The following is a 111309-nucleotide window of genomic DNA, read 5'->3' on the forward strand; positions in this document are numbered from 1 at the left end:
GAGCGGGCGTCGGCGCTGCTGCTGGTCGGCACCTTGCCGGCCGACACGTACATCGCCACGTTGCCGGTGCCGCCGAAGGTCATGAAGCTGACCGTGCTCCCGGCCGCCGCCTGGAAGCTGTACAGCGCATCGCCGCCCTGGCTGCTGAGGCCGCGCATCTCGACCTTGTTGGTCATCGTCTTGGTCGGCGGCACGCAGCTGCTGTCCGACGGCGAGCACGGCGGGTTGGTGACCATCTGCAGCAGCATGTCCACGTCCAGGATGCCGGCGCCGATGGGGGTATTGGTGGCGATGGCGACCGGGAACGGCCGCGCACTGGCGCGCAGCAGGTCGCGCATGCCGGTCCAGGTGAATGGGGTCTTGGCGATGCTCTGCACCATCGCCACCGCCGCGGCCACGTGCGGGGACGCCATCGAGGTGCCGGCCATGCCGCCGATCTGCCAGTCGCCGGTCGGGCTTTGCGTGCCGCCGTTGATCACCTGGAAGATGTAGCCGCCGGGGTTGCCGTCGATGTCGCCGCCGCCGCCCGGTGCGGCGAGGTCCACGCGCGTGCCGTAGTTGGAGTAGCTGGCGCGGCCGCCGTTGATGCGCGAGGCGCCGACACTGATGACGCCCTTGCACGAGGACATGGTGTAGGTGCCGGCATCGGCGTTGGAGTTGCCGGCGGCGACCACGATGATGGTGCCCTTGGCGTTGATCTTGTCGATCGCGTCCTGGTAGAGCTGCGGGCAGCTGTCCGGGCCGCTGCTGCCCAGGCTCATGTTGATCACCTCGGCCGGGTTCGGGTTGGTCGGCAGGCCGTCCACCGGCAGGCCGGCGGCGCACAGCATGCCGTCGGCGATGTCGCTGCCGAAGCCGCCGCAGGAGCCGAGCACGCGCACCGGCAGGATCTTGGCGTCGTAGGCCAGGCCGGCGGTGGCCAGGTTGTTGTTGGTGACCTGGGCGATGGTGCCGGAGACGTGGCTGCCGTGCCAGGAACTGTTTTCCGGCGCATTGCCGCTGGCGCCCAGCGGGACGCAGTAGTCGGCCTCCACCCAGTCGCCCAGGTCGTCGCCGCCGGGCGCGCGGCCATCGGTGGCGCGGCGCGAGACGCGGTGGTCGGTGATCATGTCGTAGCCCGGCAGCACGTTGGCGGCCAGGTCGGGGTTGTTCTTGACCACGCCGGTGTCGACCACCGCCACCACCACGCCCTTGCCGGTGGAGCGGGTCCAGCCCTGCTCGGCGTTGACCCCGCCGACCGCGTTGTTGAAGTTCCACTGCAGCTTGGCGTAGGCCGGATCGTTGGGGGTGGTGGAGGCGGCGGCTGCGGCGACGGCCGGCCCGCGCACGCTGGCCTCGTCCAGGCGCTGGTATAGGCGGTCGACCTGCACCGATTCCACCGACGGATCGGCCTTGAGTTCGGCGATGAAGGCGGCGCGCTCGCTGTCGCTGAGGTGGCGCGAGGTCTGCACCACGTGCCAGCCCGGTACCGCCATGTCGCGCAGTACCTTGGCACTGACCGCGCTGCGCAGGGTCAGGCCATTGCTGCCGATCTGCGCGCGCTGCATGCCGCTGCGGGCTACCGCGCTGCTCAGGGTGGTGGCGAGCATGCTGCGTGCCTGGGTGCCGCCATCGCGGGTCTTGACGATGAAGCGCTGGCCCAGGTCGTTGGCGCTGGCCGACTGCGGCACAGGGCCCTGCACGCCGCCCATGCCGATGGTGGGCGTGGCCGCCTGCGCGGCACCGGCGAACAGGACGGCGGCGAGGGCAGCGGCGAGGGTGTTGGAAGACATCATCTGCGGATCCTGGAAGAGAGAGGAGAGAAGGAGAAACCCGCGGCGCACGCGGCGCCGCGGCACGTCACAGATCGATGCCCACGCCGATGCCGGCCGAGGACTCGCCGCTGCTGAAGGCGCCGCCCAGGCTGAACGAGGCGCGCTCGCCGATCTTGCGGGCATAGCCGATCGACAGCGCCTGCTGCCCGCCCTGGAAGCCGGCGCCGACCGACACGCGCCCACGCGGGCTCTGCGTGCCGGCGGCGTTGACCGCCATGTTGAGCATCGCCGCGCTCATCGCGCCGAGCCGGTCCATGCGCCGGTCCATGCCGTCCAGGCGATGCTCGGTGTCGGTGCGCAACTGGTTGAAGCTGTCGTCCAGCGCGGTGATGCGGGTGTTGGTGTAGGCGTTGGCGCTGCTCAGGGTGGCGTTGTTGCCGGCGCGCAGTTGCGCCACGTTGACCGCGTCGGTGTCGGCGCTGCCGGCGGCGACGTTGGCGACCTGGCGCTCGTTGCCGGTGCTGCCCACCGACACCGTGTTGGCGCGGTTGGCGACCGAACCCTGGCCCAGCGCCACCGAGTTGGCGGCGCTGGCCGAGGCGCCCTGGCCGAGCGCAGTGGCCGACGCGGCCGACGCGTTGGCGCTCTCGCCGACCGCCACCGCATTGGTCGCCACCGCGGCGACGCGGGCGTTGGCGCCGACCGCGGTACTGCCGTCGGCATTGACCTGGGCATTGCCGCCGATGGCGGTGTCGTTGGGGCCGTAGGCCAGCGACTGCGCACCCATCGCCAGGCCGTTGTTGCCATTGGCGGTGGCCCCGGAGCCGACGGCCACGGCATTGGTACCGGCACCGGTGCTGGGCGCGGTGGCCGCACCGTCGCCGCCGCCGACGCTGATGCCGCCGGAACCGCCGATGGTGTTGAGGCGATTGCCGAAGCCGGTCAGCGCGGTATCGAGCGCGCCCATCGCCGAACCCAGGTCGGTGTACTTGGTGCCCTGCACCAGATAGTTGCCGCCGATCAGGTTGCCGTTGGCGTCGACCACGCTGCCGGCGCCGAACGCGGCGGCGACGTTGCGCAACTGCGCCAGGTTGACCGCATCGGTGTCCATGGTGCCGGCGGCCAGGTTGGTCAGCTGGCGCTCGGCGCCCGCCGCGCCGATGGAGACGGTGTTGTCGCGCTCGGAGATCGAGCCGGCGCCCAGCGCCACGCTGTTGTTGGTGATGGTCTGCTTGTCGCCGACGAACTGCGAGTTGCCGACCCGCGCGTCCGGGCCGATCGCGATCGAGCGGTCGCCGAACACGTCGGCCTTGGTGCCCATGGCGATGCTGTCGTAGAACATCACCGGGGTATCGAGGAAGAAATTGCCGTTCCACACCATTCCCCCGCCCAGGGCCAGGCTGCGGGTGCCGCCGGCCCAGGAACCGTTGCCTAGCGCGGTGGCGCCGACGCCGCCGGCGAACGCCGCCGGGCCGACTGCGGTGCCGTCGTCGCTCTGCGCGTACGCGCTGGGGCCGATGGCCACGCTGTGGGTACCCCAGGCGCGTGCGCCGTTGCCGAAGGCGGTCGCCCACTCCGCGGTGGCCTGGCTCTGCGCGCCCACCGCCACGGCGGCGTACTGGTTGGCTACCGAGGTGGAGCCCACGGCCACGGTGCGGTTCGCACTGGCCTCGGCCAGCGCGCCGACCGCGGTGGAACTGTAGGCGGTGGCCAGCGCGCCGCCGCCCAGCGCGGTGGAAAGTGGGCCGGTGGCCTGGGTGGCCTGCAACTGCCTGCCGACATAGTCGAAGCCTGGATTCGTTTCCTCGCCGACATCGACGATGCCGCCGACCGCGACACTGGAGCGGTCGCTGGCGATCGCGCCGGCGCCGGCGGCCACGTTGTACTTGCCGCTGGCCTGCGCGCCTGCGCCCAGCGCGGTCGCGGCCACACCGGTGGCGGAGGTCTGCTGCAGGATCACCACGCCGTTGGAGACGTTCGAGAAATCCAGGTCGAGCATGCCGCCGACGGCGGTGGTGGAGATCTCGGTGGCCAGGCTGTTGTGGCCCACCGCCAGCGCATGGTCGGCGTAGCCGACCGCACCGCCGCCCAGCGCCATGGCGCCGGTGCCGACCGCCGAGGCGGCTTCGCCGGCGGCCAGCGCTTCGTCGCCTTCGGCGTCGGCGCCGGCATTGCTGTTGGCGCTGCCGGTGGCCTTGAAGTAGACGCTGGGGTCGTAGGTGGTCGCGGCCGGGGTCGCGTTGGCGTTGGCGTTGGCGTCGGTGGCTGTGGCGTCGGTGTCGGTGCCGGTGCCGGTGGTGGCGGGCTGGGCGGGCGCGGTGGTCGTAGCGGTCGTAGCGGTGGTAGTGGAGGGGGTCTGTGCCATGGCCGTCGATGCCAGGCACAGCGCGCAGGCCAGGGCCAGGGTGCTGTAGGCGCGGGGAATCGGATGACGGGCGGCGGTGCCAAGGGGGGAAGTGCAATCGTTCATGGCGATCTCGGGCTGGGAAACGGCAGGGCAGAAGGCGACGTCGGCGGCGCGTGTGCGCCTCCGTATCGGTCAGGAGTGGTCTGGATGTCGCGCCGTCGTCCCCGGGCGCGCTCCGTCATGTGAACTTAGGCCCGCCGTCACCGGCTTGTCACCCGCAAGTTCTCGCATGATCATCACAGGATTCTCACTGAACGGGCTGGGCACGGCGGCATGAAGGCGTTCTGGAACTGGCTGGGCCGCGCGCCGCTGCTGGACGAGGTGGATCGGCGCAATGCGCGGGTGATCCAGCTGCTGCTGTTGTTCCTGGCGGTGACCATTCCCGCCACGATCGCGGTGGCGCTGGTCCTGGCCTGGCCGCAGTTGCGTGGGCAGGCGGTGCCGGCGGGCATGGTGGTGTCGCTGGGCATGAGTCTGTTGATCGGCGTGTGCGCGGCGATCGGCTTCGTGCGCGTGCGCCACGGCGCCTTGCGCGGCGGCGTGCGGCTGGCGCTCGGGGCGATGCTCGGCTCGCTGCTGGTCAATGCCGCCATCAATGGATTCCAGCGGCAACTGCCGGACCAACTGGCGCAGATGCTGGTGCTGATCCTGGCCGGCCTGGTGCTCGGGCGCCGCGCGCTGTGGGTGACGTTCGCCGCCCTGCTGCTGATGCTTGGTGTCGGCGTCGGCCATGACGCACTGCTGGAACTCGCCGATACGCCCGCACAAGCCTTCTTCAACGTGCTGCCGGTGCTGTTCAGCTACCTGCTGGTGGCGCTGCTGCTGGACCGCACCACCCAGGCGCTGCGCGAGAGCCTGCGCGAGTCCAACGCGCGCGGCCAGCGCCTGCAGCAGGAAATGCAGGAGCGCGAACGCGCGCAGACCCAACTGATCCACGCGCAGAAGCGCGAGATCACCGAGCGCATGGCCAGCGGCCTGGCCCACGACTTCAACAACATCCTGGCGGTGATGTCCGGTTTCGCCGCCACACGTCACGAAGACGACCTGGTCAGCGACACGCAACGCATCGCGCAACTGGAAGACAGCCTGGCGGCGGTGGAGGCATCGGCCGAGCGCGGCATGACCATCGTGCGCCGGCTGCTGCGCTTCAGCCGCCGCGATGCCGAGCATGTCGAACGCTTCGACGCCGCGGCCGCGGTGGAGGCGCTGCAGCCGATGCTGCGACAACTGCTGGAAGCACGGATCGTGCTGCGCTGCGCGCTACCGGCGGCGCCGGCACCGATCCGCTTCGAGCGCAGCCAGTTCGACCTGATGCTGCTGAACCTGGCCTCCAACAGCCGCGACGCGATCGCCGACCGCGGCCATTTCGACATCACCGTCTCCAGCGAGGACGGCACCACCGTGATCGAGGTCGCCGACGACGGCGATGGCATGCCGGCCGAGGTGGCCGCGCAGGTGTTCGAGCCGTTCTACAGCACCAAGCCAGCCGATCGCGGCACCGGCCTGGGCCTGGCCGTGGTGCGCGACCTGGTGATGCGCGCCGGCGGGGAGATCCAGGTGCACAGCACGGTAGGCGTGGGCACGCGCTTCCGCATCGTGCTGCCGCACGCCGATGCGGTGTCGACGTAGGGCCGCCTGGCTGCCCGCGCAGCGTCGCGCGCGCCAGCGAGGGGGCGCGCTAGCCTGCAGGATCGAAGATATAGCCCTTGCCATGCACCGCGGCCAACGGCAGCGGCTCGCCGCAGCGGCGCTGCACCTTGCTGCGCAAGCGGTGCACCATCGAATCCAGGCGGTGCGCGTCGAAGTCGTAGACGCGGTCGGTGAGGGCAGCGATCAACGCCTCGCGCGCCACCAGCAGGCCCGGTTGCTCGAGCAGGCGCAGGCACAGCCGACGTTCGCTGCCGGTCAGCGCGGCGGCGGCGCCGGAGGGCGACAGCAGGCACCAGCCATCCTCGCTCACCTGCCAGCGCCCGCGCGCCGGCGCCGCAGGCGGGCGCCCGCTCACGCGCCGCGCCAGGCTGTGCAGGGTCGCGGCCAGCAGGTCGATTTCCACCGGTTTGGACAGATAGGCGTCGGCGCCGCCGGTCAGGCCGCGGATACGGTCCTCGGTCTGGCCCAGGCTGGTCAGCATGACGATGCCGAGGTCCGGATACTGCAGGCGCAGCGCGCCGGCCAGGGTGAAGCCGTCGGTATCGGGCAGGCCGACATCCAGCACCACGATCTCGGCGCCCTCGCGCTGCACCCGTTGCTGCAGTTCCGCGCCGGTGCCGCAGCCGTCGGCGGCGAAGCCGAAGCGGCGCAGGCCCGGCACCAGGATCCGATCGCGCAGTATCGGATCGTCCTCCAGGACCAAGGTGCGCAGGGCGGCGGCAGCGGGATCGGAAGTCATGCGCAGGCGCAGTGTAGCGGCAGCCGGCCGCTTGCGCGCGCCTGAACGGCAGCGCGCGGCGATTACGCGACGCAAACACCGGCGCTGGCAGACTCGCCGCTCCTCCGTCCCGGCGCCCACGATGGCCTCGCGAATCGAAGACTACGCCATGCTCGGCAACTGCCGCAGCGCGGCCCTGGTGGACCGTTGCGGCTCGATCGACTGGCTGTGCCTGCCGCGCTTCGATTCCGATGCCCTGTTCGCCGCGCTGCTCGGCGAACCCGACCACGGCCGTTGGGCGATCGCGCCACAGGGCGCCTTCACCAGCACCCGCGCTTACCGCGACGGCAGCCTGGTGCTGGAGACGCGGTTCGAGACCGACACCGGCGCAGTGGCGCTGCTCGACTTCATGGTCGCCAGCCACGACGAGGTGATGCACAACCACGTGGTGCGGATCGTGCGCGGGCTGCACGGCAAGGTGCCGCTGCGCATGCAACTGCAGTTGCGCTTCAACTACGGCCGCACCATCCCCTGGGTGTCGCAGATCGATGGCGGCCTGCAGGCGGTGGCCGGGCCGGACCAGATCGCGCTGCGCAGCCCGCAGGCCATGCACGGCCACGGCTTCGCCACCGAGTCCGAGTTCGTGCTGGACGCCGGCGAGAGCACCTGGTTCGTGCTCAGCCACGGCGCCTCGCATCTGGAACTGCCGCCGTTGCTGGCGCCGGAGCAGGCGCTGGCGCAGACCGAGGCGTTCTGGCACGGCTGGTCGCATCGCTGCCTGCATGCCGGTCCATGGACCGAGGCGGTGCGGCGCTCGCTGGTGGTGCTGAAGGGCCTGAGCTACCTGCCCACCGGCGCGATCGTCGCCGCGCCGACCACCTCGCTGCCCGAACGCCTGGGCGGCGAGCGCAACTGGGACTACCGTTTCTGCTGGCTGCGCGATGCGGTGTTCACCCTGACCGCGTTGCGCTCGGCCGGCTACTTCGACGAGGCTGCCGCTTTCCATGGCTGGCTGCAGCGCACCGTGGCCGGGTCGCCGGACCAGTTGCAGGCGCTGTACGGCATCGGCGGCGAGCGGCGCATGTCCGAATGGCAGGTGGACTGGCTGCCCGGCTACGAAGGCGCCTCGCCGGTGCGCGTGGGCAATGCCGCGGTCGGCCAGTTCCAGCTCGACGTCTATGGCGAGGTGATCGCCGCGTTCCACCGCGGCCACCACGAGGGCATGGCCTCGGCGGTGCATGGTCGCTCGCTGGCGCGGCAGCTGCTGGAGGTGCTGGAAGAGCGCTGGCGCGAACCGGACGAAGGCATCTGGGAAATCCGCGACAAGCGCCAGCACTTCGTCCATTCCAAGGTGATGGCGTGGCTGGCGTTCGACTGCGGCGCCCGCGACGGCGTCACCGACGCCGATGCCACGCAACGCGCGCACTGGCGCGCGCTGGCCGACGAGATCCATGCGCAGGTGCTGGCGCAGGGCGTGCACCGCGACGGCTATTTCGTGCAGAGCTACGGCAGCGAGCGGCTGGACGCGGCGACCCTGCTGATCCCCTTGGTCGGCTTCCTGCCGCCGGACGACCCGCGCGTGGCCGCCACCGCCGACGCCATCGCCGAACGCCTGAGCATCGACGGCCTGGTCGAACGCTACCGCGCCGACGACGACAGCGGCGACGGCCTGCCGGCCGGCGAGGGTACCTTCATCGCCTGCAGCTTCTGGCTGGTGGAGAACTACACGCTGCTCGGCCGTGGCGAACAGGCACGCACCCTGTTCGAGCGCCTGCTCGGGCTATGCAACGACGTCGGCCTGCTGGCCGAGGAATACGACCCGCGCAGCGGCCGCATGCTCGGCAATTTCCCGCAGGGCTACTCGCACGTGGCGCTGGTCCACGCGGCGCTGCGCCTGCATGGCTTGATCGGCGAACAGGATACCCATCCATGAGCGATGCTTCCCAGACCACTCCTCCCTGCCTGATCGTGGTGTTCGGCGCCCGCGGCGACCTGACCCGCCGCCTGGTGCTGCCGGCGCTGTACAACCTGCGCCACAGCGGTGCGCTGCCCGAGGAGTTCGCGGTGATCGGCGTGGACCACGGTGCGGTCAGCGAAGTGACGTGGCGGCGCATGCTCGGCGATGCGATGCGCGGGTTGATGGCCGACCGCGACGCCGAGTTCAAGGCCGATGGCCTGGACGAGGAGGTGTGGGGCTGGCTGCGTTCGCGCCTGCACTACCTGCGCGGCGACTTCAACGACGCAGGCACCTATCGCAGCCTGGGCGCGCTGCTGGACAGGATCGGCGCGCAGTACCGCAGCGGCGGCAACGTGCTGTTCTACCTGGCCACCGCGGCGCGCTTCTTCGCGCCGGTGATCGAGCAGCTGGGCGCGGCCGGGCTGGTCAAGCAGAGCGCCAGCGGCGGCTGGCGCCGGGTGATCGTGGAGAAGCCGTTCGGCCACGACCTGCAGAGCGCGCGCGAACTCAATGCCATCGTCGGCCGCGTGCTCGACGAGGACCAGGTGTTCCGCATCGACCATTTCCTGGGCAAGGAAACGGTGCAGAACATCCTGGCGTTCCGCTTCGCCAACGGCCTGTTCGAGCCGGTGTGGAACCGCGACCGCATCGACCACGTGCAGATCACCGCCGCCGAGACCATCGGCGTGGAAGGCCGCGGCGGCTTCTATGATCCCACCGGCTGCCTGCGCGACATGGTGCCCAACCATCTGTTCCAGCTGCTGGCGATGATCGCGATGGAACCGCCGGCGGCGTTCACCCCGGCGGCGATGCTGCGCCGGCGCGCCGAGGTGATCGAGGCGGTGCGGCCGCTGAGCCCCGCCGACGTGGTGCGCGGCCAGTACGCGGCCGGCGCGATCGGCCGCAACGCGGTGCCCGGCTACCGCGAGGAAGACACGGTGCCGCCGGACTCCAACACCGAGACCTATGTGGCAATGAAGCTGCAGGTGGACACCTGGCGCTGGGCCGGCGTGCCGTTCTATCTGCGCACCGGCAAGCGCCTGCGCGAGCGCACCACCGAGATCGCGATCCGCTTCAAGCCGGCACCGTTGGCGCCGCTGCGCAGCGCCGAGATCGGCGGCTACGGCCCCGACTGGCTGGTACTGCACATCCAGCCCGACGAAGGCATCTCGCTGCAGTTCGACGTCAAGCGCCCGGGTGCGCGGGTCAGCCTGGCGCCGGTGCGCATGGATTTCCGCTACCGCGACTGGTTCCCCAAGGAATACACGGTGGGCTACGAGCGCCTGCTGCAGGACTGCATGCACGGCGAGGCCGGGCTGTTCCAGGACGCGACCATGGTCGAGGCGGCCTGGACCATCGTGCAGCCGATCCTCGACGCCTGGCAGACCTCGGCCGACGAAACCCCGCAGTACCCGGCCGGCAGTGCCGGCCCGGCCGCGGCCGACGCGTTGCTGGCGCTCAACGGCGGCCATACCTGGCGCACCCTGACTGCCGGGCGCCGCCCGCCGCCGCGGCGCCCGCCCGAAGCCACCGCCACCACCGAGACCCGGCCGGTGACGCCAGCGCCGAAGCGTGGCGGGGCCAGGGCGGGCGATGCCTCGGCTTCTGCGACGCCGCGCAAGACGCCGCGCAAGTCGACCAGGAGCAAGACCACTTCGGCACCAGCGAAGACGTCGGCGGCGAAGACGGTCGCGAAGAAGACCGCGAAAAAAGCCGTCAAGCGCGCGACCAGTAGCGCCGCGAAGCGTCCCGCACGCAAGCGCTGAAGCGGTGCCCCGGGCGCTGGCGTGCGCGCCAGTGCTCGGGAAGATCCCTCCATGTCACAAAGCGGTGCCGCGGGCGCTGGCGTGAGCCCCAGCGCTCGGGGAGATGCCTCCATGACAAGGCGGCGAATGCGTGGCGGCTGGATCCTGCAGTCGGGGCTGAAGTCCCTCCCACAATGGAAGGATGGGCGGCGTCCAGACATCGCGCGCTTGCGAGCCTCGGCTTTGGCGAACCGGCATGTCATGCCTGGTTCCATCGTCTCCTGTTCTCGTAGCCAGCAAAGCCGTCGCTACGGCGGACGCTTTCGACCGCAATTGTGGAAGTCAACTCTCATTCCGCGCGAAGTGGTGTGCGTTCCGATGGCGCAATGCGTCGGGACTGACGTCCCGCCCACAGTGGACCCGGCGGGCTTGCCGCAAGCCACTGTGGGAGCGGCTTCAGCCGCGACGCGACCATGCTGGATTGCACGCGCACGATGTTGCAGCCGGGTCGTACGTTGGCGCTTCGTCAACAGCCCCATCGCGATCCGATCGCGTGCAGCGACGCCGTGCCAGCATGAGCGCCGTTGGCGGCAGCGAAGCGCGCGCACAGCGCGTCGTTGACCTGCAACACCGTCGGTCGTGCAGCCAAGGCCGCAGCCAAACCGCCAGCCTCAACCGCGCGGCTGCCCCGCATTCGTCGCATCCGCCGGCCCCGCCGTGGGATCGTTGACGTCGGCCTCGAACAGCTTGGTCAGGTCGGCGCGTGCCGCACGGGCGGTCTGCACCACCGCGGCATCGTCGTCGTAGACCAGGTGCTGGGCGCGCAACAGTTGCGTGTCGTGCTCGCGGAAGCGGGCGATGCGGTCGCGCGCGGTGGCCGCGTCCAGGCCCAGGCCGAGCAGCACCTGCTCGCTGAGTTCCAGGCTGGAGGCGAACACTTCGCGGAACGGTTCGGCGCCCAGGTCCATCAGCCGCCAGGCGTGCTGGCGGTTGCGCGCGCGGGCCAGCACCTTGGCCGTGGGATAGAGCCGGCGGATCAGCCGCGTGGTCTTGATGTTGGTCTCCGGGTCGTCCATCGCCACCACGAAGATGCGGATGCCGTCGCTGCCGGCCGCGCGCAGCAGGTCCGGGCGGCTGGGGTCGCCGTAGTAGAGCTGGTTGCCGAAGCGGCGCAGGTCTTCCACCGTGTCCGGGTTGTGTTCCAGCGCCACGAACGGAATGCGCTGTGCGGTCAGCAGGCGCGCCACGATCTGACCGAAGCGGCCCATGCCGGCGATCAGCACCTGCGCGCGCTGCGCATCCACGGTGTCGTACTGCGCTGCCGGCGGTGGTGGCTGCTTGCCCTTGCCGGCCTCGTTGCCGCCGAGCAGACGCTGCATGCCGATCAGCAGCAGCGGCGTCAGCGCCATCGACACGCCGACCACCGCGACGAGGCGGTCGTGGGTGGCGTCGTCGAGCAGGCGCACGCGCTGCGCCTCGGTGAACACCACGAAGGCGAACTCGCCGCCCAGCCACAACAAGCTGCCCAGCAGCAGCGCACTGCGCCAGGGCAGGCGCAGCACGCGGCCGATGCCGGCCAGCAGCGCGAACTTGACCAACAGCAATGTGGCGACGGCCCCGGCGATCAGCCACGGTTCTGCGACGATGCGGTCCAGGTCGATGCCCATGCCCACGGCGATGAAGAACACGCCCAGCAGCAGGCCCTGGAACGGCTCGATCTGCGCTTCCAGTTCGTGGCGGAACTCCGAATCGGCCAGCAGCACGCCGGCCAGGAACGCGCCCAGGCTGGGGCTGAGCCCGGCCTTCTGCAGGAACCAGGCGTTGCCCAGCACCACCAGCAGCGCGCTGGCGGTGAACACCTCGGGCATGCGCGTGCGCGCCACGGTGCGGAACAGGTGGCGCAGCACGAAGCGCCCGCACAGCACCACCAGCGCGAGCGCGCCCAGCGCCTGGCCCACTTCCGTCCAGGTCAGGGTGTCGTTCTTGGCGCCGCCGAGCAGCGGCACCGCGGCCAGCAGCGGGATCGCGATCAGGTCCTGGAACAGCAGGATGGCGAAGCCGAGCCGGCCGTAGTCGCTGTTGAGCGCCTTGCGCTCGGCCAGCAACTGCAGGCCCACCGCGGTGGAGGACAGCGCCAGCGCCAGGCCGATCACCAGCGCGCTCTTCCAGTTCAGGCCCATGCACAGCGCCAGCGCGCCCAGCGGCAGCGCGGTCAGTGCGACCTGGGCCGAGCCGGCGCCGAACACCGCATGCCGCATCACCTTCAATCGCGCCGGCGACAGCTCCAGGCCGATCAGGAACAGCAGCATCACCACGCCGATCTCGGCGGCGTTGAGGATGCGCTCGGTGTCCTGCACGAAGCCCAGCCCGTCCGGCCCCAGCACCACGCCGGCGGCCAGGTAGGCCAACACCGCGCCCAGGCCCAGGCGCTTGAACACCGGCACCGCGATCACCGCGGCCAGCAGCAGCACCAGCGCCAGTTCCAGGCCGCCGCTATGCACGAGTCGTCTCCATCGCCGCATTATGCGGCCGCCAATGCGACCGGGTGCTGACCCGGGCTGGGTGCGGGGTGCCCGATGGGCTCTGCGAATCCTTGGAGGTCGAGGCCGGGTGGGTGACGGTGCTGCGGGCCTTCCTGTGGAGGAGGGGATCGCCGCCCGATCAGGGCGCTGCGCTTGCGCGGTCGCCTCGCCTGAGGCTTGGTCGCGTCGCGACCGAAGGGCGCCTCGAGCAAGCACAAACGCACACGCGTAGGAGCGGCTTCAGCCGCGACCGTGCCGTACCGGTAGAGCCTCGTCGCGGCTGAAGCCGCTCCTACGAGACGGCGCGAGGCGTGGCAAAAACAGGTGATTCGAGGTGCCCTGAAGGCGCTCCCACACGGCATGACTTGCAGCGGTCGAAGTCGTTCTGAATCCAGCAACACACGTCAGCCGTGAGCACCGGGCAGCCGACCGGAGCCCCTGTGGGAGGGGCTTCAGCCCCGACGCGCGGAGGCCGGAATCGCGACAGTGCACCCTGTCGCCGAACGCGCGGTACGGTGCGCCGCAAGCCCTGGATCATCCCCGCGCCGCGGCCAGCCGTGTACCGTTAGCGCATTCGCTCGCCTCTGCCGCCGCCATGAGCACCTATCACCTGCAGTCCGTGTTCCGCCCCGCCTCGGTCGCCATCGTCGGCGGCAGCCCGCGCGAGCGTTCAGCCGGGCGCGCGGTGGTGCGCAGCCTGCGCGCGGCCGGGTTTCCGGGGCAGATCGGCTGGGTCAGCCCGCGCTACCGCGAGATCGACGGCGTGCCCACGGTGCGCCGCCTCACCGATCTGCCGTGGGTGCCGGACCTGGTGGTGATCACCGCGCCGGCGCGGATGGTGCCGCGTATCGTGTCGATCGCCGCGCGGCGCGGCGTGGCCGCGGCGATCATCCTCACCGCCGGGCTCGGCAGCGGGCCGGGATCGGCCGCGGCGCGGGTCGAGAGCGCCGCGCGCGCCAAGGGCCTGCGCATCCTAGGCCCGCACTGCCTGGGCGTGATCGCGCCGCATGCGCGGCTCAACGCCAGCATCGCCGCGCACTGCCCGCAGCCGGGCGACCTGGCGCTGATCTCAGAATCCAGCGCCATCGCCGCGGCGCTGGTGGAATGGGGGGTGGCGCGTGCGGTCGGCTTCTCGGCGGTGGTGTCGCTGGGCGATGCGCTGGACGTGGATTTCGCCGACCTGCTCGACTACTTCGCCACCGACTACCGCACCCGCGCGATCCTGCTCTACGTCGAACATATCCGCGACGCGCGCAAGTTCATGTCCGCCGCCCGCGCCGCCGCCCGCGCCAAACCGGTGGTGGTGGTGAAGTCGGGTCGGCAGCTGCGCATCGATCCCAACGCCGACACCCACGTGCAGGCCCTGGCCAGTTCCGATGCGGTCTACGGCGCCGCGTTCGCCCGCGCCGGTTTGCTGCGGGTGCGCGCGCTGGACGAACTGTTCGCCGCGGCGGAGACGCTGGGCCGGCTCAGCACCTTCCCCGGCCGGCGCCTGGCCATCCTCAGCAACGGCGGCGGCGTCGGCCGCCTGGCGGTGGATACGCTGGCCGATCTCGGCGGCACCCTGGCTGCGCTGTCGGCGCCCATCCAGCAGCGGCTGGACGCGGCGCTGCCGCAGGAGTGGTCGCACCGCAATCCGGTGGACATCGTGGTGGACGCCGACGGCGAACGCTACGCCGCCGCCGCGGGCGCGCTGCTGGAGGATCCGGAGAACGACGCGGTGCTGGTGGTCAACGTCCCCACGGCGTTCACCTCCTCCGCCGAGGCGGCGCAGGCGCTGACCCGCATCCTCGGCCAGCGTCCGCGCCACCACCGCGACAAGCCGGTGTTCGCGGTGTGGCTGGGCAACGACGAAAGCGCCACCGCCACGCTCAACGCCGCGCGCATCCCCACCTATGCCACCGAGGCCGACGCGGTGCGCGGCTTCATGCACCTGGTGCGCTACCGCGAGGCGCAGGCGGCGCTGATGGAAACGCCGCCGAGCCTGCCCGACGATTTCGCCTTCGACGCCGCGGCCGCGCGCGGCATCGTCGACGCTGCGCTGGCCGCCGGGCAGACCTGGCTGGACCCGCTGGCGACCACGCGGCTGCTGGCCGCCTACGGCATTCCCACCGCGCCGGTGGCGCATGCCGCCGATGCCGAGGCGGCGGCGCAGGTGGCCGCGCCGATGCTGGCGCAAGGGTCGGCGGTGGCGGTGAAGATCCATTCGGCCGACATCCCGCACAAGTCCGATGTGGACGGTGTGCGCCTCAATTTGGTCAGCGTGGAAGCGGTGCGCGATGCCGCCGAGGGCATCCTTGCCCGCGCGCGCGCCGCGCGGCCGGAAGCGCGCATCGACGGCGTGCTGGTGCAGCCTTCGCTGCTGCGGCCCAAGGCACGCGAGCTGATCGCCGGCATCGCCGACGATCCGACCTTCGGCCCGGTGATCGTGTTCGGCCGCGGCGGCACCGCGGTCGAGGTGATCGACGACAAGGCGCTGGCGCTGCCGCCGCTGGACCTGCGCCTGGCCCACGAACTGATCGGCCGCACTCGGGTCAGCCGCATCCTCAAGGCTTACCGCGACGTCCCGGCCGCCGACGAGCGCGCCGTGGCGATGGTGCTGGTCAAGCTGGCGCAACTGGCGGCCGACCTGCCGGAGATCCGCGAACTGGACATCAATCCGCTGCTGGCCGACCGCGACGGGGTGATCGCGGTCGACGCGCGGGTGGCGGTGGCGCCGTCGCGGCGCCTGCACAAGGGCCGCGGCCATCCGCGCTTCGCGATCTTCCCGTATCCCAAGGAATGGGAGCGGCGCATCGTGCTCAACGACGGCAACGCTGCGCTCGTGCGCCCGGTGCGGCCGGAGGACGACGCGCTGTTCCGCAGCTTCTTCGCCCGCGTCACCGACGAGGACCTGCGGCTGCGCTTCTTCCAGGCGGTCAAGCATTTCAGCCACGAATTCATCGCGCGCCTGACCCAGCTCGACTACGCGCGCTCGATCGCGCTGGTGGCGATCGAACCGCGCAGCGGCGACATGCTCGGCGCGGTACGCCTGCATGCCGACGCCGACTACGACCGCGGCGAATACGGCATCCTGATCCGCTCCGACCTCAAGGGCCACGGCATCGGCTGGCAGCTGATGCGGATCATGATCGAGTACGCCGGCTGGCTCGGCCTCAAAGTGGTCGAAGGCCAGGTGCTGCGCGAGAACCGCACCATGCTGGCGATGTGCCAGCAGCTCGGCTTCAAGGCCACGCCCGATCCGGACGACGCCACGCTGATGGACGTGGTGCTGCCGGTGACGCAACACTGAGGGCGGCGCTGCGATGTCGACGTTCTCGCCCAGTGTCTTGAAGCCGCGCCACGCGATCCTGTTCGGCCGGCCGGGCGATGCCGCGCTGGAGATCCTGCTGCGCCCGTTCCTGCATGCCGGCGAGATCGTGGATACTGCGATCCGCCTGGACGGCATCGCGCTGCCGTCACTCAGGCTCGGCGAGCTGGCCGGCCAGCGCTTCGACTTTCCGCGCAACCCGCAGGACGGCTATATCGATGGCTCGCTTTACCTGGCAGGCGCGCACCATCCGGTCGACGTCGACTCACTGACATTCAGCCTCTCCCGCGACGGGCAACTGACGCTCGTGGTCAAGGGCGTGTACGCGTTCGATGTCGAAGGCCTCGACGAGCTGGGCGAGGTGCCCTTTACCCTGGCGGCGCGGGTGAGTTCGTGCGCGTTGTAAGCGGCGCAGGCCGCGCAGGCCCCGGCGCACATCGGCACCGCTCGCCACGGGTTCAGTGGCGATCATGAAGTACATCGCGCGGTACTACGACGGCGACACATTGCTGCGCGCGCGTCAATTGCTACGCGAGAAGGGGATCGCCACGCACGTGCAGGAGGCGTCGCGAAGATTGGGCGAGCAATGGGCGCTGTTCGTCTGTTTCAACGCCCAGGCCGAGGACGCGCTGCGCGTTCTTCACGATCCCAGGCATCAGCCGGCAACCAGGATCGATGTGGCAGCGTTCGAGCAGCGCATGGCGACAGCCGACCTGCGTCTGCTCACCCGTGCCGCCAGCATCGTGTTCGTGATCGCAGTACCGGTGTTATGCGCCTTGATCTATCTGCTCTGGCGCTACGCCTGAGCCGCCGCATCCGACCCGCCCACAGGAGTTCTTCATGTCGTTCAAGCCAGAGCGTTACACCTCGGTCTCGCCGTATCTCATCGTCGACGGTGCACAGCGCACCATCGATTTCCTGGTCGCGGTATTCGATGCCGAACCGTTGCGGCAGATTCCCGGCGAGCGCGGCCTGCTCGCGCACGGCGAGGTGCGCATCGACGACACCGTGGTGATGTTCTGCGATGCGGTCGAGGGCTGGCCGGCGGTGCCGGCGCATGTGCACGTCTACGTACGCGACGTGGATGCCACCTACCAGCGTGCGTTAGCTGCCGGTGCGACTGCAATACAGGCACCGGAGCAGAAGGACGATCCGGACCGGCGTGGCGGCTTCCGCGACGCCGGCGGCACGACCTGGTGGGTCGGGCAGCAGATCGGCTGAGCGAGCGCAGGCAGCCTGCCTGACGCCGCTCATCCCTGTGTCCCTTCGCCGCGCTGGGCACAGGCCGTACCCGCCGGCGCCGTCCAACGGCGCGCGACAGGCGTGGCATTGCGGCGGTTACTCCAGGTCCTGGTTGCTCAGCCCGCGCTCGACCGGGTACACGGTCGGCGGCGGGGTGGTGGAGCGCATCAGCTTCAGCGAGGTCTTGCTCTGCTCGCACAGGTTGCCGCCACTGACGAACACGCCGTCCTGGGTGCACTTCCAGTCGTAGAAGTTGGCGATGCCGCCGGCCAGCTGCAGGCTGTAGTCGGTGCTCTTGGCCGCCGCGTCGAAGGGTTGCCCGGCCGGGATGTTCTGGAACCAGCGCATCCATTCCTTGGAGCCGACCGGCGGCACCTTGTCCGGTGCCTGGAAGGTCGGGTTCATCGGCGAGAGTTGTGGCGATTCGGCGGTCATGTGGCAGCTCATGCAGGAGCTGATGGGGTTGTCCACCGGGCCGTTGAGGCGGCCGTTCCAGCCCAGGTGGGTCGGCGGCAGTTCCGGCCTGGCGTTGATCGCCGACTGCAGGATGCGCGGATTGATCCGGGTCTGGGTCGGCTGCTTGTTGGTGTAGTCGTCGCCGCTGTTCTGCGGATCGTTGCCCCACATCACGCCCACCGGCACCAGGTTCTGCCAGCCGGGCTTGCCGCTGACCGCGCCGTTGTACTGGAAAGTGCCGAAGATCCAGCCGGTGCCGGGCACGCGGCTGTCGCGCACGGCGAAATCCATCTGGATCAGGGCCACTTTCTTGAACGAGCGGTCGGCGGACTTGAAGCTGTTGGTGACCCAGGCGTTCCACAGCACCGGGTTCTGCAGGAACGGCACCTGGCTCAGGTCCACGTCGGCGAACAGCGCCTTGCACACCACGGTGCCGTCGCGGAAGGTGTTGGGCTTGGTGGTGAAGCTCGGGTCCGGGTTCTGCGGATCCTTCCACACCTGGCCGAAGGTGTAGGCGCCGACATCGTTGTAGATGCCCACCGCGAAGGTCTGGCCGGTGGTGAGCTGGGTCGGCGCCAATTGCTTGACCTGGATCTGCGCCTCCTTGGTCAGCCCATGCACGCCCTCGCGCCCGAGCGGGCCGTAGTGCTGCCAAGGCGCGTGGTACCAGCGCCGTACCTTGTTGTTCTGCACGTACCAGTCGCTTTCGACGTTGCCTTCCAGGCAGTAGGCCTTCACCGCGTCGGCGTAGCCACGCCAGGCCTCGAAGTTGTTGCTCAGCGGCTTGGGCAGCTGCTGGAAGAAGGCCGGCAATGGGCCGCTCGGCGGCTGTTGCGGATAGTCCTGGCTGAGCTGGAACAGCGGCCCCTTGTAGGTGGAGGGCGGCGCGTAGCCGAAATCCGGAAACCGTCCGGCGGAGGCGGCGCCGCTGGCAAGGGTCAGCACGGTGGCGATGGCGAGAATGCGCGGATGGGGCAGTTGCATGGTGGACCTCCGGTCGTGTGCGTCGATGCGTGCGGGCGATGCCGCGTCCTGTGTCCGGACATCCCCTGGCCCCGGACCGGCCGCACGCCCGCGCTGCTGCGCGGCCGCGATGAAGGACTCCCGCCGTGCCGCAGGCACGCGCGCGCATCCGGCTGCGCGCGCAGACGAAGCGGGAGACGCGTTGGGAGGTGGCAGCGTCCACCGCCGCCGCGCAGGGGCGACGGCGACGTTATGGAAGCGGCAATGCGGTGGAACCGGCCTAGCGGACCGAAGACATGTCCATGTCGCTCTCCTGACCCCGTGTGGAAGGCAACTGCGCTGAAGGATTCTGTTGCGTCGAGCGTGGGGGAAACGCGCGGACCCGGCAGGCAGCATCGGGGGACGAATGCTGCGGGGGGCGGCGCCATGCGGCGGCCGCGATGCCGGGTTGCGCGTCGATGGCCGGTACCGCGCGGTGTGCGGGCATCGGTGTACTCGACGCTTCGGACTCTAGCGAGCGCCGCGCAGCCGGTGGTAGACAGTTGTCGCCGCCCGCGCTGCGGCAGCGAACGGCTTGCGGGCCGTTCCGACGCGCCGACCGCGCCTGCCGCGTGGCCGCCCAGCGCGGACGGCCCGGCCGTGGCATGCTGCGTGCGGGGCCGTGCGTGGCGGGAGTGGGCAGGCACGGTGGGGGCGATGGACGCACCGGGTACGGCGGCGTCCATCGCGGCGATGCACTTTCTTGCGGTGACGCCATGCGCACGCACGGGACCTTGATTCAGTGGAACGAGGAGCGCGGTTGCGGCCGGGTGCGCCTGGCGCATCGCGAGACCGAAGCCGAGGTGCAACGCGCGGCGTTTCCCGCAGACGGCGTGCCGCCGCAGGTGGGCGAACTGATCTCCTTCGATCTGGAGCACGACGCGCAGGGACGGCCGCGTGCCTTGCGGGTGATGCGGCCTGGCCGCGCACCGGCAGTGTCGACGCGCGCGGAGGCCGCGCCGCGCGCACGTCGCGGCCGCTGGCTCGGCGTGCTGATGCTGCTGGTGGTGCTCGGGGGCGCGGCCTATGCGGCACTGCACTTCGTGGCGGCACCGCAAGTGACCACCACAATGCCAGCGGCGCCCGCTTCGCCAGCCGCAATGGCGCGCGCCCCGTCCGCGACGGCACCCGCGTTCCACTGCGACGGCCGCACGCACTGCGCGCAGATGACCTCGTGCGACGAAGCGGTGTATTTCCTGCAGCACTGCCCGGGCGTGGAGATGGACGGCAACCACGATGGCGTGCCGTGCGAGCGGCAGTGGTGCCGCAGCGGGCGTTGAGCACCTACCGCCGAGTGCGTTGCGCATGGTCTTGACCAAGCCGTGATCCGCCTTCGCCTACGGTCACCGATTGCCTGCAGGTGACGCATGACCGAACCACGCCTTCCCCCCGCCAAGACCCGCGCACTGTCCCTGGGCCTTTTCGTCTTCGTCGCGATCTTCGCCGCCATCGTCTGGTCGCTGCTGCGCCCGTACGGCTCGGTGTACTTCTTCCCGGTGCATTTCCTGGTCGGGCTGGGCCTGCCGTTCCTGTGCTATGCGCTGGGCGCCAACCGCGCCGCGTTCCTGGCCGGGCTTGGGCTGACCGCCGTCGTGCTGGTGCTGTTCAACCTGTGGGGCGACCAAGTCGGCGGCATCGGCCCGCGGGTGTTCGACTGGGCGCACGCCGTGGCCGGGATGCTGGGCATGCTGCTGGCCTACGGCGTGTTCCGGCTGTCCACGCGTGTGCGCCAGCGCCACGCGCGCTGAGCCGCGCTCACTCCGTGTCGTCGCTGCGGGTGAACGGCGCCAAGCGCAGTTTGACCCGGTGCTCCACGCCGGCCGGACATTGCCCTGGTGCCGGTCCGCGGAAGTAGCTGCGCTGCCAGCCTTCGCGGCTGGCGTCGGAATCGGGCTGCTCCAGATCGTGCAGGAACTGCCCGCGGCTGCGCATCCATGCCTGGTGTTCGTGCTCCAGCTCGGGCGTCTGCGACAGCGGCTGCCAGCGCGGCTCGGTCTCGGCCAGCACCCGTCGCTGCACCGGGAAGAAGTGGCAGAACGGCTCGCCGGCCTCGAACCGCACCCGGCCGGGCCGGGTGAACTGCCAGTTCATGGTGAAGGTGTACGGGCTCCAGTCGGTCTCGATCAGCCCGGTCAGCCCGGCGATGCCGTCCTTGGGCCGATTCACCGGCGCGGTGACGTACAGGTCCACGCCGGCCTCGGTGCGGAACAGGCAGGGCACGTGGAAGGTCAGCACGCCGTAGCCGAAGTGGCTGACCGCCGGTGCGTGCGTGCCCGGCGCCGGCTGCACGCGCAGGTCGTCGAGCGCGTTGCCGCCGTTCCACTCGGCCTCGAACGCGGTCTGGCACAGCAGCTCCCAGCCGTGCGCATTGGCGATGTCCAGCGGCAGGCAGCGGTAGGCGTAGCGCTCGGCGGTCCGGTCCATCCACGGCCGCTCGCGCGGCGCCGGGCGCACGTCGAGGGTGTGGCCGTCGAGAACATGGGCGGTGAGTTTCATGGCACAGGCAGGGCGATGGACCAGCGCCGAGTGTGACGCCTCGCCGCGGCCTTGGCGACCGCGGCGCCGTGCGCGATGCTCAGGCCGCGTCGAAATCCAGCAGCGCCACGCCGTCGCCGACCAGTTCGCCCTCGCGCACGCGGAAGCTTTGCACTGTGCCGTCGGCCGGTGCCTGCAGGGTGTGCTCCATCTTCATCGCCTCCAGCACCAGCAGCGGCGTGCCGCGGGTCACCTGGCTGCCGGGCGCGACCAGCAGGGCGACGATGCGCCCCGGCATCGGCGCGGTCAGGCCGCCGTTCTCCACCGCCGGCTGGTCCGCCTCGGCGACCGGGTCGTGGCGTTCGAACAGGTAGCCGTGGCCGTCGACGAACAGGTGCAACTGCGTGCCCGCGAACACCGCATCGGCCTGCAGCCGTTGCGTGCCGAGGAACGCGGACAGGCGTCCGTCGCGCAACTGGCCGCTCGCCTCCAGCGCGTCCTGCGCCTGCGCGGCGTGGATCCGCCAGCCGCCTGCATGCGCCGTCAGGTGCAGCGTGCGTTGCGTCTCGCCATGCTGCAAGGTCAGCGCACGCGGGGCAGGCGCGCCCAGCCGCCAGCCGTCGCGCAGGTCCCATGGCGACTGCGGATCGGCAGCCTGTGCGGCCGGCGCTGCTTCGTGCAGTTGCCAGGCCAGCGCGGCCAGGCTCCACAGCGCATCGGTAGTCGGGATGGGGGTGTCGAACAGGGCGGCGTGCTCGCGCTCGATCAGCGCGGTATCCAGGTCCGCCTGCGCGAACGCGGTGGTGCCGACCAGGCGCTGCAGGAACGCGGCATTGGTCGACACGCCGACCACCTGGCACGCGGCCAGCGCCGCCTGCATGCGCCGCAGCGCGCGCTCGCGGGTCACATCCCAGACGATCAGCTTGGCGATCATCGGATCGTAGTGCGGGCCGATCACGTCGCCCTGTTCGACACCGGCATCGACGCGGGTATGCGCATCCGTGGCGGGCAGGCGCAGGTGCTGCAGCGTGCCGATCGACGGCAGGAAGCCACGCGCCGGGTCTTCGGCGTACAGCCGCGCTTCCAGCGCATGGCCGTGGATCGCCAGATCGTGCTGGCGCTGCGGCAGCGGCTGGCCGGCGGCCACGCGGAGTTGCCACTCGACCAGATCGGTGCCGGTGATGCACTCGGTGACCGGGTGTTCCACCTGCAGGCGGGTGTTCATTTCCATGAAGTAGAACGCGCCATCGGGCGCGACGATGAACTCCACGGTGCCGGCGCCGACATAGCCGACCGCGCGCGCGGCTTCCACCGCGGCCTGGCCCATCGCCGCACGCCGCATCGCGTCCATGCCGGGTGCGGGTGCTTCCTCCAGCACCTTCTGGTGGCGGCGCTGCACCGAGCAATCGCGCTCGAACAGGTACACCAGCTCGCCGTGGCTGTCGCCGAACACCTGGATCTCGATATGCCGTGGTCGCAGCACGTACTTCTCCACCAGCACGTGCGCATTGCCGAACGCGGCCTGCGCCTCGCGCTGGCAGGCGGCGAGCGCGGCGGCGAAGTCTTCGTCGCGATCGACCCGGCGCATGCCCTTGCCGCCGCCGCCGGCGCTGGCCTTGATCAGCACCGGGTAGCCGATGGCCGTGGCCTGCGCGCGCAGGAAGTCCGGGTCTTGCTGCTCGCCGTGGTAGCCGGGCGTCAGCGGTACCCCGGCCGCCTGCATCAGCGCCTTGGCCGCGCTCTTGTCGCCCATGGCGCGGATCGCCGCCGGTGGCGGCCCGATGAACACCAGCCCGCGCGCGGCGCAGGCCTCGGCGAACTCGGCGTTCTCGGACAGGAAGCCGTAGCCGGGATGGATGGCCTGGGCGCCGCTGCGTTGTGCGGCCTCGAGGATGTGCTCGCCCAGCAGGTAGCTCTCGCGCGCCGGTGCGGCGCCGATGTGCACGGCCTCGTCGGCCAGGCGCACGTGGCGGGCATCGCGGTCGGCATCGGAGTACACGGCCACGGTGGCGATGCCGAGCTTGCGGCAGGTGGCGATCACCCGGCAGGCGATCTCGCCGCGATTGGCGATGAGGATCTTGTCGAAGGTCGGCAGGTCGGGAGTGGCCATGGTCGGGTGCCTGGAGAAGGTTAGAGGTGTCGCGCTTGCGGTGCGCAGGCATGCGCAAGAGTTGCGTTGGAGGTGTTCAGCCAGAGCAGCTTCAGTGGTTGAAGTTGCTCTTGCCGTGCTTTGGCTTTGGCTGTTGCTCCGGCTTTTGATTTACCGGGTTCCCTTCCGAAGCGGCGGCCAGCACGGGGAAAAACCCCGAAGGGGCGGCGCACATGGACGTGCGCCGTCCGCGGCAGGGGCAGGATGCCCCTTCCGCGGATCCCCGGGCTGGACGCGGACCCGGAGCGCGCAGCGCGGAGGGCGCGAGGCAGGGCGCGCTTTCTTTTGGTTACCTTTTCTTTGCGCGAGCAAAGAAAAGTAACTCGCCCGAAAGGGCGAAAGCCTTTGCTTTCGCTTGATACATGAGTTTCGGACGAGAAGAACCGTAGGAGCGGCTTCAGCCGCGGCACACATGATCGGTGGTGCCTGTCGCGGCTGAAGCCGCTCCTACGATTCAGCGGCCGCCGCCGTGGCAGCAAGTGCAAGAGCAAAGCTTTCGCCTGGCGGCGAGTCACTTTTCTTTGCTTGTGCAAAGAAAAGTAACCAAAAGAAAGCACACCCCGCGGCGCGCCCTCCGCGCTACGCGCTCCGGGTTCGCAGCCACGTCGGGGATTCGCGGAAGGGGCATCCTGCCCCTGCCGCGAACGGCGCACATCCATGTGCGCCGCCCTTCGGGTTTTTCCCCGCCGTGGCTGCCGCGCCGAGGGGACCCGGTAAGTCAAAGGCAGAGCAAGAGCAAAAGCCGGAGCAAAAGCAAAAGCGGGAGCAAAAGCCGAAGCAAAAGCAAAAGCTGGAGCAAAAGCGAAGGCCGTCGCCGCGACCGCGACCGCGGCCGCGGCCGCGCAACCGATCGTGAAGTCCACGGCCGGACACACTGCCGCCGACACCGCCAGCGACCACCTGCGTGGCCACCGCCGATGCCGGCGCGCACGCGCCTGCCACCGCGAGCGCATCCGCCTCCTCACATCCGGAACACCCCGAACCGGCTCGGCTCCGCCGGCGCGTTCAACGCCGCCGACAGCCCCAGCCCCAACACCCGTCGCGTCTGCGCCGGATCGATCACCCCGTCGTCCCACAGCCGCGCACTGGCGTAGTACGGATGGCCCTGGCGCTCGAACTGCTCGCGGATCGGCGCCTTGAACGCCGCCTCCTCGGCGTCCGACCACTGCCCGCCCTTGGCCGCGATGCCGTCGCGGCGCACCGTCGCCAGCACGCTCGCCGCCTGCTCGCCGCCCATCACCCCGATGCGCGCGTTCGGCCACATCCACAGGAAGTTCGGCGAATACGCGCGCCCGCACATGCCGTAGTTGCCGGCGCCGAACGAGCCGCCGATCACCACCGTGAACTTGGGCACCTTGGCGCAGGCCACCGCCATCACCAGCTTGGCGCCGTCCTTGGCGATGCCGCCGTGCTCGTACTTGCGGCCGACCATGAAGCCGGTGATGTTCTGCAGGAACACCAGCGGGATGCCACGCTGCGCACACAGTTCGATGAAGTGCGCGCCCTTCAGTGCCGACTCGGAGAACAGGATGCCGTTGTTGGCGACGATGCCCACCGGATAGCCATGGATGTGCGCGAAGCCGGTGACCAAGGTGGTGCCGTAGCGCGCCTTGAACTCGTCGAAGCGCGAGCCGTCCACCACGCGCGCGATCACCTCGCGCACGTCGAACGGCTTGCGCGGGTCGGCCGGGATCACCCCGTACAGTTCCTCGGCCGGGTACAGCGGCGGCTCCGGCGTGCGCAGCGCCAGGGCGGGGGCCGGCTTGCGCCAGTTGAGCTGGGCGACGATCGCGCGCACCCGCGCCAGCGCCTGCAGGTCGTTGTCGGCGAAGTGGTCGGCCACGCCGGAGATGCGCGTGTGCACGTCGGCGCCGCCCAGGTCCTCGGCGCTGACGTCCTCGCCGGTGGCGGCCTTCACCAGCGGCGGGCCGCCGAGGAAGATGGTGCCCTGCTCGCGCACGATCACCGTCTCGTCGCTCATCGCCGGCACGTAGGCGCCGCCGGCGGTGCACGAACCCATTACGCAGGCGATCTGGGCGATGCCCTGCGCCGACAGGTTGGCCTGGTTGTAGAAGATCCGGCCGAAGTGGTCGCGGTCGGGGAACACCTCGTCCTGCAGCGGCAGGAACGCGCCGCCGGAATCGACCAGGTAGATGCACGGCAGGCGGTTCTGCTGGGCGATCTCCTGCGCGCGCAGATGCTTCTTCACCGTCATCGGGTAGTAGGTGCCGCCCTTGACCGTGGCGTCGTTGGCCACGATCACGCACTCCACGCCGGACACGCGGCCGATGCCGGCGACCACGCCGGCGCACGGCACCTCGTCGTCGTACAGGCCCAAGGCGGCCAGCGGCGCGATCTCCAGGAACGCGCTGCCCGGGTCGAGCAGGGCGTCGATGCGCTCGCGCACCAGCAACTTGCCGCGTGCCTGGTGCTTGGCGCGGGCAGCGTCGCTGCCGCCCAGGGCGATGCGCGCCTGGGTGGCGTGCAGGTCGTCGACCACCGCACGCAGCGCGGCGGCATTGGCGGCGAAGGCGTCGCTGCCGGGTTGCAACTGGGTCTGGATCGCGCTCATGGCTAGGCCGTGGAAAGAAGGAAAGGGCAGGCGGCTGATGTGGGAGGGGCTTCAGCCCCGACGCCGTTCGACGAGATCGCGTCGGGGCTGAAGCCCCTCCCACATGGCATCACTTGGTCCGCTCGAACAGCTCGCGGCCGATCAGCATGCGGCGGATCTCCGAGGTGCCCGCGCCGATCTCGTAGAGCTTGGCGTCGCGCCACAACCGCCCGGTCGGATAGTCGTTGATGTAGCCGTTGCCGCCCAGCACCTGGATCGCCTGGCCGGTCAGCCACGTCGCCTTCTCGGCGGCGTAGAGGATCGCGCCGGCGGCGTCCTGGCGGGTGGTGCGGCCGGCGTCGCAGGCGCGCGCCACCGCGTACACATAGGCGCGGCAGGCGTTGAGGCCTACGTACATGTCGGCCAGCTTGCCCTGCATCAGCTGGAAGCTGCCGATCGGTTCACCGAACTGGCGGCGCTCGTGCACGTAGGGCAGCACCACGTCCAGCGCCGCGGCCATCAGCCCCAGCGGTCCGCCGGACAGCACCACGCGCTCGTAGTCCAGGCCGGACATCAGCACGCGCACGCCGCCGCCGACGGCGCCGAGCACGTTCTCCGCCGGCACTTCGCAATCCTGGAACACCAGTTCGCAGGTGTTGGAGCCGCGCATGCCGAGCTTGTCCAGCTTCTGCGCGGTGCTGAAGCCGGGCATGCCCTTCTCGACCACGAACGCGGTGATGCCGCGGGCGCCGCCGCTCGGGTCGGTCTTGGCGTAGACCACCAGCACATCGGCGTCGGGGCCGTTGGTGATCCACATCTTGTTGCCGTTGAGCACGTAACGGTCGCCGCGGGCCTCGGCGCGCAGCTTCATCGACACCACGTCCGAGCCGGCGCCCGGCTCGCTCATCGCCAGCGCGCCGACGTGCTCGCCGCTGCACAGCTTAGGCAGGTAGCGCGCCTTCTGCGCCGGGCTGGCGTTCTTGCGCAACTGGTTCACGCACAGATTCGAATGCGCGCCGTAGGACAGGCCGATCGCGCCGCAGGCGCGCGAGATCTCCTCCATCGCCACCACGTGGGCCAGGTAGCCCATCGCGCTGCCGCCGTATTCCTCCTCGACGGTGAGGCCGAGCAGGCCCTGTTCGCCGAGCTTGCGCCATAGCGGCGCCGGAAAGGCGTTGTCGCGGTCGGCCTGCTCGGCCAGCGGCGCGATCTCGCGCGCGGCGAAGGCGGCGACGCTGTCGCGCAGCAGGTCGACCTCCTCGCCCAACTCGAAATTCAACGACGGCATCAGCATGGCGGCAACTCCGGGAATGGCGGGTGGCCGGCGGCGCCTAGAATCGGACCCGCGCCGGGCAAGAGCGCCCAGCGTAGCCGGGAACGGCAAAGAAGTGAACAGAAATTCATTAATTGAACTTAGAATCACGCCATGGCCTACAAACGCTCCGCCCTGATGGAAGAACGCCTCGCCGGCAATCGCCAGCGGATCCTGCTGGCGGCGCGCCGGCTGATCGCTGCCGACGGCTTCCGTGGCGCCCCGGTGACCGCGGTGGCGGCCGAGGCCGGGGTCTCCACCGGGCTGATCTACCGGCATTTCCCGTCCAAGGCCGAACTGTTCGTGGAAGTGCTGACCGCGGCGGTGGAGCACGAGTTGACCATCTTGCGCGCCATCGCCGCAGCGCCTGCGCCGGCGGCGCAGCGCCTGCGCGACGCCATCGCCTCGTTCGTGCGCCGCGCCTTGGCCGGCCCCGGGCTGGCCTATGCCTTCATCGCCGAGCCGGTGGAGCCTGAGGTGGACGCCGAGCGCATCCGCTGCCGGCGCCTGCTCGGCGACGTGTTCAAGGGCATCCTCGCCGACGGCGTGGCCGCGGGCGAGTTCCCCGCGCAGGACCTGGAGGCGGCCGCGGCGTGCCTGGTCGGCGCCTACACCGAGGCCTTGGTCGGCCCGACCGCGCCCAGCCGCGATGGCCCGCGCGACAGCGAGCGCCTGGTCGAGGCCGTGTGCGGGTTCTGCCTTCGCGCGGTGGGCAGCGGCTGAGCGCGATCGACCGCGCCGCCTGCGCCAAACTGCTGCGATGCAGCACGCATCGCCTGCGATTCCGTGCCATCCCGGCGTGCCGCGGGGCGCAAACGCTGGCTATACTCGGTCGCGTAGCGGTGGTCCGGATTACCACGTGCCAAAGGGGTGTGATGTGCGGAATTACGACCTCGAATTTCTCAAGCGCTTCTCGATGGTGATCGGCCTGCTGGTGCTGATCACCATCGGCCTGATCGTGTTCGCGCATTACCTGCAGCGGGCCATCCCGCCGGAGGTGTCGCCGATCGCGCAAAAGCGCACCGAGGAACGCATCGCGCCGGTGGGCGCGGTCTACGCCGGCAGCACCGGCGCCGCGGCGCAGGCCGCCGCGCAGGCGGCGGCGCTGGCCAAGGCCTCGGCGCAGGCGGCCTACGGCGGCACCACCGACGGCAAGACCATCTTCAACAACCTGTGCACCGCCTGCCATACCACCGGCGTGGGCAAGGCGCCGACGCTGGACCATGCGCACTGGGACAAGCGCATCGCGCAGGGCAAGGACACGCTCTACAAGCACGCCATCGAGGGCTATACCGGTCCCGACGGCGGCATCATGCCGCCCAAGGGCGGCAATCCCGGGCTGACCGAGGAGCAGATCCACGCCACCGTGGACTGGATGCTGGCCAACCTGAAGTAACCTTGCGCCTCCCGCACGCCCTTGCGCCGCCTTCGGGCGGCGCAGTCGTTTCCGCGCCCGTCGCGTGCCGGCGCAAACAAGGAGAGTGATCACATGCGCATGCCGCCGCCATCGTTGTTGTTGTTGTTGCTGCTGGTCGCAGCCCCCGCCGCGCAGGCGCTGACGCCGCCGACATTGCTGCCGATCGGGCAGCTGCGCCCGGGCCCGCAGGCGCAGGGCGTGGTGTTCGAGGGCGTGGTCACCGCGCGGGTGGAGGCCGGCGGCAGCGGCTACCTGGTGCAGGACGCCGGCGACGACGATCCGCTGACCGCCGACGCGCTGCTGGTGCGCGGCGATGCCGAGCGCAGCCTGGCCCCGGGCGACCGTGTGCGGGTCTGGGGTGAACTGGCGCCACAGGCCGCGGCATCCGCCAAGGCCGGTACGGCGTTCGTCGGGCGCAGCGTACTGGAGCAGGGCCACACCGTGTTGGCGCGGGCGCAGCCCTTGCCGCTGCAGGTGCTCGATGCGGCGCCGCCCGACTGGTCGGCGCTGGCCGGCATGCGCGTGCGCATCGCCGCGCCGCTGACCGTGGTCGACAACGACGCGCTGGGCAGGACCGGCGAACTGGGCGTGGCCTTCGGCGGGCGCCTGTGGCAGCCCAGCGAAGTGGCCGCGCCCGGCAGCGCCGAGCAAGCAGCGGTCGTTGCCGACAACGCGCGGCGCGGGCTGCGGCTGGGCACGCTCACTGCACCGACACCGACACCGACATCGACATCGACATCGACATCGACAACGGCAACGGCAACGGCAACGGCAACGGCAACGGCAAAGCTCCCGGACTATCTGCGCAGCGCGACCGCACCGCCGCGCGCGGGCAGCACGGTCCAGGACGTGGAGGGCATCGTGGGCGGGGTGATCGACGGCACCGCGCGGCTGTACCCGACCGCCGCGCTGCAGCTGATGTCGCCGCCGGAACCGGCACCGCCGCAGGTCGAGGGCACCCTGCGCATCGCCGCGTTCAACCTGGAGAACTTCTTCAACGGCGATGGCCGCGGCGGCGGCTTCCCGACCCTGCGCGGTGCGCGCACGCCGGCCGAGTTCCAGGCGCAGCTGCGCAAGCTGGTGGCGACGATCCGCCCGCTGCAGGCCGACGTCGCCGCGCTGATGGAACTGGAGAACGACGGCTACGGCCCGACCTCGGCGATCGCCAGCCTGGTCGACGCGCTCAATGCCGGCGGCGGCGACTGGCGCTTCGTCGATGCCGGGCACGGCCCGGGCGACAACCCGATCCGGGTCGGGCTGATCTATCGCGCCTCGCGGGTGAGCCTGGTCGGCAAGCCGGCGATGCTGGAAGGCGGCCCGTTCGCCGAGCACAGCCGCGTGCCGCTGGCGCAGGCGTTCCGCCACGGCAGCGGCGCGCCGTTCGTGGTGGTCGCCAACCACTTCAAGTCCAAGGGCGGCTGCAGCGAGGCCAGCGGTGCCGACGCCGACCGCGGCGACGGCCAGGGCTGCTGGAACGCGACCCGCACCGAGTCGGCGCGGCGCCTGGATGCCTGGTTGCGCAGCGACCCCACCGGCACCGGCAGCACGTCCAGCGTGCTGCTGGGCGACTTCAACGCCTACGCGATGGAAGATCCGCTGCGCCTGCTGCGCGACGCCGGCTGGCGCGACGCGCTGCAGGAGGCGCATGTCGCGCAGCCCTACAGTTTCGTCTACCGCGGCCTCAGCGGCCGGCTGGACCACGCCTTGCTGAGCCCGGCGCTGGCAGCGCGGTTGCGCGGCGCCGCGGAATGGCACGTCAATGCCGATCTGCCCGACAGCGACGGCTACCGCGAGCGCGATCTGCCCGGTCCGTGGCGCAGTTCGGACCATGATCCGTTGTTGCTGGGGTTCGATCTGTAGGGCCGGGAATCGGGAATGGGGATTCGGAAAAGCCGATCGCCGGCCTCCTTTCCCCGTCCTCGCTGTGCGGGACATTCCTGTTGGATGCTCAGGCCCTTCGCGAGGCACATGACCGCCTGCCGTGAGTAAGGTGTGCTGCGTTTCAGGTCGGTCGTGGCGAGCGTCCGGTCTTCCGCTTCACTGCCATCGCTTGAACGTTGCTTCTTTCCATCGTGCGCTGGCCGCCCTGTGTGTCGTGGTGCTGACCGAAGCTGTGAAATGTGGGTGCTCTCGCTCGCTAAGAAAGGCCACATCATTGACTCTTGCTGTTGCTTTGGTACTTGCCGTTGTTTCTGCTGTTGCCGTTGCTTTGGCTTTTGACTTACCGGGTTCCCTTCCGCAGCGGCGGATGGACCGGGGAAAAACCCGAAGGGCGGCGCACAGGGATGTGCGCCGTTCGCGGCAGGGGCAGGATGCCCCTTCCGCGAATCCCCGATGCATCCGCGGACCCGGAGCGCGCAGCGCGGAGGGCGCAAGGCAGGGCGCGCTTTCTTTTGGTTACCTTTTCTTTGCGCGAGCAAAGAAAAGTAACTCGCCCGCAAGGGCGAAAGCCGTTGCTGTTGCTCCAAGCTTTGGTGTCGGATGAGAAAACCCGTAGGAGCGGCTTCAGCCGCGACTGATGCAATCGGCAATGCCTGTCGCGGCTGAAGCCGCTCCTACAGAGAAAAATCTGAAGCAGGAGCAAAGCTTTCGCCTTGCGGCGAGTTACTTTTCTTTGCTTGTGCAAAGAAAAGTAACCAAAAGAAGCGCTTTACCACAGCCGAAGGCTGGTCAAGCACACCCTGCCTCGCGCCCTCCGCGCTAACGCGCTCCGGGTCCGCGTCCATCCCGGGGATCCGCGGAAGGGGCATCCTGCCCCTGCCGCGGACGGCGCACGTCCATGTGCGCCGCCCCTTCGGGGTTTTTCCCCGCGATGGCCGCCGCTTCGGAAGGGAACCCGGTAAGTCAAAACCAAGAGCCAAAGCTAAGAGCCAAAGCTAGGCAACGGCAACTGCCGAGGCACAGCAACAGCAACAGCAGAAGCAACGGCAAGTGCCAAGCGTCGGCAACAGCAAATCGCGCCTCGACCCTGATTGCCGCCCGGCGACCGCACTCTACGCCGCATGCCGCATGCCGCATGCCCCCTGCGCTCAATGCCGGCAACGCCGCCGGTGCCGGCGCCAGTTCCACAGGTGCGCACTGGCCAGCGCCAGGCTGCCGCACACCGTCATCGCGGTCTCGCTGGCCTCGTCGGGAATGCCGAAGGCGCCGGCCAGCAGCCCGAGCAGGCCCAGCGCCGCCAGCGTCCACAGCGGCCAGGGCAGCGCGTCGCGCCGGTGCCCGCGCCACAGCGCCAGCCCCGCCAACGGCGCGGCGATCGCCACGAACACCACGTGTACCCATTCGGCCTCGGCCCAGACCCCGAACAGCGGCAGCGCCGCGGCCAGCAACGGCAACGCCAGGCAGTGCAGCAGGCACAGCCCGGACAACACCATCGCCGAGGCGTCGAAGAAGGATTGCGGCAGGGATTTCATGGACGTCCACTCCAATGCATCAAGTGTTATATAGTAACATTTCTAGCCCGCCACGCCTTCGCGCCGATGCCCGCCATGTCCAACGCCGCCGTTTTCGATCGCCGTCTTCCCGTCACCGTGCTGTCCGGCTTCCTGGGGGCCGGCAAGACCACCCTGCTCAACCGCGTGCTGCACAACCGCGACGGCCGCCGGGTGGCGGTTATCGTCAACGACATGAGCGAGGTCAACATCGACGCGGCGCTGATCCGCGACGGCGGCGCCGCGCTCAGCCGCACCGAAGAGACCCTGGTCGAGTTCAGCAACGGCTGCATCTGCTGCACCTTGCGCGACGACCTGCGCCAGGAGGTGCAACGCCTGGCCGAGAGCGGGCGCTACGACTACCTGCTGATCGAGTCCACCGGTATCTCCGAGCCGATGCCGGTGGCGGCCACCTTCGCCGTGCGCGATGCCGACGGTCGCGGCCTGGCCGATGTCGCGCGCCTGGACACCATGCTCACCGTGGTCGACGGGCTCAGCTTCCTGCGTGACTTCGGCTCCGCCGAGCGCCTGGCCGACCGTGGCCTGCAGGCCGGCGACGACGACGACCGCGGGCTGGTCAACCTGCTGGTGGAGCAGATCGAGTTCGCCGACGTGATCGTGATCAGCAAGGCCGACCTGGCCGATGCGGTCACCCTCGACCGCACCCGCGCGGTGCTGCGCGCGCTGAATCGCGATGCGCGCATCGTCGAGGCCAGCCGCGGCGACGTGCCGCTGGAACTGGTGCTGGATACCGGCCGCTTCGATTTCGTGCGCGCGCAACTGGCGCCGGGCTGGATGCAGGCGCTGCGCGGCGAGCACGCGCCGGAGACCGAGCAGTTCGGCATCGAAAGCTTCGTCTATCGCGCGCGCCGGCCGTTCCATCCGTTGCGCTTCGCGCGGCTGGCGCAGCGCGGCCTGCGCGACGTGATCCGCAGCAAGGGTTTCTTCTGGCTGGCCAGCCGCATGGACTGGGTCGGCGAACTGTCCATCGTCGGCGCGGCCACCCAGACCCAGGCCGCCGGCTTCTGGTACGCGGCGCGCGAGCGCGTGGATCGCGGCCTGCTGGAGACGCCGCTGGCGCTGCCGCCATCGCCGCTGCCGTACACCGAGCTCGGCTGGCAGCGCCAGCAGACCGCGTGCTGGAACGCGCCGCCGCCGCAGGCCGAGGAGGTCGGCGATGCGCGCGAGTACGCGGCGTTGCGGGCGATGTGGCATCCGCTGTGGGGCGATCGCCGCCAGGAGCTGGCGGTGATCGGTGTCGGCCTGGACGCGGCGCGGGTGCGTGCCGAACTCGATGCCTGCCTGCTCGACGACGCCGAACTGCGGCAGGGGCCGGTGGCGTGGCAGGGGTTGGAGGATCCGTTTCCGGTGTGGAGGCGTTGAGGGGCTGGGAATCGGGATTGGGGAATCGGGATTCGCAAAAGCGGGCTGCGGGCGCTGAGGGTTGGCTGCCTGCGCCATTGCGATTCCCCGAGATCCAGGTGCCGCTACCCGATATGCGGCGATCCCTCTCCAGCTCGGATGCGCTGGGGCGGGCGGGATTTGGACGTCGCGCGTTGATGCGCAAGCGCGCTGTGGGCTAGCCGCGCGCACCCAGCGCGATCAGCACGATCGCCGGCACGGCCAGCAGCAGCCCCAGGCGGTTCCAGCGGGTGGTGCGTTCGCCAAACACGGCGATGCCGAGCAGGGTGCCCAGGCCGATCACGCCCAGGTTCATCGCCGCGAACACGCTGGCCGGGCTGTCCGGCAGGGCCTGGTGCGCGCGCACGTAGAACAGGATGTTGCCGAAATTGAGCGCGCCCAGCAGCAGGCCGGCGCCGAGGTTGCGCCAGGCCAACGGGGCGGTGCCGCCCAGATGTCGCCACAGCTGCACGCCCAGCAGCAGCACGAAGGCCAGCGCGAAGGCGACCAGCAGCGAGGCGGCGAACGGCGTGCCGGCCTGGGCGATGCGCTTGAGCAGTACGTCGATCGCGGCGAAGCCGACCCACACCAGCAGCAGCCACGGCGCGGTGCCTGCGGTGCTGCGCGACGTCGTGTCCGGCCGCTGCACGATGCCGGCGATCGCCAGCAGTCCCAGCGCCAGGCCGGCCAGCTTGGCGCCGTTGGCGCGTTCGCCGAACCACAGGAAGGCCGCCGCCAGCGACAGCAGCAGCGACAGCCGCTGCGCCGCGTCGGTACGCACGATGCCGGCGCTGGCCACCGCGCGGCCCAGCACCAGGAACAGGCTCGGCAGCAGCACGCCCAGGGCCAGCAGCGCCGCCCACGGCGTGTGCGCATCGCCCAGTGCGGCCAGCGGCGGCTGCAGCAGGGCGGCGCACAGCAGCAGCGCCGCCAAGTAGTTCCAGGTCACCGCCTGGGCCAGGTCGATGCGCCGCTGCGGCGCCAGCTTCAGCAGCGCCGAGACCAACACGCTGCACACCACACTCAACAGGACGAAGACCACACGCAGGATCCGGATCGGGAGCAAAAAGAACGCTGCGTGCACCGCATCGGCATGTGGCCGCGACCCAGCCCCGGTATTATGACCGCATGACCTCTCCCGCTTTCCCCACCGCTTCCGGCGCACTGACCCTGCAAGGCCCCGCCGGCCCGATCGAGGCCGCGGTCGATCTGCCCGAGACCGACGTCGCCGCGCTGCCGGTCACCGCCATCGTCTGCCATCCGCTGTCCACCGAGGGCGGCAGCATGCACAACAAGGTGGTGACCATGGTCGCGCGCGCGCTGCGCGAACTGGGCGTGCGCGTGGTGCGCTTCAACTTCCGCAGCGTCGGCGCCTCCGCCGGCAGCTTCGACCACGGCGAGGGCGAGCAGCAGGACCTGGCCGCGGTCGCTGCCTGGGTGCGCGCGCAGCGTCCGCACGACGCGCTGTGGCTGGCCGGTTTCAGCTTCGGTGCCTACGTGTCGCTGCGCGCCAGCGCCGCGCTGCAGCCGCAGGTGCTGATCTCGATCGCGCCGCCGGCCGGCCGCTGGGATTTTTCCGGCATGGCGCCGCCGCCGCAGTGGCTGGTGATCCAGGGCGAGGCCGACGAGATCGTCGATCCGCAGGCCGTGTACGACTGGCTGGAGACCCTGGAGGCACAGCCGGAACTGGTGCGCATGCCCGACACCAGTCACTTCTTCCATCGCAAGCTGATCGACCTGCGCGGCGCCCTGCAGCACGCGGTCAAGGCCTGGCTGCCGGCGGCGCAGGCGTGAGCGCGGCGGCATTGCCGTCGCAGCGCTACGCCGAGGGCGTGGCGCGCGGCGACTGGCGCGACGATCCGGCCCAGCATGCGGCGCTGGCCGAACTGGACCGCATCCACGTGGCGATCGTGGACGGCGACCAGGAGGGTTGGCTGGACCGCCTGTCGGCGTTCTGGAAGAAGCCCGAGCCGGTGCGCGGCCTGTACTTCTGGGGCGGGGTCGGTCGCGGCAAGACCTTCCTGGTCGATCTGTTCTACGACGGCCTGCCGATCGCGCGGAAGTACCGCACCCACTTCCACCGTTTCATGCGCGGCGTGCACGAGCGCCTGCGCGAACATGCCGGGCAGAGCGATCCGCTGGCCAAGATCGCGCAGGAGTGGCGCAGCCGGCTGCGCGTGCTGGCGCTGGACGAGTTCTTCGTCACCGACATCGGCGATGCGATGCTGCTGTCGCGCCTGCTCGAACGCCTGTTCGCCGAGGGCGTGACCCTGGTCACCACGTCCAACACCGCGCCGCAGAACCTGTACCTCAACGGCCTGCAGCGCGACAGTTTTCTGCCTGCGATCGCGCTGCTGCAGACCTACTGCGTGGAGTTGTACGCCGAGGGCACCGAGGATTACCGCATGCGCGCGCTGACCCGCTCGCCGGTGTACCGCGCACCGCTGGCCGAGGACAGCGACGCCTGGCTGGGGCAGCGCTGGAGCGAGCTCACCGGCAAGGCCGAGGCGCGCCGCGGCAACATCGAGATCGAAGGGCGCAAGATCCCGGTGCGCGCGCGCGGCAAGAGCATCGTCTGGTTCGATTTCGTCGCCTTGTGCGAAGGCCCGCGCGGTCCCAGCGACTACATCGAGATCGCGCACGAGTTCACCACCGTGCTGCTCGGCGGCATCCCGCACTTCGACCGCATGAACGAGGACGCGGCGCGGCGCTTCGTCAACCTGATCGACGAGTTGTACGACCGCCACGTCAACCTAGTCTGCACCGCGCAGGATCCGCCGCCGCTGCTGTACACCGGCGAGCGCCTGGCCGGCGCCTTCGAACGCACCGCCTCGCGGCTGATCGAGATGCAGAGCGCCGAGTACCTGTCGGCCGCACACCGGGTCTGAGCGCGGGACCGACGGCGCGCGCTCAGCGCACTGCGCCGGGCGCGCACAGCGCGGCGACGAAGCGCGGCATCAGGCCCGCGCCCGCAATCTCTTCCAGATAGGCGGCCGCCAGGCAACTGGCGCCGCCCTCGCGGTGCGCGCAGCGGGCCGGACCGAACGCGCCGTCCTGCGGCAACTGCCGGTCCATCGCCTGGCGCTGCGCCACCGACATCCCGTCCCGAAAGGTCTCCTCGGCATCGAGCAGGTCGGCCGGGGTGAGCCGGTCGGTCGGCACGCCGGGGCACTGGCGACGGGTTTCGCGGGCCAGCGCGTCGGCCCCGGCACCGACCAGCACCGGGCCATCGGGCAGGGTGTTGGGCACGGTCTTGGGCATCACGGGGGCAGCGCCGAGCGCGGCCAGCAGCAGTAACGATGCGCGCATGCGGAAACTCCTCGACGTTGCGCGCAGCGTAGTCCTGCGCCGCTGGCAACACGAGGGGAGGGGCGGTGCTCGCTTCAGCCAGGAGTCTGCGCAAATATCGCTTGCGATTAAATCGCGTGCTATGTAATGTGGTGCCCATGGACCGCACCGCTCCCCCCGACGCCACCGCCCTGCTGAAGCTGGATACCCAGCTGTGCTTCGCGCTGTATTCGGCCAACCTGGCGATGCACAAGCTCTACCGCGGGCTGCTGCGCGACCTCGGCCTGACCTATCCGCAGTACCTGGTGATGCTGGTGCTGTGGGAGCAGGACCAGCGCAGCGTCTCGGACATCGGCGAGAAGCTGTTCCTGGATTCGGCCACGCTGACCCCGCTGCTCAAGCGCTTGGAGGCGGTCGGCCTGCTGACGCGCCGCCGCGCCGCCGAGGATGAGCGCCGCGTGCTGATCGCGCTGACCGCCGACGGCCAGGCCCTGCGCGCCCGGGCGCAGGCGGTGCCGGAAGGCGTGCTGTGCGCGGTCGCCTGCGACCTGCAGCAACTGACCCGGCTCAAGCAGGATCTGGAAGAAGTCCGCGGCAAGCTGCAGGCCGCAGCCTGAGCGATTCCCTCCCCGATCACCCAATCCCCTCTAACCCATGGCGCCGCGGCGCCGCCCTCCAAGGAGAACCACCATGGCTTCACCGACCACCATCGTCTACACCGCCACTGCCACCGCCACCGGGGGCCGCGACGGCCGCGCCGCCACCCCGGACAAGGCGCTGGACGTCAAGCTGTCGACCCCGCGCGAGCTGGGCGGCGCCGGCGGCGACGGCACCAACCCGGAGCAGCTGTTCGCGGCCGGCTACTCGGCCTGCTTCATCGGTGCGCTGAAGTTCGTCGCCGGGCAGGAGAAGGTGAAGCTGCCGGCCGAGCCGAGCATCGAGGGCCATGTCGGCATCGGCCAGATCCCGGGCGGCTTCGGCATCGCCGTGGAACTGCGCATCGCCGTGCCGGGCCTGGAGCGCGCGACGCTGGAATCGCTGGTGGAGAAGGCGCATCAGGTGTGCCCGTACTCCAACGCCACCCGCGGCAACATCGACGTCAAGCTGGTCGTGCTCGACTGAGTCAGCGGGATGTCAGGGCCGGCGCGAGCGCCGGTCCATGGCAGTCAGCGACGGGCGGCCACTGGCCGCCCGTTCGCGTTGCGGGAGCGGGCGGCCGCGCGTGCTGCCATGCACATTGAGACCGCCTTGCGTCAATGCAATAGTGTGCGCTTCATCAAGTCGAGCGCGCCATGCTCAGTTCCGCCTACAACGCCGAGACCGTCGCCGCCTTCATTCAGGGCGCGCGCCGTGTGCTGGTGCTGACCGGCGCCGGCATGTCCGCCGAGAGCGGGGTGCCGACCTTCCGCGGCCAGGACGACAGTCTGTGGTCGCGCTTCGATCCCGAGCAACTGGCCACCGAGGACGCCTGGCGCGCCGACCCTGCGCTGGTCTGGGGCTGGTATCGCTGGCGCATGGCGATCGTGGCGCTGGCGCAGCCGCACGCCGGGCACCTCGCGCTGGCGCACCTGGCCGAGGTCCGCCACACCACGTTGGTGACCCAGAACGTGGACGACCTGCACCAGCGCGCCGGCAGCGAGGTCGCCGCGCACGTGCACGGCCGGCTGTCGGCGCTGCGCTGCAGCGACTGCGGCCAACCCTGGCGCGGGCTGCTGCCGCCGGTGGACGTGCACACGCCGAGCCAGCGCCTGGCGCCGCCGGTGTGCGCGGCCTGTGGCGGCACGGTGCGCCCGGGCGTGGTGTGGTTCGGCGAGGCGCTGCCGGCGGCGGAGTGGACGCGTGCGCAGACGGCGGCGGACGTCGCCGACCTGGTGCTGGTGATCGGCAGTTCCGGCCTGGTCTATCCGGCCGCCAGCCTGCCGCTGCAGGCCAAGGAGCGCGGCGCCTGCGTGGTCGAGATCAATCCCGAACCCAGCGCACTGTCGGCCCGCGCGGATCTGCACTGGCGCGACAGCGCCGCGGTGGCGCTGCCGTTGCTGCTGCAGCAGTGCCTGGTGGCCTGAGCGCGTTGCCGGCCGCGGAAGCTGCGCGCCGCGCTCAGCGCAGCGTGTGCAGGAACGCGTCCACCGCCGCGGTATAGGCCGAGAGCAGGCCCAGGTCGCGGTTGATCTCGGCATGGCTGGCGTCCTGCGGCAGCACCTCGACGCGGATGCCGCGCGCGTTGGCCTTGGCGGCCAGGTGGCGCGCCTGCGCGCAGGCATCGGCGCGACGGCTGGAGCACACCGCCAGCAGCGGCGGCGCGCTCGCGCCCATGACGTGATACGGCGAGGCGGCGATCCAGTCGCTGCGCATGCTGCCGAAGGCGCGGTCGTACAGCGGCAGATGCCGTTGCTGCATCACCTGCTCCACGTCCATCGCCGCACTGTCCAGCGCCACCGTGCCCAGCGGTCGGCGCGCCCCGGCCTGCGCCAGCAGGTCCGGCGACAGGTCCAGCAGGCTCACCAGGTGCGCGCCGGCCGAGTGGCCCATCAACACCAGCCGTGCCGGGTCCGCGCCCCACTGTGGCGCCAGTTGCTGGATCCGCGCGACCGCACGCGCCACGTCTTCTGCCTGCTGCAGCGGCGCGGCCTGCGGCAGCAGACGGTAGTTCACCGACACCAGCACATGGCCGTGCGGCAGCCAGTGCGCGACCTTGTTGGCGGCCACGCCGGGGTTGTCCTTGTCGCCGTCGGCCCAGCCGCCGCCGTGCACCATCACGATCAGCGGCGCCTGGCGCGCGCCGGCCGGCAGGTATACGTCCATGCGCTGCGCCGGGTCCGGGCCGTAGGCGACGTCGCGCAGCACCTGCGCGCCGGCGGGCAAGGACGCACGTGCGCTGTCGGCGCCGTCGCGCTCGGCTAGGCGCTGCAGCAGGCCGGCGCGCAGGCGTCCGTCCTGGGCGTGGCCGGGTGCGGCGGCGAGCACGGGCAGCAGCAGCGCCAGGGCGAGCAGGCAATGGGCGGGCGAGGGACGGGACAGGCGCATGGGCGGATCACTCCTTGAAGGACGGCGAGGGACGTCGTGGCGCGGCCGGCTCTTGCAGGCGCCGGCGCGCCGGTTCAGGTCGGGCGCAGATGCAGGGTGGCGCACAGGCCGTGTGGGGCGATCGGCTGCAGCAGCAATTGGCCGCGATGCTGGCGGGCGACCCGCTCGACGATCGCCAGGCCCAGTCCGCTGCCGCCCTGGCCGCCGTGCACGAACGGCTGCAGCGCGCGCGCGGCCAGCGCCGGATCCAGGCCGGGGCCGTGGTCGCGCACCTCGATACGCCAGCCATCGTCGCCGTCGCTGTGCAGGCGCAACTGGAACGGCGCGGCGCCATGCCGCTCGGCATTGCCGATGAGGTTGCCGAGCGCGCGCTGCAGTGCCAGCGTCCGCCCGTGCAGCGGCGCCTGCGCGGGCAGGACGGCCTCCCAGCCGGGCTGCGCCGCCCCAAGCGCCTGCCGGCAAAGGTCGGCCAGGTCCAGCGCCACGGCGGGTTCGTCGCGGCTGTCGCGGGCGTAGGCGATGAACTGCGCCAGGATCGCGTCGATCTCGCCGATGTCGCGCTCCATGCCCTCGCGCAACTCCGGCTCCACCTGCGGCAGCAGCGCCAGCGCGTACTGCAGCCGGGTCAGCGGGGTGCGCAGGTCGTGGGAGATGCCGGCCAGCAGCAGCGCACGCTCGGCCGCGGCGTGGCGCACGTCGGTGCTGGCCTCGGTGAGCGCCTGCGCCAGCGCGGCGACTTCGCGCGGACCGCCGCTGGCGATGGGCCCGGCCTGTTCGCCGCGCACCAGGTGCGGCGCGGCCTGCGCCAGTTGCCGCAGCGGCCGCACCAAGCGCCGTGCGGCCACTGCAGCGGCGAGCCAGACCAGCAGCGTGCAGCCGGCCAGCATCGCCACCGAGAATCGCCGCAGGCCGTGCCCGCGCGGCTGGCTGGAGAACGCGATCCACAGCGGGGTGGGCGTGGCCAACTGCAGCCACAGGGTGCCGTCGGCGTCGCGGCGCAGCGCGCGCCCGGGGCCGAGCTGGTCGGCCGCGCGGCGCTGCACGGCGTCGACCAGCGGGCCGGCGGCACTGGCCGGGGGCGGCGCGCTGCGCAATTGCAGCCCGGCCTCGCGCAACGCCTGCGCCAGCGCCGCGGCGGCCGGCGAGCGCTGCAGCGCTTCGGCGACATTGGCGAAGCCTTGCAGCGTGCGCAGTTGCTGCTGCGCCGCCGGCCGCAGCGCCAGCTCGCGGCCGAGCAGCAGCGCCAGCAGGCCGGCGCCGGCCAGCACCAGCGCGATCACCAGCGCCAGTTGCCCGAACAGGCTGCGCGGCCAGCCGCTGGCGCGGGAGGCAGTCGCGCTCATGCCTGCGGTTCCGGCGGCACGTACACATAGCCCACGCCCCACACGGTCTGGATCAGCCGCGGCGTGCGCACGTCGTCCTCCAGCAGCTTGCGCAGCCGCGCGACGATCACGTCGATGCTGCGGCCCAGCGGCTCGTGCTCGCGGCCGTGCGCCAGGCTGGACAGGCGGTCGCGGCTCAGCGGCTGCTGCGGATGCCGCAGCAGCACCGACAGCACCGCGAACTCGGCGGTGGTCAGCTTCAGCGGTTCGCCGTCGCGGCGCAGGTCGCGCCGTCCCAGGTGCAGGCGGAAGCGGCCGAAGCCGATCTCGCCGCCGTCCGGCTGCGGCGCGCCAGCCCCGCCCGGGCGGGTGCGGCGCAGCACCGCGCGGATCCGCGCCAGCAGCTCGCGCGGATTGACCGGCTTGGGTAGGTAGTCGTCGGCGCCGATCTCCAGGCCGACGATGCGGTCGATCTCGTCGCCCTTGGCGGTCAGCATGACGATCGGGGTCGCATCGCCCTGGCCGCGCAGGCGCCGGCAGATCTCCAGGCCGTTCTCGCCGGGCAGCATCAGGTCCAGCACCACCAGGTCGTAGTGGCCGCGCGCCAGCGCCTGCTGCAACTGCACGCCGTCGGCCACCGCCTTGACCGCGAAGCCCTGGCTCTCCAGGTAGCGACACAGCAAGGCGCGCAGGCGGTCGTCGTCGTCGACCAGCAGCAGGCGGGGAGCGGGCGCGGCATCGTGCATGGACGCCACTATCGGCTGCGCCGCGGCCTCGCGACAACGGTGGCCGCGGCGCATCTGTAAGCGGATGTTTCCGCCGCGGCCTGCGGCAACATCCGCTGGCCGATACGGCGCCCCGCGCGCCGGTGCCATGGCTACGGTGATGCCTGGCAGCGCGCAGCTGCCGTCACCGGAGAACGCCATGTCGCTGTCACCTCGCACCACCTCCTTGCTGCTGGCGCTGGCCGCTGGCGTCCTGGCCGCACCCATCGCCCAGGCGCGCGAGCACACCCGCACGCGCACCGCCGGCGGCGCCGATGGCGCCCGCCACGCCGCCGTGCAGGCCAGCGCCAGCGGCGCCCACGGCAGCGTGCAGCGCGCCCGGCAGTGGCAGGCCGACGGCCAGGGCAATGCCAGCGCGCGCAGCGCTGCCACCCGCACGACGGTCGCCGGCGGCAGCGCCACGCGCCAGGGCAGCAGCGAGCGCAACGCCGACGGCAGCGCCAGCCGCCAGGGCAGTGCCAGCGTCCAGCGCGCCGACGGCGCCAGCGCCAGCAGCAGCGGCAGTCTGGCCCGGGCCGCCGACGGCACGCTCAGCGGCAGCCGCCAGAGCAGCGTGGAGGGCGCGCAGGGCAGCTACCAGGGCAGCACCAGCGTGCAGGACGGCAATGTCGTCCACAGCGGCACCTGCACCGACGCGAGCGGCGTGGTGGTGCCGTGCCGGCCATAGCGAGGTTGCGGTTTCGGGAGCCGTCGGGGGCGTCGACGCCGCTGTCCGCGGCCGGCTTCACGGCCCCGTCACGGCCGCGGACGGCCTCGGCGGCGGGGCCGGAATCGGCTGCCGGCGGCAAACCGTTGCCAGGCTTAGGTTTTCGTAATTCCACCCATATTTAGCGTTGACGTCGTCGACCGACCACACTATCTTGGGGTGGTCGGTTCCGGCGGCCCCAAGCCGCGGGATCAAAAGGGAAGCCGGTGCGGCGTGCCAACGCCAATTCCGGCGCTGCCCCGCAGCGGTAATTGGGAACGAACCCGTCATCCGCACTGAGGCGCCCGCCTTGGGAAGCGACGGGCTAGGAACCGGCCACGCGGCCGTCGCCCATCAGCCCGAAGACCTGCCGACAGCCGCGCGAAGCACACCGCGCGGCGCCGACCGCGCGCTCTCCGGGGGGAGAGGGTCGGTGCAGCGATGACCGCCCGCAGGCCCGGTGCCTGCGCCGTTGCAGTCTTCGCGACACCGCCTGCCCACCTGCGAACCCGGTCGGACCGCTGCCTGCGAGGGTCGGGCGGCCGCGTGCACCACGCTTGGAGACCTTCATGAGCCAGACCCACAGCCTGCCGGCCACCGCGTCCGTCGACGCCGCCGTCGACCCCTCGACTGCTGCCGCTACCGCCACCGCCCAGCCGGAGCCGGCCAGCAGCGAGCCGAGCAACGACCAGCGCGCCGTGACCTGGATCGTCAAGGACGGCGGCAACCGCCGCATGGCCTTCGACCGCTCGCGCCTGCAGCGCACCCTGGACCGGATCCACGCCGAGTTCCCGCAGCTGGACGTGAGCGACTACGAGCGCAAGGCCTTTGCCTTCATCGAGAAGAAGGAAAGCCTGTCGGCCGACGACATGGTCGACTACCTGATCCGCGAGGCCGAGTCGCGCGTGGACATCGCCACGCCGGAGTGGGAGTACTTCGCCGCGCGCCTGTACCTGGACCGCCTGTACAAGCGCGCCAGCAAGAACCGTTTCTACGATGCCGGCGAGAAGTACGGCTCCTACGTCGGCCTGCAGGAAAGCCTGGCCGACCGCGGCGTGTACTCGATCGACATCCTCAAGAACTACTCCAAGGACGAACTGGCCGAAGCCGGCCGCATGATCGATCCGGAGCGCGACAAGCTGTTCGCCTACAACGGCCTGTACCTGCTGGCCACGCGCTACCTGGCCACCGACAACTCGCGCAAGGTCTACGAACTGCCGCAGGAGCGCTGGCTGACCATCGCCCTGTACCTGATGCAGGACGAGAAGCCGCGCGAGCGCCGCATGCAGCTGGTCGGCGAGGCCTACTGGGCGCTGTCCAACCTGTACATGACCGTGGCCACGCCGACCCTGGCCAACGCCGGCAAGATCGGCGGGCAGCTGTCGAGCTGCTTCATCGACACCGTCGACGACAGCCTGCAGGGCATCTACGACTCCAACACCGACGTGGCGCGCGTGTCCAAGCACGGCGGCGGCGTCGGCGCCTACCTGGGCTACGTGCGCTCGTCCGGCTCGGCGATCCGCGGGGTCAAGAACTCCAGCGGCGGCGTAGTGCCGTGGATCAAGCAGCTCAACAACACCGCCGTGTCGGTGGACCAGCTCGGCCAGCGCAAGGGCGCCATCGCCGTGTACCTGGACATCTGGCACCGCGACATCGAGGCGTTCCTGGACCTGCGCCTGAACAACGGCGACCAGCGCCTGCGCGCGCACGACGTATTCACCGCGGTGTGCGTGCCGGACATCTTCATGGAAGCGGTCGAGCGCCGCGGCGAGTGGTACCTGTTCGACCCGCACGAGGTGAAGGAGGTCAAGGGCTGGTACCTGCAGGACTTCTTCGACGAGAAGCGCGGCGAAGGCAGCTTCCGCGCGCGCTACGAGGAAGTGGTGGCCGACGAGCGCATCGGCCGCAAGGTGGTCAAGGCCATCGACATGTTCAAGCGGATCATGGTCAGCCAGCTGGAGACCGGCAACCCGTTCATGTTCTATCGCGACGAAGTCAATCGCATGAACCCGAACAAGCACCAGGGCATGGTCTATTCCAGCAACCTGTGCACCGAGATCCTGCAGAACATGAGCCCGACGCGGGTCATCCAGGAGATGATCAGCGGCGACCAGATCGTCACCACCAAGCAGGCCGGCGACTTCGTCGTGTGCAACCTGTCCTCGGTGAACCTGGGCCGCGCGGTCACCGCGCAGCCGGATCTGCTGTCGCCGGACATCCTGGAGCGGCTGATCCGTGTGCAGGTGCGCATGCTCGACAACGTCATCGACCTCAACGAGCTGCCGGTACCGCAGGCCACCATCACCAACCAGAAGTACCGTGCGATCGGCCTGGGCACCTTCGGCTGGCACCACCTGCTGGCGCAGAAGGGCATCGACTGGAATTCACCGGATGCCGAGGCGTACAGCGACTCGCTGTACGAGCGCATCAACTACCTGACCATCCAGGCGAGCCTGGCGCTGGCCAAGGAGAAGGGCGCGTACAAGGTGTTCAAGGGCAGCGACTGGCAGAACGGCGAGTACTTCAGCAAGCGCGGCTACGACAGCGCGCAGTGGCAGGAACTGGCCGCGCAGGTGAGCGTGCACGGCGTGCGCAACGCCTGGATGGTGGCGGTGGCGCCGAACATGAGCACCGCGCAGATCGCCGGCTCCACCGCCTCGATCGACCCGATCTACAGCGCGTTCTACTACGAAGAGAAGAAGGACTTCCGCCGTCCGGTGGTGGCGCCGGGGCTGACCGTGGACACCTATCCGTACTACGAGAAGGGCGCCTACAAGGTCGACCAGTTCGCCAGCGTGCGCCAGAACGCGCGCCGCCAGCGCCACGTCGACCAGTCGATCAGCTTCAACTTCTACGTGCCCAGCGGCATCCGCGCCAGCACCCTGCTGGACCTGCACATGACCGCGTGGAAGGAAGGCCTGAAGACCACGTACTACGTGCGTTCCAACGACATCGACATCAGCGAGTGCGAGTGGTGCTCGAGCTGATCGCCGGCGTCTGACGCCACCAGCGCGCGGCGGCCCTTGGCCGCCGTGCGTTTCGCATTCCCGCGCCGCCTGCCGGCGCCGTTCACCCGACTCGACGAAGCAAATCCATGGCCATCGCGCTCGACCGCATCAAGATCCTCGAACCGCTGCACCCCAACCGTTCCACCGGCATCATCAACGGCACCACCAGCGGCATCCTCAACTGGAACGACATCCCGTACCCGTCCTTCTACCGGGCGTACAAGGAGCTGTCGACCAACTTCTGGATCCCCGACGAAGTGGACATGAAGGGCGATGCCAAGCAGTACGGGGAGCTGTCGGCGCGCGAGAAGAACGCCTACGACTCGATCATCGGCCTGCTGGCCACGCTGGATTCGCCGCAGACGCGCTTCATCTACAACGTCGCCGAATACATCACCGACCCGGCCGCGCACGCCAACGCCGCGATCATCGGCCAGCAGGAAGTGATCCACAACGAGAGCTACTCGTACGTGCTGGCCTCCATCGCCGGCCTGGCCGACCAGAACCGCGTGTTCGAGATCGCCCGCACGCATCCGACCATCATCGCGCGCAACCAGCCGATCATGCAGGCCTACGACGACTTCATGCGCGAGAAGACCGCAGAGACCCTGCTGCGCTCGCTGATCCAGTCCTCGATCCTGGAAGGCATCAACTTCTATTCCGGCTTCGCGTATTTCTACAACCTGGTGCGGCAGAACCGCATGACCGGCACCGGCAAGATCATCAGCTTCATCAACCGCGACGAACTGGCCCACACCAAGTTCATCAGCGAGCTGATCCGCGACATCATCGGCGAGAACGCCGAGCTGCAGACCAACGAACTGACCGACTACGTGCACCAGGCGTTCGAACACGCGATCCGCCTGGAGACCGAGTGGTCCTCGGAAGTGCTCGACGGCATCGAGGGCATCGACGTGGACGAAATGATCCAGTACGTGAAGTACCGCGCCAACAAGATGTCCGGCATGCTCGGCATCGAGAAGCTGTACAGCGGCGCCAGCGACAACGTGATGCCGTGGATCAAGGCCTACGCCGACAACTTCACCGAGACCAAGACCGACTTCTTCGAGATGCGCAACGCCAGCTACAAGAAGACCAACTCGGACAACGGCTTCGACGATCTTTGAAGGGCCGGGATTGGGGATTGGGCATTCGGGATTCGTAGCAGCAACGTCGAACCCGCTTCTCCCGGTCCCTGATCCCGTGCGCAGGCGTTCGTGTTCCGCGATGGGGAGAAGCGACGTCGCCCCGCTCTTTCGAATCCCCAATCCCGACTCCCCAATCCCGGCCCCATGCGTATCCTGCTCGCCTACGCTTCGCTCAGCGGCAATACCCGCGACGTCGCCCGCCGCGTGCATGCGCAGTGCGAGGCGGCCGGGCATGAAGTGACCTGGATCCACACCGACCTGCAGAGGCTGCAGGGCGCGCTTGGCGATGCAGGGCGCGCGGCGGACTTCGATCTGCATCTGCTCGGCAGCTGGAGCGACAACGCCGGGCGCACGCCGGCGGAGATGAAGCGCTATATCGCCGAGTTGGTCGAGGCGGCTGGCAAGACGATCGAGGTGGCGGCGTTCGGCACCGGCGAGACGCAGTGGGGCTTGGAGTACTACTGCGGGGCGGTCAAGCGCATCGCGCGGTTCTTCGACAGCGCCTATCCGCGGCTGGAGATCGAACAGATGCCGCATGGCGACCGCGACACTGCGGCCATCGACGCCTGGTGCGCGCAGGTGTTGGCGCTGCGCGCGGTGCGGGCGTCGTCGATAGGCACCGTGCCGGTGGCCACTGCCGAGCCCGCTTCCTCGGGCGCGGCTGGTTTCGCTGCGAGGGTGGTGCCGCTGCAGGGCAGCGGCTGACGCCGTCGTCGTTCATCCGTTTTCCTGGCATCGCCGGCGTCGCCATCGTGCGCCGGGTTTCTTCCGACATCAGACAAGGTTCCGTTCCATGCTCACCACCATCACCGTCTCCAGTGCCGAACAGTTCGCCGATGCGCTCGCCGCGCACCCGCGCGTGTTGGCCGATTTCAACAAGGACAACTGCCCGGGCTGCCGCATGCTCGACAAGTCGCTGGAGCGCTTCGCCGAAAGCGACACGGCGCAGGGTGTGACCCTGCTCAAGGTGAAGATGGAGGACGTGGGCGAGGACTTCTTCCGCGCCCAGGGCCTGCGCCAGACCCCGACGCTGATGCTGTTCCGCCAGGGCGAGGAAGTGGCGCGCGTGCCCGGCTTCGTGCCGCCGGCCAAGATCGACGAAGCGGTGCGCACGCACCTGGGTTGAGCGCTCTCACGCTCTCGTAGGAGCGGCTTCAGCCGCGACGGGCTTTCCCCATAGCGCTTGTCGCGGCTGAAGCCGCTCCTACAGAAAAGCGTTGAAGCAGGAGCAAAGCTTTCGCCTTGCGGCGAGTCACTTTTCTTTGCTTGTGCAAAGAAAAAGTAACCAAAAGAAAGCACACCCTGCCTGCGCGCCCTCCGCGCTGCGCGCTCCGGGTCCGCGTCCATCACGGGGATCCGCGGAAGGGGCATCCTGCCCCTGCCGCGGACGGCGTACATCCATGTACGCCGCCCCTCCGGGGTTTTTCCCCGCGATGGCCGCCGCTTCGGAAGGGAACCCGGTAAGTCAAAAGCTGGAGCACAGCAACAGCAACGGCAACAGCAACGGCCGAAGCGACTGCTGCTGCAGCGCACGCTCGCGTCATTGCAGCGTCCGCCAGCGAATGCGTTGCGCGTGGTGGCCCACGTCGCTGGTTTCCGCAGCAGCAGGCGGGGTTCGTGCGTGGCGGAACGACTCTTGCCGAGTCTTGCGATACGTCGGCTGGATGCACTGTGGGAGGGACTTCAGTCCCGACGCCTTACAGGTTGGGTACCCGCATGCGCCGTTCGTCGCGGCTGCATGATAGTTGAGTCCTACATACGCGCCTAGAAGCGTGCAGCGATGCCTTGCTCGGCCCTACCCACGCCTGCCCGCCGCATGCCCCTGCGCCAACTGCCACAGGTGGCGCACGATCGGCATCGCCTGTGCGGTGGCCGGCAGTGCGGCCAGGGCCAGTCGCGCCATCGGCACGCGGCCTTCGATGTCCAGGTAGCGCACGCCGGGCAACTGCACCTGCGCGGTCGAGGCGGGGACCACCGACACGCCCAGTTCCGCGGCCACCAGGTTGACGATGGAAGACATCTGCGGCGCTTCCTGTTCGATCTTCAGTTCGAAGCCGGCCTGGCGGCAGGCATCGAGGATCTCGTCGTACAGGCTGGTGCCGAAGCTGCGCGGAAACAGGATGAAGGGTTCGCCGGCCAGCGCCGACAGCGGCGCGCGGCGGCGCTTGGCCAGGCGATGCGCCGCCGGCACCGCGATCTTCATCGGCTCGTCCGGCAGCTTGAGCAACTGCAGCTCCGAGGGCGTGGCCACGCTGTAGCGGATGAAGGCCGCATCCAGCCGCCCCTGCAGCAGCGCGGCGAGCAGGCCGGCGGTATTGGTCTCCTCCAATGCCAGCGTCACCGCCGGCCAGCCGCGGCGGAAGCCCCGCACCAGGGTCGGGACGATCGGGTTGAAGGCGGCCGAGGCGGTGAAGCCGAGCCGCAGCACGCCGCTTTCGCCACGTGCGGCGCGGCGCGCGGCATCGCCAGCGCGCTCCAGGTCGGCGAGGACGCGCCGCGCCTCGCTGCGGAAGGCGCGGCCGGCGTCGGTGAGTTCGGCGCCGCGCGGTGTGCGCACGAACAGCGGCGTGCCCAGTTCCTCCTCCAGCGCACGGATCTGCTGGCTCAGCGGCGGTTGCTGGATGCCCAGCTGCGCGGCGGCGCGGGTGAAGTGCCCGGCCTCGGCCACGGCCAGGAAATAGCGCAGGTGGCGCAGTTCCATGTCATATCCAGAACATATGGAGAGTGGGGCGATCATATATTGGACGCCGGGTGGCGGCAGGCGAATACTGGCCATCCGTCTCCCGCCGCGACCCATACCGTGAACGCCTCCAGCCAATGCCCGCCGGTGCACGCCGTGGACGATGCGCCGCTGTTGCGCATCCGCCTGGCGCTGTTCCTGGCCGGCTTCGCCACCTTCTCGCTGCTGTACAGCGTGCAGCCGCTGCTGCCCGAGTTCGCCCGCGAGTTCGGGCTCAGCGCGGCGGCCAGCTCGCTGCCGCTGTCGCTGGCCACCGGCGGCCTGGCGATCGCGATCTTCTGCGCTGGCGCGGTGTCGGAAACGCTGGGCCGGCGCGGGCTGATGTTCGTGTCGATCGCGCTGGCGGCGCTGCTCAACCTGCTCGCCTCCTACCTGCCGCACTGGGGCGCGCTGGTGGTGGTGCGCGCGCTGTCCGGCATCGCCCTGGGCGGCGTGCCGGCGGTGGCGATGGTGTACCTGGCCGAGGAACTGCCGGCGAGCCGGCTCGGCGCGGCGACTGGGCTGTACGTGGCCGGCAATGCCTTCGGCGGCATGGTCGGCCGCATCGGCATGAGCATGCTCACCGACCATTTCGATTGGCGCACCGCGCTGGCCACGCTGAGCGCGGTGGATCTGCTGGCGGCGGTCGGCTTCGTGCTGTTGCTGCCGCCGTCGCGGCACTTCGTGCGCCGCCAGGGAGTGAATCTGCGCTTCCACCTGCGCGCCTGGGGCGGGCATCTGCGCGATCGCCACCTGCCGTGGCTGTTCGCGATCCCGTTCCTGGCGATGGGCGTGTTCGTCAGTGTCTACAACTACGCCGGCTTCCGCCTGGGCGGGCCGGAGTTCGGGCTGAGCCAGAGCCAGCTCGGCATGATCTTCAGCGCCTACGTGTTCGGCATCGTATCGTCCTCGGTCGCCGGCGCCGCCTCGGACCGGTTCGGTCGCGGCCCGGTGGTGCTGGCCGGCATCGCCACCGCGGCGCTGGGCGTGGCGCTGACCCTGGCGCATGCGCTGGTGCCGGTGATCGCCGGCATCGTGCTGCTGACCATCGGCTTCTTCGTCGCGCATTCGGCGGCCAGCGCCTGGGTCGGGCGCCTGGGCGGGCAGTTCAAGGGCCATGCCGCCTCGCTGTACCTGCTGGCGTACTACGCCGGCGCCAGCGTGATCGGCTCGCTCAGCGGCGCGGCGTGGCAGCACGGCGGCTGGAACGCACTGGTCGCCTGCTGCCTGGTGTTGCTGGGCATCGGCTTGGTCGCCGCGCAGGTGTTGCGCCGCGGCGCCGACGACAGCCGCCCCTACGGCCGCTTCGGGCCGCATCCGCCGCGCGGCGAGTGAGCCGCCCTCCAACGAGCATTCCGCGATGCAGATCGACCATCTCGACCATCTGGTCCTCACTGTCGCCGACATCGAGGCGACCTGCGCGTTCTATGCGCGGGTGCTGGGCATGCGCGTGGTGACCTTCGGCGAAGGCCGCAAGGCGCTGGCGTTCGGCGAGCAGAAGATCAACCTGCATCGGCATGGCCACGAGTTCGACCCGAAGGCGCGGGTGCCGACGCCGGGCTCGGCCGACCTGTGCTTTCTCACCGCCACGCCGCTGGCGCAGGTGGCCGAGGAACTGCGCGCTGCCGCCGTGCCGATCGAGGACGGGCCGGTGCAACGCACCGGCGCCCGCGGACCGATCCTGTCGCTGTACTTCCGTGATCCGGACGGCAACCTGATCGAGGTCGCCAACCCGTCGTGAACACGGGCGCCGCCGCGGCAGCGCCCGTGGCGTTCGGTCACTCCGTGTAGCTCACCGACAGGGTCACGTTGGCGTAGCCGCCGCTGCCGCCGATCAGGCGGAAGAAGTAGCTGCCGGTCGCCGGCAGCGCCATCTGCACGTTCTGCGTGGTGCCATTGCGCACCGAGCTGTAGTCGGCATCGCTGCCGTCGGCGCTGGGTGCGCGCACCGCACGTACGTACAGCCGCAGCTGGCCGCTACCGCCCAGGGTGCGCAGTTGCAGGTTGCGCGCGTTGGCCGGGACATCCAGGCGGTACAGCGGCCCCTGGCCCGCAGCGGCGGATAGCCGGCTCTGCGTGCCGCGCGCGATGGGCGTGGCGGTGGCTTCCTCGCCGCCGCCGCTGGCGCCGGCGGCGCGCGCGACCGCCTTGCCGGCATTGAGGATGCCGGCGCCGATGCGCAGCGTCGGCTTCACCGGGAACACGTTGGAGGTCTGGGTCAGGATGTCGCGCATCTGCGCGGTCGTCGGCACCGGCCGGCCGGCGCTGATCGCCGCGCTGATCGCCAGGGCGACGACGCCGGCCACGTGCGGCGAGGCCATGGACGTGCCCGCATAGCCGGCGTAGGCCGGCTGGTCCGGACCGTGGGTGCCGTTGTTGAGGGTGGACCAGACCAGGCCGGTGCGCACCGATCCCGAGCCGCTGGACGCATCGTTGGCGTACACGCCGCCGCCGGGCGCGGACAGGGTGATGGTGTTGCCGTAGTTGGAGTAGTAGGCACGACCGCCGGTGATGCCGGTGGCCGCGATATTGATGACGCCCGGGCAACTGGCCGGCGAATAGTTCGCGGCGTCGGCGTTGTCGTTGCCCGCGGCCACCACCACCACGCTGCCACGCGCGATGGCGCTGGCGATGGCGTTGGCGGTCACCGAGTCCTGCGCGCAGGAGCCGCCACCGCCCAGGCTCATGTTGATCACTTCCGCAGGGTTCGCGTTGTCGGGCACGCCGTCGACATGGCCGCCGGAGGCCCACACGATGGCGTCGGCGATGTCGGCGGTGGTGCCGCCGCAATGGCCGAGCGCGCGGATCGGCAGGATCTTCGCGTCCGGCGCGATCCCGGCCATGCCGATGCCGTTGTTGGTGCGCATGGCGATGGTGCCGGCGACGTGGGTGCCGTGCCAGGAACTGTCGCTCTGTTGGCCCGGCTGCGCGCAGCCGCCGTTGGCGACCAGGTACTTGTCGTCGGTGGTCCAGTCGCCGGTGTCCCAGCCGCCGGCCACGCGGCCGTTGCTGGCGCGGCCGGACATCAGCGCATCGCTGATGAAGTCGTAGCCGGCGCCGGCCAGCGAGGTATCCAGGTCCGGGTGCGCGGTGATGCCGGTGTCGATCACCGCCACCACCACGCCCTGGCCGGTGCCGTACTGCCAGGCCGGCAGCAGGTCGATGCCGCCGCGGTTGGCATAGCCGGTGGTCTCCGGCGCCAACGTTTCCAGATGGCCGTCGGGCGTGCGCAGGTGCCATTGCACTTCATAGCCCGGATCGTTGGGGGCGGCGACGGCACTGGCGGTGGCCTGCGCGGTGCTGCGCACCGGCTTGAGGATCAGGTTGGGTTCGACGTGCGCCACCGCCGGGTCGGCGCGCAGGCTGGTCATCAGCGTCTCCAGTTGCGAGGGGCTCAGCGCGCGACTGGGCCGCACCAGGTCGGCGCCGGTGGCCAGCCGCCGTACCCGGCTCAGCGCCGGCGCGCTCTGCCGGTAGGTGCTGGCCCAGGTGCCGGCGCTGCTGCGCGCGGCCTGGTTGAGCGTGCTGGCCGCAGCGTTGCCATCGCGGCGCGCGCTGCTGCCGTCGCGATAGGTCACGATCAAGCCGTCGTAGACCGTGGATTGCCCAGGGCTGCCCTGGGCCAGGGCCGAGAAGCGCGGGGCGGACTGCGCCTGCGCGGCGCCGGCGAGCGCCAGGCCCAGCGACAGGGCGAGCAGGTTGCGGGAGAACGGTGCGGTGGGCGTCATGGCGGTGTCTCTGCAGAAGCGTGGATAGGCGGAAGGGAAGGGGCGAACGGAGGCGCTGCGGACGTCACCAACTGAAGCCGGCGCCGGCGGAGACGCTCTTCTCGCTGCCGGAGAAGGCGCCGCCGAGCGAGACGCTGGCGCGGTTGCCGATCGCGCGCTGGTAGCCCACGGCCAGTGCGCTTTCGCCGCCCTGCGAGCCGACGCCGACGCCGATGCGGTTGGCGCCGGCCAGGCCGGAGGTGTTGACCGCCATGCCGGCATAGGCGGCGCTCACCGCGCCCATCCGGTCGATGCGCCGGTCCAGATGCTGGAAGCGCTGGTCGGTGTCGTTGCGCAGCTTGGTGAGGTTGTCGTCCCACCCCGCCATGCGGCTGTCGGTGTAGGCGTTGGCGCTGCTCAGGGTGGCGCTGTCGCCGGCCTGCATCTGCGACACGTTGACCGCATCGGTGGCGGCGCTGCCGGCGGCGACGTTGCTGATCTGGCGTTCGTTGCCGGCGCTGCCCACCGAGACGGTGTTGGCGCGGGTGGCAGACGAACCGCGGCCGATCGCCACGGCGTTGGTCGCCGAGGCCGAGGCGCCCTGGCCCAGCGCGGTGCCGGAGGCGGCGGTGACCGTGGCGCTTTCGCCGACTGCCACGGCGTTGGTGGCGGTGGCGCTGATGCTGGCGTTGGCGCCGACCGCGGTGCTGCCGTCGGCATTGACCCGCGCGTTGCCGCCCAGCGCCGTGTCGTTGGGGCCGTAGGCCAGCGCATTGGACCCCATCGCGGTGCCGTTCTGGCCGTTGGCGGTGGCCTGCGCGCCGACCGCCACCGCATTGGTGCCGGCGCCGACGCTGGGGCCGCCTTCGGCACCGCCGCCGACCGCCACGCCGCCGGCACCGCTGCCGACGCGGGTGTCCAGCGACGACAGGGCACCGTCCAGCGCCGACAACGCCGAGCCGACCGTGCCGTAGCTGCGGCCCTGGATCAGATAGCTGCCGCCGGTGAAGCTGCCGTCGCCGCCGACCGCGCTGCCGGCGCCGAGCGCGCTGGCGATGCTGCGCAACTGCAGCACGTTGACCGCATCGGTGTCGGCGGTGCCGGCGGCGACGTAGGTGAGCTGGCGCAGCGCGCCGTCGTTGCCGAACGCCACCACGTTGTCGCGGTCGGCCATCGAACCGGCGCCGATCGCCACGCTGTTGAGGCCGGTGGCGGCGCTGTTGTAGCCCAGCGCGACGCTGCCCGCGCTGAGCGCGGTGGCGCCGCTGCCGAGTGCGGTGGCGCCGATGGCATTCGCGCTGGCGACGGAGCCGAACGCACTGGCGTCCTGCCCGTCGGCGAAGGAGGTCGCGCCCACCGCCAGCGCATGGCTGCTGGTGGCCAGCGCCGAGGCGCCCAGCGCCATGCTGTAGTCGGCATCGGCATGGCTGTCGAAGCCCAGCGCGGTGCCGTAGTCCGACAGCGCCCAGGCGCCGGCGCCGACGGTGACCGCGCCCAGTCCGTTGGATTGCGCCGGCACGCCCGCATTGCTGGCGCCGATCGCCACGCTTTGCTGGCCGGCCGCCGAGGCGCTGTCGCCGATCGCGATGCCGCCGTCGCCGCTGGCGGTGGCGGTGTAGCCCATCGCCACGCCGAAGAAGCCGGAGGCGACGCTGTAGCCGCCGTTGGCGACGGCGCCGGTGCCGCTGGCATTGGCGGCATAGCCGAACGCGCTGGCCTGCTCGGCGCTGGCGCTGGACGAGGAGCCGCTGGCGGTGGTGTAGTTGGCGCTGGCCGACGCGGTGGCACCCACTGCGGTGGCGCCGGAGCCACTGGCGCTGGTGTTCCAGCCCAGCGCGCTGGCACTGTCAGCGGTTGCGGTGGCGGCCGTGCCCAGTGCCAGCGAACCGAAGCCGGTACTCTGCGCGCCGGCGGAGTCGCCGTAGGTGCTGCCGAAGAAGCTGCCGCCGATCGCGATCGCCGAGGTGCCGCTGGCGACCGCGCCGTCGCCCATGGCGATGGCGGCGCTGTCGGAGGCGACGGTGTGGTGGCCGATCGCGATGGCGAAGGCGCCGGAGGCGTCGGCGCGTGCACCCATCGCCACCGCGCGCAGGCCGGCGGCGCTGGCGTAGTCGCTGCCGTCGTTCAAGCCTTCGGCCAGGAAGTAGTGGGTGGTGTTCTGGGTGCCGGGCTGCACGTCCTGGGTGGTGGCGTCCTGCGGCGCCGCGTCGGCGTCGGCGCTGTCCGTCTCGGTGGGGGTGGCGTCGGCCTGCGGCGCCTGCGATGGCGGCTGGGTCGCCGCGGTCGGTGCCGTGGCAGTGACCGCGAAGGCGCTCGAGGGCAGGCTCAGCGCGAGCAGCAATGCGGCGGTCAACAGACCGTCAGAGGCCTGCGGCAGGATGGACGAGGACGACGACAGCGGGCGCACGGCGGCGCGCAGGGCATTGGGCAGAAGAGGCATGGTCGATTCCGGGCTGGGGCCGGGAGCGTCGTCCCGACAACGAGTCAGGCCCGATTAAGGCCGCAAGCCCAGCCCCCTTCAATGCACGCAAATTCACGTCTCCCTCACGGTAGACTCACCGTCATGGGAGCCTGGGTGAGATGGGGTGCGCACTCTGCGCCGGTCGCGCTTGCCGCGCGGCTGTGGCGGCGCCTCTCGCTGTGGCTGCGCCGGGTGCCGATCGCCGATCCGCTCGACCGGCGCAACGCGCCCGCGCTGCAGGTGCTGTTCGTGTTCCTGGGCAGCGAGATCCCGCTCAACAAGCTCTACCACCTGCTGACCGCACCGCGCATCGAGATGAGCACGATGCAGCTGGCGGTGGACGTGGGCACCGATGCGGCGATCGCCGCCGCGGCCTGGGGCGGGGTCTGGATGATCCGCCGCGGCCTGCTGAAACAGGCCGCCGCCGCGTTCATCGCGGTGGTGCTGTGCTCGGCGGTCGCCGCCAACTTGGCGTTCGGCTACCAGCTGCAGGCCTTCGATCCGTACCCGATGATGATGCTGACCCTGGCCGCGCTGGTGATCGGGCGCCGCGCGCTGTGGCTGGTGTACCTGTGCATCCCACTGATCTTCTGGCTGGGCATGGAAAGTCCCTGGGGCCAGGACCCGCGCGGCACCCGCAGCCCGTTCCAGAACCTGCCGTCGCTGGCGCTGAGCTACCTGATGATCACCCTGGTGCTGGATCGCACCGTCGCCGCGCTGCGCGAGAGCCTGTGGCGCGCGCGGCGCAGCGCCGCGCGCCTGCGCGTGGAGATGCGCGAACGCACCCTGGCGCAGCAACGCCTGCTGCATCTGCAGAAGATCGAGCTGGTGGAGCAGCTGGCCAGCGGCGTGTCGCACGACTTCAACAACATCCTCAGTGCGATCCTCGGCTACACCGAGCAACGCCATTGCGTGCACGAACTGGACTATCACCCGCCGCGCGATGCGCTGGTGCTGGCCGATGCACTGGAAGGCGTGGCCCTGGCCGCGCATCGCGGCGTGGCGGTCAGTCGCAAGCTGCTGAGCTTCAGTCGCCGCGAGGCGAGCGTGCCCGAGCGCTTCGATGCCGGCGAAGCGCTGCGCAGCCTGCAGCCGATGCTGCGACAACTGTTCGGTGCCGCGGTACAGGTGCGCCTGGATCTGGCCACCGAAGCGGCGCCGGTGTTCCTGGATCGCAGCCGCTTCGACCTGGCGCTGCTCAACTTCGCTGCCAACGCACGCGATGCGATGCCCGGCGGCGGCTGCTTTTCGCTGCAACTGCGCCGCGATGGCGAGGCCGTCGCCATCGCCATCGCCGATACCGGCGTGGGCATGAGCGAGGCTGTGCAACGGCAGATCTTCGAGCCGTTCTTCACCACCAAGCCGGCCGGGCAGGGCACCGGGCTGGGCCTGGCGGTGGCGTTCGAGATGGCGCAACAGGCGCATGGCAGCCTGCAGGTGCGCAGCGCGCCCGGCGCCGGCACCTGCTTCGTGCTGCGCCTGCCGCTGGCCGGGCTCAGCGCTCCTGCGGCATGAGCAGATAGCCTTCGCCGCGCACCGCGCGCAATGGCAGCGCGCTGCCGGTGCGCTCCTGCACTTTCTGCCGCAATCGATGCAGCAACGCGTCCAGCCGGTGCGGATCGATCTCCAGCCCGGCGTTGCCGCCGAGCATGCCGATCAGCGCATCGCGGCTGACCAGGCGCCCGCGCGCCTGCCACAGGCTCTGCAGCACCTTGCGTTCGGACGCGGTCAACGGCACCGCCTGCCCGTCCGGCGCGAACAGGCACCAGCCGTCGTCCTGCAGTTGCCATTCCTCGCTGGCCGGCGCGCTCGGCCGCAGCATGCGCCGGGCCACGCTGAACAAGGTGGCGGCGAGGATCTCGATCTGCACCGGCTTGATCAGGTACGCATCCGCGCCCTGGACCAGCCCGCGCACCAGATCCGGCTGCTCGCCGCGGCCGCTGAGGATGACGATGCCCATGCCGGGGCGACGTTCCTGCAGTTGCTGGGTCAGGGTGAAGCCGTCGCTGTCGGGCAGGCCGATGTCGAGCACGATCAGATCGAAACGCTGCGCCTCCAGCGCCGCCCACAGCGCCTGCGCGGTGCGCAGCGGCGTGACCGCGAAGCCGTGCCGCTGCAGGCCCGGCAGCAACACGCGGTCGCGCAGCACATCGTCGTCCTCCAGCAACGCCACCCGCAGTGGGGCGTTGGCGGCAGCGGCGAGCGGGGACGGGGTGGGATCGGAAACGCGGCTCACGAGACGGAATCGGCGAAGGGACGGCATTCCTCACGGAGGCGGCGTGCGGCCTGCAGGGTGCCGTGAACGCCGAGCATCCTGCCGCGCCCTGGACAGTAGCCAGTTTCCAGCGGGCTTTCAATGCGCGCGGCAACGCTTCAGCGGCCGTGGCGGCCAGGGCTTGCGTTGCTGCCGCCCACCCCCTAGATAGGAAGCCGACACGCCGTGGTCGCGTGCGCCTCCACCACCTCCGGGACCTTCACGATGTCGCAGTTGCTGCAGGATCACGCCGCGTCCGCACCGCCGGCGGCGTCCGCGCTGGAAGCGTTCGTCGACCGCCATCGGCGCCTGTTCGTGCTGACCGGTGCCGGCTGCAGCACCGACTCGGGCATTCCCGACTACCGCGACGCCGCCGGCGACTGGAAGCGTGCGCAGCCGGTGACCTATCAGGCCTTCATGGGTGAGCTGGCGACGCGCCAACGCTACTGGGCGCGCAGCCTGCTCGGCTGGCCGCGTTTCGGTCATGCCCGGCCCAATCCCACCCACGCCGCGCTGGCGCAGCTGGAAGCGCGCGGCCAGGTTGAAGTGCTGCTGACCCAGAACGTGGATGGCCTGCACCAGGCCGCCGGCAGCCGCGCCACCATCGACCTGCACGGGCGCCTGGACGTGGTGCGCTGCATGGGCTGCGAGCGGCGCATGCCGCGCGAGGCGTTCCAGCAGCACCTGCTGCAGCACAATCCGCAGTGGGCGACGTTGCAGGCCGCGCCGGCGCCCGACGGCGATGCCGACCTGGAGGGCGAGGATTTCGCCAGCTTCGTGGTGCCGGCCTGCACGCACTGCGCTGGCGTGCTGAAGCCGGACGTGGTGTTCTTCGGCGAGAACGTGCCGCGCGAGCGTGTGGCCAGCGCCTTCGCGCATCTGCAGCGCGCCGACGCGGTGCTGGTGGTGGGTTCGTCGCTGATGGTCTATTCCGGCTTCCGCTTCGTGCAGGCCGCGGCCAAGGCCGGCCTGCCGATCGCCGCGGTCAACCTGGGCCGCACCCGCGGCGACGACCTGCTGAGCCTGAAGCTGGAGCAGCCGTGCGCGCAGGCACTGTCCTTCCTGCTGCCGGCGGCGGCGCGCGTTCCGAATCCCGGCACGAACTGATCCATCGGCAGTGGTTGATCGCGCTGCATGGCAGGAGTGCAATGGTCGCTTGCCGCGCCGCGCGCGGCGTCTCCATGGATCCGCATCGTGAGTCACTTGTTCTCGCCCCTCGCATTGGGGCCGCTGTCGTTGTCCAACCGCATCGTGATCGCACCGATGTGCCAGTACTCCGCCGAGGACGGCCGCGCCAGCGACTGGCACACCCAGCATCTTGGGCAACTGGCGCAGTCCGGCGCCGGGCTGCTGATCCTGGAGGCGACCGCGGTGGAGCCGCGCGGGCGCATCAGCTACGCCGACCTGGGCCTGTGGGACGACGCCACCGAGGCGGCGCTGGCCACGGTGTTGCGTTCGGTGCGGCGCTGGTCGCCGATGCCGCTGGGCATCCAGCTCGCGCATGCCGGGCGCAAGGCGTCCACGCACAAGCCCTGGGACGGCGGCGGCGCGATCGCGCCCGACCAGCCGAACGGCTGGCAGACCGTGGCGCCGTCGGCGCAGGCATTCGCCGCCGACGGCGTCCCGCCGCAGGCGCTGGACCTGGCCGGCATCGACGCCATCGTCGAGGCGTTCGTCGCGTCGGCGCGGCGCGCCGAGCGCCTGGGTTTCGAACTGATCGAACTGCACGCCGCGCACGGCTACCTGCTGCACCAGTTCCTGTCGCCGCTGAGCAACCAGCGCGAAGATGCCTATGGCGGCAGCCTGGAGAACCGCATGCGCCTGTTGCTGCGCGTGCATGCGGCGGTACGCGCCGCGGTGGCGCCGGGCATAGCAGTGGGCGTGCGCATCTCCGCCACCGACTGGGTCGACGGCGGTTGGGATCTGGCGCAGAGCGAGGTGCTGGCGCAGGCGCTGCAGGCGCAGGGCTGCGATTATCTGCACGTGTCCAGCGGCGGGCTGGACCGGCGCCAGCGCATTCCGGTGGCGCCTGGCTACCAGGTGCCGCTGGCCGAAGCGCTGCACCGCGCGCTGCGCATGCCGGTGATCGCGGTGGGCCTGATCACCGAGCCGCAGCAGGCCGAGGCCATCCTCGCCGAGGACCGCGCCGACGCCATCGCGTTGGCCCGCGGCATCCTCTACGATCCGCGCTGGCCCTGGCATGCGGCCGCCGCGCTGGGCGCGCGGCTGCGGCCGGCGCCGCAATACCTGCGCTGCGAGCCGCCTGCGGCACGCGGCGTGTTCGACGCCTGACCGACGCGCCGCGCGCGTCCATGGCGGCCTCCATTTCGATTCCTTCAGGGAGCATGCAATGACGACGATTGGATTTCTCGGCCTGGGCACGATGGGCCAGCCGATCGCGCTCAACCTGCTGCGTGCCGGCCATGCGTTGACGGTGTGGAACCGCAGCGCCGCGGCGGCGCAGCCCCTGCTCGAGGCCGGCGCGCAGCAGGCCGCGCAACCGGCCGATGCGGTGCGCGGGCCGGTGCTGTTCTCGATGCTGGCCGACGACACCGCGGTGCGCGAGACCCTGCTCGATCGCGGCGCGCTGGACGCGCTCACCGCCGGCAGCGTGCACGTCAACATGGCCACCATCTCGGTGGCGTTGGCGCGCGAACTGCACGCGCTGCATGCCGAGCGCGGCGTCGCCTACCTGGCGATGCCGGTGCTGGGGCGGGTGGAGGTGGCCGCGGCCGGCCAACTCAACCTGCTCGCCGCCGGCGACGCCGCGGCGCTGGCGCGGGTGCAGCCCTTGCTCGATGTCATCGGGCGCAAGACCTGGTACTTCGGCGCCGCGCCGGAACAGGCCAACGCGGTCAAACTCGCCGCCAACCTGTGCCTGGCCAGCGCCATCGGCACCATGGCCGAGGCGTCGGCCCTGGTGCGCGGGCATGGCGTGGAAGCGGCCGATTTCCTCGACATGCTCACCAGCACCGTGTTCGCCGCACCGGCTTACCAGACCTACGGCGGCATGATCGCCGAACAGCGCTACAGCCCGGCCGGCTTCAAGGCCACGCTGGGTCTGAAGGACGTGCGCCTGGCGCTGAACGCCGGCGAGACCCGACACGTGCCGATGCCGCTGGCGGCGGTGCTGCGCGATGCCTTCATCGAGGCGATCGCGCACGGCGACGGCGACCTGGACTGGGCGGCGCTGGCCAAGGTCGCCGCGCGCCGCGCCGGCCAGGCCTGAGTGTCGCGGGACGATCTTCAGCGGACCTTGGCGGCGGATGCCGCACACTGCGTGCCTGCTTGAGCCTGGCGCGCGCTTGCCGCTAAGGTGCGGCGATTTGCTGGCGCATCACAGGAGGATGCCATGAGTCCGAATTCGTCCGATCCCGGCGACAGAGCGCCGATCCAGCCGCCGCGCGCGGTCGTGCGCGAGGCCGTGCCCGGCCCCGATCATCCGGACCATCCCGATCACCTGCTGTACGCGCAGATCCGCGAGGGCGTGCATGCGCTGGACGCCGCCTGCGGCCGTGCGCCGGACGCGATCAGCGAGCGCATGGTGGCGCGGCTGCTGCCGCTGGCCAAGGAGTACGGCTTCGACCAGGTCGACCACGTGGTGCTCAGCCGCGAGATCGGCGACGTGGAGGATGGCGAGAACGTGTTCCTGGTGCGCGGCGACCTGGACGACCCGGCGCATCTGCGCGCGCACATCACCACCCACGAAGCGGTCGGCATGTCGGTAGAGGATTCGCTGGCGCGCCTGGAGAAGGTCAACCGCCGCCTGGCGTTGCGCCTGCGCCCGGAGTGAGCCCTGGCGCGTGAGCAATGTCCTCGGCGCGACGTCAGCCGCGACGGGATTTTCGAGGGTAAGGAGGCCGAGCCCCTCTCCCCTCGGGAGAGGGGTTGGGGTGAGGGTACGGGCGCGCAGCGCATGCGTTGTGTTTCGATTGCACGAGGCTGTGCCCGCACCCCCATCCGCCCCTTCGGGGCACCTTCCCCCAAAAAGGGGGCCATGGTCCCAAGGGGAGAAGGAAAGGCCGGCTTCGGCTGGATTGCTAAGTCCCTCTCCCCCCGGGAAAGGGGTTGGGGTGAGGGTACGGGTCCCCTATCATCGGCAAATGCGCCACGACTACATCCTGACCCTGTCCTGCCCGGACCGTACCGGCATCGTCTTCCGCGTCAGCGGCCTGCTGTTCGAGCACGGCTGCAACATCCTCGATGCGCAGCAGTTCGGCGACGAGGAAAGCGGCCGCTTCTTCCTGCGCGTGCACTTCGACGTACCCGCCGACGGCGTCGTCGCCGCAGTGAAGCTGCAATTGGAGCCCCTGGCTGCCGACTACGCGATGGACTGGCAACTGCACGATGCGCGCCGTCGCGCGCGCCTGCTGGTGCTGGTCAGCAAGCAGGGCCACTGCCTCAACGACCTGCTGTTCCGCGCGCACAGCCGCCAGTTGCGGGTGGACATCGCCGCGGTGGCCTCCAACCACTCCGATTTCGCCGCGCTGGCCGGCTCCTACGGCGTGCCGTTCCATCACCTGCCGGTGAGCGCCGCCAATCGCGACGAACAGGAAGCGCAGCTGCTGGCGCTGGTCGAACGCGAGCGCATCGACCTGGTGGTGCTGGCCCGCTACATGCAGATCCTCTCGCCCACCCTGTGTGCGGCACTGGCCGGGCGCGCGATCAACATCCACCACAGCTTCCTGCCCAGCTTCAAGGGTGCGCAGCCGTACCACCAGGCGCACGCGCGCGGGGTCAAGATCATCGGCGCCACCGCGCATTACGTCACAGGCGACCTGGACGAAGGCCCGATCATCGAGCAGGACGTGGCCCGCGTGGACCACGCCATGACCCCGCGCGAACTGGTGCGCCTGGGCAGCGACACCGAATCGCAGGTGCTGGCCCGCGCCGTGCGCCGCCACGTCGAGCATCGCATCCTGTTGAACGGGCATCGCACTGTGGTGTTTCGGTGAGGCGGGGAATGGGGAATGGGGAATGGGGAATGGCAAAATCAACAGCGGGGCCCTGGCTCCGCATGTTGCCGATTCGCAGTTCGAAGTGAAGCTGGGAACGCGGAAGCTGAGTAGGGAAGAGACAAATCAGCGGCGCAACTCTGCTTCCGCTCTACCTATTCCCCATTCCCGATTCCCCACTCCCGGCAATTCACGGCTCAAAGCGATACCCGGCGCCATACACCGACCGCACCCAGTCCTCGACGCCGACGTCGGCGAGCTTGCGGCGCAGATTCTTGACGTGGCTGTCGACGGTGCGGTCGGTGACGATGCGGTGGTCGACGTAGAGACGGTCCATCAGTTGTTCGCGCGAGTAAACGCGCCCCGGTGCGGCGGCGAGGGTGCGCAGCAGGCGGAACTCGACCTGGGTCAGTTCCAGGTCGCGGCCGTGTACGCTGGCGCGGCAGGCGTCCTCGTCGATCCGCAGGCCCGGCGCCGGCGCGCCCTTGGGATCGTGGCGATGGCGGCGCAGCACCGCCTGCACCCGCGCCACCACCTCGCGCGGACTGAACGGCTTGCAGATGTAGTCGTCGGCGCCGATCTCCAGGCCCAGCAGGCGGTCGATCTCCTCCACGCGCGCGGTGACCATGATCACCGGCACCGCGCTTTCCCTGCGCAGGTCGCGGCAGATTTCCAGCCCGTCGCGGTTGGGCAGCATCAGGTCCAGCAGCACCAGGTCCGGCTTCTGCGCGCGGAACGCGCCCAGCGCCTGCGCGCCATCGGCGATCCAGTCGTGCGAATAGCCGGCGGCGTGCAGGTACTCGCGCATCACCGCGGCCAGGCGCGGTTCGTCCTCGACGATCAGCACGTGCCCGATCGGGTCCAGGCCGCTCATGCCGCCTGCGCCGGCAGACGCAACACCACGCGCAATCCGCCGAGTGCGGAGGCCTCGGCGTCGATCGCACCACCATGGGCCTCGGCGATGTTGCGGCAAATCGCCAGGCCCAGGCCGCTGCCGCCGCTGGCGCGATTGCGCGAGGCCTCGGCACGGTAGAAGCGCTCGAACAGGCGGGCGCGCTTGTCCGCCGCCACGCCCGGTGCGCTGTCCTCCACCACCAGTTCCAGCATCGCGTCGCGGCGCATGCAGCGCACCTGCACCGTGCCGCCGGCGTCGGTGTAGCGCAGCGTGTTCTCCAGCAGGTTGCCGAGCAGTTGCTGCAGGCGGCGCTCGTCGCCGTCCACCTGCAGTGGGCCGGTGTCGATCTGCACCTGCACCTGCAGGTGCGCGGCAACGAAGCGCGCGCGCATGCCGTCCAGGACCGTGGACAGGATCACCGCCAGGTCGACCGGCGCGCGTCGGTAGGCGAGCGCGCCGACATCGGTCAGCGACACGTCGTACAGATCCTCGATCAACTTGCCGAGCTGGCCGATCTGCTGGTGCAGCGAACCCAGCGAGTCCGGCGTCATTGGCCGGATGCCGTCCTGCAGCGCTTCCAGTTCGGCGCGCAGCACCGCCAGCGGCGTGCGCAACTCGTGCGAGATGTCGGCCATGAAGTCGCGCCGCGCGCGTTCGTTGTGCTCCAGCGCCTGCGCCAGCAGGTTGAAGTCGCGCGCCAGCTGGCCGAGTTCGTCGCGCGCACTGGCGTCGATGCGGGTGGCGTAGTCGCCGGCGGCCAGGCGGTGAGTGGCGCCGGTGAGGCCACGCATGCGCCGCAGCAAGGCGCGCGACAGCAGCCAGCCGAGCAGTGCGGCGACCACCAGCGAGGCGCTGCCGATCATCCACCATGCGTGTTGCTGCGCCGCGTAGAAGCGTGCGTCTGCCGCCGCCAGCGCTTTCTGGAATGGCAGCATCGCCATCCAGCCGACGGTACGGCCGCCGACCACCACCGGGCGCAGGATGTCGTCCCGACCGACATCGGGATTGCCGATCACCGGTCTGTAGTCCTGGTCGAGCAGCGCGAAGCGAAACACCGCGCCGGTCTGGTCGGAAATCGGAGGTGCCCTGGGCGGCGTACCGGGGCCATGCTCCGGGCGCATCAGCACGAACCACACATCGGGATTGTCGCGCACGAAGTCCCAGTTGCCGTGCCGGGCATACTCGGCCCTGACCCGCGGCAAGGTCTCCAGCATGCGCTCCACGCCTTGTTGGTTGAGGTAGTCCAGGAACTGGCGTTTGACGAAGGCCTGCACGGCCAGGCCGTTGATCAGCAGCACCGTCACGCATGCGGCAAGGATGGCGAGGAACAGCTTGGCGGTGAGGCCCAGTTTCATCGGAGAGGCAAGGCGCGTTGCGGGAACGACAGATGCTGCGTATTAGCTGCGTCGCGGCAGGGGAAAGCAAGCGAATCCACGCCGTCGTCGGCAATCTCCAAATTTGCTGCACATTCGCGCCCTAGCGTGGCCACCTTCGGAAATCCCGTGAGTTCGCCGCATGCTGCCCGTCGTCCGCCGTTTCTCCATGTCGCCCTCGCGCTGGCTGCTGCTCGCCGTCGTTTTCACGGGCGTAGCCGCGTGTTCCTCCAAGCCGCCGCCGCAGATGCCGCAGACGCAGGTCGGCGTGCAGACGGTGAAGGTGCAACGCCTGGCGCTCGACCAGACCCTGTCCGGCCGGACCGTGGCCTACATGAGCTCGGAGGTGCGTCCGCAGGTCGGCGGCATCCTGCGCAAACGGCTGTTCGCCGAAGGCCAGGACGTCCACGCCGGGCAAGTGCTGTACGAGATCGATCCGGCCAGCTACCAGGCCGCGTACGACACTGCCAAGGGCGACCTGGCGCAGGCCGAGGCCGCGGTGCTGTCGGCCAGGCCCAAGGCGCAGCGCTACCAGACCCTGGTCGGTCTGGATGCGGTCAGCAAGCAGGACGGCGACGATGCGCTGGCCACGCTGCGCGCGAACGAGGCGGCGGTGGTCGCGGCCAAGGCCGCCTTGCAGACCGCGCGCATCAATCTGGACTACACCCGTATCACCGCGCCGATCTCCGGCCGCATCGGCACCTCCAGCTACACGCCAGGCGCGCTGGTCAGCGCCGGCCAGAGCGAGGTGCTGGCCACCATCAACCAGCTCGACCCGATGTACGTGGACGTGACCCAGTCCAGCGCACAGCTGCTGCAGTTGCGCCGCCAGCTCGACGCCGGCCAGCTCAAGGCGGTGGATGGCAAGGCCGAGGTGACGCTGCAGCTGGAGGACGGCAGCACCTATGCGCGCAGCGGCACGCTGGAGGTGGTGGATGCCGCGGTCGATACCGCCACCGGCACGGTCAAGCTGCGTGCGGTGGTGCCCAATCCCGATCGTCTGCTGCTGCCGGGCATGTACGTCAAGGCGGTGCTGCCGATGGCGGTGGACGAGCAGGCCATCCTGGTGCCGCAGCAGGCGATCAGCCGCAACAGCAAGGGCGAGGCGGTGGCGATGGTGGTCGGCCGCGACAACAAGGTCGCCCAGCGCGTGCTGACCACCGGCGATGCGATCGGCGACAAGTGGGTGGTGCGCGACGGACTGAAGGCCGGCGACCGGGTCATCGTGCAGGGCCTGCAGAAAGTGTCGGTCGGCGCCGAGGTCAAGGCGGTGGAAGTGACCGAGGCCGCCGCGGCCGGCAACGCCGCCACCACCGCACCGGCGCCCAAGGCCGACTGAGGAACCGCCATGGCCCGTTTCTTCATCGACCGTCCCATCTTCGCCTGGGTCATCGCGATCGTGATCACCCTGGCCGGCGCGCTCTCGATCCTGTCGCTGCCGCTGGAGCAGTACCCCAACATCGCCCCGCCGTCGATCAACGTCAGCGCCACCTACACCGGCGCCTCGGCGGAGACCGTGCAGAACTCGGTGACGCAGATCCTCGAGCAGCAGATGACCGGCCTGGACCATCTGCTGTACATGTCCTCCAGCAGCAGTTCCGCCGGCACCGCCTCGATCACCCTGACCTTCGACTCCGGCACCGACCCTGATACCGCCCAGGTGCAGGTGCAGAACAAGGTCTCGCAAGGCGAGGCGATGCTGCCGGAGGCGGTGCAGAGCAATGGCGTGACCGTCACCAAGTCCATGGGCAGCAGCATGTTCATGGTGCTGGCCTTCACCTCCGAAGACGGCAGCATGGACAGCACCGACATCGGCGACTACATGGTGTCCACGTTGCAGGACCCGATCAGCCGGCTCAACGGCGTCGGCGGCGTCAACGTGTTCGGCTCCGAGTACTCGATGCGGGTGTGGCTGGATCCGGAGAAACTGCGCACCTACGCGCTGATGCCATCGGACGTGAGCAGTGCGATCTCGGCGCAGAACGCCGACGTCTCCTCCGGCGCGCTGGGCGCGTTGCCGGCAGTGCAGGGCCAGCAACTCAACGCCACGGTCACCTCGCGCAGCAAGCTCAGGACCCCAGCGCAGTTCGAGGCGATCGTGCTGAAGTCGCAGCCCGGTGGCGCCACCGTGTACCTGCGCGACGTGGCGCGGGTCGAGCTGGGCTCCAAGTCCTACGCGTCCAGTTCCAAGTACAACGGCAAGGCCGCCTCGGGCATGGGCCTGGAACTGGCGACCGGCGCCAACGCGCTGGATGCGGCCAAGGCGGTGGAAGCCAAGCTCAAGCAACTCAAGCCGTATTTCCCCACCGGGCTGAAGTACGAGATCGCCTACGACACCACGCCGTTCGTGCGCATTTCCATCGAGGAGGTGGTCAAGACCCTGCTCGAGGCGATCGTGCTGGTAGTGCTGGTGATGTACCTGTTCCTGCAGAACTGGCGCGCCACTCTGGTGCCGGTGATCGCGGTGCCGGTGGTGCTGCTGGGCACGTTCGGCGTGCTGGCCCTGCTCGGCTATTCGATCAACACACTGACCATGTTCGCGATGGTGCTGGCGATCGGCTTGCTGGTCGACGACGCCATCGTGGTGGTGGAGAACGTCGAGCGCCTGATGAGCGAGGAAGGCATGTCGCCGCGGCAGGCGACCTACACCTCGATGGGGCAGATTTCCGGCGCGCTGGTCGGCATCGCCCTGGTGTTGACCGCGGTGTTCCTGCCGATGGCGTTCTTCGGCGGCGCCACCGGCGAAATCTACCGGCAATTTTCGGTGACCATCGCCGCGGCGATGCTGCTGTCGCTGCTGGTGGCGTTGACCCTGAGCCCGGCGCTGTGTGCCAGCCTGCTCAAGCCGATCGCGCAAGGTGGGCACGTGTCGCGCAAGGGCCCACTCGGACGCTTCTTCGGCTGGTTCAATGCCCGTTTCGACCGGGGCGCCGACGGCTACGGCCGCGGCGTGGGCAAGCTGATCGGCCACCGCAAGCTTGGCGGCTTGGTCTATCTGGTGCTGCTCGCGGTGATGGCGCTGCTGTTCTGGCGCCTGCCCAGTTCGTTCCTGCCCGACGAGGACCAGGGCATGCTGATGGTGATGTTCACCACGCCGGCCGGCGCCACCCAGCAACGCACTCAGCAGTCGATCGACCGGGCGTCCGACTTCATCCTCAAGCAGCCGGAGGTGGCCGGGATGATGACCATCACCGGCTTCAGCTTCGCCGGCAGCAGCCAGAACTCGGGCATGGGCTTCATCAAGCTCAAGGATTGGGCCGAGCGCGACGCCTCCGCACAGGAGATCGCCAATCGCATCACCGGCGCGATGATGGGCACGTTGCCGGATGCGCAGGTGTTCGCGCTGTCGCCGCCGGCGATCAACGGCCTGGGCACCACCTCTGGCTTCACCCTGGAGCTGCAGGACGTCGCCGGCAAGGGTCACGATGCGCTGGTCACCGCGCGGCAACAGCTGCTGCAGCTGGCCAATGCCGACAAGGACCTGAGCGCGGTGCGCTTCAACGGATTGGAAGACGCACCGACCTACCGCGTGCAGATCGACGATGCCAAGGCCGGCGCGCTGGGTCTGAGCGCTTCGGACATCAATGCCACGCTGGCCACGGTGATGGGCGGCAGCTACGTCAACGACTTCCTCAACAACAACCGGGTCAAGCGCGTCTATGTGCAGGGCGAGCCGGCCGCTCGCATGCTGCCCGCCGACATTGGCCGCTGGTACGTGCGCAACAGCAGCGCGGAGATGGTGCCGTTCTCGGCGTTCTCCAGCAGTCAGTGGGCGTATGCGCCGCAGGTGCTGAGCCGCTTCAACGGCGTGGAGTCTATGGAGATCACCGGCAGTGCCGCCAGCGGCATCAGTTCCGGCGAGGCGATGAATGGCATTGCCGCGCTGGTAGGCAAAATCGGCAAGGATGTCGGCTACGCCTGGTCGGGCATGTCCTACCAGGAGCAGGCCGCCGGCGCGCAGACCTGGATGCTGTACGCAGTGTCGCTGGTGTTCGTGTTCCTGTGCCTGGCGGCGTTGTACGAGAGCTGGTCGATCCCGATCTCGGTGATGCTGGCGGTGCCGGTGGGCATCGTCGGCGCATTGCTGGCGACCTGGCTGCGCGGACTGTCCAACGACATCTACTTCCAGGTCGGCCTGCTGGCGACGATGGGCCTGGCGGCCAAGAACGGCATCCTGATCGTGGAGTTCGCCAAGGAACTGGAAGAGAAGGGCCAGCCACTGCTCGAAGCGACCCTGCATGCCGCGCGCCTGCGCCTGCGCCCGATCCTGATGACCTCGCTGGCGTTCATGCTCGGCGTGCTGCCGATGGTGGTCAGCAGCGGCGCCGGCTCCGGCGGCCGCCACGCGCTGGGCACGGGCGTGCTGGGCGGAACGCTGGTCTCGACCGCACTCGGCATCTTCTTCGTACCGCTGTTCTACGTGATCGTGCGCAGCCTGTTCCCCGGCAGGCGCGTCGAACCGGAACCGCTGCGCACCGAGGAGGCAATGCCGTGATCCGTTCGTTCCTGCGCCGTAGCGCGCTGGCTGCGGCCTGCGCCGGTGTGCTCGCCGGCTGCGCGAGCCTGGCGCCGAGCTACGCGCGTCCCGACGCGCCGGTGCCGGCGACATTCGCCGACAGCGGCAGCGGCGACGCTGGCGACGGCGCCAGCATCGCGACCCTGGACTGGCGCCAGGTGTTCCTCGATCCGCGCCTGCAGCAGGTGATCGCGCAGGCGCTGGACAACAACCGCGACCTGCGCGTGGCCGTGCTCAACATCGACAAGGCGCGCGCGCAATACCGCATCCAGCGTGCCAACCTGTTCCCGTCGGTGAGCGTGAGCGGCAGCCAGAGCGCCGCGCGCAGCAGTGCGTCCACCAGCGCCAGCGGGCGCTCGGAGGTGGCGCGCACGTATGCGGCCGACGTCGGCATCAGCAGTTGGGAACTGGACCTGTTCGGACGCATCCGCAGCCTCAAGGACGAAGTCCTGGAAAGCTATCTGGCCACCGCACAGACCCAGCGCAGTACGCGCCTGAGCCTGGTCGCCGAGGTCGCGGCCGACTGGCTGGCCGTGGCCGCCGACCAGCAGCGCCTGGCGTTGGCGCAGCAGACCCTGGACAGCCAGCGGCGGACCCTGGTACTGACCGAGGCGCGGCATCGCGAAGGTATCGCCTCCGGGCTGGACCTGGCGCAGGTGCAGACCAGCGTGGAGAGCGCACGTGCCGACGTGGCCAGCTACATCACGCAACTGACCACTGCGCGCAATGCCCTGGACCTGGTGGTCGGCGCACCGGTGGCGGCCGATGCCCTGCCGCAGGCCGACGCGCTGGAAGGCGGCGTGGCGCTGGCGTCGCTGCCGGCGCCGCTGGAATCGCGCGTGTTGTTGCAGCGCCCGGACGTGCTCTACGCCGAGCACACGCTGAAATCGGCCAACGCCGACATCGGCGCGGCCCGCGCGGCGTTCTTCCCGACCATCTCGCTGACCGCCTCCAGTGGGCGCAGCAGCAGCGCCCTGTCCAGCCTGTTCGATGCCGGCAACCGCACCTGGTCGTTCGTGCCCAGCATCAGCGTGCCGATCTTCCGCGCCGGTGCGCTCAAGGCCGAACTGGACGTGGCCCGGATCACCCGCGACGTCAACGTCGCCACCTACGAGAAGGCCATCCAGAGCGCCTTCAGCGAAGTGGCCGATGCGCTGGCCACGCGCGCGCAACTGGACGAACGCATGGACGCGCAGCGCGCCCTGGTCGCGGTCACCCAGCGCAGTTATGACCTGGCCGAGGCCCGCTATCGCAATGGCGTGGACAGCTATCTGGATACCCTGGACTCACAGCGTTCGCTGTACTCGGCGCAGCAGAACCTGATCACGCTGCGGCTGACCGAGGCCGGCAACCGCGTCACCCTGTACAAGGTGCTCGGCGGCGGTGCAGATGCGCAGAGCGGCGAGTCTGTGGCGGATGCGGCGCGTTAGTGCATTCCTGCATGACGGTAGGAGCGGCTTCAGCCGCGACACGCATTGTCGTAACGCGTGTCGCGGCTGAAGCCGCTCCTACAACAAACGCATTCCGATAAAAACTGTACCGGCGTCGGCGCTTGGTCAGATTGGCGCTGCACCAGGCAATTGCCAGGACAGCGCCTTGACCAATCCCCAATCCCGATTCCCCGGCTTTTCAGCAGCCGAATGGCTGATCATCCCCGCCCCTCAACGCGCCGCGTTGGCGTTCATCGTCGCGTTGCGGTTGGCGTCCAGGTACTGCGCCGGATCGCGCATGCCGGTGGTGTGGCACTGGCCGGTGGTGTGGCCGCGGTTGACGCCGCCCGGCAGCTGGCCGTTGACCTGCTCCACGGTACCGTCCTCCGGGTCGCTCAGCACCAGGTCCGAGGCCGCATTGCAGTAGTCGTTGGTGTACCAGTTGGTCTTGGCGAAGGAGGTGGTGTAGTAGTTCACCAGCGCCCGCGCCGAGTTGGGGATGCCGGCCAGCCAGGCCTTGGCGCCGTCGTAGGTCAGGTCGTTGTTGGTGCCGCAGCCCACGCCGAACCACGAGCCCACCGTGGCCAGGATGCCGGCCAGGTTGGTGCCCTGGTAGGGCGTCCCCACCGACTGCATGACCCGCCCGCCGCTGGCATTGTCCAGGCCGCTCCAGTAGTAGACGTACAGATGCAGCGCGGCCATGCCGCCCTGGCTGTGCGCCACCGTGCCGAACGAGTTCCACTGGCTGCCGAACTGCGCAAGTCGCTGCGCGAACTGGTCGTTGCTGCGGTTCTGGTTGACGTCCAGGAACGCGGAGGCATTGGTGAACTGCGCCACCGGCCACACACCGCCCGAGCAGTAGCCGTGCACCAGCACCAGGCGCTTGCCGGTGGCCTGCGCCTGCATGTCGGTGCTGGCGGCGCTCAGCTGCGCCGGGCGCTCGCCCATGCGCATGCTCTCGTCGATCGCGCCGGTGCTGCGTGCCACGCTGCTGCGGCGCAGTGCCGGCAGGGTCAGCGGCAGCGTCGTGCGCGTGGCCAGCGGCACGAAGTTGTCCGGATCCTCCACGCGCAGGTTGCGCAGGGTGAACGGCGCACGCACGCCGGCGCGGACGATCCAGCGTTCGTCCACGCTCAATGGCAGGCGTCCGTCCTGCGGCGCGAGCATGCCGCCGAGCCAGACCACCGGCACCGCACTGCCGTCGCGGCCGGTGCCCCACAGTTCGCCGAGCACGCGGTAGTGTGCCGGCGCCTGGCCGCCACCGATGCGTACCGGGATCGGCAGGGTCAGCCGGGTGCCGGGCTGGGCACTGGCGGCGACGGCATCGGCGGTGATGCGCAAGGTGGTGTCCAGCACCGGCAGCACGTGCTCGCTGGTGCGCACGAAGGCCTGGCCGCCGGCGTCGTGGCCGTGCACCACCACCTGCGCGATGTAGGTGCCGGTGGCGGTGGCCGGGAAGTCGCCGGCATACACGCCGTCGCCCGCGGCACCGTCGCCGTGGCGGCCGTCGTCGGCCATCGGCCACTGGCTGACCGAGCCGTCCGGCGCGATCACCCGCAGCTGCGCGGTGTCGATGCGGCCGCTGCCGGCGCTGCGCGCCAGCGAAACGCCACCCTGCGCATCGATGCCGCCTAGCAGGGCGGTCAGGCCGATGCGCTGGCCGCGCTGCAGTTGCGCGCGGTCGCTGGGGTAGGACGCCAGTTGCGTGCGCGGGTCGCCCTCCATCAGCACATAGCCGCGCTGCGCCGCGCTGCTGCCGTCGGCCTGCAGAGTCAGGGTCCACTCACCGTTGGTGGCTGTGTCCACACGGTACTCGCGGGCCGGCAGCGCGGCACCGCCGGCGCCCAGTTGGGTGGCCTTGGCGCTGGGCGCGAGCAGCGGCGTCGCGGCAGCGGTGCCCATGCGTGCGCTGGCGGTGGCCGGTGCGCTCAGCCGCGGCTGCCAATCGTGCTCGCCGGACAGCACCACGAAGCGCAGCTTGCCGTTCTCCACCGGCAGGGTGGTGCGCCATTGCGCCGGGCCACTGCTGCGCGCGGCGGAGAACTCCACCGGCAGCAGCGCACTCTTTGACAGGATCGCTGCTTCCGCCGGGGCGGGCGCGCGCATCTGCGCGAATTCCTCCGGCGGTCCGGCCAGTTGTTTGGGAATCAGTTCGGCTGCGTGCAGCGCAGCGGCGGGGACGACGAGATACAGGACGCAGACGGCGGACAGTTTCGACAGCTTCGGCATGACGCGCTCTCCCTGGCGGTGCTGAGAAGCAGACGCGTCTACCGGATCTCGCGGCGCAGGGCGCCGCCGGCAGCACGTCGGCGAGGACGCAGCGCCCCCTCGCCACGCGTTCGCCTGCGGTTATAGCCAGCGCACATTGCCGGACAAAGACGCAATGCAGCAATGCACGCCGAACTGGGATGCCGGACATGCCTGGAGTGCTGCGTTGCCTGGCGCGCGCGGCGCCGGGCAACGCCATGTCACGCCGCCTGCGCCTGCTGCGCGCGCAACTGCCGTGCCGCGGCGACCATCGCTTCCAGCGCGCTGCGCGTTTCCGCCCAGCCGCGGGTCTTCAGTCCGCAATCCGGATTGACCCACAGTTGCTGCGGATCCAGCACGGCACGCGCCTTCTCCAGCAGCTCCACCATCTCCTGCGTGCTCGGCACGCGCGGCGAGTGGATGTCGTACACGCCCGGCCCGATCGCGTTCGGGTAGTGGAAACGCACGAAGGCATCGAGCAGTTCCATGCGCGAGCGCGAGGTCTCGATCGAGATCACGTCCGCGTCCATCGCCGCCACCGCCTCGATGATGTCGTTGAACTCCGAGTAGCACATGTGGGTGTGGATCTGCGTGGCATCGCGCACGCCGGCCGCGGCGATGCGGAAGCACTGCACCGCCCAGTCCAGGTACGCCTGCCAGTCGGCGCGGCGCAGCGGCAGGCCTTCGCGGATCGCCGGCTCGTCGATCTGGATCACGCCGATGCCGGCTGCCTCCAGGTCGCGCACCTCGTCGCGCAGCGCCAGCGCGATCTGCCGGCAGGTCTGCGCGCGCTCCTGGTCGTCGCGCACGAACGACCACTGCAGCACCGTCACCGGCCCGGTCAGCATGCCCTTCATCGGCCGCTCGGTCAGCGACTGCGCGTACTGGGTCCAGCGCAGCGTCATCGGCGCCGGGCGCTGCACGTCGCCGTAGATGATCGGTGGCTTGACGCAGCGCGAGCCGTAGCTCTGCACCCAGCCGTGCCGGGTGAAGGCGAAGCCGTCGAGCTGCTCGCCGAAATACTCGACCATGTCGTTGCGCTCGAACTCGCCGTGGACCAGCACGTCCAGGCCGAGTTGCTCCTGCGCACGCACGCAGCGCTCGGTCTCGGCGGCCAGGAACGCGTCGTACGCGGCATCGTCGAGCTTGCCGGCCTTGTGCTGCGCGCGCGCCTGCCGCACCTGCTCGGTCTGCGGGAACGAGCCGATCGTGGTGGTCGGATACAGCGGCAGCCGCAACGCGGCCTGTTGCGCCTGGCGGCGCTGCGTATACGGCGATTGCCGGCGTCCGGCATCGTCGGTCAGCGCCTCCACCCGCCGCGCCACCTCGGCGCGATGCACGCGGGTCGAGGCGCGGCGGCTGGCCAGCGCATCGCGCGCCGCGTCCAGCCCGGCCTGCGCCTGCGGCTGGTCGTCCAGCGCATCGGCCAGGGTGCGCAGTTCCTGCAGCTTCTGCCTGGCGAAGGCCAACCAGCCGACCAGTTCGCGGTCCAGCCTGGTTTCCTGTTGCAGATCCACCGGCACATGTAGCAGCGAGCAGGAGGGCGCCAGCCACAGCCGCTCGCGGCCGACATGGCCGGCGGCGTAGCGGGCCAGGGTCAGCGCGTTGTCCAGCGGCGTGCGCCACACGTTGCGGCCGTTGACCAGGCCGGCCGAGAGCACGCGCCCGGCCGGCAATGCCTGCAGCACCGCGTCCAGTTGCGCCACGCCGCGCACCAGGTCCACGTGCACGCCGTCCACCGGCAGCGCCATCGCCAGCTCCAGGTTGTCGCCCAGCTCGCCGAAGTAGCTGGTCAGCAGCAGATTCGGCCGCGGTGCCTGCGCCAGGACGTCATAGGCGCGGCGATAGGCGGCGCGCGCGGCGTCGTCCAGGTCCAATACCAGCGCCGGCTCGTCGAGCTGCACCCAGCCGGCACCGGCCGCATGCAGTCGCTGCAGCAGTTCGGCGTACACCGGCAGCAGGCTGTCCAGCAGCGCCCAGCGGTCGCTGCCGTCCACGGTCTTGGACAGCGCCAGGAAGGTCACCGGCCCGATTAGCACCGGCCGGGTCTGGATGCCCTGCGCCTTGGCTTCCAGGAACTCCACCACCGGCTTGTCGCCGCGCAGGCGGAAGTGCTGGCGCCGTGCTAGCTCCGGCACCAGGTAGTGGTAGTTGGTGTCGAACCACTTGGTCATTTCCAGCGCGTGCAGGTCCAGGCCGTGTTCCTGCGTGCCGCGTGCCATCGCGAAGTAGCCGGCCAGCGGATCGGCATCGGCCAGCGCGCGGTAGCGTTGCGGGATCGCATCGAACAGGAACGCGGTGTCGAGCATCGCGTCGTACAGGCTGAAGTCGTTGCTGGGTGGCACGTCCACCCCGGCCTCGCGTTGCAGCTGCCAGTGGCGCAGGCGCAGCTCGCGTGCGGTGTCCTGCAGTTGTGCGCCGTCGATGTCGCGGCGCCAGTAGCGTTCCAGCGCCTGCTTGAGCTCGCGCCGCGCACCGATGCGCGGGAAGCCCAGGTTGGTCACGATCGTCATGTTGCGTTTCCTCATTGCGTTCAAGGGCATTGAGGAACGAAGGAACCGCGCGCCGCGCGTCCCGTTCGCACGGACCGCCCGCCACGCCAGCGACCTTCGCCCCCGCGGGCGAACCGGTACCGCGCGGGCAGGCGGACGACGCGGCGCGGCGCACGGCCGGGTCGCGGTCCGGCCGCCTCCCCGCGGAGGTGCCAGGTCGAATCGGAGGACGCACGGTCCTCCGGCCGGGGCCGGTATTCGGGCTGATGGACACGCGCACCATGCCGGCTGCGCACCTACTGTCCGTCGCTTCCCAGGCCGGCATGCGCCGGCCCAGTGCCATTGACGGAGGTCGTTTCCATTCACCGCTGCGGGGCAGCTCCGGAATGGGCAGGCGCTTGCGGCGCCGGCCGTCACCGGATTCCCGTTTAAATTCATCCCTTCATCCGAATGAAGCGATGAATACCTTCGGCGAGCGCACGATAGGCCGGATGCGGCGGGCGGTCAAGGGCGTTTGCACACTCGCCGCGTGCTGGCGAGCGCCGGTCGGGGCATGCGACGAAGCGGGCGCAGCGTTTCCTGCCGTCTCGCCAAAGGGAGGTGCGCGGCTGCGCAGGCGCGGGCGGTCCGACGCGGCGACTACGTTGCCGCTCGCTGGCCATGTTTCCCCGATAGACTCTGGCGCGTTCTCCGACGCAGACATGGCACGGCGTGCCGATGCGCTGCGTTGCCCCCGCCATTGCTTCGCCAAGGTCAGCCCGGATGTCCAGAATCCCGCCGTTCCGTTCGTCGTTGTGCGCCTCGCTGCTCGGGTTTGCACTTGCTGCAGGTGCCGTGTCTGCCGATCCGGTCGGCCCGCCGGGTCCGGGTGCGTCCACCTCCGCGACGGTGCCCTTTTCCACCGCGACGATCGGCGAAGCCACGCGCCCGATCATCGAGGTGCAGTTGAACGGTCACCCCAGCAAGATGATGGTGCACGCGAACGCGTCGCTGTATGTCCAGGTGATCCATCGCATCGCCAGCCAGGTCGGCGTCAGGGACCTGCGCCATCAGGGCGCGTTCGGCATCGAGGCGCCCGGCAAGGTCAGCACGCTAGGACGCGACGAGGGCGTCCTGGATCGGCTTACGATCGGCGGCGCCACCGTGACGAACGTGCCGGTATCGGTCTTCGAGACGCCGGAACCCGACGCTGACGTGGGCATGCTCGGCATCGGCTGGCTCCGCGCGAACGGCGTGGTCCTGGACTATCCCGGCAAGCACATCCTGGTCAGCCCGGATGCCGCGCAGACCTCCAACTTGCGCACGCGCTTGCTTGGTGTCGGCTACGTGGCGCTGCCCATGCAGTTCGACGAGAAGGCCAACCGCTACGTCGTCAGAGCGACGCTTGGGCGGGTAGAGCGCGCGATGGTCGTCAGCACGGTCGGCAATGTCGTCATCGACGAGGCGTTCGCGCACCAGGCCGGCGTGAAAAAGGGCGCGGTCGACGGGGAGATGTACGGTCCGAAAGGTGCAAAGCTCCACCGCTATCGCACCAAGCAGCCGGTCGTCGTGGGGATCGGCACGTGGTCGTCCAGGCCGGTGAACGATGCCGCCATCGAGGATGTCTACGCCTATGCGAGCCAGGCACGTCCGGACGGCGAGGCCAACGGCGGAATGCTGGGAGCGGATTTCCTGACCAAGGCCGGTGCGGTGATCGATTTCGGCGGCAAGACGCTCTATCTGCGCCGGTAGCAAGCGGGGCGAAAGCGTCGTCAATCCGGCTGCGCGTTCGTCCTGCCCACGTTTGCACCGGCAACGTTCATGGCGAACGTGTAAGCTATTGATCCCTAAGCCAATGACTTGGCGCTGCGGCAGATGCCGACGGCGCCCGTCCGCCGTGCCGATGACGCTTCCGCTCCCCGCCGCCGATCTCCCCGCGCGCTACGCTGCCTCGCTGCGCCTGTCCGTTGCCCCGATGATGGACTGGACCGACGCCTAGCCAGAGCGGGGCTTTCCGGGTTGGTGGTACACATATGGCGCAGTAGCCCGTGGCGGCATGAAAAACAAAAGCCGCCCGCAGGCGGCTATTTGAGGCAGCGGCGGCAGCGCTCAAGACGCGGCGGCCTTCCGCTGGGAATCCCACCACACCGCCACATCCCGCGTGTCGTATACGTCGCCTGTCCTTGCGGGCAGCAGGCGTGCACTGTGCTTGTTCGCCATGGTCTTCATGGAGCTGCCGGGGTAGAAGGCGTCGCGCAACTGCTCGATCGTCATCGTGGCGCCGTACTTCCCGAACAGTAGCCAGAAAGTCGAAAACTCGTTGTCAGCCATGCTGATTCTCCTGTAGCAGGTACTGCGGGTCGATGTTCCATCCAGCCTCGCGCGCACCGAGGATCCGCAGCTCGGCCGTGTCGTGCTCGTCAAGCCGCAGAAAGGCCGCAGCCGCGTCGATATGCGCTGGCGAGAACGCGCGGCCGTCGTAGAACATGTCGTAGACCGTCTGCGGCTTGCACTTCCACGGGCCTGCCAGCTCCTGCATGCGGTGGCCCTCCTCGCGGAGGTGCTGGCGTAGGATCTGCCGAACCGTGGCCTTTCCGCGCGGAACTCGGATCGGGCGGCCGCGCAACGCCATTCCGTTATTGCGGGCTTGCCTCGGGAGGGCGTGCTGGCGCTCAGCCATGGCTGCCGCCCTCCTGCGCGTTCAGCTCCGCGCCGCTTGCCCAGGCGCCCCAACCCCAAGCCTGCTTGTCCTCGGTCGGATGCTTGTCCGTCCGCGGCCTGCTGGGGCAATTCCAACTACGGCCGCGGACGCTCCACAGGAACTTCCAGCCAGATGCGCGCAGGCTCGCGCCAGACTCGCTGGCCAGAATGTACGTCAGGCCGCGGCGGTAGCCTTTCGACTCAGCCGCGCGCCGCGCTGCCGCGTACAGCATGCTGCAGGCATTGGGCGCTCCGTCCGTGCATAAGCGCGTGACCTCGACGGTCAGGCCGTCATCCAAGGCTCGCGCCACCGGCCGGCCGGAGACGGCGACGCCGACCAAGCGACCAGCGTCATCGTGCACTGCCTGGCGCCACAGGGCACCGACTGGTATGCCATGGTGTCGATGATGTGCGCGGACGAAATCGTCTGCCACGTCGCGGGTTATCGGGCGAAGTTCGAGCATCACCGCCCCTCCTGCGCCGGCGCGGCGGCGAGCATGGCGTCGAGGAATAGCCACACAAACTCATCGAAGTCACCCCTGAAAAGCGTCCGGCGAACCAAGAAGCTGGCTACGCCGTCGGCGGTAATCCGGATGTCGTCGCCCTCGCGAGAAAGCACCCACCCATCCGGCACCTGCGCCTGCGAGGCGAGGGCGGCTTGCCATGCGCGCCAAGCAACTTCGTAGTGAAATGATCCGCTTTCGAGTGGGCGAGTCCTATCCCACCACGACTTGAAAAGCGCCCGCTGTTCGGTGTCAGCCATTGCAGCCTCCCAGCACGCCGCGCTCGGCGTTGCGCAGGGCGCGCACCAACTTCGGCGCCCACCAGGCCGGCCGCCCGATGACGGTTCCGGCGGGCATCTCGCGCTCCAGCCACTGGACGAATAGTTCCGGCAAGCCCTGCTGCTCGGCCTGCGGCTCCCGGCACCACTGCAAACCGTCCCAACTCCAGCCCTCGGCGAGCATATGGGCGACGGCGGCTTGTCGGCGCGATGTTTCGCGTGCGCGGTCGTGCTGCTCGGCCTGCGGCTGCGCTGCCTGTAGCTCGGGGAGGGCTTGCAGCATGCAGATCCATGCGCGGATCGCCGCTGGCGCATTGCCATGCGTGATTTCGCAGCTGTCGGCCACGTCGGCGAAGTTGTGCATCGAAGCGATGATCGTCGGCAGGTCCGGCGCATCGGGGGTGATGGTCGTGGTCATGCGATGCTCCAGTGGCCCTTGGCGAACTTGATGAGACCCTGCTTTCGCAGAGCCTGCAGCCGCGCGTCGACGTAGCGGCACTCTGGCTTGTCTTTCGGCCCATCGGCGGCGATAACCCTTACCTCGTGGTCGACGTTGGCGCAGATGGATGTGAAAGTGCTCGTTCCGCTTCCGATCGCGTCGATGATCGCGTCATCCAGGTGGTCGTACTTGCTCATGCGATGTCCTTGGGCGCGCGACGCACGCGGTTGATGAGGCGCCGCCACCAGGTGGAGCGCAGCCGCTCGACCTCGGCGCGGAGCCGGATATTCTCTTCGGTGATGCTGGCCAGGTGCTGACGCAGCAGGTCCTTGGTGGGCTGCTTCAGCCGGCGCGGCTGGCGGGGGAAAAGCTGGTCGGTCATACGCCGCACATCCCTTCGCATTCGTCGTCCCACAGGTTCGGCTGGCCGTTTTCCTCGGCTGTCGAGAGGTCTACGAGCTCCAGCGGCACCATGCTGTCGTGTACGTAGCACTCACCTACCAGGCGGCCGTAGCCCGGCGTGCGGATCGCCCGATCTATCTCGATCGCCCGCTGGAAGTCTTCGGGCGCTTCGTCGCGCAGACGGCGCCATTCCGCCCTTCGGCGGTACGGGCAGAACACGCAAGCCGACTTCGGCGGGATCGGATACCCGTTGCGGCGCAGCCACTGTTCGCAATCCCAACGGGTCATCCGCAAGTCGACCAGCGGGTACTCGTTCGCCTGCCATTTATCACGGCTGACCTTCATCCTGCCGGCTTCGTCGAGGGAAATTCCGATCACTTGGGTGACCATTCGTCCTGCCGGTACTCGGTGGCCTCGGTCAACACCCAGCAGCTCGCGCACGCGCTTGCGGATGACGTCGATCTTGTAGTCTCCGGTGCATTGGCGGCGCAAGATGCCGCGCGAGCCGTCCGGGTTCTTCACGTAGAACGGGGGTCTGGCGTCGTTGCGTGCCTCGCCGGAGGAAGCCGCCAGAATCTCCGCACCAAGGTCGCCGGCACTGACCACGTCGGTGGGGAATGGCAGCCTGGGTAGCAGCCATTCCAGGTGACGGTATACGGCTGCCGGCTCCGCGTGCGTGTCGGCGAAGATGGCACGATCAGAAGGCGCAATCTCGGCGTGGGCCATCATCAGGGCAATGGTCGTGGACTGGACGCCGGCACCCAGGCTCAGGATCCGAAGTTGTGCAGAGCTGCCGTCAGCCACGGCGCACGTCCCGCTGCGCATCGTCGCGCAGCTGCTGCAGCGCCGGCAGGACATTGAGGCGGACCAGCTCGTCGCCGGCGGCGGCCTCGCGTGCGCGCTCGACGGCCCACTGCAGGGCGGCCAGCTTGTCTTTCTCGTGGATGTTCATGCGGTGATCCCCATGGTGGCCAGGTCGATCTCGTCGACGCGGTCGCGCAGCTTGTGGCGCGCGCGACGCAGGTCGTTGGCGATGGCGCGGCGCGGCGTAGCGGCGTGGAAGGTGTGCATCGAGCAGTGCAGCGCGCCGGTCAGGTCGCGCCGGAACAGGCGGTAGGTGACGGTCTGCTCGCTGGGCAGCACGCGGCCCCAGCTGAAGCCGCCATTGCGTCGCGGCGCGCGGCGAGTGAAGGGTCGGATCATCCTGCGATCCTCCGGAAGCCGATTAGCCAGACCCACGGGTTGCTGTCCCAGTCGCCGCCGGTGCTGGTCCAGAGATCCGCGAACGAGGAGCGATAGGTCGGCCCGAGGCATCCGACGTCTGCGCAACTCCGGCGCGTGTGGTCACACGGCTCCGTGTCGCGTGTGACCCCTTCGGCCGCGCAGTCTTCCTCGCTGATCGCCTGCAGCCGCTCTACGCGCACGTCGGTGATCTCTAGCACCAGGCGACACGCCCAGCGCGGCATGTGGATGCTGGGGCGCCAGGCGAAGCCCTCGTCATCTTCCAGATTCCGCACGTAGTCTTCGTCGGTGGCCGCGTAGACCAGCTCGACGTCGGCGCGCTCGTCTTCTGGTACGCGTGCGCCTCGGTAGTCGTTGATGAAGTGCGTCTCCCGCACCCACAGCCGGTCGCCGGGCTTGCCGAAGGGGCAGTGAATCACCCTGCGACTGTGGTCATCGACATCGGTCTGGACATCGAGATACCACTTGTCGGTTCCTTCGAGCTGATCGTCATCTCCGTACCCGAGTTGATGGATTCCGGAAAGATCCCAGTCCATGATGTCGCGGCCGAAGTGCTCCCACGACGGGACATCCTTGATCGGGCGCCGCGTCTGGGTCTTCTGGCCGGCCAGGATGGCGCGCACCATCGCGCTGTTGAACAGGATCGGTCGTTCTTTCACGCTGCGTTCCTCAGAGTCTCGCGGCGCGCCGGGCCGAACCACAGGCACGCCAGGTTGTTGAGTCGGACCTGCACCGGGTCGATGCGGACCGGCGCCAGCGGCGCGCGGGTGCGCTGCACGTCGTTGTCGCAGAGCCGGCATGCGCCGCGCCGCTTGCCGCCGGCCCAGTTGAACTGGGTCTCGGGCAGCCGCCGCGCGCAGTGGGTGCAGGTCCGAAGCATCACGCGGCCTCGGCAGCGGTGAACCGCTCGGGCAGGTGCTGGCGCGCGAATGCGACGAACGCCGCCAGTTCGCGCTCTACATCCGCGGCCAAGCCTGGGTAGCGGTACATCGTCAGCAGGTGCACCGCGCGCACGACGTAGGTCTTCGGCTCGCGCTCCGAATTGCTCCACTCGAACACGTTCCAGCGGAACTCATCGGCGCCGAACACCTCCAGATAGATGCGCCACTGGTAGCTGTCCAGGAAGCGCTCGGGGTCGAAGCGCGCGGTGGTCTTGTGGTCGTCCACCCGGCGCCCATGGATCGCGTCGACCATGCCGACCAGCGTCACCGGCACGCCGGCGATGACGTAGTCGCGCGTCGCCTTCAGCTCGCGCACGTCGGGGATGTCGATCTCCACGTCGGCGGCGATCTCGAACCGGTAGCCGTCCTGCTCGAACACGCCGACCTCGCCCGGCTCGGCCAGCTCCAGCGCCTTATGGAACGCGCAACCGGCCAGCATCGGCTCGGTCGGCTCCATCTGCCGCCGCAGCTGGGCCAGCAACGGCTCCAGCTCGGCGTCCTCGTTGTCCCGGTAGTACCGGAACGCATCGATCTCGGTGGCGGACACGCGCATGGTCAGGCCGCCTTCTGCTCGACGTACTCGCCGGCCTTCTTGTCGAAGTTCAGGCCAAGCTTCTTGGCGCGATCGTTGATCAGGGCCTTGACCACCATCGGCGCGTCTGCGGCCGAGGCCACCAGCGCGTTGATGCCCGGGGCGTCCTCGACGTCAGCCAGGCGCTCGCGCCACTTCTCGATGACCGCCTGGGCTTCGCGCTGCTCCTCGGTCAGTTCGTTGAGCCGCGCTTTGATGCGCTCGATCACGTCGGCCAGGAACGTGGGCGCCAGGTCCGGACGCGGTACATCCAGCGGGTCCAGCTGGCCAGGGTTCTTGCCGAACGCGGCGTCGGTCGGGCTGAAGTTCAGCACGCGCTTGCCGTCGCGGATCGACAGCCGGCCCATCGCGTCGGCCGCCTTGTAGATCTCGCCCTTGCTGCCACCCTGGACGTCCAGGCGCTCGATGATCTCGTCGCCGTTGCGCTGCTCGTCCATGTGCGCGATCAGCACGACGTCCTTGCCCAGGCCGTTGAGGTGCTTCAGCCACGCGACGAACTCGGCCTTCAGCGTGCCGTAGCCCTGCAGCGTCAGCGCGCCGCCGCGGCCCGCCTTCGGGTTGCGCCGGATGATGTCGGCGGTCAGCACGTCGAGCGCGCGGCCGGCCGTGTCCACGACCACCGTGTTGAAGTCGGCCAGGTCGTCGGCGGTGATGCTCGCCACGTCCTCCCAGGACTCCACCTGCACGGTGTCCTTGCGGTTGGTGGCGCGGTGCGCGCCGCGGTCGAAGTCCAGCAGGAGGGGCTTGTCGGCGGTGAACGAAATCGACGTCTTGCCCAGGCCGGGCGCGGCGTAGATGCACAGGTTCAGGCGGTTGACCTTGATCGGGTCGGAGGAGCGGACGATGCGGAGAGCCATTGTTAGAACTCCAAAGGCGTTTGGTCGAAGGGATAGGTCGGATCGGGCAGGTCGGGTTCGCGCGGATCGGTGACGTCCGGGAACTCGTCGCGGTCGGTTGGCATGGCGGGAAGGCGCCGGCGTGGCCCGGCCGGCTCGGGTGCCCAGGGAGGGCGAAAGGGTCAGGCGGCTTGGCGGCCGGCCTCGATCAGGCGTTGCGCCTCGGCGTCGGCATCCGCGGCGTCCTGATGGTCGAGCGTGTCGCCGACATCCGCCTGCGGCTGCTGCGCCGGCTTCGTCGGCGGCCGCACGATCAGTTGCACCTCGTTCTGGATGAGCTGGCAGAGCTGGCCGGCTTCCTCGGCGTCGGGGTGGCAGATCGCGCTGAAGGTGACTGCGACGCTGCCGCCTTCCAGGGGCTGGAAGCGGAACTTCTTCAGCGTCACGTCCACCAGCACCAGCGGCTCGGTCAGACCCAGACTGCCGCCGATCTCGATCTCGTAGCCCGGGAACTCCTCGTCCCAGGCGATAGCGCCGATCCGCGGGAACTGCACTGCCACCAGCGCTTCGCCGCCGTCGATCAGATCCTGCTGCTCGCCCTTCAGCGCCTTGCGGTACAGCGCCGCGCGCAGCTTCTTGCTGAAGTGGTCGAGCACCCCGTTGGACGTGGTCACCACGATCTTGATGTCGCCGGCGGTGACATTGTCCTGGCCGTGCTTCTCGGCTCGGGGGTTGAAGTTGGCGACCTTCGCGGTCGCGTCGTCGAGTTGGAACATGGTTGCCTCTCGGTAGGGCCGGCAGCGCCGGCGGGGAGTTAGGCCTGCTTGGCAGCAGCGGCTTCGGCCTCGGCCTCGGCGAGGCGGCGCATGTCTTCCAGCGCCTCGGTGTTGCCGCAGTAGAAGTCGGGGATGCGCTCCAGCTTCGGATCGCTGGACATGTAGATCAGCGCAGCTGCGACGGAAGTGCCGAACGCGTATTCCAGGGCGCGGCCGCCATCGCCGGCCAGCGTCACCACCCAGCCCGCGCGGCAGTGCGTGGTGTTGCACGCATGCCAGGAACCCATGTCCAGCGCCTCGCGCTGCGACGCCGCGGCGTACACGGCCTGGTGAATGTCCTTGATGACGACGGGGCAGCGGCTGCCGTCGGCACCGCTCAGGTCGGCACAGCGCAGGTCGGCACCGCTCAGGTCGGCACCGCTCAGGTCGGCACAGCGCAGGTCGGCACCGCTCAGGTCGGCACCGCTCAGGTCGGCACAGCGCAGGTCGGCACCGCTCAGGTCGGCACCGCTCAGGTCGGCACCGCTCAGGTCGGCACAGCGCAGGTCGGCACCGCTGGCCGCGGCGGTCTTGACGGCGAATCCCAGCTGCACGCCATACGACTTGCCGGCGACTTCGGCGGACAGTTCGCAGCTGTACTGGACATTGCCGCTCCAGCGTTTCTTGATCTCGAATTTCATAGTGACGCTTCCTTGGTTGGGCTGGTTGGTAGTGGATCAGCGGATGCCGCGCCGCGGCGGTTCGGGGAAGTCGGATCAGTAGGGCTTTTCGACCTTGCCCTGGTCCTGCAGCGACTTGATGCGGAACAGCTCGTTGAGCAAAGAATCCATCTGCATGGCGATCTGGTTGCGCAGGCCATCCTTGAGCGCGCCCGTCACGTTCAGAGCGCTCTGCCTCATCGCAGCGCTGAAGTCCTCGGCACAGATCTGCGTCATCAGGAACTCGGCACGGGTGACGCTGCTGTAGTCGCTGCTGGAAGGCTTGCCAGTCTTCGCGTCGACCTTGGCTGACCAGTAGCCGGACACGGTCTTTTCCAGTTGCTTGCGGATGGTGGTCACCGGCCCGTCGGGCTGGCCCCAGGCGGTGACGCGCTGGTATTCAGCATCGAAGGAATTGGCCACCGCAGCATCGATCGCGACCTGGATCTGCGCTTCGGCTCGATCCACAAAGATCGCGTTAACGCGCTTCTTCACTTCCAATTCGATGAGGCCGGACAAGTCGTCGTCATGGCTGACGATCTCGTCCGCCGCCTTCGCGACGATTGCGGCTTTCAGGTCTTCTTCGTTGATGTTGAGCATGGCTTGCATCCTTCTTGGTTAGCGGATATCGCGCTTGGGCTGCGCGGGGAAGTCAGGGGTGTTCGGTCGGATGAAGGGGACAGGCTTGCGGCGCTGCCGGCGCGCAGCGCGCCATGCCCGGTGCGTGGCGATCAGCGCCCACACCAGCAGCACGGCGACCACCGGGCCGACGGTCCACGCCTCGACGATCACGCACCGGCGCAACAGGTCGCCCAGGAAGCCGACGGCCATGCCGCACGCCAGCAGACGGAGGAGGGCGGATGGCTTCACGCGTCACCTCGCGCTTTCGCCATTGCGCGCAGCGCGAAGTCCCAGGTGGCATCGGTGTGGCCGAACTGCTCCAGGCGCTGCAGTGCCTCGTAGAGATCCGGCGCTGCGGCGATCAGACGGGCGTTGGCGAGTAGTTCGACAGCTATCGGGCTTCCTTCATCCAGGCCGATTCGGATGTTGTCGGCGTACACGCAAGCAGGCACTTCCTTGCGCGCCCCGGCGCTCGGAAAGCTGCCAATCTTGTGGCAGCTGCCGCAGGTAGTTTGGACCGTCTCAAGCGCCCACGGCCCAGGCGTCCACTTCGTCTCGGCAGCCATCAGCGCACCGCCATCACGAGCAGAGTGAACAGCACGCCAGCGCAGAACGAGCACGCGCCGATCAGGAACAGGCCTTCCGCTTCCTCGCGGATCGGCGGGATGTCTTCGAAGTGATCCATGGTCAAGCGGCCTCCGGGCCGTTGTCGTCGGTGGTCGTGGTCTGCATGCGGGCGCGGCGCGCGCGCTCCGCCAGTTCGTTGCGCACCTGCTGCGGGCAGCCGGCGGCGAGGAAATCGCGCTCTGCCTGCCGCGGGTCGTAGCCCAGCTCACGCGCCAACTGCCGGACGTGCGAGATCTGGTACTTGTCGTGCGAGTCGCGCACCGGGAACTGCAGGATCTGGGCGCTCATGGCTAGCGCCCCCGGCGGTAGCAGCGGACTTCCCACTGCTCCCACTCCATGCCGTTGTGGGAAATGAAGCAGTCGAAGCCGCGACGGCTCATCGAGTCAGCGAAGCGGATAGCGTCCTGATGGATGCCGAACCGCTCGATTCGATCGGCCACCCGCTTGCGCCGAAACGCAAGACACAGCAGTGCGGCGATCACTGCGGCGATGAGCCAGTAAAGGCCGCTCATGGCGCACCGCCTACGCGAGCCAGGGCGGCATATAGGCGACGAGGCGTCTCCTGTTCTCCGGGGGCAGCCTTGGACTGCAGAACCGCAGCAGCATCGCGTGACGCAGCGATCAGTTCGGTCATGGCAGCTCGCTGTGCATAGACCACGGCCTGCAGTTCTACTGCGGTCATGTCGGCAAGCTCTTTGCCGCGCAGGCTTGGCGGGCGCACATCGACAGGGGCGGGGGCGGTCATGCCGCCACCTGCCAGGGCATGGCCGACGCAATCTGCGGCAGCGGAACGTCAGTGAAGGCCCGCGCGAATGCCGCGCCGTAGCGCTGCGACTGGATCGGGTTGCGGCGCAGGTGGCCAGGGCGGGCAGCGGCCAGCAGTTCCAGCGGATCGATCGGCGCCCAGCGCACCCAGCCATCGCAGCACAGCGGCTCGGTGCACGGCACCGCGAACTCGCACTGCGGGTCCTGGTCCCACGAGTTGTTGCGGGTCAGCTCGCCAGCACCCTGGCACGTCCTGCAGACATGCTCGGTCGGCGTGTTGCGCGTGTAGTAGCGGCCCATCTCGTTCTCCCTGCCCGTGTGCTGGGCGATGGGAGAAGTCTAGCGAACTAGACTAGGTAGTCAAGAGAACTAGACAAACTAGACGAAGAAATTTATGAACGGAGTGCCCGTTGTTCATTTTCTGCGGTAGCAGCGCACTTCCCACCGGGGTGGCTGAGTAGAGACTTGCTCAATCCAGCAGTGGTAGTCGCCGGAGTCCTCTTGCGCGACGGCGAAAGCTTGCGCGGCTTCCCGACTCGCGAAGTACTCGATGCGCTCGGCGACGCGCTTGCGCCGGAAAGCTATGACGAGCAGTGCTGCAGCGATGATTCCCGCGATCCATGCGAGGGGTTCCATTCCCTATCCTCAGTCGGCCCAAGCCCCGATCCAGTGTACACGCCCGATCACGGTGATCGGCTCTCGCCTTGAGTCCATGCGCCTGGGGCGTCGCCAGTTGTGGTCGCCTGCGGGGTTGTCCGATTGGAAGTAAACGGCGCCATCCAGCACCAGCGCCCGCTTTACGAAATACTCGGGGTAGGTCATGCCATCCACCTGGATCACATACAGCAGGCCATCGACCACACGGGTGTCGGAGGTGTCGAACAGGATTGCGTCGCCGTCCTTGATCGTCGGCTCCATGCTGTCGCCCTTGCCGTAGTAGACGGCCAGGGGGTGATTGTGGATGCCGCGCCGTCTCAGGCTAGAAGACTTGAATTTCAGCTTGTGCGTCTCGGCGTATTCGTCTGCCTCGGCGCCGGCTCCAAGGCCGACCGCCTGGGAGTAGCCGACGATCCCGACATAGCCGTCATCTTCGTCCGCTTGTTCGCCGCCCTCTATCGGCCCGCGCCCGTACTGCAGCCACTCTTGGTTGACCTGCAGCGCCCTGCTGAGCTTCGTCACCGTGCTGGCGCGCACCTTCTCCGCGCTCGTTGTGCCGTCCAGCAGGAAGTAGATTCCGGCCTTGCTGAGCACCTTCCGAGCGATCAGGTCGCCCGGCGTCATGCCGCGGAGGGTTAGGGCGTGCTTTAGACGCTCGGCCATCGTGTCCATAGGTCTAGAACAGTAGAGCGCATTCAGACTAGAGCGCTTGACACCGCAGTCTAGTTCACTAGACTCAGCAACCATGGACATGACCAAGCAAGCAGTGAAGAAGGCCCTCAAGCTTGAGACCGACGCCGAGCTTGCTCGGTTCTTTGGCATCGGCCGCTGGGCAGTAGGCCAGTGGAAAGACGAAAAGCCGATTCCCCCGCTTCGACAGTTCCAGGCGCGCGACCTGCGCCCCGACGTCTTCGGCCCCCCGCCGGCGAAGAAGCGCCGGAAGGCTGCATAGCTCCATGGACCTCGGCCAGCTTCTGCTCTGGCTCACGTACCCGTCAGCGGTCGATCGCATAGCGCGATCCGCTTACGCCGCCACGCGCGCTAGCCAGCTTCCGCATGACGAGCTTGCCGCGGACCCAGCGCACGGCGAACCAGTTTCCTCCGATCCGCACCAGCGTCGTGACGTTGTGCGGGGTCTGTCTTCGTAGCAATTCCATCTCGGGTCGTCCTCGTGGCGGCCTTCCATTTCCGCTCGACCTCAACCGTCAACACGAGTCATGACCACTCAACACGCGTTACCGCTGATCGGCGCAGTCCCCTCGATCAACCGCGTCCCGATGCACCTCATCGGCCTGTGCCACAGCTCCGGCGATGCCGTGCTGCTGGCGATCCGCGTCGGAAAGAAGTCGCAGCGCCAGGTGGCGCACGACATCGGCATGGAGCCGGCGCAGCTGTCCCGGATCGTCGGCGGCACCGCGCACATGCCCGCGGATCTGGCGCTGGACTTCGCCCGGGCGGTGCGCAACTGGGGCTGGCAGCAGTGGGTCGCGCACAACTGCGGCATGGACCTGGTGCCGCGCACCGAATCGACCGAGGAGCGGCTGCACCGCCTGGAGGTCGAGAACGCCGAACTTCGCCTGAGGAACGCTGCATGAGCACCACCATCATGGCGGCCTGCTGGCCGATGCAAATGGCGCCGACGCCGAAAGCCGTCCTCATCTCGCTGGCAGACAACGCCAACGACCAGGGCGAGTGCTGGCCGAGCATCCCGAAGATCTGCGAACGCACCTGCTTCAGCGAGCGGACGGTGCACGCCGCGATCAAGTGGCTGGAGGACATCGGGCTGGTCGTGGCTGACCGATCGAACGGCCGGCACACGCGCTACACGGTGCGTCCCGAAGCCTACAAACCACCGCAGGAGCTGCACCCCCGCAGCTCTCGCACCCCCGCAGCTCCTGCGGTGCAACCCCCGCAGATCTCGCAGAAACCCCCGCAGCTCCCGCAGTCACCCCCGCAGGAGCTGCGGTCTAACCGTAAAGAACCTACAAGAACCGTCAGAAGCAACCGTCAGGGAGACGCAGCTGTCGCTGCTGACCTCCTGCCCGAGTTGCCGGTGAACCTGGTGAAAGATTTCCTGGCGATCCGGAAGGCGAAGCGGCTGCCGTTGACCGAGACGGCCGTCGACGGGATGAAGCGGGAAGCCGCCAAGGCCGGGATCACGCTGGAGTCGGCGGTGCGGATGTGCTGCGAACGTGGGTGGGCGAGCTTCCGTTCCGACTGGCTGGCGCGCGACGGTGCCCCGGCGGCCGGGCAGGCCGTGTACGGCCAGCAGCAGCAGCGCGACCCGAACGCTCTGCCGAGGCTGGTGGCATGAGGCGCGACGACTCGGTTTTCCACGTCGAGCGGCTGGTGCTGTACACCGCCATGGCCCGGCCGTCGGCGCTGTCGGAGATCTCGCTGCAGGCCAAGCACTTCGGCCACGAGGCGCACGCGCAGCTGTGGGAGCTGATCCAGGCGCAGACGCTGCAGAACCGGCCGATCGACCCCGTGACGATGGTTGACGCCGCCGCGCGCCTTGGCGACCACCGGCTGTCCGAGTTGGCGATGGCGATCGGCAGCGCGACGGACCTGTACCCGGTCACCGAGGCGGGCTACCAGGCGCGGATCATCGCCGAGGCCTGGCGTGCACGCGAGACGCTGCAGATCGGCCTGGACCTAGCTGCCTCGGCGAAGCAGCGCGAGGAAGGCGCGGCCGATCGCGCGATGCAGCGGCTCATGGACCTGCACACCGATGACCGCAGCTACGAACACACCGCGCGCACCGCGATGCAGGCTGCGCTGGACGGGGCTGCGCGGGCGCGTGCCAACGGCGGCCGCATCCTGGGTGTGCCGACGGGGATCTTCGACCTCGACGACACGCTGGGCGGCCTGCACGACTGCGACCTGATCGTGATCGGCGCGCCTCCCGGCACAGGCAAAACAGGCCTGCTGCTGGGCACCACGGCCGCCGGCGCGAAGGTCGGCCCCGTCGGCCTGATCTCGGGCGAGCAGCCGCACGACCAGGTCGGTCTGCGCTGGCTCGCCGTGGGCAGCAGCATCGGCGTGGGCCGGCTGCGCGCCGGCAAGTTCGACGAGCACGACATGTCGAGCATGGATCACGCCGCCGAACGCTTCGGCGCGCTGCCGGTGCACATCCTTGATCGCGGCTCGCCGGACATCACCGAGGTGATCCGCGTGGCGCGGCGCTGGAAGGCGCAGTACGGCCTTCGGGCGCTGTACGTCGATTACCTGCAGCGGCTGGAGATGGAGTCGCTGTCGAAGGCGCCGAAGCACGAGCGGATTGGCGCCATCGCACGGAGTCTGAAGAACCTGGCGCGCGACCTGCGCATCCCCGTCGTTGCGCTGTCGCAGGTTCGGCGGCCGCAGACCGAGAAGCCGGGCGACAACCCACGGCTGACGATGCACCACCTGGCCGACAGCTCCGAGATCGAGAAGGAGGCCGACCAGATCATGATGCTGTGGCGCGACAAGTCGAACCCCCAGTCGGAGCGCAGCGCGGCCGAGATCAATGTGGTCAAGAACCGGCACGGGAACATCGGCACGGTCTACTGCACCTGGCACGGCGGCACCACGTCGTTCGTTAACCGCAGCGCAGCGGATGAGTTCGAGGGGGCCGCATGACCACGGCCGCCGCGAAGAAGGTGCAGAGCAAGCGCGCGCGCCGGCCGGTCTACGCCGTGGTGGAGCGCGTGGTGGTGCTGGAGACTGGCGAGGAGCGGCTGGCCATCCTGGCCGCGCACCCGATCGACCGGAAGCTGATGCACGAGCGCGGCTACCGACGAGGCGACGAACTGCGGCTGGAGATCAAGAAGCCGCGGAACGTGAAGTTCCACCGCCTGGCGCACGCCGTCGGCGCGCTACTGGTCGAGAACGTCGAGGCGTTCCGCGCCCGCGGCAGCCACGACGCGCTGAAGCAGGTGCAGCGCGAGGCCGGGGTGTGCTGCGAGCCGATGGAACTTGACCTGGGGCCGGTGCTGGGCAAGGTGGCAGTGCAGGTGCCGCGCTCGATCGCGTTCGACGAGATGGACGGAGCCGAGTTCGAGCAGTTCTTCCTGGGCATCTGCGACTACATCGACCAGCACTACCAGTCAGCGATGACCGAGGAAGTGCGGGCTGAGTACCTGCTGATGGTGGCTGGGAACGGAACGCAGCCGGCGCCGGCGCGGAGGGCTGCATGATCCAGGTCGCCGTCCTGTTCGCCCGTGCCGATAGCGTCTACAAGACGCTTCCCGGCTGCGACGTGTACGACATGGAGCGCGACGCGCGCACGTTCGCCGGCGGCATGCAGGTGGCGGCATGAAGCGCGGCCGCAGCACTGGCGCTCCGACGCGCGCGCAGCAGGCGCGGTTCGATGCGATCCGCGAAGTCGGCTGCATCGTCGCGCGCTCCCTCGGCCTGGGCCACGTGCCTTGCGAGATCCACCACCTGACCGTAGGCGGCAAGCACGGCGCCCCGCGGCGCGGCCACGACTACACCGTCGGCCTCAACAGCTGGTCGCACCGCGGCGAGCCGTTCGGCGGCATGTCGGCGGCGCAGTGCGAGGCGATGTTCGGCCCCTCCTACGCGCGCCAGCCGCGCGCATTCCGCGAGCAGATCGGCAGGGACGACTACCTGCTTGACCTGCAGAACACCCTGATCGAACAGCACACAGCGAGGGCAGCATGATCAACGAACAGCGATACGAGCAGGCGAGGGAGGCCGGGCGCCGCGCGCGCCAGGTCGGGAAGGGGCGCGACGACGGCCCGCGCTACGGCATCACGACCGACGACCGGGCGCTGCGGGAAGCCTGGGTGCTGGGCTGGGATGCAGAGGACCAGGAGCGCAAGCCGCGCCGGAGCGCGGCATGACCAAGACGCTGGCCAAGAAGATCCACGACCGGCTGCAGCGCGTCGGCAAGCGCGCTGGTCTGGCGCCGGCGCAGAAGCCAGTGGCGCAGACCGGGCCGGCCGAGACCGTCGAGCAGTTCCTCGCTCGCGGTGGGCGCGTGCAGCAGCTGCCTGGCATCCAGGGCGCGCCGCCGCCGCGTACCATTCCGACCTGGAGAAATGCGCTATGACCATGCGGCTGACGTTCGGTGTGGACCCGGGATTGACCGGTGCGGTGGCGACCCTGATCGATGGTGAGGCCGGCCCGATCCTGGACATGCCGACGGTGCTGGTCGGCGACTGGCGGGAGGTCGACGCAAGGGCCTTGGCGGTGTGGATCCGCGAACAGCGTGCCGCGCACCCCGGCGCCTACGTCTGTGCCTGCATCGAGAAGGTCGGTGCGCGGCCCAACGATGGCGGCACAACGGCTTTCCGATTCGGCGACAGCTACGGCCAGGCGCGCGCCGTGCTTCAGGTCCTTGGCATTCCCTACACCCGTGCCATTCCGGCGGTGTGGAAGCGCCGCATGGGGCTACTGGGGCAGGACAAAGACGCGGCGCGCCAGCTCGCCCTGCAGCGCTTCCCGGCTGCCGCCACGCAGCTGCAGCGGAAGAAGGACGACGGTCGCGCCGACGCGCTGCTGATCGCGCTGTACCACGAACACACAGAGCAGGGGGCATGGGCAGCATGACCCGCGACGAATTCGACAACCTGCTGCGCCTGTGGGGCTGGGCGTTCGGCCCGCGCCGCCAGGAGCAGGAAGAGGGCGCCGGCATGTACGGCACATCGGCGCTCGCCGGGCTGGGCCGGCCGGCGACGATCCGGCAATCGACGACGATGGACCGCGGCGGCGTGGCGCGGCGGCGCATGCTGGGCGTTGCCGCCGGTCTGGTCGATGACGCCGGCGTCGTCCATCTCGTGCCGGCGTGGACCGTCGAACCAGTCCGCGGAACGCAGACCCGCACCGGCGCGGCGAAGGTGCTGGCGCCGGACTTCAGCATTCCCGCCGATGCGCTGCGCGTGGAGCAGTCCGTGACCCGACTACGCCGGCAGGAGCACGACCTGGCGACCGCGCTGCGGACCCAGTTCTGCACGGTGCTCGGCGGCCAGCGCGACAAGGCAGACCACCTGGGGCTGCGGCTTGGCGTCTATCGGGAGCGTCTGGCGGAGGCCAAGGGGTGGGTGCGCCGCGACCTCGACGCTTGACGCGTTCCGAACGCTGATCTACTCTCGGCGCCATTCCTCAGAAGTCCGTCAGCGGCCCGCCATCGAGCGGGCCGTTTGCGTTTCTGGCCTCCCCGAAGGGACCCCCATGTCGCTCCTACCCCTCCCGATCGCGCCCGCGCTGGCGCTGTCGCAGATCATCGTGCCTGCGCTCGTCGAGATAGGCGACGGCATGGACTCACCGCCGGCGCGCGTGCAACTGCTGGCCATGGCCATGCAGGAATCCGGCCTGAAGACCCGCCACCAGATCGGCGGCCCGGCGCGTGGCCTGTGGCAGTTCGAGACCGCCGGCGTGCGCGGCGTGCTGACGCACTCATCCAGCCAGCGGCGCGCGCGGGCGCTGTGCGAGCGCCACGGCATCGCGCCGACCATCGCCGCTGTATTCGACGCGCTCGAACGCGACGACGTTCTGGCGGCCGGCTTCGCGCGCCTGCTGCTGTGGACGCTGCCGGTAGCGTTGCCGGCGCTGGGCGACGAGCAGGAGGCCTGGAACCAGTACATCGAGGCCTGGCGGCCGGGCAAGCCGCACCGTGACCGCTGGGCGACGGTGTACCCGCAGGCGCTCCGGGCGGTGCAGGGGTGAACATGGAAGTGCAGCCAGGCAACGACGGCCGCGCACGTGTCGCGCTGGGGCCTGTGGAGCGCTGGGCCGCCGGCGTCATGGGCGCGGCGATCGTCATGTGCGGCTACTGGCTGCTGGGGTCGGTGCAGTCGATGCTCGGCCAGCAGCAGGCCACCGCGCAGCAACTGGCGACGATGACGCAGCAGCTGCAGACCATCAACACGCAGTTGGCGGACGTGCCGGCGTTGAAGCTGGAAGTCGCGAAGACGCAGATCAAGGTCGAGCAGCACGACCAGGAAATCAAGGAGCTGAAGCAGCTCCGAGGTATGAAATGAAGGTCGAACTGATCGAGGACTGGCGCCGCGCGTGGAAGCTGGCCAGCGTCCAGGTGTTCGCTGGTATCGCGCTGTTGCCGGACATCTACAACGGCGTGGCCGCGCTCGGCTGGATGGATGAGCTTCCCGGCCCGGCGAAGTGGATCATCCGAAGCATGGGCGCCGCCGGCGTGATCGCGCGCATCGTGCGGCAGAACTCCCCGGCGCCGCGCGCATGATCGCCACCCCGGACCCCGCGCGCCCTTACCTCGCCACTATCCGCGTGGTCGGCTACTGCCTGCTGGCCGGCGTCGTGCTAATCGCTGGCTGCAACCTAGGCCAGCGCATGAAGAGCGCCGACGCCGCCGACAAGGTGGCGGCTGCCGGCAAGGCGCAGGCCAAGGCCGAGCAACTCGCCGCCGACCGCCTGGCGTCGGCGAACGCGTGCGGCGCGGCGCTGGCCGACGTCAACCGCGATACCGCGCTGGCGAAGCAGCGAGCGGACGACTGGAAGCGAGCCGCCGAGATCGCCGACGCTCGTGCCGCGAAGGCCACCAGCGCCGCCGCCGCGGCCGCCGCGCGCGCCGACAAGGCCCTGCAGGCGGCCAAGGCCAATGCAACTTGCCGCTCGCAGCTCGCGATAGAGCTGTGCCCCGAGATCCCACTGCTGTAGGAGCAGGCCATGACCGACCACCAGATCGAACAGGAAATCCAGGCCAAGGGCCTGACCGCGCCGCGCGTGAAGCCGGCGGACATCGAGGCGGAGATCGCCAGCGAGTACTACTTCACCGCGTCCCATGGCGCGGCCAGCGAGTTCGCGCTGACCAAGTTTCATGGTGAGGACTCCTTGCCGCATGCACCCCTGGAAATGCTCACCTTCTGCGTGCTCGTGCTGCGCAACGGCTTCACCGTCACCGGCGAATCGGCCTGCGCCAGCCCGGAGAACTTCGACGCCGAGATCGGCCGCAAGATCGCGCGGCAGAACGCCGTGGCGAAAGTCTGGCCGCTGCTGGGCTTCCGGCTGCGCGACAAGCTGGCGGGCTGACGATGCACCGCCTCCTGTTGATCGTCGTGCTGCTTCCGCTCGCTGGCTGGGGTGGGTGCTCCGCCCCGGTGAAGCCGCAGATCCCCGAGAAGGTCTACGTGCGTGTCGAGGTGCCGGCGCAGCTGCCCAAGAGCCTGACCGCCGGCTGCCCCCCGGTGCATGCGCAGCAGCGCTCGATCGAGGCCGTGGTGTCCGCCTACAACACCAACATCCCGAGCCAGACCGACTGCGACCAGCGCATGGGTGAGATCCGCCGCCTGACCGCGCCGGCCCAGGAGCAGAGCAAGCCGTGAGCGCCTGCGACGAAATCGGCACCGTCAGCCGCGCCTACGTCTCGGCGCACGACCGCACCCGCATCCACCAGGTCAGCGTGCCGCCCGGTGAGCGCCGCTGCGTCGTGGCCGACTTCAACGGAGCGCTGTCGCCGGCCCGCTCGATCGCCTCGGCCGAGTGGCGGCTGTCCAGCCTGGGCGTGGCGTCGATGAGCGACGCGGCCATCCCGAACGCACGCACGGCGCAGGTGCAGGTGCGCGTCGGCTTCCCCGGGCAGGTGGCGCTACGCTGCGTGGCCACGCTGGACAACGGCGAGACCTACGTGCAGCGCTACGTGATCGTCGTGCCGTCGATGCCGTTCTTCGGCGACGAGGCGGTGCAGGCCGGCCCGCTGGTGCTGACGGCGGTGCCAGCGTGATGCGTAGTACGATTGCCGCGTCTGGGTGTGCAGGAGCCGGCGCAGAAGCTTGCGACGGGAGCCAATCGCCGGTGTGTGCTGGGTTCAATGACCAGGCCCGCAACGCCACGCCGGAAACGATAGGCGTCTCCAGGGCATTGCCAGCGGGTTCGAGTCCCGCCGCCCAGACGCTTCACCTCGGGGGCTGCTGCTGATGGCACGCCCCAGCAAGTACAGCCAGGCGCTGCTGGACCGCATCTGCCAGGAGCTGGCCAAGGGCCGGCCGCTGACGGTCATCTGCCGCGAGATCAGCGACGAGGGCACCGCACTGGCTCCACGTACCGTTCGCGACTGGATCAACGAGCGGGACGCCGACGACAAGCTGACCGAGCGTGCTCGGCACGTATCCGCCGCCATCGCGTGCGCGAGGGAGCTGGGCGAGGAAGCACTGGCCGAGCAGTGCCTGGAAATCGCCGACGACAGCCGGAACGACTGGATGGACCGCGCGGCAGAGAAGGGCGACGAGATCGCGCTGCAGTTCAACGGCGAGCACGTCCAGCGCTCCAAGCTGCGCATTGAGACCCGCCTGAAGCTGCTGGCGAAGTTCAACCCGAAGCGCTGGGGCGACAAGGTGGCTCAGGAGATCAGCGGCCCAGGCGGCGCGCCGGTTCAGTCGGTGACCCGCATTGAGCTGGTGGCGGCGACCGGCTCGCAGGTAGCGGATGACCACAGTCCGGATTGAACTGCCGCCCAAGCTGGTGCCGGTCTTCGCCGGTGAGGCTGACTTCCGCGGCGCCTACGGTGGACGCGGCTCAGCCAAGACGCGCAGCTTCGCCAAGATGGCGGCGGTTCGCGCTCTCATGTGGGCGCAGGAAGGGCGCCGGGGTGTAGTGGTGTGCGGTCGCGAGTTCATGAACTCGCTGGCCGAGTCGTCCATGGCCGAGGTCAAGGCGGCGATCCAGTCGGAGCCGTGGCTGGCCGCGCACTTCGATGTCGGCGAGGAGTACATCCGCACCGCTGACCGCAGGGTTGAGTTCGTCTTCATCGGCCTGCGCCGCAACCTGGACAGCATCAAGTCCAAGGCGCGCATCCTGCTGTTGTGGGTGGACGAAGCGGAGAACGTCAGCGAGACGGCCTGGGAGAAGGCAATCCCGACCGTTCGGGAGGAAGGGTCCGAGATCTGGGTGACCTGGAACCCTGAGCGGGAAGCCAGCGCGACGCACAAGCGGTTCCGCGATGATCCGCCGGCGCGCAGCAAGATCGTTGAGCTGAACTGGCGGGACAACCCTTTCTTCCCGGAGTCGCTGAACCGCAAGCGCCTTGAGGACAAGGAGAAGCGGCCGGACAGCTACGACCACATCTGGGAAGGCGGGATGAAGACGGCGATCAGCGGCGCGTACTACGCCGCGGCGCTGGCGCAGGCCAAGGAAGAGGGGCGAATCAGCCGTGTCGCGGCAGACCCGCTCATGACCTTGCGGGCCTACTGGGACATCGGCGGCACGGGTGCCAAGGCCGACGCTTGCGCAATCTGGATCGTTCAGTTCATCGGTCGGTCTATCCCCGTGGTGCGCTACTACGAGGCGGTCGGGCAGCCGCTGGCAACGCACGTGGACTGGCTGCGCCGGAACGGCTTCGATCGCGCTGCCTGCGTGCTTCCACACGACGGCGCAGCGCACGACAAGGTGCATGCGGTCAGCTACGAGAGCGAGTTGCGCAAAGCTGGCTTCGAGGTTCGCGTGATTCCCAATATGGGAGTCGGCGCGGCGATGACTCGCATCGAGGCGGCGCGGCGCGTGCTGCCCAGCGTGTGGTTCAACAACGCCATGGTCCGTGATGCACGGGAAGGCCTGGAAGGCAAAGAGGCGGACGCCACCGGCGCCGGCCGAGCGGCCTTGGGCTGGTATCACGAGAAGCGCGACGAGAAGCGCAACATCGGCTTCGGCCCGAACCACGACTGGGCCAGCCACGGCTCCGACGCATTCGGCCTGATGGCCGTGGACTACCTGAGCACCGACCACACGACCGTGGCCGACACCTCCGGTCTGATGGACTACCCAACGGATTACTGATGGCAGATCGCACCGACAACGACGCGCTGGCCGAGATGCGCAAGCGATACGACCGAGCGACCGAGGCGTGCAGCAAGCTGTACGACGCGGCGCGCGAGGACGAGCGGTTCGTCACGATCCCCGGCGAGCAGTGGGACAAGCAGCTGAAGGCTCGCCGGCGCAACCGGCCGACCTACGAGTTCCCGAAGCTTTACCCGCACATCCGCGACGTGGTCAACGAGATGCGTCAGGGCCGGCCGCAGGGCAAGGTGCGCCCGTCGGAGGAGAGCGACACCGGCTTGGCCGAGATCATGCAGGGCATCTGCCGCAACATCGAGTCGGTGAGCAACGCCGACCGCGCCTACGACATCGCCTACGAGAAGGCGCTGAAGGGCGGCTTCGGCGTGTGGCGGATCTGCACCGACTACATCAACGACGACGACTTCGAGCAGGACATCTGCATCAAGGCGGTGCGCAACCCCTACGCCGTGAAGTTCGACGCCGCGGCCCAGGAGATCGATCGGCGCGACGCGAACTTCGCGTTCGTGGAAGAACTGATCCCCGAGGCCGACTACGAGCGGCAGTGGCCGGACGTGCCCCTGGCTGACTTCGAAGGCGACGCGGCACACGACCAGTCGAAGTGGCGCGAGGCCGGCAAGGTCCGCATCGTCGAATACTGGTACAAGGAGCCGAAGAAGCGCGAGCTGTGGGCGCTGAGCAGCGGCGCGGTGGTGTTCGCCGACGAGGCTGGACTGGACGAGGACGAGCTGGCGCTGGCCGGCCTGCAGATCCTGCGCCGGCGTACCGTGGACTCTCACGTCGTGAAGGTCCGGCTGAGCAACGGCAGCCAGTGGCTGACCGAGCCGCAGGTGTTCCCGAGCAAGTACATCGGCCTGGTGCCGGTCTGGGGCAACATCGACAATATCGACGGCGAGGACTACTGGCAGGGCATGGTCCGCGCGAATAAGGACCAGCAGCGCTTGCACAACGTGCACCGCACCGCGGCGATCGAGGCCGTGGCGAAGTCGCCGAAAGCGCCCTTCATCTTGAGGATGAAGGACATCAAGGGGTACGAGAATTTTTGGAAGGCAGCGAATTCCGAGGACTTCCCGTACCTGCCCCTGGCGGACGCCGCGACCGACATCCCGAAGCGCTCGCAGCAGGCTGAGATCCCGGCCGCGCTGCTGCAGCTGGCGGCGATGGACAACGAGGACATCAAGGCCAGCACCGGCCGCTACAACGCCAGCCTGGGCGCCACGTCGAACGAGACCAGCGGCCGCGCGATCAACGCGCGCAAGCTGCAGGGCGCGGTGGCGACCTTCAACTACCTGGACAACCTGGGCTACGCGATCCAGTACACCTACGAGATCCTGGTCGACATGATCCCGCGGGTGTACGACACCCAGCGCGTCGTGCGCGTGCTCGGCGCCGACGGCGGCGAGAAGTGGAAGACCCTCTACCAGGAGGTGGTGGACCCGGAGACCGGGCAAACCATAGTGCTCAACGACATCCGCAAGGGGAAGTACGACGTGACCATCACCGTCGGCCCGAGCTTCGCCACCCAGCGCATGGAGGCTGTCGACGCGTTCACCCAGATGCTTGGCCAGATGGGGCCGGGCCTGCCGCCGCCGATCGCCGCGCTCATGGCATACACCGCGATCAAGAACATGGATCTGCCGGGATCGGAGGAGCTGGACGAAGCGTTCCGCAAGATCCTGGTGGAGCAGGGCGTCATCCCTCCGAAGGACGGCGAGGAGCCGCCGAAGCCGCAGCAGCCTGACCCGAAGGTGCAGGCGGAAGCCGGCAAGACCGCCGCGCAAGCGCAGTTGGCGCAGGCCCAGGCCGAGGGCCAGCAGTTGGAGAACCTGACGATCGCTCAGCAGCTCCAGCTGCAGCAGATGCTGCCAGCCATCCTGCAGCAGCTGCAGGCCACGGCAGCGCCGCCGGGCGCGCCGCCGCTACCCGACCCGCAGGGCATGCCGATGCCCGCCCAGATGCCCAATCAACCGCCGCAAGGCGGTTTTTCTTTGCCCGCACCCACGGCGTAACGCCGCCCGCATCGGCCCGGCTTGGCCGAAACCCGAGAGGATGAGATGAGCGACAACACCGAAGCCCTGCCCCAGGGCGGCCAGACCGTGGCCGAAGGGAACACCCAGGCCCAGCAGCCGCAGCCGCGCAACGACATCGAAGCGCAGCGCATGGAGGCCGATGCGGCCGCCCAGCAGCCGGCCGCCGACAAGGACAAGGCCGATGCGGAGCGCAAGCGCAACCGCACGCGCGACTACATCCAGCGGCTGAACGCGGAGAACGCCGAGTACCGCCGCAAGATCGCCGACATCGAAGCCCGCCTGCCGAAGGCGCCCGAACCGAAGGGTGCGCCGAAGCCGGAGGACTTCAATTTCGATGAAGACGCGTACCAGCGCGCCAAGATCCAGCACGAGCTGGCCGAGGCCCGCAAGCAGTGGGACGCGGAAAACCAGACCAAGGCCGAAGCCCAGAAGCAGCAGGAAACCGCCAACGCGTATGCGCAGCGCGCAAACGCATTCGCCGCGATCCATGAGGACTACCTCGAGGTCGTCGGTTCGATGGATCCCTCGCTGCTGCTGCCGGAGCTTCAGGCCGCGATCATCGCCCACGAAAAGGGGCCGGAGATCGCTTATCGGCTCGCCCAGAACGAGGACGAGCTGCTGCAGTTGGCGTCCACACGCCCCGAGCTACTGGAGCGGGCGCTGGCCCGCTACGCCGCGCGCATGAGCGATGCGCCGCCGGAACCGATTGCGCCTGCCGCGGCCGCGGCGAACGCACTGGCCACTCCGGCAATCGCCACCCAACCCAAACCCATTTCCCAAGCGCCGGCCCCCGCGCCGCGCGTCGGCGGTCGTGCGCCAGCGGAAACCCCGCCGGAAAAGCTCACCGACGACCAGTGGTACGCGCGTGACCGGGAGCGCAGGCGCAAGCGATAACCCATAGGAGTTCACCATGGCCAACGTCGGCCAAGCACTGACCCACCAGATGGTTGCCCGCGAGGCGGCCAAGATGCTGGTGGAAGAAAACGAAGTCGTCAGCAACATCAACACCGACCGCTCGATCGAGTTCGGCGAGGAGGTCAACGGCTACGGCAAGGGCGACACCGTCAAGGTGATGATCCCGCCCACCCCGGTCGTGTTCGACGGCAACGTGTTCGCCGGCGGCAGCTCCACCGCGCCGTCGACCAACGAGAGCTACGTCAACCTGATCCTGGACACCCAGAAGCACGTCGGCCTGACCTTCGGCGCGAAGGAGAAGAAGCTCGAGCTGACCGACTTCAAGAAGCGGTTCCTGAAGCCGGCCATGCAGGCGCTCAGCTCCAAGATCAATGCGGACCTCCTGAACCGCATGCGCTACCAGACCGCCAACGTGGTGGGCACCTGGGGCACGATCCCGAGCACCCGCACGCCGTACCGCGCGGCCAGCGCCATGCTGAACCGCTTCCTGGCGCCCAGCGGTGACCGCAGCCTGCACTTCTCGTCCGACGCGAACATCGCGCTGGCCGAGGCCAACTCGCCCCTGTTCCACACGAAGGGCGAGTTGGAGGAGGAGTTCAGCGAGAACGCCGTCGGGCGCTTCGCCGGATTCGACTTCTACGAGCAGCAGGGTCTGTCGGTGCAGGCCAACGGCGCCGGCTCCGGCTACGCGGTCAATGGCGCTGGCCAGACGGGCAACCTGCTGGCGGTGACGACCGGCACCGGTGCGCTGACCCGCGGTACGGTCTTCACCATCGCCGGCGTCAACGCGGTGCACCCGATCACCGGTGCGGATACCGGGCAGCCGCGCATGTTCGTGGTCACCGCAGACTACGCCGGCGGCGCGGGCAGCGTCTCGATCTTCCCGGCGATCTACCCGGTCACCTCGACCTACATCGGCACCGTCACTGCATCGCCGGCGAACAGCGCGGCGATCACCGTGTTCGGCACCGCCTCGCAGAGCAAGCGCCAGGGCATCGGCTTCCACCGCGATGCGTTCGCCGCCGCTTTCGCGCCGCTGCCGGTGCTGGCGTCCTGCGAGGGCTACACCGCCACCATCGGCAAGGTCAGCGTCCGCGTGATGACCTTCGGCGACGGCTACAACGACCGGGAGAACACCCGTATCGACGTGCTGTACGGCGAGGCCGCGGTGCGTCCCGACCACTCGGTGCGCATCACCGAGTAACCCCACAGGGGCCGGCCTTCGGGCTGGCCCCTTTCCGTTTCGATCAGGAGTGCACCATGGAATTCCCGAAGATGCTGTACCAAGGCGGCGAGCTGGAGGGCGATACCGTCATCGTCCAGAGCCAGGAAGAGCAGGACGCGCAGAAAGCCAACGGCTTCCTGCCGCTCGGCGAGCGCCCGGCCAAGGGCAAGGGCGACAAGTGACCGCCGTCGCCAGGATCGTGACCGACGCTCTGTGCCTCCTGCGGGTGCTGGACCCGCGCGAGGCGCCCGAGGCCGAGGACATGGCAGCCGGCATCCGCGCGCTCAACCTGATGATGCGCGTGTGGGAGATTGACGGCCCAGCGCTCGGCTGGAGCGACGTCTCGAATCCTGGCGACACCCTGCCGGCGCCGCCCGAGGCCGAGCAGGCCATCACCGACAACCTGGCAGTTAGTCTGCGGCCGCGGTACGGCTGTGAGCTGGAGCCAGACGTGCTGGCGCGCGCCTCGGTGGGCTATTCGACCCTCAAGGCACGCGAGATCTCCAACAGCTTCCAGCGCCTGGAATATCCGGACCTGCCGTGCGGTCAGGGTAGGCCCGCCGGCAGCTGGCGCGACGGATTCAACTGCTGATGCGTACCCAACCGCTCGACCTGCTGGGCGGCTTTGCCGCTGACCACGCGCTGGAGTGGTGCGCGGAGGACTGCATCAACTGGATTCCCGAGGTCGCCGAGACGCAGGGCACGCGCACGCGCATGAAGCTGGTGTCGCGGCCGGGCCTGCGGCCGCTCGTGGACCTGGCCAACGGCCCGATCCGCGGCCTGCACGTGGCCGAGGGCGCGCTGTTCGCCGTGTCGGGCAACAAGCTCTACCAGGTGTCGTCCAAGGTGGTGGCCACGGCGCGCGGCATCATCCCGGGCGTCACGCGCGTGCACATGGCGCACAACCAGATCACCGGCGGCAACCAGTTGCTGGTCGCCAACGGCCAGAGCGGCTACGTCTGGGACACGGTCGCCGGCAACCTGGCGCGGATCTCCGACGAGGGCTACCCCGGCGCGAAGTCCGCGGGGTACATCGACAGCTACCTGCCGCAGGTCGAGCCGTTCGGCCGCTTCTGGTTCCACAGCCAACTGGCGGACGCCAAGAACTACAACACGCTCGACCGCTACGAGTCCGAAGCATCGCCGGACAAGATCGTCACGCTGACCGTGTCGCAGAAGGAGGTCGTGGTCTTCAACGAGACCACAATCGAGTTCTTCTACGACTCGGGCACCAACACCAAAACGTTCAAGAACAAGGGCGTCGTGGTGGAGCGGGGGTGTGCCAGCGCCGATTCCGTGGTGAACCTGGACAACAGCCCGATGTGGCTGGGCAACGATGGTGTGGTGTACCGCCTCGACGGCTACCAGGCGGTGCCGATCTCGAACGGCCCTTTGCAGGACGCGATCCGCGGCCAGAACTGGTCGCAGGCATACGCGTTCGCATGGGAGGGCAGCCGCCACAAGGTCTACTACCTGACGCTGCCGGACGGGCGCACCTATGGCCATGACGTGGTCACCCGGCTATGGCACCGCGCCACGTCGTTCGGGCTGGATCGCTGGCGCGTGAGCCACCTGGTGAAGTGGAACGGCATCTGGGTCGCCGGCGACGCCTTCAGCGGCCAGCTGTGGGTGCTGGACGAGGACTATGCGCTGGAAGGGAGCCAGCCGATCGTGCGCGAGCGCGTTTCGCAGCCCACCACGGCCGACATGAACGCGCTGGAGGTGCCGTACCTGGAACTGCTGGTGCGCACCGGTGCGGCCAGCCAGGAGGACCCGCAGCCTTCGCTCGACATCTCCGGCGTAACGCTGATCCCTTCCACCGGCAGCTTCGCCTACTCGACGGTGGCGCACACGCGTACCGTCGGCGCGCAGCTGCCGGTGGTGGAGAACCAGCACACCGGCACCGGCAAGACGGACGTGATCGTTGCGCTGGAACAGCTGTTCGCCTCGCTGCCGACCTGCAACACCGTGAGCCTGGTGGTGTCGTGGTTCGGCGACGACCTGCGCGCCGGCCAGTGTCAGATCAAGCCGCGCCTGGCGGTCGCGCCGGGCACGCAGGGCAGCGTGTCCTGGTCGCCGAGCAACTGGCAGGTGGCCGGCGTCACCGCCAGCACCGCCACGTTGGTCACGTTCGTGTCCGATCCCAACGGCGGCCACAGCGTGTACGGCTCGACGCCGTCCGACGACTCGATCGTGCAGGTGATCCAGTATCTGCGCGCGCAGGGCAAGCGCATCGTGTTCTATCCGTTCGTGCTGATGGACGTGCCGGCCGGGAACACGCTGCCGAACCCTTACGGCGGCAGCAGCCAGCCGATCAACCCGTGGCGAGGCCGCGTGACGTGCTACCCGGCGCCCGGGCAGGCCGGCACCCCCGACGGCACCGCCGCGGCCGGCACACAGATCGACACGTTCTTCAGCCGGACTTGGGGGTTTGCGCGCTTCATCGCGCACTACCGCGACCTGTGCGCCAGCGCTGGCGGCGTCGACGTGTTCCTGATCGGGTCGGAAATGGTCGGAATCACGCAGGTCCGCTCGGCCGCCACGGTGTACCCGGCCGTCGCGCAGCTGCGCACGATCGCCGCCGGCGTCAAGGCGGCCATGCCGACGGCGCTGGTCTCCTACGCTGCGGACTGGACCGAGTACCACAGCCGGCAGTACCCCGACGGAACGCTCAACTTCCACCTGGATCCGCTGTGGGCGGACAGCAACATCGATTTCGTGGGCATCGACAACTACCTGCCGATCGCGAACGTGCGCGCCGACGACAACCCGAGCCTGATCTACAGCGTTCCGTATCTGCAGTCGAACATCGAGGGCGGCGAGCTGTTCGACTGGTACTACGTGGACCGCGCGAACAACATCAAGGCACCCATCACCGATGGCGCCTACGGCAAGCCCTGGGTCTATCGGCAAAAGGACATCCGCGGTTGGTGGAGCAACACGCACGTGGCGCGCGCCGCCGGCGTCGAGACGACGGCCACCGCATGGGTCCCTGGCAGCAAGCCCATATGGTTCACGGAGTATGGATGTCCGGCGATCAATAGGGGGCCGAACCAACCGAACGTGTTCTTCGACCCCAACAGCAGCGAGTCGACGCTGCCGTACTTCTCGACCGGCCTGCGCGACGACTTAGCGCAGCGGAGCTACTACGAGGCGACGATCGGCTACTGGCGCGAGCACGGCGGCGCGATGCTCTCCACCGACAACATGATCGCGTGGACGTGGGATGCACGGCCATACCCTCAGTTCCCGTCGCTCACAAGCGAGTGGGGCGACTACGGAAACTACCCGCGCGGGCACTGGCTGCAGGGGCGCTACCGCACCCAGGCCGAGCTACCGGACCGCGCGATCGAGATCTGCTACTCGGACGACGGCCGCAACTACACCAACTGGATCCGGCGCGACCTGGGCGAAGTCGGCGAGTACGGCAAGCGGATCCAGATCAACAACCTCGGGCGCCTGCGCAATCGCGTATGGCGCATCCGCACCAGCTCACCCCTGCCGACCGAGCTTGAGGGCGCGGTGGCCACTATCAGGATGCTGCGATGAGCAACGAAGACCACGACGAGAGCGCTGGCCCGCTGGCCAGGGCTGGGCGACACCCGACCATGGAGCAGTTGCGTGCGCTTGAGGCTGAACTACGCAAGTACCCGCAGGCAGACATCCCCGTGAAGCATCACTTTGCCGATGGCATCTACTGCCGCGAGGTCTTCATTCCCGCGGGCACCGTGCTGACCGGGAAGGTCCACAGATTCGCCACCCTGAACATCCTGGCGCAGGGCGAGATCGAAGTCACCACACCCGAAGGCGTGCGGCGGCTTTGCGCGCCGGCGGTGTTCACGTCGCCCGCGGGCTGCAAGAAAGTGGGCTACGCCCACACCGACACCATCTGGATCAACGTCCACCCCACCAAGCTGCGGGACGTGGCGTCGATCGAGTCCAAGTTCATCGAGCCGGAGCCTCTTCCGGCCATCACGCACGAAGGGGAGTAACCATGGGCTGGGTAGCAGTTGGAGCCGCCGCGGTGACGGCCATTGGCGGGGCGTATTCCGCGAATCAGCAGAAGAACGCGGCGAAGGACGCAGCCAATGCGTCGAACGCGGCGCAGACACAGGCATGGGCGGCAAACAACGCCAACATGCAGCCCTACCTGACGGCGGGGCAGAACGCGCTGACGCAGATCCAGCAGCTCAACGCCGGCAACTTCGACAGCTTCAAGGAGTCGCCGGACTACGCATGGACGCGCGACCAGGGCATCCAGGCGCTGGACCGTAGCGCGGCCGCCAGCGGCAGCCTCTACTCGGGCGGCCACAGTGCGGACCTGATGGACTACGCCTCCGGCCTGGCATCGCAGAACTACGGCAACTTCTACAACCGGTTGTCGGGCCTTGCGGGCATGGGCCAGTCGGCGGCAGGCGCGCTGGCTGGCGTCAACACCGGCTATGCCAACGCGGTGGGATCCACGAACGCCAACCTGGCGCTGTCGAACGGCTCTACGGACGCCGCGCTGACTGGGTTGCTGACGGGGATCGGCACCAATTTGGGCAGCAATCTCCTGACCAACTATGCCGGCGGCGGCCGCGCCAGCAGCTACGGCAACGGATCGCTGTATGGCTTGCAGGCAACCACCGGCGCCGGCAGCAACTACAACTTCGGCAACAACCTGACCAACTTCGCGAGGGCGGCATGATGGCCAACGGACTGACCGACTTCATGGGCGGATACCAGGCCGGCAATGCGATCGTCGACCAGCAGCGCCAGCAGCTCAACCAGAACAAGCTCACCAATCTGGCGCCGCGGGTCGTGGCTGGAGATCCGGCGGCGTTCGCGCAGGCTGCTGCAGTGGACCCGCAGGCCGCCCAGGCCTACGCCGGCGCAGGCGACAACCTGGCGCTGAAGGCGCGTGGTGCGGCGAAGTATCTGCAGGCGGCTCTGCAATCTGGCAACCAGCAGCAGATCATGGCCGCGCGGCAGACGATCAAGCCATTCATGGACACGCTGAAGCCCGGCACGGCCTATCCGCTGGACATGGACCCGGCGCAGGAGGCGCAGGGCATCGGCGCGTTTCTGGCGCAGACCGCGTACCTGGATCCCGACCTCAAGGGCGGCACGCCGACTGGCTTCCGCGAGTTCCAGATGAAGGCAGCAGCGGCCGGCCTGCAGCCGGGCACGCCCGAGTACCAGAACGCCGCGAAGATCGCGCTGGGGCAGGAGGGGCGCGCGTCCAGCTCGGGCTTCACGCAGGTCAAGTTCACTGGCCCGGATGGCCGCGAGCGCATCGGCGTGCTAAACGGCCGCACGGGGCGCATCGACCTACCGGACGGCACCAGCTTCGATCCGCAGACCGGCGGCGTCGTGGGCGCGATGTCGGCGCCCAGCGCGCCGGTGCTGCCACAAGGCGGCGGCCAGCAGGTGATCGAGCAGGACGCGCAACTGGCCAACCAGATGATCGCCGCCGGCATCCCGGCCGACCAGGTCGATCGGTTCCTGCGGGGCCGGGCCTCGCAGTTCAGTGGTGGCAGCCGGCCGGCCATGCCCGCAACCAACGCCGGCACGTTCGTGGGCCGCGCGCCGGAAGAGCAGGCCGCCGCGACCGAGGCGGCGAAGCAGGCGGCGCAGTTGCAGTACCTGCCCCAGGAGCTGGGCATGCGCACGAATGCCGCGCTCAGCACCGCGGCCGGGGAAGCGCAGATCAAGTCGAACGCCACCAAGCAGGCAGCGGCCGCGCCGGCCTACACGGCGCTGCAGGACGCCACGTCCAATCTGGATCGCCTCGCGGCCCAGGCGTCGGCCCTGGCCAATCACCCAGGCCTCGACGGCATCACGGGGCTGCGCGGCGCCATCCCTGACGTGCCAGGTTCTGCGGCCGCGAACGCGCGCGCGGAGCTGGACACGCTGCGGTCGCAGGTCGGCTTCGGTGTCCTGCAGGCGATGCGCGACGCGTCGAAGACCGGCGGCGCACTGGGCAGCGTGTCCGAACAGGAAAACACGCTGCTGCAGTCGAACCTGGCCGCGCTGGCCGGGTCGCAGTCCGCGGAGTCGTTCCGCGCGAACCTGAAAAAGGTCATCGACTACGCGAACGCCGCGAAGGGTCGCATGCAGGCCGCCTACCAGCGGCAGTACGGCGGTGCGCCGCCAACCGCGGGCGCGCCATCGGCGCAGCCGCAGCTGCAGCAGGGCACCGCTGGCGGCCGCACAATCGTGCGCACCGGCACCCTTCCCGATGGCCGCAAGGTCGTCCAGTTCAGCGACGGGACCACGAGCTATGGAAATTGACCCGTCTCTGCTGGCGCAGGTGAAGTGGGACGACGCGCCACAGCCTGCCGGCGGCCAGCAGCCGCTGGAGATCGACATCACCGGCGGCGTGAGCGAGAGCCAGCTGCGCGCCCAGCAGGCCGCAGCCGCCGCGCAACAGCCGATCGACCTATCCCAGGTCGTGTGGGATGACCAGCCGGGTGTCGCGGCCCCGCAAGCGCAGGCGCAGGAAGAAGCGCCGGCAGCGAACAACAGCGCCCTAGCGCGCATGGTCTCGGGTCAGCCGGCCGTGCCTCAGGTGCAGGAAGGCACCGCCCTGGGCCGGTTCCTAGGCGAGATCGGCGGCCGACAGGTGATGCAGGGCGCGGCAGGGCTGTATGGCTCCTTGGGCGGCGACGCACTAAACCACTACGTCCTGGACCCGATCGACCAGGCTGCGGGCTGGGGTACGCAGCTGGGCACGGGCGGGAAGTCGTACCGCGATGCTGCTGGCCAAGTTGCCGACGAGATGGGCATGCGCCGACCGCAGACGGCGCAGGAGCGCATCATCAGCGACATGGGCGAGGCGCTGACCGGGACAGGCCTGACCATGGGCATCGGCGGCGGCATCAACGCGTTGACCAACCTGGGGCGCGCCGCCGCCGCACCAGTGACCAATCGCCTGGCCAACCTGCTGACGACGCAGCCTGTCGCGCAGGCGGTAAGTGCGGCTGCAGGCTCCGGTGCCGCGTCCGCTACGCGCGAGGCTGGCGGCGGCACCGGCGCGCAGCTGGCTGCATCGCTGGCCGGCGGCCTCGGGCCGAACTTGCTGGCGACGCTGGGCGCCGCTGGCGCGCGCGGGCTGGTGCGCGGATCCAGTGGTGCGCAGATGCAGCGCACCATCGATGACTTCGCTGCGCTGGGAGCCAATCCCTCCGTTGCACAAGCCTCGGGCAATCGGACGCTGCAGGGCGTCGAGAACCTGCTGGCGGCAGCGCCGACCAGTACGGGCGTCATGACCCGCTTTGCAGAGCGCCAGGCCGACGACGTAGGCGCCGGGCTGCAGGGTATGGGCGAGAGCCTGTCGCGCAATGCGAGCGCTGAGCGAGCCGGCAGGGCAATCGAGGCTGGCGTGCAGACGTTCGAGAACAATGTCGGGGCCGCGCGTCGCGCCCTCTACTCGGAGGCCGACCGCTTCATCCCGGCGAGCACTGCCACGCCGATGACCAACACCACGAACGCTCTGGCCGCCATGACGCAGCCGACCGCTGGTGCTGCCGCGACTACGGGGGCGCTCGTGAATCCATGGTTGCAGCGATTGCGCTCCAACCTTGAGGCAGACCTGCAGGCTGGCGGCGGCCAGATCCCATACGAAGCGCTGCGCAGGATCCGCACCGAAGTAGGCGAGCGGATGAGCGACTTTTCCATGACCCCTGACACGCCGGCCCGTCAGCTCAGCGGCATTTATGCAGCCCTCTCGCGCGACATGGAAGCGGTCGCCGCTGCGCAGGGTCCCGACGCGGTGCGCGCGGCGCGGCGCGCCAACACCTACACCCGCGTGTCGTCCGAACGCCTCGAGCAGATCCAGCGGGTGGTGGACAAGAACGGCGGCCCGGAGAAGGTCTACGCCGCGACGATGTCTGGCACTCAGGATGGCGGGACCACGTTGCGCGCTGTGATGCAGTCCCTGCCTCCGGATGGTCAGAGAGCTGTTACGGCGGCGGTCATCAGGCGCATGGGCCTGGCGACACCAGGCGCACAGGACGCCGCGGGTGATGTCTTCTCGGCCGCCACGTTCCTGACCAACTGGAACCGGGTCAGTCCAGAGGCAAAGCGGGCTCTATTCGACCGCTACGGCGGCGGGTTCAGCCAGAACATGGACCGCATCGCGCGCGTGGCGAGCAACATCAAGGACGGGGCCAAGGTCTACGCGAACCCTTCGGGCACGGCGAACCGCGCGGCGGCGCTGACCTACGGAGCGAGCCTCGTTGCTTCGCTATTCGATCCGAGCCTGATCACGACCGGCAGCCTGATATCCGGCGGCGTCGGCGCCAACTTGACCGCAAGGCTGATGACGAATCCTCGCGTTGTCACCGCGCTGGCCCAGACCACCAAGTTGCCGCAGGGCGCGATCCTCGGCCAGGTCCAAGCGATGCGCCAAGCCGCACAGCGGAGCGGCGACCAAGATCTGGCCGCGGCTGCAGACGTGCTAGAGCAGGCGCGTCAAGACAAAGACGGCCGCGCCAACCGCGGCACCACCCAACGATAGAGCTG

General features: G+C 69.4%; 114 protein-coding genes and 2 riboswitches. Of the genes, 65 read left to right on the forward strand and 49 right to left on the reverse strand.

From position 1 onward, the window contains the following. Window positions 1-1772 (reverse strand): S8 family serine peptidase (locus ACP93_RS01865; RefSeq protein ID WP_228135931.1); only part of this gene is annotated, 1772 nt, incomplete at its 3' end. Between the two features lie 67 nt (window positions 1773-1839). Continuing rightward, window positions 1840-4224, reverse strand: a complete 2385-nt coding sequence (locus ACP93_RS01870; protein ID WP_048489162.1) for a YadA family autotransporter adhesin — start codon at window positions 4222-4224, stop codon at window positions 1840-1842. A 210-nt stretch (window positions 4225-4434) separates the two neighbouring features. Here ACP93_RS01870 and ACP93_RS01875 point away from each other — a divergent pair, with 210 nt between their 5' ends. Continuing rightward, window positions 4435-5790, forward strand: a complete 1356-nt coding sequence (locus tag ACP93_RS01875; RefSeq protein ID WP_048489163.1) for a sensor histidine kinase — start codon at window positions 4435-4437, stop codon at window positions 5788-5790. Window positions 5791-5839: 49 nt separating this feature from the next. Here the strand turns inward: ACP93_RS01875 and ACP93_RS01880 are convergent, their stop codons facing one another. After that, the gene (locus tag ACP93_RS01880) at window positions 5840-6550 is read right to left on the reverse strand and encodes a response regulator transcription factor (protein WP_017908633.1); all 711 of its coding nucleotides are present in this window, start codon (window positions 6548-6550) and stop codon (window positions 5840-5842) included. 121 nt (window positions 6551-6671) lie between these two features. On the opposite strand from ACP93_RS01880, the gene ACP93_RS01885 reads away from it, so the two are divergent. Continuing rightward, window positions 6672-8462 (forward strand): glycoside hydrolase family 15 protein, encoded by a 1791-nt coding sequence (locus ACP93_RS01885; protein ID WP_048489164.1) that lies wholly within the window; start codon window positions 6672-6674, stop codon window positions 8460-8462. Next, on the forward strand, window positions 8459-10252 hold the full coding sequence (gene zwf, locus ACP93_RS01890) for a glucose-6-phosphate dehydrogenase (RefSeq protein ID WP_048489165.1): 1794 nt from the start codon (window positions 8459-8461) through the stop codon (window positions 10250-10252). The genes ACP93_RS01885 and zwf overlap by 4 nt, the downstream gene beginning before the upstream one ends. Before the next feature lie 650 nt (window positions 10253-10902). Here zwf and ACP93_RS01895 read toward each other — a convergent pair. Then, on the reverse strand, window positions 10903-12732 hold the full coding sequence (locus ACP93_RS01895) for a monovalent cation:proton antiporter-2 (CPA2) family protein (RefSeq protein WP_048489166.1): 1830 nt from the start codon (window positions 12730-12732) through the stop codon (window positions 10903-10905). A gap of 616 nt (window positions 12733-13348) precedes the next feature. Between ACP93_RS01895 and ACP93_RS01900 the strand changes: the two genes are divergently transcribed. The 4 genes from ACP93_RS01900 (at window position 13349) to ACP93_RS01915 (ending at window position 17284) form a co-directional block, all read left to right on the forward strand. Next, a complete protein-coding gene (locus tag ACP93_RS01900; RefSeq protein WP_048489167.1) occupies window positions 13349-16045 on the forward strand; it encodes a bifunctional acetate--CoA ligase family protein/GNAT family N-acetyltransferase in 2697 nt (898 codons plus the stop codon). 13 nt (window positions 16046-16058) lie between these two features. Next, window positions 16059-16469 carry a hypothetical protein gene (locus tag ACP93_RS01905; protein ID WP_048489168.1) on the forward strand — a complete coding sequence of 137 codons (411 nt, stop codon included), beginning with the start codon at window positions 16059-16061 and terminating at the stop codon, window positions 16467-16469. 64 nt (window positions 16470-16533) lie between these two features. Beyond that, entirely contained in the window at window positions 16534-16869 is a 336-nt protein-coding gene (locus ACP93_RS01910; RefSeq protein WP_131721565.1) for a hypothetical protein, read from the forward strand. A 34-nt stretch (window positions 16870-16903) separates the two neighbouring features. After that, window positions 16904-17284, forward strand: coding sequence for a VOC family protein (locus ACP93_RS01915; RefSeq protein ID WP_048489170.1), 381 nt, complete (start codon window positions 16904-16906; stop codon window positions 17282-17284). A gap of 117 nt (window positions 17285-17401) precedes the next feature. Here the strand turns inward: ACP93_RS01915 and ACP93_RS01920 are convergent, their stop codons facing one another. Next, on the reverse strand, window positions 17402-18745 hold the full coding sequence (locus ACP93_RS01920) for a hypothetical protein (protein ID WP_048489171.1): 1344 nt from the start codon (window positions 18743-18745) through the stop codon (window positions 17402-17404). A 734-nt stretch (window positions 18746-19479) separates the two neighbouring features. Here ACP93_RS01920 and ACP93_RS01925 point away from each other — a divergent pair. After that, complete coding sequence (locus ACP93_RS01925; protein WP_048489172.1) at window positions 19480-20043, forward strand: excalibur calcium-binding domain-containing protein; 564 nt, start codon at window positions 19480-19482, stop codon at window positions 20041-20043. 87 nt (window positions 20044-20130) lie between these two features. Further along, complete coding sequence (locus ACP93_RS01930) at window positions 20131-20511, forward strand: hypothetical protein (RefSeq protein ID WP_048489173.1); 381 nt, start codon at window positions 20131-20133, stop codon at window positions 20509-20511. Between the two features lie 7 nt (window positions 20512-20518). Here the strand turns inward: ACP93_RS01930 and ACP93_RS01935 are convergent, their stop codons facing one another. The 4 genes from ACP93_RS01935 to ACP93_RS01950 all read right to left on the reverse strand — a co-directional run bounded on the left by ACP93_RS01935 (window position 20519) and on the right by ACP93_RS01950 (window position 27232). Then, window positions 20519-21259: a DUF6065 family protein gene (locus tag ACP93_RS01935; RefSeq protein WP_048489174.1), complete on the reverse strand. Its 741-nt coding sequence runs from the start codon at window positions 21257-21259 to the stop codon at window positions 20519-20521. A gap of 79 nt (window positions 21260-21338) precedes the next feature. Continuing rightward, window positions 21339-23348, reverse strand: coding sequence for an acetyl/propionyl/methylcrotonyl-CoA carboxylase subunit alpha (locus ACP93_RS01940; RefSeq protein ID WP_048489175.1), 2010 nt, complete (start codon window positions 23346-23348; stop codon window positions 21339-21341). Between the two features lie 1000 nt (window positions 23349-24348). Further along, complete coding sequence (locus ACP93_RS01945; protein WP_048489176.1) at window positions 24349-25959, reverse strand: carboxyl transferase domain-containing protein; 1611 nt, start codon at window positions 25957-25959, stop codon at window positions 24349-24351. 109 nt (window positions 25960-26068) lie between these two features. After that, the gene (locus ACP93_RS01950) at window positions 26069-27232 is read right to left on the reverse strand and encodes an isovaleryl-CoA dehydrogenase (RefSeq protein ID WP_048489177.1); all 1164 of its coding nucleotides are present in this window, start codon (window positions 27230-27232) and stop codon (window positions 26069-26071) included. A 132-nt stretch (window positions 27233-27364) separates the two neighbouring features. Here ACP93_RS01950 and ACP93_RS01955 point away from each other — a divergent pair, with 132 nt between their 5' ends. From ACP93_RS01955 to ACP93_RS01965, 3 genes are all read left to right on the forward strand, one after another. Continuing rightward, complete coding sequence (locus tag ACP93_RS01955) at window positions 27365-27973, forward strand: TetR/AcrR family transcriptional regulator (protein ID WP_048489178.1); 609 nt, start codon at window positions 27365-27367, stop codon at window positions 27971-27973. Between the two features lie 154 nt (window positions 27974-28127). After that, window positions 28128-28646 carry a c-type cytochrome gene (locus ACP93_RS01960; RefSeq protein ID WP_048489179.1) on the forward strand — a complete coding sequence of 173 codons (519 nt, stop codon included), beginning with the start codon at window positions 28128-28130 and terminating at the stop codon, window positions 28644-28646. Between the two features lie 93 nt (window positions 28647-28739). Continuing rightward, a complete protein-coding gene (locus ACP93_RS01965; protein ID WP_048489180.1) occupies window positions 28740-30527 on the forward strand; it encodes an ExeM/NucH family extracellular endonuclease in 1788 nt (595 codons plus the stop codon). Between the two features lie 1169 nt (window positions 30528-31696). On the opposite strand, the gene ACP93_RS01970 is transcribed toward ACP93_RS01965, so the two are convergent. Beyond that, on the reverse strand, window positions 31697-32080 hold the full coding sequence (locus ACP93_RS01970) for a MerC domain-containing protein (RefSeq protein WP_048489181.1): 384 nt from the start codon (window positions 32078-32080) through the stop codon (window positions 31697-31699). A gap of 75 nt (window positions 32081-32155) precedes the next feature. On the opposite strand from ACP93_RS01970, the gene ACP93_RS01975 reads away from it, so the two are divergent. After that, window positions 32156-33481, forward strand: a complete 1326-nt coding sequence (locus ACP93_RS01975) for a GTP-binding protein (protein WP_048489182.1) — start codon at window positions 32156-32158, stop codon at window positions 33479-33481. A gap of 196 nt (window positions 33482-33677) precedes the next feature. Here the strand turns inward: ACP93_RS01975 and ACP93_RS01980 are convergent, their stop codons facing one another. After that, on the reverse strand, window positions 33678-34541 hold the full coding sequence (locus ACP93_RS01980; RefSeq protein WP_048489356.1) for an EamA family transporter: 864 nt from the start codon (window positions 34539-34541) through the stop codon (window positions 33678-33680). Between the two features lie 86 nt (window positions 34542-34627). On the opposite strand from ACP93_RS01980, the gene ACP93_RS01985 reads away from it, so the two are divergent. Both ACP93_RS01985 and zapE read left to right on the forward strand, forming a co-directional pair. Then, on the forward strand, window positions 34628-35293 hold the full coding sequence (locus tag ACP93_RS01985; protein ID WP_048489183.1) for an alpha/beta hydrolase: 666 nt from the start codon (window positions 34628-34630) through the stop codon (window positions 35291-35293). Continuing rightward, window positions 35290-36387 (forward strand): cell division protein ZapE, encoded by a 1098-nt coding sequence (gene zapE, locus ACP93_RS01990; protein WP_048489184.1) that lies wholly within the window; start codon window positions 35290-35292, stop codon window positions 36385-36387. Before ACP93_RS01985 ends, zapE begins: the two co-directional genes overlap by 4 nt. A 22-nt stretch (window positions 36388-36409) precedes the next feature. Here zapE and ACP93_RS01995 read toward each other — a convergent pair whose 3' ends face one another. Further along, on the reverse strand, window positions 36410-36808 hold the full coding sequence (locus ACP93_RS01995) for a hypothetical protein (RefSeq protein WP_048489185.1): 399 nt from the start codon (window positions 36806-36808) through the stop codon (window positions 36410-36412). Between the two features lie 137 nt (window positions 36809-36945). On the opposite strand from ACP93_RS01995, the gene ACP93_RS02000 reads away from it, so the two are divergent. The 3 genes from ACP93_RS02000 to ACP93_RS02010 all read left to right on the forward strand — a co-directional run bounded on the left by ACP93_RS02000 (window position 36946) and on the right by ACP93_RS02010 (window position 38850). Next, window positions 36946-37404 carry a MarR family winged helix-turn-helix transcriptional regulator gene (locus tag ACP93_RS02000; protein ID WP_048489186.1) on the forward strand — a complete coding sequence of 153 codons (459 nt, stop codon included), beginning with the start codon at window positions 36946-36948 and terminating at the stop codon, window positions 37402-37404. A gap of 73 nt (window positions 37405-37477) precedes the next feature. Next, window positions 37478-37909 (forward strand): organic hydroperoxide resistance protein, encoded by a 432-nt coding sequence (locus ACP93_RS02005; protein ID WP_019800967.1) that lies wholly within the window; start codon window positions 37478-37480, stop codon window positions 37907-37909. A gap of 170 nt (window positions 37910-38079) precedes the next feature. After that, window positions 38080-38850 carry an SIR2 family NAD-dependent protein deacylase gene (locus tag ACP93_RS02010; protein ID WP_048489187.1) on the forward strand — a complete coding sequence of 257 codons (771 nt, stop codon included), beginning with the start codon at window positions 38080-38082 and terminating at the stop codon, window positions 38848-38850. A 34-nt stretch (window positions 38851-38884) separates the two neighbouring features. Here the strand turns inward: ACP93_RS02010 and ACP93_RS02015 are convergent, their stop codons facing one another. From ACP93_RS02015 to ompR, 3 genes are all read right to left on the reverse strand, one after another. Continuing rightward, window positions 38885-39811, reverse strand: a complete 927-nt coding sequence (locus ACP93_RS02015; RefSeq protein WP_082143350.1) for an alpha/beta hydrolase — start codon at window positions 39809-39811, stop codon at window positions 38885-38887. Between the two features lie 74 nt (window positions 39812-39885). Continuing rightward, complete coding sequence (locus ACP93_RS02020) at window positions 39886-41154, reverse strand: ATP-binding protein (RefSeq protein ID WP_053069660.1); 1269 nt, start codon at window positions 41152-41154, stop codon at window positions 39886-39888. Then, window positions 41151-41879 carry an osmolarity response regulator transcription factor OmpR gene (gene ompR / locus ACP93_RS02025; protein ID WP_048489188.1) on the reverse strand — a complete coding sequence of 243 codons (729 nt, stop codon included), beginning with the start codon at window positions 41877-41879 and terminating at the stop codon, window positions 41151-41153. The genes ACP93_RS02020 and ompR overlap by 4 nt, the downstream gene beginning before the upstream one ends. Before the next feature lie 178 nt (window positions 41880-42057). On the opposite strand from ompR, the gene ACP93_RS02030 reads away from it, so the two are divergent. From ACP93_RS02030 to ACP93_RS02050, 5 genes are all read left to right on the forward strand, one after another. Then, complete coding sequence (locus tag ACP93_RS02030) at window positions 42058-42585, forward strand: hypothetical protein (protein WP_048489359.1); 528 nt, start codon at window positions 42058-42060, stop codon at window positions 42583-42585. A gap of 186 nt (window positions 42586-42771) precedes the next feature. Next, a riboswitch (cobalamin riboswitch) is annotated at window positions 42772-42993 on the forward strand. A 179-nt stretch (window positions 42994-43172) separates the two neighbouring features. Beyond that, window positions 43173-45590, forward strand: a complete 2418-nt coding sequence (locus ACP93_RS02035; protein ID WP_048489360.1) for a ribonucleoside-diphosphate reductase subunit alpha — start codon at window positions 43173-43175, stop codon at window positions 45588-45590. Window positions 45591-45697: 107 nt separating this feature from the next. Next, window positions 45698-46738: a ribonucleotide-diphosphate reductase subunit beta gene (locus ACP93_RS02040; RefSeq protein ID WP_048489189.1), complete on the forward strand. Its 1041-nt coding sequence runs from the start codon at window positions 45698-45700 to the stop codon at window positions 46736-46738. Window positions 46739-46903: 165 nt separating this feature from the next. Then, entirely contained in the window at window positions 46904-47464 is a 561-nt protein-coding gene (locus ACP93_RS02045; RefSeq protein WP_048489190.1) for a flavodoxin, read from the forward strand. Window positions 47465-47552: 88 nt separating this feature from the next. Further along, on the forward strand, window positions 47553-47885 hold the full coding sequence (locus tag ACP93_RS02050; RefSeq protein WP_019798422.1) for a thioredoxin family protein: 333 nt from the start codon (window positions 47553-47555) through the stop codon (window positions 47883-47885). Window positions 47886-48554: 669 nt separating this feature from the next. Here ACP93_RS02050 and ACP93_RS02055 read toward each other — a convergent pair. Further along, a complete protein-coding gene (locus ACP93_RS02055; protein ID WP_048489191.1) occupies window positions 48555-49460 on the reverse strand; it encodes a LysR family transcriptional regulator in 906 nt (301 codons plus the stop codon). Window positions 49461-49559: 99 nt separating this feature from the next. Here ACP93_RS02055 and ACP93_RS02060 point away from each other — a divergent pair, with 99 nt between their 5' ends. Continuing rightward, window positions 49560-50813, forward strand: coding sequence for an MFS transporter (locus ACP93_RS02060; protein WP_048489192.1), 1254 nt, complete (start codon window positions 49560-49562; stop codon window positions 50811-50813). A gap of 25 nt (window positions 50814-50838) precedes the next feature. Next, window positions 50839-51219, forward strand: a complete 381-nt coding sequence (locus tag ACP93_RS02065; protein ID WP_048489193.1) for a VOC family protein — start codon at window positions 50839-50841, stop codon at window positions 51217-51219. A 37-nt stretch (window positions 51220-51256) separates the two neighbouring features. On the opposite strand, the gene ACP93_RS02070 is transcribed toward ACP93_RS02065, so the two are convergent. Together ACP93_RS02070 and ACP93_RS22420 are read right to left on the reverse strand one after the other, a co-directional pair. Next, window positions 51257-53206, reverse strand: coding sequence for a S8 family serine peptidase (locus ACP93_RS02070; protein ID WP_048489194.1), 1950 nt, complete (start codon window positions 53204-53206; stop codon window positions 51257-51259). A 64-nt stretch (window positions 53207-53270) separates the two neighbouring features. Continuing rightward, on the reverse strand, window positions 53271-55625 hold the full coding sequence (locus tag ACP93_RS22420) for a YadA family autotransporter adhesin (RefSeq protein WP_048489195.1): 2355 nt from the start codon (window positions 55623-55625) through the stop codon (window positions 53271-53273). Window positions 55626-55760: 135 nt separating this feature from the next. Between ACP93_RS22420 and ACP93_RS02080 the strand changes: the two genes are divergently transcribed. After that, entirely contained in the window at window positions 55761-57161 is a 1401-nt protein-coding gene (locus ACP93_RS02080) for a sensor histidine kinase (RefSeq protein ID WP_053069678.1), read from the forward strand. On the opposite strand, the gene ACP93_RS02085 is transcribed toward ACP93_RS02080, so the two are convergent. Beyond that, window positions 57142-57882: a response regulator transcription factor gene (locus ACP93_RS02085; RefSeq protein ID WP_048489196.1), complete on the reverse strand. Its 741-nt coding sequence runs from the start codon at window positions 57880-57882 to the stop codon at window positions 57142-57144. The two genes, ACP93_RS02080 and ACP93_RS02085, sit on opposite strands and share 20 nt — an antisense overlap. Window positions 57883-58125: 243 nt before the next feature. On the opposite strand from ACP93_RS02085, the gene ACP93_RS02090 reads away from it, so the two are divergent. The 5 genes from ACP93_RS02090 (at window position 58126) to purU (ending at window position 62855) form a co-directional block, all read left to right on the forward strand. After that, entirely contained in the window at window positions 58126-59007 is an 882-nt protein-coding gene (locus ACP93_RS02090) for an NAD-dependent protein deacetylase (protein WP_048489197.1), read from the forward strand. A 27-nt stretch (window positions 59008-59034) separates the two neighbouring features. Then, a complete protein-coding gene (locus ACP93_RS02095) occupies window positions 59035-60192 on the forward strand; it encodes an NADH:flavin oxidoreductase/NADH oxidase (RefSeq protein ID WP_204243623.1) in 1158 nt (385 codons plus the stop codon). Between the two features lie 58 nt (window positions 60193-60250). Next, window positions 60251-61129 carry an NAD(P)-dependent oxidoreductase gene (locus ACP93_RS02100; RefSeq protein ID WP_081613553.1) on the forward strand — a complete coding sequence of 293 codons (879 nt, stop codon included), beginning with the start codon at window positions 60251-60253 and terminating at the stop codon, window positions 61127-61129. A 123-nt stretch (window positions 61130-61252) separates the two neighbouring features. After that, window positions 61253-61693: an XVIPCD domain-containing protein gene (locus ACP93_RS02105; protein WP_043093636.1), complete on the forward strand. Its 441-nt coding sequence runs from the start codon at window positions 61253-61255 to the stop codon at window positions 61691-61693. 310 nt (window positions 61694-62003) lie between these two features. Then, a complete protein-coding gene (gene purU / locus ACP93_RS02110; protein ID WP_048489199.1) occupies window positions 62004-62855 on the forward strand; it encodes a formyltetrahydrofolate deformylase in 852 nt (283 codons plus the stop codon). Between the two features lie 190 nt (window positions 62856-63045). On the opposite strand, the gene ACP93_RS02115 is transcribed toward purU, so the two are convergent. Both ACP93_RS02115 and baeS read right to left on the reverse strand, forming a co-directional pair. Beyond that, the gene (locus ACP93_RS02115) at window positions 63046-63729 is read right to left on the reverse strand and encodes a response regulator (RefSeq protein WP_048489200.1); all 684 of its coding nucleotides are present in this window, start codon (window positions 63727-63729) and stop codon (window positions 63046-63048) included. Next, window positions 63726-65105 carry a sensor histidine kinase efflux regulator BaeS gene (gene baeS / locus ACP93_RS02120; RefSeq protein ID WP_048489201.1) on the reverse strand — a complete coding sequence of 460 codons (1380 nt, stop codon included), beginning with the start codon at window positions 65103-65105 and terminating at the stop codon, window positions 63726-63728. The genes ACP93_RS02115 and baeS overlap by 4 nt, the downstream gene beginning before the upstream one ends. Before the next feature lie 160 nt (window positions 65106-65265). Between baeS and ACP93_RS02125 the strand changes: the two genes are divergently transcribed. From ACP93_RS02125 to ACP93_RS02135, 3 genes are read left to right on the forward strand one after another with little or no spacing between them, the layout of a single operon-like run. Further along, the gene (locus tag ACP93_RS02125) at window positions 65266-66462 is read left to right on the forward strand and encodes an efflux RND transporter periplasmic adaptor subunit (RefSeq protein WP_048489202.1); all 1197 of its coding nucleotides are present in this window, start codon (window positions 65266-65268) and stop codon (window positions 66460-66462) included. 9 nt (window positions 66463-66471) lie between these two features. Beyond that, window positions 66472-69618 carry an efflux RND transporter permease subunit gene (locus tag ACP93_RS02130; RefSeq protein WP_048489203.1) on the forward strand — a complete coding sequence of 1049 codons (3147 nt, stop codon included), beginning with the start codon at window positions 66472-66474 and terminating at the stop codon, window positions 69616-69618. After that, window positions 69615-71069, forward strand: a complete 1455-nt coding sequence (locus ACP93_RS02135) for an efflux transporter outer membrane subunit (RefSeq protein ID WP_275452262.1) — start codon at window positions 69615-69617, stop codon at window positions 71067-71069. The genes ACP93_RS02130 and ACP93_RS02135 overlap by 4 nt, the downstream gene beginning before the upstream one ends. A gap of 231 nt (window positions 71070-71300) precedes the next feature. On the opposite strand, the gene ACP93_RS02140 is transcribed toward ACP93_RS02135, so the two are convergent. Continuing rightward, the gene (locus ACP93_RS02140; protein ID WP_048489204.1) at window positions 71301-73298 is read right to left on the reverse strand and encodes a choice-of-anchor X domain-containing protein; all 1998 of its coding nucleotides are present in this window, start codon (window positions 73296-73298) and stop codon (window positions 71301-71303) included. A gap of 239 nt (window positions 73299-73537) precedes the next feature. Continuing rightward, entirely contained in the window at window positions 73538-75829 is a 2292-nt protein-coding gene (metE, locus tag ACP93_RS02145) for a 5-methyltetrahydropteroyltriglutamate--homocysteine S-methyltransferase (RefSeq protein ID WP_048489205.1), read from the reverse strand. Between the two features lie 210 nt (window positions 75830-76039). Next, window positions 76040-76293: riboswitch (cobalamin riboswitch) on the reverse strand. A 277-nt stretch (window positions 76294-76570) separates the two neighbouring features. Between metE and ACP93_RS02150 the strand changes: the two genes are divergently transcribed. Continuing rightward, a complete protein-coding gene (locus ACP93_RS02150) occupies window positions 76571-77539 on the forward strand; it encodes a pepsin/retropepsin-like aspartic protease family protein (protein WP_131721566.1) in 969 nt (322 codons plus the stop codon). Window positions 77540-77896: 357 nt separating this feature from the next. On the opposite strand, the gene ACP93_RS02155 is transcribed toward ACP93_RS02150, so the two are convergent. From ACP93_RS02155 to ACP93_RS02265, 25 genes are all read right to left on the reverse strand, one after another. After that, entirely contained in the window at window positions 77897-78118 is a 222-nt protein-coding gene (locus ACP93_RS02155) for a hypothetical protein (RefSeq protein WP_048489207.1), read from the reverse strand. Further along, window positions 78111-78467, reverse strand: a complete 357-nt coding sequence (locus ACP93_RS22190; RefSeq protein ID WP_228135932.1) for a hypothetical protein — start codon at window positions 78465-78467, stop codon at window positions 78111-78113. Before ACP93_RS22190 ends, ACP93_RS02155 begins: the two co-directional genes overlap by 8 nt. Further along, complete coding sequence (locus ACP93_RS22195) at window positions 78460-78951, reverse strand: XF1762 family protein (RefSeq protein ID WP_048489208.1); 492 nt, start codon at window positions 78949-78951, stop codon at window positions 78460-78462. The genes ACP93_RS22190 and ACP93_RS22195 overlap by 8 nt, the downstream gene beginning before the upstream one ends. After that, window positions 78951-79250, reverse strand: a complete 300-nt coding sequence (locus ACP93_RS02170) for a hypothetical protein (RefSeq protein ID WP_048489209.1) — start codon at window positions 79248-79250, stop codon at window positions 78951-78953. Before ACP93_RS02170 ends, ACP93_RS22195 begins: the two co-directional genes overlap by 1 nt. Beyond that, window positions 79243-79686 (reverse strand): hypothetical protein, encoded by a 444-nt coding sequence (locus ACP93_RS02175; RefSeq protein WP_048489210.1) that lies wholly within the window; start codon window positions 79684-79686, stop codon window positions 79243-79245. The genes ACP93_RS02170 and ACP93_RS02175 overlap by 8 nt, the downstream gene beginning before the upstream one ends. Beyond that, window positions 79683-79904 (reverse strand): hypothetical protein, encoded by a 222-nt coding sequence (locus ACP93_RS02180; RefSeq protein ID WP_048489211.1) that lies wholly within the window; start codon window positions 79902-79904, stop codon window positions 79683-79685. The genes ACP93_RS02175 and ACP93_RS02180 overlap by 4 nt, the downstream gene beginning before the upstream one ends. Further along, window positions 79901-80089: a hypothetical protein gene (locus tag ACP93_RS02185; RefSeq protein WP_048489212.1), complete on the reverse strand. Its 189-nt coding sequence runs from the start codon at window positions 80087-80089 to the stop codon at window positions 79901-79903. Before ACP93_RS02185 ends, ACP93_RS02180 begins: the two co-directional genes overlap by 4 nt. Next, complete coding sequence (locus ACP93_RS02190) at window positions 80086-80913, reverse strand: hypothetical protein (RefSeq protein ID WP_204243624.1); 828 nt, start codon at window positions 80911-80913, stop codon at window positions 80086-80088. The genes ACP93_RS02185 and ACP93_RS02190 overlap by 4 nt, the downstream gene beginning before the upstream one ends. Beyond that, entirely contained in the window at window positions 80906-81061 is a 156-nt protein-coding gene (locus ACP93_RS21960; protein ID WP_157862422.1) for a hypothetical protein, read from the reverse strand. Before ACP93_RS21960 ends, ACP93_RS02190 begins: the two co-directional genes overlap by 8 nt. Then, window positions 81058-81312, reverse strand: a complete 255-nt coding sequence (locus ACP93_RS02195) for a hypothetical protein (protein WP_048489214.1) — start codon at window positions 81310-81312, stop codon at window positions 81058-81060. The genes ACP93_RS21960 and ACP93_RS02195 overlap by 4 nt, the downstream gene beginning before the upstream one ends. Beyond that, on the reverse strand, window positions 81309-82010 hold the full coding sequence (locus ACP93_RS02200; RefSeq protein ID WP_048489215.1) for a hypothetical protein: 702 nt from the start codon (window positions 82008-82010) through the stop codon (window positions 81309-81311). The genes ACP93_RS02195 and ACP93_RS02200 overlap by 4 nt, the downstream gene beginning before the upstream one ends. Beyond that, window positions 82007-82231 (reverse strand): hypothetical protein, encoded by a 225-nt coding sequence (locus ACP93_RS02205; RefSeq protein WP_048489216.1) that lies wholly within the window; start codon window positions 82229-82231, stop codon window positions 82007-82009. Before ACP93_RS02205 ends, ACP93_RS02200 begins: the two co-directional genes overlap by 4 nt. Continuing rightward, the gene (locus tag ACP93_RS02210) at window positions 82231-82845 is read right to left on the reverse strand and encodes a hypothetical protein (protein ID WP_048489217.1); all 615 of its coding nucleotides are present in this window, start codon (window positions 82843-82845) and stop codon (window positions 82231-82233) included. The genes ACP93_RS02205 and ACP93_RS02210 overlap by 1 nt, the downstream gene beginning before the upstream one ends. Before the next feature lie 2 nt (window positions 82846-82847). Then, window positions 82848-83741: an ATP-binding protein gene (locus ACP93_RS02215; RefSeq protein WP_048489218.1), complete on the reverse strand. Its 894-nt coding sequence runs from the start codon at window positions 83739-83741 to the stop codon at window positions 82848-82850. A 161-nt stretch (window positions 83742-83902) separates the two neighbouring features. Next, window positions 83903-84496 carry a hypothetical protein gene (locus ACP93_RS02220; RefSeq protein ID WP_048489219.1) on the reverse strand — a complete coding sequence of 198 codons (594 nt, stop codon included), beginning with the start codon at window positions 84494-84496 and terminating at the stop codon, window positions 83903-83905. A 38-nt stretch (window positions 84497-84534) separates the two neighbouring features. Beyond that, the gene (locus tag ACP93_RS02225) at window positions 84535-85176 is read right to left on the reverse strand and encodes a pentapeptide repeat-containing protein (protein WP_048489220.1); all 642 of its coding nucleotides are present in this window, start codon (window positions 85174-85176) and stop codon (window positions 84535-84537) included. A gap of 75 nt (window positions 85177-85251) precedes the next feature. Then, window positions 85252-85794 (reverse strand): hypothetical protein, encoded by a 543-nt coding sequence (locus ACP93_RS02230; protein WP_048489364.1) that lies wholly within the window; start codon window positions 85792-85794, stop codon window positions 85252-85254. Window positions 85795-85812: 18 nt separating this feature from the next. After that, complete coding sequence (locus ACP93_RS02235) at window positions 85813-86064, reverse strand: hypothetical protein (RefSeq protein ID WP_131721567.1); 252 nt, start codon at window positions 86062-86064, stop codon at window positions 85813-85815. After that, entirely contained in the window at window positions 86061-86381 is a 321-nt protein-coding gene (locus ACP93_RS02240; protein ID WP_048489222.1) for a hypothetical protein, read from the reverse strand. Before ACP93_RS02240 ends, ACP93_RS02235 begins: the two co-directional genes overlap by 4 nt. A 121-nt stretch (window positions 86382-86502) precedes the next feature. Beyond that, complete coding sequence (locus ACP93_RS02245; protein ID WP_048489223.1) at window positions 86503-86730, reverse strand: hypothetical protein; 228 nt, start codon at window positions 86728-86730, stop codon at window positions 86503-86505. 2 nt (window positions 86731-86732) lie between these two features. Then, window positions 86733-86954, reverse strand: a complete 222-nt coding sequence (locus tag ACP93_RS02250) for a hypothetical protein (protein WP_048489224.1) — start codon at window positions 86952-86954, stop codon at window positions 86733-86735. Then, a complete protein-coding gene (locus tag ACP93_RS21625) occupies window positions 86951-87187 on the reverse strand; it encodes a hypothetical protein (protein WP_131721568.1) in 237 nt (78 codons plus the stop codon). Before ACP93_RS21625 ends, ACP93_RS02250 begins: the two co-directional genes overlap by 4 nt. Continuing rightward, window positions 87184-87507, reverse strand: a complete 324-nt coding sequence (locus tag ACP93_RS02255; RefSeq protein ID WP_048489225.1) for a hypothetical protein — start codon at window positions 87505-87507, stop codon at window positions 87184-87186. Before ACP93_RS02255 ends, ACP93_RS21625 begins: the two co-directional genes overlap by 4 nt. Window positions 87508-87621: 114 nt before the next feature. Continuing rightward, window positions 87622-87843: a hypothetical protein gene (locus ACP93_RS02260; protein ID WP_048489226.1), complete on the reverse strand. Its 222-nt coding sequence runs from the start codon at window positions 87841-87843 to the stop codon at window positions 87622-87624. A gap of 9 nt (window positions 87844-87852) precedes the next feature. Beyond that, on the reverse strand, window positions 87853-88536 hold the full coding sequence (locus ACP93_RS02265; protein ID WP_048489227.1) for a S24 family peptidase: 684 nt from the start codon (window positions 88534-88536) through the stop codon (window positions 87853-87855). 79 nt (window positions 88537-88615) lie between these two features. Here ACP93_RS02265 and ACP93_RS02270 point away from each other — a divergent pair, with 79 nt between their 5' ends. Further along, the gene (locus ACP93_RS02270) at window positions 88616-88816 is read left to right on the forward strand and encodes a helix-turn-helix domain-containing protein (protein WP_162208493.1); all 201 of its coding nucleotides are present in this window, start codon (window positions 88616-88618) and stop codon (window positions 88814-88816) included. Window positions 88817-88859: 43 nt separating this feature from the next. Here the strand turns inward: ACP93_RS02270 and ACP93_RS21965 are convergent, their stop codons facing one another. Continuing rightward, window positions 88860-89021, reverse strand: a complete 162-nt coding sequence (locus ACP93_RS21965) for a hypothetical protein (protein WP_157862423.1) — start codon at window positions 89019-89021, stop codon at window positions 88860-88862. Between the two features lie 60 nt (window positions 89022-89081). Here ACP93_RS21965 and ACP93_RS02275 point away from each other — a divergent pair, with 60 nt between their 5' ends. From ACP93_RS02275 to ACP93_RS02405, 29 genes are all read left to right on the forward strand, one after another. Continuing rightward, complete coding sequence (locus ACP93_RS02275) at window positions 89082-89459, forward strand: helix-turn-helix domain-containing protein (protein ID WP_048489229.1); 378 nt, start codon at window positions 89082-89084, stop codon at window positions 89457-89459. Further along, window positions 89456-90178: a helix-turn-helix domain-containing protein gene (locus tag ACP93_RS20770; protein ID WP_053069662.1), complete on the forward strand. Its 723-nt coding sequence runs from the start codon at window positions 89456-89458 to the stop codon at window positions 90176-90178. The genes ACP93_RS02275 and ACP93_RS20770 overlap by 4 nt, the downstream gene beginning before the upstream one ends. Beyond that, window positions 90061-91485, forward strand: coding sequence for a replicative DNA helicase (locus tag ACP93_RS20775; protein ID WP_131721569.1), 1425 nt, complete (start codon window positions 90061-90063; stop codon window positions 91483-91485). Before ACP93_RS20770 ends, ACP93_RS20775 begins: the two co-directional genes overlap by 118 nt. After that, the gene (locus ACP93_RS02290) at window positions 91482-92042 is read left to right on the forward strand and encodes a hypothetical protein (protein ID WP_048489230.1); all 561 of its coding nucleotides are present in this window, start codon (window positions 91482-91484) and stop codon (window positions 92040-92042) included. The genes ACP93_RS20775 and ACP93_RS02290 overlap by 4 nt, the downstream gene beginning before the upstream one ends. After that, window positions 92039-92164, forward strand: a complete 126-nt coding sequence (locus ACP93_RS22425; protein WP_255347922.1) for a hypothetical protein — start codon at window positions 92039-92041, stop codon at window positions 92162-92164. Before ACP93_RS02290 ends, ACP93_RS22425 begins: the two co-directional genes overlap by 4 nt. Continuing rightward, window positions 92161-92529, forward strand: a complete 369-nt coding sequence (locus ACP93_RS02295; RefSeq protein ID WP_048489231.1) for a Ref family recombination enhancement nuclease — start codon at window positions 92161-92163, stop codon at window positions 92527-92529. Before ACP93_RS22425 ends, ACP93_RS02295 begins: the two co-directional genes overlap by 4 nt. Continuing rightward, window positions 92526-92711 carry a DNA-directed RNA polymerase subunit omega gene (locus ACP93_RS02300; RefSeq protein ID WP_048489232.1) on the forward strand — a complete coding sequence of 62 codons (186 nt, stop codon included), beginning with the start codon at window positions 92526-92528 and terminating at the stop codon, window positions 92709-92711. Before ACP93_RS02295 ends, ACP93_RS02300 begins: the two co-directional genes overlap by 4 nt. Beyond that, window positions 92708-92920: a hypothetical protein gene (locus ACP93_RS02305; protein WP_048489233.1), complete on the forward strand. Its 213-nt coding sequence runs from the start codon at window positions 92708-92710 to the stop codon at window positions 92918-92920. The genes ACP93_RS02300 and ACP93_RS02305 overlap by 4 nt, the downstream gene beginning before the upstream one ends. Before the next feature lie 44 nt (window positions 92921-92964). Continuing rightward, on the forward strand, window positions 92965-93420 hold the full coding sequence (locus tag ACP93_RS02310; RefSeq protein ID WP_131721570.1) for a RuvC family protein: 456 nt from the start codon (window positions 92965-92967) through the stop codon (window positions 93418-93420). After that, the gene (locus ACP93_RS02315; RefSeq protein ID WP_131721571.1) at window positions 93417-93935 is read left to right on the forward strand and encodes a hypothetical protein; all 519 of its coding nucleotides are present in this window, start codon (window positions 93417-93419) and stop codon (window positions 93933-93935) included. Before ACP93_RS02310 ends, ACP93_RS02315 begins: the two co-directional genes overlap by 4 nt. Before the next feature lie 106 nt (window positions 93936-94041). Then, window positions 94042-94536: a hypothetical protein gene (locus ACP93_RS02320; protein WP_048489235.1), complete on the forward strand. Its 495-nt coding sequence runs from the start codon at window positions 94042-94044 to the stop codon at window positions 94534-94536. A 2-nt stretch (window positions 94537-94538) separates the two neighbouring features. Then, on the forward strand, window positions 94539-94850 hold the full coding sequence (locus ACP93_RS02325; protein WP_048489236.1) for a coiled-coil domain-containing protein: 312 nt from the start codon (window positions 94539-94541) through the stop codon (window positions 94848-94850). Continuing rightward, on the forward strand, window positions 94847-95068 hold the full coding sequence (locus ACP93_RS02330) for a DUF7940 domain-containing protein (protein WP_048489237.1): 222 nt from the start codon (window positions 94847-94849) through the stop codon (window positions 95066-95068). The genes ACP93_RS02325 and ACP93_RS02330 overlap by 4 nt, the downstream gene beginning before the upstream one ends. Beyond that, entirely contained in the window at window positions 95065-95502 is a 438-nt protein-coding gene (locus tag ACP93_RS02335) for a hypothetical protein (RefSeq protein ID WP_048489238.1), read from the forward strand. Before ACP93_RS02330 ends, ACP93_RS02335 begins: the two co-directional genes overlap by 4 nt. Window positions 95503-95511: 9 nt before the next feature. Then, on the forward strand, window positions 95512-95874 hold the full coding sequence (locus ACP93_RS02340; RefSeq protein ID WP_048489239.1) for a Gp49 family protein: 363 nt from the start codon (window positions 95512-95514) through the stop codon (window positions 95872-95874). A gap of 2 nt (window positions 95875-95876) precedes the next feature. Then, window positions 95877-96167 carry a hypothetical protein gene (locus tag ACP93_RS02345; protein ID WP_048489240.1) on the forward strand — a complete coding sequence of 97 codons (291 nt, stop codon included), beginning with the start codon at window positions 95877-95879 and terminating at the stop codon, window positions 96165-96167. Continuing rightward, window positions 96164-96565 carry a hypothetical protein gene (locus tag ACP93_RS02350; RefSeq protein WP_048489241.1) on the forward strand — a complete coding sequence of 134 codons (402 nt, stop codon included), beginning with the start codon at window positions 96164-96166 and terminating at the stop codon, window positions 96563-96565. Before ACP93_RS02345 ends, ACP93_RS02350 begins: the two co-directional genes overlap by 4 nt. 193 nt (window positions 96566-96758) lie before the next feature. Continuing rightward, window positions 96759-97286: a terminase small subunit-like protein gene (locus ACP93_RS02355; protein WP_053069665.1), complete on the forward strand. Its 528-nt coding sequence runs from the start codon at window positions 96759-96761 to the stop codon at window positions 97284-97286. Next, window positions 97267-98613: a PBSX family phage terminase large subunit gene (locus tag ACP93_RS02360; RefSeq protein ID WP_048489242.1), complete on the forward strand. Its 1347-nt coding sequence runs from the start codon at window positions 97267-97269 to the stop codon at window positions 98611-98613. The genes ACP93_RS02355 and ACP93_RS02360 overlap by 20 nt, the downstream gene beginning before the upstream one ends. Beyond that, window positions 98613-100640 carry a portal protein gene (locus ACP93_RS02365; RefSeq protein ID WP_048489243.1) on the forward strand — a complete coding sequence of 676 codons (2028 nt, stop codon included), beginning with the start codon at window positions 98613-98615 and terminating at the stop codon, window positions 100638-100640. The genes ACP93_RS02360 and ACP93_RS02365 overlap by 1 nt, the downstream gene beginning before the upstream one ends. 45 nt (window positions 100641-100685) lie before the next feature. Continuing rightward, window positions 100686-101555 carry a hypothetical protein gene (locus ACP93_RS02370; protein ID WP_048489244.1) on the forward strand — a complete coding sequence of 290 codons (870 nt, stop codon included), beginning with the start codon at window positions 100686-100688 and terminating at the stop codon, window positions 101553-101555. Between the two features lie 16 nt (window positions 101556-101571). Next, entirely contained in the window at window positions 101572-102780 is a 1209-nt protein-coding gene (locus ACP93_RS02375) for a P22 phage major capsid protein family protein (RefSeq protein ID WP_048489245.1), read from the forward strand. A gap of 56 nt (window positions 102781-102836) precedes the next feature. Next, window positions 102837-102983, forward strand: coding sequence for a hypothetical protein (locus tag ACP93_RS21970; RefSeq protein ID WP_157862424.1), 147 nt, complete (start codon window positions 102837-102839; stop codon window positions 102981-102983). Next, entirely contained in the window at window positions 102980-103393 is a 414-nt protein-coding gene (locus ACP93_RS02380; RefSeq protein WP_048489246.1) for a packaged DNA stabilization gp4 family protein, read from the forward strand. Before ACP93_RS21970 ends, ACP93_RS02380 begins: the two co-directional genes overlap by 4 nt. Beyond that, a complete protein-coding gene (locus ACP93_RS20780; protein WP_053069667.1) occupies window positions 103393-106350 on the forward strand; it encodes a packaged DNA stabilization protein in 2958 nt (985 codons plus the stop codon). The genes ACP93_RS02380 and ACP93_RS20780 overlap by 1 nt, the downstream gene beginning before the upstream one ends. Further along, window positions 106347-106793: a hypothetical protein gene (locus ACP93_RS02390; RefSeq protein ID WP_053069669.1), complete on the forward strand. Its 447-nt coding sequence runs from the start codon at window positions 106347-106349 to the stop codon at window positions 106791-106793. Before ACP93_RS20780 ends, ACP93_RS02390 begins: the two co-directional genes overlap by 4 nt. A 2-nt stretch (window positions 106794-106795) precedes the next feature. Beyond that, complete coding sequence (locus ACP93_RS20785) at window positions 106796-107491, forward strand: hypothetical protein (RefSeq protein ID WP_131721572.1); 696 nt, start codon at window positions 106796-106798, stop codon at window positions 107489-107491. A gap of 152 nt (window positions 107492-107643) precedes the next feature. After that, window positions 107644-109077, forward strand: coding sequence for a hypothetical protein (locus tag ACP93_RS02400; RefSeq protein WP_131721573.1), 1434 nt, complete (start codon window positions 107644-107646; stop codon window positions 109075-109077). Then, entirely contained in the window at window positions 109067-111304 is a 2238-nt protein-coding gene (locus ACP93_RS02405; RefSeq protein WP_053069673.1) for a hypothetical protein, read from the forward strand. Before ACP93_RS02400 ends, ACP93_RS02405 begins: the two co-directional genes overlap by 11 nt. Window positions 111305-111309 lie beyond the last annotated feature (5 nt).

Source organism: Xanthomonas sp. NCPPB 1128 (assembly GCF_001043115.1).
In the GTDB taxonomy this organism is placed as follows: domain Bacteria; phylum Pseudomonadota; class Gammaproteobacteria; order Xanthomonadales; family Xanthomonadaceae; genus Xanthomonas_A.

Coding starts and splice junctions, on each gene's coding strand:
- ACP93_RS01870 (WP_048489162.1), bottom strand. CDS start 4,224: ATGAACGATTGCACTTCCCCCCTTGGCACCGCCGCCCGTCATCCGATT.
- ACP93_RS01875 (WP_048489163.1), top strand. CDS start 4,435: ATGAAGGCGTTCTGGAACTGGCTGGGCCGCGCGCCGCTGCTGGACGAG.
- ACP93_RS01880 (WP_017908633.1), bottom strand. CDS start 6,550: ATGACTTCCGATCCCGCTGCCGCCGCCCTGCGCACCTTGGTCCTGGAG.
- ACP93_RS01885 (WP_048489164.1), top strand. CDS start 6,672: ATGGCCTCGCGAATCGAAGACTACGCCATGCTCGGCAACTGCCGCAGC.
- zwf (WP_048489165.1), top strand. CDS start 8,459: ATGAGCGATGCTTCCCAGACCACTCCTCCCTGCCTGATCGTGGTGTTC.
- ACP93_RS01900 (WP_048489167.1), top strand. CDS start 13,349: ATGAGCACCTATCACCTGCAGTCCGTGTTCCGCCCCGCCTCGGTCGCC.
- ACP93_RS01905 (WP_048489168.1), top strand. CDS start 16,059: ATGTCGACGTTCTCGCCCAGTGTCTTGAAGCCGCGCCACGCGATCCTG.
- ACP93_RS01910 (WP_131721565.1), top strand. CDS start 16,534: ATGAAGTACATCGCGCGGTACTACGACGGCGACACATTGCTGCGCGCG.
- ACP93_RS01915 (WP_048489170.1), top strand. CDS start 16,904: ATGTCGTTCAAGCCAGAGCGTTACACCTCGGTCTCGCCGTATCTCATC.
- ACP93_RS01920 (WP_048489171.1), bottom strand. CDS start 18,745: ATGCAACTGCCCCATCCGCGCATTCTCGCCATCGCCACCGTGCTGACC.
- ACP93_RS01925 (WP_048489172.1), top strand. CDS start 19,480: ATGCGCACGCACGGGACCTTGATTCAGTGGAACGAGGAGCGCGGTTGC.
- ACP93_RS01930 (WP_048489173.1), top strand. CDS start 20,131: ATGACCGAACCACGCCTTCCCCCCGCCAAGACCCGCGCACTGTCCCTG.
- ACP93_RS01935 (WP_048489174.1), bottom strand. CDS start 21,259: ATGAAACTCACCGCCCATGTTCTCGACGGCCACACCCTCGACGTGCGC.
- ACP93_RS01940 (WP_048489175.1), bottom strand. CDS start 23,348: ATGGCCACTCCCGACCTGCCGACCTTCGACAAGATCCTCATCGCCAAT.
- ACP93_RS01945 (WP_048489176.1), bottom strand. CDS start 25,959: ATGAGCGCGATCCAGACCCAGTTGCAACCCGGCAGCGACGCCTTCGCC.
- ACP93_RS01950 (WP_048489177.1), bottom strand. CDS start 27,232: ATGCTGATGCCGTCGTTGAATTTCGAGTTGGGCGAGGAGGTCGACCTG.
- ACP93_RS01955 (WP_048489178.1), top strand. CDS start 27,365: ATGGCCTACAAACGCTCCGCCCTGATGGAAGAACGCCTCGCCGGCAAT.
- ACP93_RS01965 (WP_048489180.1), top strand. CDS start 28,740: ATGCGCATGCCGCCGCCATCGTTGTTGTTGTTGTTGCTGCTGGTCGCA.
- ACP93_RS01970 (WP_048489181.1), bottom strand. CDS start 32,080: ATGAAATCCCTGCCGCAATCCTTCTTCGACGCCTCGGCGATGGTGTTG.
- ACP93_RS01975 (WP_048489182.1), top strand. CDS start 32,156: ATGTCCAACGCCGCCGTTTTCGATCGCCGTCTTCCCGTCACCGTGCTG.
- ACP93_RS01985 (WP_048489183.1), top strand. CDS start 34,628: ATGACCTCTCCCGCTTTCCCCACCGCTTCCGGCGCACTGACCCTGCAA.
- ACP93_RS01995 (WP_048489185.1), bottom strand. CDS start 36,808: ATGCGCGCATCGTTACTGCTGCTGGCCGCGCTCGGCGCTGCCCCCGTG.
- ACP93_RS02000 (WP_048489186.1), top strand. CDS start 36,946: ATGGACCGCACCGCTCCCCCCGACGCCACCGCCCTGCTGAAGCTGGAT.
- ACP93_RS02005 (WP_019800967.1), top strand. CDS start 37,478: ATGGCTTCACCGACCACCATCGTCTACACCGCCACTGCCACCGCCACC.
- ACP93_RS02010 (WP_048489187.1), top strand. CDS start 38,080: ATGCTCAGTTCCGCCTACAACGCCGAGACCGTCGCCGCCTTCATTCAG.
- ACP93_RS02015 (WP_082143350.1), bottom strand. CDS start 39,811: ATGCGCCTGTCCCGTCCCTCGCCCGCCCATTGCCTGCTCGCCCTGGCG.
- ACP93_RS02020 (WP_053069660.1), bottom strand. CDS start 41,154: ATGAGCGCGACTGCCTCCCGCGCCAGCGGCTGGCCGCGCAGCCTGTTC.
- ompR (WP_048489188.1), bottom strand. CDS start 41,879: ATGCACGATGCCGCGCCCGCTCCCCGCCTGCTGCTGGTCGACGACGAC.
- ACP93_RS02030 (WP_048489359.1), top strand. CDS start 42,058: ATGTCGCTGTCACCTCGCACCACCTCCTTGCTGCTGGCGCTGGCCGCT.
- ACP93_RS02035 (WP_048489360.1), top strand. CDS start 43,173: ATGAGCCAGACCCACAGCCTGCCGGCCACCGCGTCCGTCGACGCCGCC.
- ACP93_RS02040 (WP_048489189.1), top strand. CDS start 45,698: ATGGCCATCGCGCTCGACCGCATCAAGATCCTCGAACCGCTGCACCCC.
- ACP93_RS02045 (WP_048489190.1), top strand. CDS start 46,904: ATGCGTATCCTGCTCGCCTACGCTTCGCTCAGCGGCAATACCCGCGAC.
- ACP93_RS02050 (WP_019798422.1), top strand. CDS start 47,553: ATGCTCACCACCATCACCGTCTCCAGTGCCGAACAGTTCGCCGATGCG.
- ACP93_RS02055 (WP_048489191.1), bottom strand. CDS start 49,460: ATGGAACTGCGCCACCTGCGCTATTTCCTGGCCGTGGCCGAGGCCGGG.
- ACP93_RS02065 (WP_048489193.1), top strand. CDS start 50,839: ATGCAGATCGACCATCTCGACCATCTGGTCCTCACTGTCGCCGACATC.
- ACP93_RS02070 (WP_048489194.1), bottom strand. CDS start 53,206: ATGACGCCCACCGCACCGTTCTCCCGCAACCTGCTCGCCCTGTCGCTG.
- ACP93_RS22420 (WP_048489195.1), bottom strand. CDS start 55,625: ATGCCTCTTCTGCCCAATGCCCTGCGCGCCGCCGTGCGCCCGCTGTCG.
- ACP93_RS02090 (WP_048489197.1), top strand. CDS start 58,126: ATGTCGCAGTTGCTGCAGGATCACGCCGCGTCCGCACCGCCGGCGGCG.
- ACP93_RS02095 (WP_204243623.1), top strand. CDS start 59,035: ATGGCAGGAGTGCAATGGTCGCTTGCCGCGCCGCGCGCGGCGTCTCCA.
- ACP93_RS02100 (WP_081613553.1), top strand. CDS start 60,251: ATGACGACGATTGGATTTCTCGGCCTGGGCACGATGGGCCAGCCGATC.
- ACP93_RS02105 (WP_043093636.1), top strand. CDS start 61,253: ATGAGTCCGAATTCGTCCGATCCCGGCGACAGAGCGCCGATCCAGCCG.
- purU (WP_048489199.1), top strand. CDS start 62,004: ATGCGCCACGACTACATCCTGACCCTGTCCTGCCCGGACCGTACCGGC.
- ACP93_RS02115 (WP_048489200.1), bottom strand. CDS start 63,729: ATGAGCGGCCTGGACCCGATCGGGCACGTGCTGATCGTCGAGGACGAA.
- baeS (WP_048489201.1), bottom strand. CDS start 65,105: ATGAAACTGGGCCTCACCGCCAAGCTGTTCCTCGCCATCCTTGCCGCA.
- ACP93_RS02125 (WP_048489202.1), top strand. CDS start 65,266: ATGCTGCCCGTCGTCCGCCGTTTCTCCATGTCGCCCTCGCGCTGGCTG.
- ACP93_RS02130 (WP_048489203.1), top strand. CDS start 66,472: ATGGCCCGTTTCTTCATCGACCGTCCCATCTTCGCCTGGGTCATCGCG.
- ACP93_RS02140 (WP_048489204.1), bottom strand. CDS start 73,298: ATGCCGAAGCTGTCGAAACTGTCCGCCGTCTGCGTCCTGTATCTCGTC.
- metE (WP_048489205.1), bottom strand. CDS start 75,829: ATGACGATCGTGACCAACCTGGGCTTCCCGCGCATCGGTGCGCGGCGC.
- ACP93_RS02150 (WP_131721566.1), top strand. CDS start 76,571: ATGTCCAGAATCCCGCCGTTCCGTTCGTCGTTGTGCGCCTCGCTGCTC.
- ACP93_RS02155 (WP_048489207.1), bottom strand. CDS start 78,118: ATGGCTGACAACGAGTTTTCGACTTTCTGGCTACTGTTCGGGAAGTAC.
- ACP93_RS22190 (WP_228135932.1), bottom strand. CDS start 78,467: ATGGCTGAGCGCCAGCACGCCCTCCCGAGGCAAGCCCGCAATAACGGA.
- ACP93_RS22195 (WP_048489208.1), bottom strand. CDS start 78,951: ATGCTCGAACTTCGCCCGATAACCCGCGACGTGGCAGACGATTTCGTC.
- ACP93_RS02170 (WP_048489209.1), bottom strand. CDS start 79,250: ATGGCTGACACCGAACAGCGGGCGCTTTTCAAGTCGTGGTGGGATAGG.
- ACP93_RS02175 (WP_048489210.1), bottom strand. CDS start 79,686: ATGACCACGACCATCACCCCCGATGCGCCGGACCTGCCGACGATCATC.
- ACP93_RS02180 (WP_048489211.1), bottom strand. CDS start 79,904: ATGAGCAAGTACGACCACCTGGATGACGCGATCATCGACGCGATCGGA.
- ACP93_RS02185 (WP_048489212.1), bottom strand. CDS start 80,089: ATGACCGACCAGCTTTTCCCCCGCCAGCCGCGCCGGCTGAAGCAGCCC.
- ACP93_RS21960 (WP_157862422.1), bottom strand. CDS start 81,061: ATGAACATCCACGAGAAAGACAAGCTGGCCGCCCTGCAGTGGGCCGTC.
- ACP93_RS02195 (WP_048489214.1), bottom strand. CDS start 81,312: ATGATCCGACCCTTCACTCGCCGCGCGCCGCGACGCAATGGCGGCTTC.
- ACP93_RS02205 (WP_048489216.1), bottom strand. CDS start 82,231: ATGCTTCGGACCTGCACCCACTGCGCGCGGCGGCTGCCCGAGACCCAG.
- ACP93_RS02210 (WP_048489217.1), bottom strand. CDS start 82,845: ATGCGCGTGTCCGCCACCGAGATCGATGCGTTCCGGTACTACCGGGAC.
- ACP93_RS02215 (WP_048489218.1), bottom strand. CDS start 83,741: ATGGCTCTCCGCATCGTCCGCTCCTCCGACCCGATCAAGGTCAACCGC.
- ACP93_RS02220 (WP_048489219.1), bottom strand. CDS start 84,496: ATGTTCCAACTCGACGACGCGACCGCGAAGGTCGCCAACTTCAACCCC.
- ACP93_RS02225 (WP_048489220.1), bottom strand. CDS start 85,176: ATGAAATTCGAGATCAAGAAACGCTGGAGCGGCAATGTCCAGTACAGC.
- ACP93_RS02230 (WP_048489364.1), bottom strand. CDS start 85,794: ATGCTCAACATCAACGAAGAAGACCTGAAAGCCGCAATCGTCGCGAAG.
- ACP93_RS02240 (WP_048489222.1), bottom strand. CDS start 86,381: ATGGCTGCCGAGACGAAGTGGACGCCTGGGCCGTGGGCGCTTGAGACG.
- ACP93_RS02245 (WP_048489223.1), bottom strand. CDS start 86,730: ATGAGCGCCCAGATCCTGCAGTTCCCGGTGCGCGACTCGCACGACAAG.
- ACP93_RS02250 (WP_048489224.1), bottom strand. CDS start 86,954: ATGAGCGGCCTTTACTGGCTCATCGCCGCAGTGATCGCCGCACTGCTG.
- ACP93_RS21625 (WP_131721568.1), bottom strand. CDS start 87,187: ATGACCGCCCCCGCCCCTGTCGATGTGCGCCCGCCAAGCCTGCGCGGC.
- ACP93_RS02255 (WP_048489225.1), bottom strand. CDS start 87,507: ATGGGCCGCTACTACACGCGCAACACGCCGACCGAGCATGTCTGCAGG.
- ACP93_RS02260 (WP_048489226.1), bottom strand. CDS start 87,843: ATGGAACCCCTCGCATGGATCGCGGGAATCATCGCTGCAGCACTGCTC.
- ACP93_RS02265 (WP_048489227.1), bottom strand. CDS start 88,536: ATGGACACGATGGCCGAGCGTCTAAAGCACGCCCTAACCCTCCGCGGC.
- ACP93_RS02270 (WP_162208493.1), top strand. CDS start 88,616: ATGACCAAGCAAGCAGTGAAGAAGGCCCTCAAGCTTGAGACCGACGCC.
- ACP93_RS21965 (WP_157862423.1), bottom strand. CDS start 89,021: ATGGAATTGCTACGAAGACAGACCCCGCACAACGTCACGACGCTGGTG.
- ACP93_RS02275 (WP_048489229.1), top strand. CDS start 89,082: ATGACCACTCAACACGCGTTACCGCTGATCGGCGCAGTCCCCTCGATC.
- ACP93_RS20770 (WP_053069662.1), top strand. CDS start 89,456: ATGAGCACCACCATCATGGCGGCCTGCTGGCCGATGCAAATGGCGCCG.
- ACP93_RS02290 (WP_048489230.1), top strand. CDS start 91,482: ATGACCACGGCCGCCGCGAAGAAGGTGCAGAGCAAGCGCGCGCGCCGG.
- ACP93_RS22425 (WP_255347922.1), top strand. CDS start 92,039: ATGATCCAGGTCGCCGTCCTGTTCGCCCGTGCCGATAGCGTCTACAAG.
- ACP93_RS02295 (WP_048489231.1), top strand. CDS start 92,161: ATGAAGCGCGGCCGCAGCACTGGCGCTCCGACGCGCGCGCAGCAGGCG.
- ACP93_RS02300 (WP_048489232.1), top strand. CDS start 92,526: ATGATCAACGAACAGCGATACGAGCAGGCGAGGGAGGCCGGGCGCCGC.
- ACP93_RS02305 (WP_048489233.1), top strand. CDS start 92,708: ATGACCAAGACGCTGGCCAAGAAGATCCACGACCGGCTGCAGCGCGTC.
- ACP93_RS02315 (WP_131721571.1), top strand. CDS start 93,417: ATGACCCGCGACGAATTCGACAACCTGCTGCGCCTGTGGGGCTGGGCG.
- ACP93_RS02320 (WP_048489235.1), top strand. CDS start 94,042: ATGTCGCTCCTACCCCTCCCGATCGCGCCCGCGCTGGCGCTGTCGCAG.
- ACP93_RS02325 (WP_048489236.1), top strand. CDS start 94,539: ATGGAAGTGCAGCCAGGCAACGACGGCCGCGCACGTGTCGCGCTGGGG.
- ACP93_RS02330 (WP_048489237.1), top strand. CDS start 94,847: ATGAAGGTCGAACTGATCGAGGACTGGCGCCGCGCGTGGAAGCTGGCC.
- ACP93_RS02335 (WP_048489238.1), top strand. CDS start 95,065: ATGATCGCCACCCCGGACCCCGCGCGCCCTTACCTCGCCACTATCCGC.
- ACP93_RS02340 (WP_048489239.1), top strand. CDS start 95,512: ATGACCGACCACCAGATCGAACAGGAAATCCAGGCCAAGGGCCTGACC.
- ACP93_RS02345 (WP_048489240.1), top strand. CDS start 95,877: ATGCACCGCCTCCTGTTGATCGTCGTGCTGCTTCCGCTCGCTGGCTGG.
- ACP93_RS02355 (WP_053069665.1), top strand. CDS start 96,759: ATGGCACGCCCCAGCAAGTACAGCCAGGCGCTGCTGGACCGCATCTGC.
- ACP93_RS02360 (WP_048489242.1), top strand. CDS start 97,267: ATGACCACAGTCCGGATTGAACTGCCGCCCAAGCTGGTGCCGGTCTTC.
- ACP93_RS02365 (WP_048489243.1), top strand. CDS start 98,613: ATGGCAGATCGCACCGACAACGACGCGCTGGCCGAGATGCGCAAGCGA.
- ACP93_RS02370 (WP_048489244.1), top strand. CDS start 100,686: ATGAGCGACAACACCGAAGCCCTGCCCCAGGGCGGCCAGACCGTGGCC.
- ACP93_RS02375 (WP_048489245.1), top strand. CDS start 101,572: ATGGCCAACGTCGGCCAAGCACTGACCCACCAGATGGTTGCCCGCGAG.
- ACP93_RS21970 (WP_157862424.1), top strand. CDS start 102,837: ATGGAATTCCCGAAGATGCTGTACCAAGGCGGCGAGCTGGAGGGCGAT.
- ACP93_RS20780 (WP_053069667.1), top strand. CDS start 103,393: ATGCGTACCCAACCGCTCGACCTGCTGGGCGGCTTTGCCGCTGACCAC.
- ACP93_RS02390 (WP_053069669.1), top strand. CDS start 106,347: ATGAGCAACGAAGACCACGACGAGAGCGCTGGCCCGCTGGCCAGGGCT.
- ACP93_RS20785 (WP_131721572.1), top strand. CDS start 106,796: ATGGGCTGGGTAGCAGTTGGAGCCGCCGCGGTGACGGCCATTGGCGGG.
- ACP93_RS02405 (WP_053069673.1), top strand. CDS start 109,067: ATGGAAATTGACCCGTCTCTGCTGGCGCAGGTGAAGTGGGACGACGCG.